This window comes from Fictibacillus sp. UD, assembly GCF_043558025.1.
Taxonomy (GTDB): domain Bacteria; phylum Bacillota; class Bacilli; order Bacillales; family Fictibacillaceae; genus Fictibacillus.
Genome location: NZ_JARUHH010000011.1, coordinates 1 through 88,426, shown reverse-complemented (window position 1 = coordinate 88,426; position 88,426 = coordinate 1). Strand labels below are relative to the sequence as shown.

At 39.2% G+C, this 88,426-nt stretch carries 90 protein-coding genes and 3 pseudogenes; 92 read left to right on the top strand and 1 reads right to left on the bottom strand.

Annotated elements, in window-relative coordinates; all coding sequences use genetic code 11:
- From P8610_RS15605 to rnc, 10 genes and pseudogenes are all read left to right on the top strand, one after another.
- Nucleotides 1–621: pseudogene (locus tag P8610_RS15605) on the top strand (hypothetical protein); the annotation flags it as partial.
- Nucleotides 622–715: 94 nt separating this feature from the next.
- Entirely contained in the window at nt 716–1,378 is a 663-nt protein-coding gene (gene sdaAB / locus P8610_RS15600; protein ID WP_289495731.1) for an L-serine ammonia-lyase, iron-sulfur-dependent subunit beta, read from the top strand.
- Nucleotides 1,379–1,390: 12 nt separating this feature from the next.
- Nucleotides 1,391–2,278, top strand: coding sequence for an L-serine ammonia-lyase, iron-sulfur-dependent, subunit alpha (sdaAA, locus tag P8610_RS15595; RefSeq protein ID WP_289495730.1), 888 nt, complete (start codon nt 1,391–1,393; stop codon nt 2,276–2,278).
- A 3-nt stretch (nt 2,279–2,281) separates the two neighbouring features.
- Complete coding sequence (gene recG, locus P8610_RS15590; protein ID WP_394605150.1) at nt 2,282–4,318, top strand: ATP-dependent DNA helicase RecG; 2,037 nt, start codon at nt 2,282–2,284, stop codon at nt 4,316–4,318.
- A gap of 171 nt (nt 4,319–4,489) precedes the next feature.
- Complete coding sequence (gene fapR, locus P8610_RS15585) at nt 4,490–5,062, top strand: transcription factor FapR (RefSeq protein ID WP_394605149.1); 573 nt, start codon at nt 4,490–4,492, stop codon at nt 5,060–5,062.
- Between the two features lie 6 nt (nt 5,063–5,068).
- Entirely contained in the window at nt 5,069–6,067 is a 999-nt protein-coding gene (gene plsX, locus P8610_RS15580; protein WP_394605148.1) for a phosphate acyltransferase PlsX, read from the top strand.
- Nucleotides 6,068–6,070: 3 nt separating this feature from the next.
- A complete protein-coding gene (gene fabD, locus P8610_RS15575; RefSeq protein WP_394605147.1) occupies nt 6,071–7,027 on the top strand; it encodes an ACP S-malonyltransferase in 957 nt (318 codons plus the stop codon).
- Nucleotides 7,014–7,754, top strand: coding sequence for a 3-oxoacyl-[acyl-carrier-protein] reductase (gene fabG / locus P8610_RS15570; RefSeq protein WP_394605146.1), 741 nt, complete (start codon nt 7,014–7,016; stop codon nt 7,752–7,754). Before fabD ends, fabG begins: the two co-directional genes overlap by 14 nt.
- Nucleotides 7,755–7,846: 92 nt before the next feature.
- Nucleotides 7,847–8,080: an acyl carrier protein gene (gene acpP, locus P8610_RS15565; protein ID WP_066240701.1), complete on the top strand. Its 234-nt coding sequence runs from the start codon at nt 7,847–7,849 to the stop codon at nt 8,078–8,080.
- Between the two features lie 185 nt (nt 8,081–8,265).
- Complete coding sequence (rnc, locus tag P8610_RS15560; RefSeq protein WP_394605151.1) at nt 8,266–8,976, top strand: ribonuclease III; 711 nt, start codon at nt 8,266–8,268, stop codon at nt 8,974–8,976.
- 47 nt (nt 8,977–9,023) lie between these two features.
- Here rnc and P8610_RS15555 read toward each other — a convergent pair whose 3' ends face one another.
- The gene (locus tag P8610_RS15555) at nt 9,024–9,248 is read right to left on the bottom strand and encodes a DUF1128 domain-containing protein (RefSeq protein WP_289495724.1); all 225 of its coding nucleotides are present in this window, start codon (nt 9,246–9,248) and stop codon (nt 9,024–9,026) included.
- A 212-nt stretch (nt 9,249–9,460) separates the two neighbouring features.
- Here P8610_RS15555 and smc point away from each other — a divergent pair, with 212 nt between their 5' ends.
- The 82 genes and pseudogenes from smc to P8610_RS15145 all read left to right on the top strand — a co-directional run.
- Entirely contained in the window at nt 9,461–13,027 is a 3,567-nt protein-coding gene (smc, locus tag P8610_RS15550; protein ID WP_394605145.1) for a chromosome segregation protein SMC, read from the top strand.
- A gap of 13 nt (nt 13,028–13,040) precedes the next feature.
- Nucleotides 13,041–14,030 (top strand): signal recognition particle-docking protein FtsY, encoded by a 990-nt coding sequence (ftsY, locus tag P8610_RS15545; protein WP_066240710.1) that lies wholly within the window; start codon nt 13,041–13,043, stop codon nt 14,028–14,030.
- 296 nt (nt 14,031–14,326) lie between these two features.
- Nucleotides 14,327–14,650 carry a putative DNA-binding protein gene (locus P8610_RS15540; RefSeq protein WP_289495723.1) on the top strand — a complete coding sequence of 108 codons (324 nt, stop codon included), beginning with the start codon at nt 14,327–14,329 and terminating at the stop codon, nt 14,648–14,650.
- Between the two features lie 15 nt (nt 14,651–14,665).
- The gene (gene ffh, locus P8610_RS15535) at nt 14,666–16,012 is read left to right on the top strand and encodes a signal recognition particle protein (protein ID WP_289495722.1); all 1,347 of its coding nucleotides are present in this window, start codon (nt 14,666–14,668) and stop codon (nt 16,010–16,012) included.
- Nucleotides 16,013–16,094: 82 nt separating this feature from the next.
- On the top strand, nt 16,095–16,367 hold the full coding sequence (rpsP, locus tag P8610_RS15530; RefSeq protein WP_289495721.1) for a 30S ribosomal protein S16: 273 nt from the start codon (nt 16,095–16,097) through the stop codon (nt 16,365–16,367).
- A 21-nt stretch (nt 16,368–16,388) separates the two neighbouring features.
- On the top strand, nt 16,389–16,616 hold the full coding sequence (locus P8610_RS15525) for a KH domain-containing protein (RefSeq protein ID WP_066240722.1): 228 nt from the start codon (nt 16,389–16,391) through the stop codon (nt 16,614–16,616).
- Nucleotides 16,617–16,942: 326 nt separating this feature from the next.
- The gene (rimM, locus tag P8610_RS15520; protein ID WP_394605143.1) at nt 16,943–17,488 is read left to right on the top strand and encodes a ribosome maturation factor RimM; all 546 of its coding nucleotides are present in this window, start codon (nt 16,943–16,945) and stop codon (nt 17,486–17,488) included.
- Nucleotides 17,488–18,228: a tRNA (guanosine(37)-N1)-methyltransferase TrmD gene (gene trmD / locus P8610_RS15515; RefSeq protein ID WP_394605142.1), complete on the top strand. Its 741-nt coding sequence runs from the start codon at nt 17,488–17,490 to the stop codon at nt 18,226–18,228. The genes rimM and trmD overlap by 1 nt, the downstream gene beginning before the upstream one ends.
- Nucleotides 18,229–18,343: 115 nt before the next feature.
- Complete coding sequence (gene rplS / locus P8610_RS15510) at nt 18,344–18,688, top strand: 50S ribosomal protein L19 (protein WP_066289359.1); 345 nt, start codon at nt 18,344–18,346, stop codon at nt 18,686–18,688.
- A gap of 84 nt (nt 18,689–18,772) precedes the next feature.
- Nucleotides 18,773–19,324: a signal peptidase I gene (gene lepB / locus P8610_RS15505; RefSeq protein ID WP_394605141.1), complete on the top strand. Its 552-nt coding sequence runs from the start codon at nt 18,773–18,775 to the stop codon at nt 19,322–19,324.
- 12 nt (nt 19,325–19,336) lie between these two features.
- Nucleotides 19,337–20,191 carry a ribosome biogenesis GTPase YlqF gene (gene ylqF, locus P8610_RS15500; RefSeq protein ID WP_394605140.1) on the top strand — a complete coding sequence of 285 codons (855 nt, stop codon included), beginning with the start codon at nt 19,337–19,339 and terminating at the stop codon, nt 20,189–20,191.
- Between the two features lie 589 nt (nt 20,192–20,780).
- Complete coding sequence (locus P8610_RS15495; protein ID WP_394605139.1) at nt 20,781–21,566, top strand: ribonuclease HII; 786 nt, start codon at nt 20,781–20,783, stop codon at nt 21,564–21,566.
- Nucleotides 21,559–23,019: a hypothetical protein gene (locus tag P8610_RS15490; protein ID WP_394605137.1), complete on the top strand. Its 1,461-nt coding sequence runs from the start codon at nt 21,559–21,561 to the stop codon at nt 23,017–23,019. Before P8610_RS15495 ends, P8610_RS15490 begins: the two co-directional genes overlap by 8 nt.
- Nucleotides 23,016–23,291 carry an EscU/YscU/HrcU family type III secretion system export apparatus switch protein gene (locus tag P8610_RS15485; RefSeq protein WP_394605136.1) on the top strand — a complete coding sequence of 92 codons (276 nt, stop codon included), beginning with the start codon at nt 23,016–23,018 and terminating at the stop codon, nt 23,289–23,291. The genes P8610_RS15490 and P8610_RS15485 overlap by 4 nt, the downstream gene beginning before the upstream one ends.
- A gap of 44 nt (nt 23,292–23,335) precedes the next feature.
- On the top strand, nt 23,336–23,494 hold the full coding sequence (locus P8610_RS15480) for a small, acid-soluble spore protein, alpha/beta type (RefSeq protein WP_289495713.1): 159 nt from the start codon (nt 23,336–23,338) through the stop codon (nt 23,492–23,494).
- A gap of 202 nt (nt 23,495–23,696) precedes the next feature.
- Nucleotides 23,697–24,857 (top strand): ADP-forming succinate--CoA ligase subunit beta, encoded by a 1,161-nt coding sequence (sucC, locus tag P8610_RS15475; RefSeq protein ID WP_066240744.1) that lies wholly within the window; start codon nt 23,697–23,699, stop codon nt 24,855–24,857.
- 37 nt (nt 24,858–24,894) lie between these two features.
- Nucleotides 24,895–25,809, top strand: a complete 915-nt coding sequence (gene sucD / locus P8610_RS15470) for a succinate--CoA ligase subunit alpha (RefSeq protein ID WP_289495711.1) — start codon at nt 24,895–24,897, stop codon at nt 25,807–25,809.
- A gap of 306 nt (nt 25,810–26,115) precedes the next feature.
- A complete protein-coding gene (locus P8610_RS15465) occupies nt 26,116–26,238 on the top strand; it encodes a hypothetical protein (protein WP_394605135.1) in 123 nt (40 codons plus the stop codon).
- Between the two features lie 57 nt (nt 26,239–26,295).
- Nucleotides 26,296–27,162 carry a DNA-processing protein DprA gene (gene dprA / locus P8610_RS15460; protein ID WP_394605134.1) on the top strand — a complete coding sequence of 289 codons (867 nt, stop codon included), beginning with the start codon at nt 26,296–26,298 and terminating at the stop codon, nt 27,160–27,162.
- Nucleotides 27,163–27,261: 99 nt separating this feature from the next.
- Complete coding sequence (topA, locus tag P8610_RS15455; protein ID WP_394605133.1) at nt 27,262–29,337, top strand: type I DNA topoisomerase; 2,076 nt, start codon at nt 27,262–27,264, stop codon at nt 29,335–29,337.
- A gap of 13 nt (nt 29,338–29,350) precedes the next feature.
- Nucleotides 29,351–30,658, top strand: a complete 1,308-nt coding sequence (gene trmFO / locus P8610_RS15450; RefSeq protein WP_394605132.1) for an FADH(2)-oxidizing methylenetetrahydrofolate--tRNA-(uracil(54)-C(5))-methyltransferase TrmFO — start codon at nt 29,351–29,353, stop codon at nt 30,656–30,658.
- 61 nt (nt 30,659–30,719) lie between these two features.
- Nucleotides 30,720–31,625, top strand: coding sequence for a tyrosine recombinase XerC (gene xerC, locus P8610_RS15445; RefSeq protein ID WP_394605131.1), 906 nt, complete (start codon nt 30,720–30,722; stop codon nt 31,623–31,625).
- A 24-nt stretch (nt 31,626–31,649) separates the two neighbouring features.
- Nucleotides 31,650–32,189 carry an ATP-dependent protease subunit HslV gene (gene hslV, locus P8610_RS15440; RefSeq protein WP_289495706.1) on the top strand — a complete coding sequence of 180 codons (540 nt, stop codon included), beginning with the start codon at nt 31,650–31,652 and terminating at the stop codon, nt 32,187–32,189.
- A gap of 21 nt (nt 32,190–32,210) precedes the next feature.
- Entirely contained in the window at nt 32,211–33,605 is a 1,395-nt protein-coding gene (hslU, locus tag P8610_RS15435; protein ID WP_289495705.1) for an HslU--HslV peptidase ATPase subunit, read from the top strand.
- 24 nt (nt 33,606–33,629) lie between these two features.
- Complete coding sequence (gene codY, locus P8610_RS15430) at nt 33,630–34,409, top strand: GTP-sensing pleiotropic transcriptional regulator CodY (RefSeq protein WP_066240763.1); 780 nt, start codon at nt 33,630–33,632, stop codon at nt 34,407–34,409.
- Between the two features lie 438 nt (nt 34,410–34,847).
- Nucleotides 34,848–35,234: a flagellar basal body rod protein FlgB gene (gene flgB / locus P8610_RS15425; protein ID WP_394605130.1), complete on the top strand. Its 387-nt coding sequence runs from the start codon at nt 34,848–34,850 to the stop codon at nt 35,232–35,234.
- A 2-nt stretch (nt 35,235–35,236) separates the two neighbouring features.
- A complete protein-coding gene (flgC, locus tag P8610_RS15420) occupies nt 35,237–35,683 on the top strand; it encodes a flagellar basal body rod protein FlgC (RefSeq protein ID WP_289495703.1) in 447 nt (148 codons plus the stop codon).
- A gap of 12 nt (nt 35,684–35,695) precedes the next feature.
- On the top strand, nt 35,696–35,995 hold the full coding sequence (gene fliE, locus P8610_RS15415) for a flagellar hook-basal body complex protein FliE (RefSeq protein WP_289495702.1): 300 nt from the start codon (nt 35,696–35,698) through the stop codon (nt 35,993–35,995).
- Between the two features lie 80 nt (nt 35,996–36,075).
- On the top strand, nt 36,076–37,665 hold the full coding sequence (fliF, locus tag P8610_RS15410; protein WP_394605129.1) for a flagellar basal-body MS-ring/collar protein FliF: 1,590 nt from the start codon (nt 36,076–36,078) through the stop codon (nt 37,663–37,665).
- A gap of 13 nt (nt 37,666–37,678) precedes the next feature.
- Nucleotides 37,679–38,692: a flagellar motor switch protein FliG gene (gene fliG, locus P8610_RS15405; RefSeq protein ID WP_066240774.1), complete on the top strand. Its 1,014-nt coding sequence runs from the start codon at nt 37,679–37,681 to the stop codon at nt 38,690–38,692.
- Nucleotides 38,685–39,491: a flagellar assembly protein FliH gene (gene fliH, locus P8610_RS15400; protein ID WP_394605128.1), complete on the top strand. Its 807-nt coding sequence runs from the start codon at nt 38,685–38,687 to the stop codon at nt 39,489–39,491. Before fliG ends, fliH begins: the two co-directional genes overlap by 8 nt.
- Nucleotides 39,481–40,800: a flagellar protein export ATPase FliI gene (gene fliI / locus P8610_RS15395; RefSeq protein ID WP_394605127.1), complete on the top strand. Its 1,320-nt coding sequence runs from the start codon at nt 39,481–39,483 to the stop codon at nt 40,798–40,800. Before fliH ends, fliI begins: the two co-directional genes overlap by 11 nt.
- Entirely contained in the window at nt 40,800–41,237 is a 438-nt protein-coding gene (gene fliJ / locus P8610_RS15390; RefSeq protein WP_394605126.1) for a flagellar export protein FliJ, read from the top strand. The genes fliI and fliJ overlap by 1 nt, the downstream gene beginning before the upstream one ends.
- Nucleotides 41,238–41,252: 15 nt before the next feature.
- A complete protein-coding gene (locus P8610_RS15385; RefSeq protein WP_394605125.1) occupies nt 41,253–41,810 on the top strand; it encodes a MotE family protein in 558 nt (185 codons plus the stop codon).
- Between the two features lie 16 nt (nt 41,811–41,826).
- Entirely contained in the window at nt 41,827–42,990 is a 1,164-nt protein-coding gene (locus P8610_RS15380) for a flagellar hook-length control protein FliK (protein WP_394605124.1), read from the top strand.
- Nucleotides 42,991–42,997: 7 nt separating this feature from the next.
- Complete coding sequence (flgD, locus tag P8610_RS15375) at nt 42,998–43,450, top strand: flagellar hook assembly protein FlgD (protein WP_394605123.1); 453 nt, start codon at nt 42,998–43,000, stop codon at nt 43,448–43,450.
- Between the two features lie 12 nt (nt 43,451–43,462).
- Nucleotides 43,463–43,837, top strand: a complete 375-nt coding sequence (locus tag P8610_RS15370) for a TIGR02530 family flagellar biosynthesis protein (RefSeq protein WP_289495694.1) — start codon at nt 43,463–43,465, stop codon at nt 43,835–43,837.
- A gap of 85 nt (nt 43,838–43,922) precedes the next feature.
- Nucleotides 43,923–44,744, top strand: coding sequence for a flagellar basal body rod protein FlgG (gene flgG, locus P8610_RS15365; protein WP_394605122.1), 822 nt, complete (start codon nt 43,923–43,925; stop codon nt 44,742–44,744).
- 49 nt (nt 44,745–44,793) lie between these two features.
- Nucleotides 44,794–45,006, top strand: a complete 213-nt coding sequence (locus P8610_RS15360; protein WP_394605121.1) for a flagellar FlbD family protein — start codon at nt 44,794–44,796, stop codon at nt 45,004–45,006.
- Nucleotides 45,007–45,432 carry a flagellar basal body-associated protein FliL gene (gene fliL, locus P8610_RS15355; RefSeq protein ID WP_394605120.1) on the top strand — a complete coding sequence of 142 codons (426 nt, stop codon included), beginning with the start codon at nt 45,007–45,009 and terminating at the stop codon, nt 45,430–45,432. It begins immediately after the preceding gene.
- A 266-nt stretch (nt 45,433–45,698) separates the two neighbouring features.
- Nucleotides 45,699–46,691, top strand: a complete 993-nt coding sequence (gene fliM / locus P8610_RS15350) for a flagellar motor switch protein FliM (RefSeq protein ID WP_289495690.1) — start codon at nt 45,699–45,701, stop codon at nt 46,689–46,691.
- On the top strand, nt 46,685–47,821 hold the full coding sequence (gene fliY / locus P8610_RS15345) for a flagellar motor switch phosphatase FliY (protein WP_394605119.1): 1,137 nt from the start codon (nt 46,685–46,687) through the stop codon (nt 47,819–47,821). The genes fliM and fliY overlap by 7 nt, the downstream gene beginning before the upstream one ends.
- 18 nt (nt 47,822–47,839) lie before the next feature.
- Nucleotides 47,840–48,203 (top strand): annotated as a pseudogene (locus tag P8610_RS15340) (response regulator).
- 8 nt (nt 48,204–48,211) lie between these two features.
- Entirely contained in the window at nt 48,212–48,871 is a 660-nt protein-coding gene (locus P8610_RS15335; protein WP_394605118.1) for a flagellar biosynthetic protein FliO, read from the top strand.
- Complete coding sequence (gene fliP / locus P8610_RS15330) at nt 48,864–49,544, top strand: flagellar type III secretion system pore protein FliP (protein WP_394605117.1); 681 nt, start codon at nt 48,864–48,866, stop codon at nt 49,542–49,544. The genes P8610_RS15335 and fliP overlap by 8 nt, the downstream gene beginning before the upstream one ends.
- 13 nt (nt 49,545–49,557) lie before the next feature.
- The gene (fliQ, locus tag P8610_RS15325; RefSeq protein ID WP_289495686.1) at nt 49,558–49,830 is read left to right on the top strand and encodes a flagellar biosynthesis protein FliQ; all 273 of its coding nucleotides are present in this window, start codon (nt 49,558–49,560) and stop codon (nt 49,828–49,830) included.
- Between the two features lies 1 nt (nt 49,831).
- Nucleotides 49,832–50,605: a flagellar biosynthetic protein FliR gene (gene fliR, locus P8610_RS15320; RefSeq protein WP_394605116.1), complete on the top strand. Its 774-nt coding sequence runs from the start codon at nt 49,832–49,834 to the stop codon at nt 50,603–50,605.
- Nucleotides 50,606–50,609: 4 nt separating this feature from the next.
- Nucleotides 50,610–51,688: pseudogene (flhB, locus tag P8610_RS15315) on the top strand (flagellar biosynthesis protein FlhB).
- Between the two features lie 23 nt (nt 51,689–51,711).
- Nucleotides 51,712–53,745, top strand: a complete 2,034-nt coding sequence (gene flhA, locus P8610_RS15310; protein WP_289495683.1) for a flagellar biosynthesis protein FlhA — start codon at nt 51,712–51,714, stop codon at nt 53,743–53,745.
- Nucleotides 53,745–54,869 carry a flagellar biosynthesis protein FlhF gene (gene flhF / locus P8610_RS15305; RefSeq protein ID WP_394605115.1) on the top strand — a complete coding sequence of 375 codons (1,125 nt, stop codon included), beginning with the start codon at nt 53,745–53,747 and terminating at the stop codon, nt 54,867–54,869. The genes flhA and flhF overlap by 1 nt, the downstream gene beginning before the upstream one ends.
- The gene (locus P8610_RS15300) at nt 54,862–55,716 is read left to right on the top strand and encodes a MinD/ParA family protein (RefSeq protein ID WP_394605114.1); all 855 of its coding nucleotides are present in this window, start codon (nt 54,862–54,864) and stop codon (nt 55,714–55,716) included. The genes flhF and P8610_RS15300 overlap by 8 nt, the downstream gene beginning before the upstream one ends.
- Nucleotides 55,717–55,723: 7 nt before the next feature.
- Complete coding sequence (locus P8610_RS15295; protein ID WP_289495680.1) at nt 55,724–56,770, top strand: protein-glutamate methylesterase/protein-glutamine glutaminase; 1,047 nt, start codon at nt 55,724–55,726, stop codon at nt 56,768–56,770.
- An 18-nt stretch (nt 56,771–56,788) separates the two neighbouring features.
- Nucleotides 56,789–58,792, top strand: a complete 2,004-nt coding sequence (locus tag P8610_RS15290) for a chemotaxis protein CheW (RefSeq protein ID WP_394605113.1) — start codon at nt 56,789–56,791, stop codon at nt 58,790–58,792.
- Between the two features lie 374 nt (nt 58,793–59,166).
- A complete protein-coding gene (locus tag P8610_RS15285) occupies nt 59,167–59,631 on the top strand; it encodes a chemotaxis protein CheW (protein WP_394605112.1) in 465 nt (154 codons plus the stop codon).
- A gap of 1 nt (nt 59,632) precedes the next feature.
- On the top strand, nt 59,633–60,265 hold the full coding sequence (locus P8610_RS15280; protein ID WP_394605111.1) for a chemotaxis protein CheC: 633 nt from the start codon (nt 59,633–59,635) through the stop codon (nt 60,263–60,265).
- Nucleotides 60,258–60,746 carry a chemotaxis protein CheD gene (locus P8610_RS15275; RefSeq protein ID WP_394605110.1) on the top strand — a complete coding sequence of 163 codons (489 nt, stop codon included), beginning with the start codon at nt 60,258–60,260 and terminating at the stop codon, nt 60,744–60,746. Before P8610_RS15280 ends, P8610_RS15275 begins: the two co-directional genes overlap by 8 nt.
- Nucleotides 60,747–60,762: 16 nt before the next feature.
- The gene (locus P8610_RS15270) at nt 60,763–61,527 is read left to right on the top strand and encodes a FliA/WhiG family RNA polymerase sigma factor (RefSeq protein ID WP_394605109.1); all 765 of its coding nucleotides are present in this window, start codon (nt 60,763–60,765) and stop codon (nt 61,525–61,527) included.
- Between the two features lie 11 nt (nt 61,528–61,538).
- Nucleotides 61,539–62,879 carry a DUF342 domain-containing protein gene (locus tag P8610_RS15265; RefSeq protein WP_394605108.1) on the top strand — a complete coding sequence of 447 codons (1,341 nt, stop codon included), beginning with the start codon at nt 61,539–61,541 and terminating at the stop codon, nt 62,877–62,879.
- A gap of 24 nt (nt 62,880–62,903) precedes the next feature.
- Nucleotides 62,904–63,164, top strand: coding sequence for a hypothetical protein (locus P8610_RS15260; RefSeq protein ID WP_394605107.1), 261 nt, complete (start codon nt 62,904–62,906; stop codon nt 63,162–63,164).
- An 11-nt stretch (nt 63,165–63,175) separates the two neighbouring features.
- On the top strand, nt 63,176–63,598 hold the full coding sequence (locus P8610_RS15255; RefSeq protein WP_394605106.1) for a DUF6115 domain-containing protein: 423 nt from the start codon (nt 63,176–63,178) through the stop codon (nt 63,596–63,598).
- Nucleotides 63,599–63,754: 156 nt separating this feature from the next.
- Nucleotides 63,755–64,480: a 30S ribosomal protein S2 gene (gene rpsB / locus P8610_RS15250; RefSeq protein WP_066393720.1), complete on the top strand. Its 726-nt coding sequence runs from the start codon at nt 63,755–63,757 to the stop codon at nt 64,478–64,480.
- A gap of 105 nt (nt 64,481–64,585) precedes the next feature.
- On the top strand, nt 64,586–65,464 hold the full coding sequence (tsf, locus tag P8610_RS15245; protein ID WP_289495671.1) for a translation elongation factor Ts: 879 nt from the start codon (nt 64,586–64,588) through the stop codon (nt 65,462–65,464).
- Nucleotides 65,465–65,788: 324 nt separating this feature from the next.
- The gene (gene pyrH / locus P8610_RS15240; protein WP_066240860.1) at nt 65,789–66,514 is read left to right on the top strand and encodes a UMP kinase; all 726 of its coding nucleotides are present in this window, start codon (nt 65,789–65,791) and stop codon (nt 66,512–66,514) included.
- Nucleotides 66,514–67,071, top strand: a complete 558-nt coding sequence (gene frr / locus P8610_RS15235; RefSeq protein ID WP_289495669.1) for a ribosome recycling factor — start codon at nt 66,514–66,516, stop codon at nt 67,069–67,071. The genes pyrH and frr overlap by 1 nt, the downstream gene beginning before the upstream one ends.
- A 126-nt stretch (nt 67,072–67,197) precedes the next feature.
- A complete protein-coding gene (locus P8610_RS15230) occupies nt 67,198–67,953 on the top strand; it encodes an isoprenyl transferase (RefSeq protein ID WP_394605104.1) in 756 nt (251 codons plus the stop codon).
- Between the two features lie 13 nt (nt 67,954–67,966).
- Nucleotides 67,967–68,755, top strand: coding sequence for a phosphatidate cytidylyltransferase (locus tag P8610_RS15225; protein ID WP_289495667.1), 789 nt, complete (start codon nt 67,967–67,969; stop codon nt 68,753–68,755).
- A gap of 16 nt (nt 68,756–68,771) precedes the next feature.
- A complete protein-coding gene (gene dxr, locus P8610_RS15220) occupies nt 68,772–69,929 on the top strand; it encodes a 1-deoxy-D-xylulose-5-phosphate reductoisomerase (protein WP_394605103.1) in 1,158 nt (385 codons plus the stop codon).
- A 5-nt stretch (nt 69,930–69,934) separates the two neighbouring features.
- Entirely contained in the window at nt 69,935–71,197 is a 1,263-nt protein-coding gene (rseP, locus tag P8610_RS15215) for an RIP metalloprotease RseP (protein WP_394605102.1), read from the top strand.
- A 27-nt stretch (nt 71,198–71,224) separates the two neighbouring features.
- Nucleotides 71,225–72,937, top strand: a complete 1,713-nt coding sequence (locus P8610_RS15210; protein ID WP_394605101.1) for a proline--tRNA ligase — start codon at nt 71,225–71,227, stop codon at nt 72,935–72,937.
- 229 nt (nt 72,938–73,166) lie between these two features.
- The gene (locus P8610_RS15205) at nt 73,167–77,468 is read left to right on the top strand and encodes a PolC-type DNA polymerase III (RefSeq protein WP_394605100.1); all 4,302 of its coding nucleotides are present in this window, start codon (nt 73,167–73,169) and stop codon (nt 77,466–77,468) included.
- Nucleotides 77,469–77,624: 156 nt separating this feature from the next.
- A complete protein-coding gene (rimP, locus tag P8610_RS15200) occupies nt 77,625–78,095 on the top strand; it encodes a ribosome maturation factor RimP (protein WP_289495660.1) in 471 nt (156 codons plus the stop codon).
- 19 nt (nt 78,096–78,114) lie between these two features.
- Nucleotides 78,115–79,218: a transcription termination factor NusA gene (gene nusA / locus P8610_RS15195; protein WP_394605099.1), complete on the top strand. Its 1,104-nt coding sequence runs from the start codon at nt 78,115–78,117 to the stop codon at nt 79,216–79,218.
- 20 nt (nt 79,219–79,238) lie between these two features.
- On the top strand, nt 79,239–79,505 hold the full coding sequence (gene rnpM, locus P8610_RS15190; protein WP_289495658.1) for an RNase P modulator RnpM: 267 nt from the start codon (nt 79,239–79,241) through the stop codon (nt 79,503–79,505).
- Nucleotides 79,502–79,807, top strand: coding sequence for a YlxQ family RNA-binding protein (locus P8610_RS15185; RefSeq protein WP_289495657.1), 306 nt, complete (start codon nt 79,502–79,504; stop codon nt 79,805–79,807). The genes rnpM and P8610_RS15185 overlap by 4 nt, the downstream gene beginning before the upstream one ends.
- A gap of 15 nt (nt 79,808–79,822) precedes the next feature.
- A complete protein-coding gene (gene infB, locus P8610_RS15180) occupies nt 79,823–82,105 on the top strand; it encodes a translation initiation factor IF-2 (protein WP_394605098.1) in 2,283 nt (760 codons plus the stop codon).
- A complete protein-coding gene (locus P8610_RS15175) occupies nt 82,102–82,380 on the top strand; it encodes a DUF503 domain-containing protein (protein ID WP_289495655.1) in 279 nt (92 codons plus the stop codon). Before infB ends, P8610_RS15175 begins: the two co-directional genes overlap by 4 nt.
- Nucleotides 82,381–82,412: 32 nt before the next feature.
- Nucleotides 82,413–82,796 (top strand): 30S ribosome-binding factor RbfA, encoded by a 384-nt coding sequence (gene rbfA / locus P8610_RS15170; protein WP_066240910.1) that lies wholly within the window; start codon nt 82,413–82,415, stop codon nt 82,794–82,796.
- An 83-nt stretch (nt 82,797–82,879) separates the two neighbouring features.
- The gene (gene truB / locus P8610_RS15165) at nt 82,880–83,791 is read left to right on the top strand and encodes a tRNA pseudouridine(55) synthase TruB (protein WP_394605097.1); all 912 of its coding nucleotides are present in this window, start codon (nt 82,880–82,882) and stop codon (nt 83,789–83,791) included.
- 24 nt (nt 83,792–83,815) lie between these two features.
- Complete coding sequence (ribF, locus tag P8610_RS15160) at nt 83,816–84,757, top strand: riboflavin biosynthesis protein RibF (protein WP_394605096.1); 942 nt, start codon at nt 83,816–83,818, stop codon at nt 84,755–84,757.
- 137 nt (nt 84,758–84,894) lie between these two features.
- Nucleotides 84,895–85,164, top strand: a complete 270-nt coding sequence (gene rpsO, locus P8610_RS15155) for a 30S ribosomal protein S15 (protein ID WP_066240919.1) — start codon at nt 84,895–84,897, stop codon at nt 85,162–85,164.
- Nucleotides 85,165–85,352: 188 nt separating this feature from the next.
- Complete coding sequence (gene pnp / locus P8610_RS15150; protein WP_394605095.1) at nt 85,353–87,467, top strand: polyribonucleotide nucleotidyltransferase; 2,115 nt, start codon at nt 85,353–85,355, stop codon at nt 87,465–87,467.
- A gap of 409 nt (nt 87,468–87,876) precedes the next feature.
- Nucleotides 87,877–88,426, top strand: a 550-nt coding sequence (locus tag P8610_RS15145; RefSeq protein WP_394605094.1) for a polysaccharide deacetylase family protein, incomplete at its 3' end; no start/stop codon positions are given.

Genomic DNA, 88,426 nt, shown 5'->3' with positions numbered 1-88,426 from the left:
GAGGGCATTGAAGAGATGTTTTCTTCAATGGGAGCGTCTGTCATACAAGGTGGACAAACTATGAATCCGAGTACGGAGGATATTGTTAAAGCCATTTCTGAGGTTAATGCTGAAAAGGTATTTATTCTTCCAAACAACTCAAACATTATTATGGCATCTGAACAGGCTGCCAGTGTGGTTGAGCAGGAAGTGGTAATTATCCGTACCAAAACCGTACCACAAGGAATTGCTTCTATCCTAGCTTTTAATCCTTCTGCTGATATGAAGGAAAATGAGAAGAAGATGAATGAAGCGATCTCCTCAGTGAAATCTGGACAAGTAACCTATGCGGTTCGAGATACTTCGATTGATGGTGTCGAAATCGCAAAAGGTGATTTCATGGGAATCTCTGAAGGGAAAATTATCTCTTCAAAGACTGACAAACAAGAAGTGACGAAAGAACTTCTAACGAAGATGTTAGATGAAGATTCAGAGATCGTAACGATTATTTACGGTGAAGATAGTTCGGAAGAAGAAGCACAGGAACTTGCTGAGTTTATTGAAGAAAAGTTTCCAGATGCTGAAGCTGAGATTCATAACGGAAAACAGCCGATCTATTCATTCATTTTGTCAGTAGAGTAAAAATGAAAAGTATTCTCTCTTAAACTTAAAGTATGATAAAGTTAAGAGAGGATACTTATTTTATTGGGAAAAAACGCATTTGAAGGAGATCGTCATGAAATATAAAAGTGTGTTTGATATTATCGGTCCCATTATGATTGGACCGTCTAGTTCGCATACAGCTGGTGCTGCAAGGATTGGAAGAGTTGCAAGGAGCCTGTTTGGGAGAAAACCAAAATATGCAACGATTTCTTTTTATGGCTCGTTTGCAAAAACCTATAGAGGTCACGGGACAGATGTAGCGATTGTTGGTGGAATTCTAGATTATGACACTTTCGACACTAGGATTGTGGATGCGCTTACAATCGCAAAACAAGAAGGAATCAAAGTAACGATGACTGCTGAAGATGCAGTTACAGACCATCCGAATACAGCTCGAGTCATCATTGGTGATGAGAACGACAAGATTGAGGTTGTTGGAATTTCAATCGGTGGCGGAAAAATCGAGATTACCGAATTGAACGGTTTCGCTTTAAGGCTGTCTGGAAATCATCCTGCTCTTCTAATTGTGCATAATGATAAATACGGAGCGATTGCAGGAGTCGCAAATATTTTAGCTAAGCATGAAATCAATATCGGTCATATGGAAGTATCGCGAAAAGAAAAAGGGAAAGAAGCACTGATGGTTATTGAAATCGATCAAAATGCCGATAACATCATCATTGATGAATTAAGTTCTCTCCCGATCGTTCAACAAGTAGTAAAGATACACGATTAAGAGGTGAGAAGAATGTTTCGTAATGTAGCTGAATTAATAGAATTAGCTGTATCAAAAAAATGTAAAATCTCTGAGATTATGATCCAGCAAGAAATGGATGTAACGGGCCGTTCAAGAGAAGAAGTTCTTGGATTCATGGACAGAAATTTAAAAGTTATGGAAGAAGCAGTATTGCGCGGAATTACAGAAGATGTGAAGTCTCATTCTGGTTTAACTGGTGGTGACGGTAAGCTTCTTCAAACGTACATTAAATCAGGTAAATCTCTTTCTGGTGAATTGATGCTTGATGCTGTGAGTAAAGCGATGGCTACAAACGAAGTGAATGCAGCGATGGGTACTATCTGTGCAACACCGACAGCTGGATCTGCAGGGGTTGTTCCTGGTACGTTGTTTGCACTAAAAGAAAAATTGAATCCAACACGTGAACAGATGATTGAATACTTGTTCGCCGCTGGAGCATTTGGCTTTGTTGTTGCAAACAATGCATCAATTTCTGGAGCTGCTGGAGGATGTCAAGCAGAAGTAGGATCAGCAACAGGTATGGCAGCCGCCGCGATCGTTGAACTAGCAGGGGGAACACCTTCTCAATCTGCTGAAGCAATGGCTATCGCTTTAAAGAACATGCTAGGGCTCGTATGTGATCCGGTAGCAGGCCTTGTAGAAGTTCCATGTGTGAAAAGAAACGCGATGGGTGCAAGCAACGCGATCGTTGCTGCTGATATGGCTCTTGCGGGTATTGTTAGCCGTATTCCATGTGACGAAGTAATCGATGCGATGTATAAAATTGGTCTGACGATGCCATCAGCACTCAGGGAGACTGCACAGGGCGGTTTAGCAGCTACTCCTACAGGAAGAGAGCTCGAGGCAAAAATCTTTGGCATACCGCTAAACGAGAAGTAAGAGATGCTGACTCAATCCATTACAACCGTTACGGGAATAGGGGAAAAGAAAGCGGAAGAATTAGCAAGCATGGGTATTCATTCTGTCGAAGATCTTTTAGAATATTTGCCTTATCGATATGAAGATTACCAAAAGAAAGATTTAGCAGAGATTGCGCACGATGAAAAAGCAACGATCGAAGGGAAGGTTCACTCAGAACCTTCTCTGCGTTATTTTCCGAAGAAAAAATCCAGACTATCTTTTAAAATGTTGATTGGGAAGTATTTAATTACGGCTACTATTTTTAACAGACCTTTCTTAAAGAATCAAATATCATTAGGTCAGACATTAACAGTAACCGGCAAGTGGGATCGCAATAAAATGACTCTAACTGTAAGTGATGTGCATTTTGGAGCATTTTCAGATGACCGAAAAATTGAACCTGTCTATTCAGTTAAAGGATCTCTTTATGGAAAGACGATGCGTAAAATCATCGATCAAGCGTTTCGTCAATTTTCAGGATTGATTGAGGATCCGATTCCGAAAGAACTGCGAGATACATACCGTCTGCCTGATAAAGAATCCGCTCTAAAAATGATGCACTTTCCTGAAAGCTTTCAAGTCTTAAAAGCCGGAAGAAGAAGACTTGCATATGAAGAGTTGTTACTTTTCCAATTAAAGATGCAGATCTTTCGAAAATGGAACAGGCAGCAGTCAGAAGGAGCATCGCTAAAGTTTGACAGGGAAGAAGTTGACGCGTTTACTCGTTCTTTGCCGTTTCAATTAACAGAGGCGCAGCAAAGAGTAGTAGAAGAAATTTTAAGAGATTTATCTGACACAAGCCGTATGAACAGACTCCTTCAAGGAGATGTAGGTTCAGGGAAAACAGTTGTTGCTGCCATTGCTCTTTATGCAGCGGTTACAGCTAACAAACAAGGGGCATTGATGGTGCCTACGGAAATTCTCGCTGAACAGCATTTTCAATCATTAAAAGAACTCTTCGCCCCTTTTGGAATATCAATTGCCCTTTTAACTTCTTCTGTAAAAGGAAAACTTCGCAAAGAAACATTGAGTCTTTTAAGCCAAGGTGAGATTCAGATCATGGTCGGTACGCATGCTCTTATACAGGACGAAGTGAATTTCAATAACTTGGGCCTTGTAATTACGGACGAACAGCATCGATTTGGAGTAAACCAAAGAAGGGTGCTGAGGGAAAAAGGAGAAAGCCCAGACGTGCTCTTTATGACGGCAACTCCCATACCGAGAACGCTTGCTATATCAGCGTTTGGAGATATGGATGTTTCAACGATTGATATTATGCCGGCCGGGAGAAAGCCGATCATCACCCATTGGGCTAAACATGGAATGTTAGACCGCGTTCTTGATTTTATAAGAAAAGAAATCGAGAACGGAAGACAGGCATATGTCATTTGTCCTTTAATTGAGGAATCTGAAAAAGTCGATGTTCAAAATGCGATAGATGTTCATGCACAATTGAGCAGCTACTTTCAAACATATGATGTTGGTTTGATGCACGGCAGGCTCCATCCATCGGAGAAAGATGAAGTGATGAGAAGGTTTGCGGCGAATGTATGCCAAGTTCTTGTTTCAACTACCGTTGTCGAAGTTGGAGTCAATGTGCCTAATGCTACAGTCATGGTCATTTATGACGCGGAAAGATTTGGATTATCGCAGCTTCATCAGCTAAGAGGCCGGGTTGGCCGGGGCAGTGAACAATCTTATTGTGTTCTTATCGCTGACCCGAAAACGGAAGAAGGGCAAGAGCGAATGAGGATCATGACAGAAACGATAAACGGATTTGAGCTCTCGGAGAAAGATTTAGAGCTTCGAGGACCTGGAGATTTCTTTGGAAACAAACAAAGTGGTGTTCCCAACTTTAAAGTAGCAGATCTTGTTCACGATTATCGCATTCTTGAAACGGCTAGGAACGATGCTGCAAGGCTAGTAAATACAGATGAATTCTGGAACGATGATTCTTATGAGCCAATTAGAGAGATATTAACTAGGCAAGGTGTTCTTGATAAAGAAAGACTAGATTAATCTTGAAAGAAAAGAACTGATACTATATACTACTATTAGTACCAGCTCTTAATAGCAGAAAGATAATGATGCAGGTACGCGTAATGCGATACCTGCTTTTCTACGCGCTGCATATGGACTCAACTATCTTTCTCATAAATGAGACCTTTGTATGGAAGAAGGAAAAAATTTATGAAAAAACCAAAAAAAGAGCGGCAAGAGCTGCTAAGAGAGACAATTAAAATAACTCCTTTTATTACAGATGAAGAATTGGCAGATAAATTCAGCGTCAGTGTTCAGACGATCAGGCTTGACCGCCTTGAGCTTTCAATTCCTGAACTCAGGGAAAGAATTAAGTCTGTTGCCGAAACAAAACTGGATGATGTTAAAGCTCTGCCGATTGAAGAGGTTATAGGAGAGATCATTGACCTTCAACTCGATGAATCAGCAATTTCAATTTTAGACATAAAAGAAGAGCATGTATTTTCACGTAATAAGATTGCAAGAGGACATCACGTGTTCGCTCAAGCCAATTCACTTGCTGTGGCGATCATTAATGATGAACTTGCACTGACTGCAAAGGCCAACATTCGTTTTTCTCGTACGGTTAGAGTAGGAGAAAGAATAATTGCCAAGGCTAGAGTAAGAGAAACGGGTTCAGAGAGAACGATTGTAGAAGTAAACAGTTATGTTGAAAAAGAGCTTGTTTTTAATGGCGAATTTACGATGTACAGATCAACACTTGATACAAAGGAAGGAAGTTAATTCAGCATGAATATCGCGATTGATGCAATGGGCGGCGACAACGCACCACAGGAGATCGTTAAAGGTGCCTTGCTTGCTGTTGAACAATACCCAGAGCTCTCCATTACACTAGTAGGAGACCAGGATCAAATTAAAAAGTATTTGCCAGAGAATCACTCATTCAACATTATACATACGGTTGAAGTGATTGAAACATCTGAAGAACCTGTGCGTGCCGTTCGCCGCAAAAAGAATTCATCAATGGTTCTAGCTGCAAATGAAGTGAAAACTGGAAAAGCGGATGCATATATCTCTGCTGGCAATACAGGTGCTTTGATGGCAAGCGGATTATTTTACGTTGGACGTATTAAAGGTATTGAAAGACCAGCGTTATCGCCTACGCTGCCTACATTGGATGGTAATGGATTTTTGTTCTTAGATGTAGGAGCTAATATGGATGCGAAACCAGAACATCTTTTACAGTATGCACTGATGGGTTCGGTCTATTGGCAGCAAGTTAGAGGTGTTGATAAGCCAAGAGTCGGTCTGTTAAACGTTGGAACAGAGAGCGAAAAAGGAAATGCTCTAACAAAAGCGGCATTTCCCTTATTGCAAGAAGCAGATATTAACTTTGTCGGAAATATAGAATCAAGAGATTTGTTAATGGGTGCTGCGGATGTAGTAGTTTGTGATGGTTTTGCTGGAAACCTGGTGCTTAAATCTATTGAAGGAACCGCGATCAGTATGTTTTCCATGATAAAAGAACAGCTTACATCAAGCTTCACATCTAAGCTTGCAGCAGGCGTACTAAAACCTAAACTTCGCGGAATTAAAGATAAACTTGATTATACGGAGTACGGTGGGGCAGGATTATTCGGTCTTGCAGCGCCAGTTATTAAAGCTCACGGTTCTTCAAATGCTAATGCTGTGTTAAATGCCATTAGGCAAACAAAGAACATGGTAGAGAAGAACGTTGTAAGCACAATTCAAAATCATATACAATCTGATAATCAAAAGGAGGATTAACGGATGGGTAAAATTGCCTTTCTTTTTCCTGGACAAGGTTCTCAATTTGTAGGTATGGGTAAAGAGTTAATTCATCAAGAATCCTCAGCTAAAGCTATATTTGAGAAAGCAGACGAAAAGCTTGGTATGAACCTTTCAAAGATCATATTTGAAGGTCCAGAAGACATTTTAAAGAAAACAGAAAACACACAGCCTGCATTATTAACTGTTTCAACTGCTGTTCTAGAAGTGTTAAAGCAGCATGGAATTACACCTGATTTTGTAGCTGGACATAGCCTTGGTGAGTATTCGGCACTGGTTGCTGCAGGGAGTCTGTCTTTTGAAGACGCTGTATATGCTGTAAGAAATCGAGGTCTGTTAATGGAAGAAGCGGTTCCTGCGGGAGTAGGAACTATGGCTGCTGTAATTGGATTTGATCAAGAGCGTTTAGAAGCCATAACTGCAGAAGTTTCAACTGGAGGCGAGAGCGTTCAAGTTGCGAATTTGAATTGCCCGGGACAGATTGTTATCTCCGGGACAGTAGGCGGGGTTGAAAAAGCGAGTGCTTTAGCAAAAGAAGAAGGAGCAAAAGTCATTCCACTTCAAGTAAGCGGTCCTTTTCACTCATCACTTATGAAACCTGCAGCTGAAAAATTCCAAGAAGTCTTGGATCAGGTTGCAATTAACGATGCTAAAACACCTGTAATTGCAAATGTAACCGCGAAATCTATTACGTCTAAAGAAGATATTAAACATAAGCTGATCGAACAGCTGTATTCACCTGTGCGCTGGGAAGAAACAGTGAGAGAGCTGATGGAACAAGGTGTAGATACTTTTGTGGAGATCGGACCAGGAAAAGTATTGTCTGGGCTTGTGAAGAAGGTAAATAGAAGAGCAACTGTTATTGCAGTTGGTGACTTGGAAACGATTCAGTCTGCTGTAGAAAAACTGAAAGGAGAATCTGTTGATGCTGGAAAATAAATCAGTTTTAGTTACAGGTGCTTCCCGCGGGATTGGACGTGCGATTGCCCTTTATTTTGCAAGAAAAGGAGCAAAAGTAGCTGTCAATTATTCTGGCAGTGAAGCGAAAGCAAATGAAGTAGTAGAAGAAATTAAAGCAAATGGGGGAACAGCATTTGCTATAAAAGCAGATATCTCTTCTTCTGATGATGTAACAAATATGGTTAAGACGGTTGTCAGTGAATTTGGAAGTCTTGACGTGCTTGTAAACAACGCAGGAATTACGAGAGATAATCTATTAATGAGAATGAAAGAAGAAGATTGGGACGCTGTTATAAATACAAACCTAAAAGGTGTGTTTCTAACAACAAAAGCAGTTACAAGACAGATGATGAAGCAAAGACAAGGACGCATCATCAACATTGCGTCAATTGTTGGAGTATCAGGAAACGCTGGTCAAGCGAATTATGTTGCCGCAAAAGCAGGTGTGATCGGTCTTACAAAAACGGCAGCTAAAGAACTTTCTTCTAGAGGAATTACAGTCAATGCGATCGCTCCGGGCTTCATTGAGACTGATATGACTGGAAAATTAGAAGAAGGTATTAAGGAAGATATGTTAAGAAACATTCCGCTTGCACGTTTTGGACAGCCGGATGATATTGCTGCAGCTGCTGCCTTTTTAGCAAGTGACGCAAGCTCATACATTACTGGCCAGACCCTTCATGTTGACGGCGGAATGGTGATGTAAATCCTAAGAAAGATGTCTTTTAAAAGACTCTAAATCCCTCTAGTTTTTTAAAGGGAAAAAGCATATACTAATGAAAGGAGGTGACACACAAAATGGCAGACGTTTTAGATAGAGTTTCAAAGATTGTTGTGGACCGTTTAGGTGTTGACGCATCTGAGGTTAAACCTGAAGCTTCCTTTAAAGAAGATCTAGGTGCTGACTCTCTTGATGTAGTAGAATTAGTAATGGAACTTGAAGATGAGTTCGAACTAGAAATTTCTGATGAAGATGCTGAGAAAATTGCAACTGTCGGTGACGTTGTAAATTACATAAACAGCAAACAATAAGTGTATGACGGATAAAGTCCCGTGTAAATTAGCGGGGCTTTCTTCCCTTTTAAGAGCAAAAAACAAATTTAAGCAAAATAGCCCTTTTACGAGATTTTTGGAGGAAGTTTATGAAAGGTTCAAAACAACATTCAACACAAAAGAAAACGGTGAAAAACCGGTTTAAATCCGCTTCCAAAAAGGGCATGGATGACAAGGTACGCATTCAGAAAGTTGCCCCGGTTCAGGAGCGTTTAAGCATTAAATTTGAAAATGAAAAACTGTTAGCTCAAGCATTTACGCATTCATCATATGTGAATGAGCATCGAGGAAGAACATTCGAGGATAATGAAAGACTTGAATTTCTCGGTGATGCCGTTCTGGAATTGACCATTTCTCAATATCTATACAGCAAATTTACTAATATGAGTGAAGGAGAACTTACAAAATTAAGAGCAGCGATCGTCTGTGAACCATCCTTAGTTTTGTTTGCAAATGACCTTCATTTCGGAGATTTTGTACTATTGGGAAAAGGTGAAGAGAATACTGGAGGAAGATCTAGACCAGCTCTTTTAGCAGATGTATTTGAAGCATTTATCGGAGCTTTATACCTTGATCAAGGGCTCGAAAAAGTAAAAGAGTTTTTAAATCAGTATGTGGTGCCCCGAATAAACGAAGGTGCTTTTTCTCATGTGATGGATTTTAAAAGCCAGTTACAAGAATATGTTCAGCGTGAAGGATTAGGTCATATCGATTATAGAATCATTCAGGAAAAAGGACCGGCACATAACAGGGAGTTTGTGTCTGAAGTTAGATTAAATGAAGCTAGTTTTGGAATCGGATATGGAAGATCTAAAAAGGAAGCTGAACAGCACGCAGCACAGGAAGCAATTGAGAAAGTTGCTAAAAAAAGCTAAACAAAACCCCCTTTAAATTGGCCCTTTGCCGTTTAAGGGGGGTTCTGTTATTTTGTTTTAAGCGATGCGAGTTCTTCTACGATTCCTTCCATGTCTCGAATGCTGAAGGATGGCATCTTCATTACCATGTCATATAGTTCTTTGATCTCATCGTACTTTGATAATTCATAGTCTTCTGGTTGAATAAGTCCGCTGTTAACAAGCTGTAGTTTCTTTTTTAATCCTTCAATCATAAATGATAAGTTTTCATGATTATGAGTTGTCAAGTCCATGAATGGGGCTCCTTTATTTACACAAATTTTCATGTGAGATTTGAATCGATCACATGACAGGTTTCTAAACACACTTCATTTTAGCACACTGCAATCTTTGTGACTATGTGAGAGTGAATCTATGATAAAATATAAAGGTTAGAGAATGAAATACATATCTCAAAAAATTAAAATCTGGTAAACATAAAGCTGGAATAAAGGGGGATTTAAAGATGTTCCTCAAACGAATTGATGTAGCAGGATTTAAATCATTTGCAGAGCGGATACAAGTTGAATTTGTACAAGGGGTTACGGCTGTGGTCGGCCCAAATGGAAGCGGCAAAAGCAACATTTCAGATGCTGTACGCTGGGTTCTTGGTGAGCAGTCAGCTAAGTCATTGCGCGGATCTAAAATGGAAGATATCATCTTCGCAGGAAGTGATAATCGCAAAGCCTTAAATGTAGCGGAAGTCACACTTACATTAGATAACGAAGATCAGCATCTGCCGCTCGATTATAATGAAATATCTATTACAAGACGAGTGTTTCGTTCAGGTGACAGTGAATACTTAATTAATAAACAACAATGCCGTTTAAAAGATATTGTTGAGCTTTTTATGGATTCGGGGTTAGGAAGAGAAGCTTTTTCTATAATCGGACAAGGGCGTGTTGAAGAAATCTTAAGCAGCAAGTCTGATGAACGAAGAAAGATTTTTGAAGAAGCAGCGGGTGTATTAAAGTACAAATCCCGTAAGCAAAAAGCGGAGGCTAAACTTTCAGAAACGCAGGAGAATCTGAATCGTGTTGAAGATATACTTCATGAACTCGATACCCAAGTTGAACCTCTTAAAATTCAAGCATCGATCGCAAAGGATTACCTCGAGAAAAAAGAAGAGCTTGAAGTCGTAGAAACTGCTGTGCTTGTTCAAGAAATTGAAGATCTGCACTTTCGGTGGGAAAAACAAAAAACTCTAGTAGCCGAACTGCAAAGACAAGAAGCTGACCTATCGGTAAAAGTAAAACAAGGTGAAACAACCATTGAACGTGCAAGGCTTGACATGCAAGCGATGGATGAATCAATAGACGAATTGCAAGGTGCCCTTCTTTTAGCTAGTGAAACCTTAGAAAAGCTTGAAGGAAAAAAGGAAGTCTTAAAAGAACGCAAAAAGAATTACGTTCAAAATAAAACTTCACTCTTAGAACAGATTCAGCAGCTAAAGACCAAAAAAGAAGATTTAAAAACACAATTGGTTGCTGAAAATGAAACGTTGCAGATGAAAGAAAAAGAGTTGAAAAACGTTAAAAAGCAAGTGAAAGATGAAGAAAGCCGATTATCTGTATTAGAAATGGATGTAGAAGCTGAACTTGAAAAACTAAAGAGTGATTATTTTGAGCGTCTAAATGAACAAACAACGATTAAAAACGAGATGCGTTATATTGAGGATCAAGCTAAGCTCCAAAGTTTTAAAAGCAATCGTCTCGATGAGGAAAACACAAAATTTTTAGAGCAAAGAGAAGAGCTGAAGGCAACTAAACAAGAAGCAGAAGCAGCATATAAAAAAGCGGAAAAAGATCTGAAATTAAAACAAGAAGAATACCAATCTTTAAAAACTGAAATCTCAGTAGAAGATCAAGAGAACCGTGGCCTTCAAGAGAAATTGTACCAGGCTTATCAGTTTATACAGCAGTTTAAATCTAAAAAAGAAATGCTCGAATCTATGCAAGATGAGTACGCTGGATTTATGCAAGGCGTTAAGGAAGTGCTGAAAGCCAAACAAACTAAATTAGCCGGAATAGAAGGCGCTGTGGCTGAACTTCTGACTGTACCGTCTGAAATAGAAACGGCAATTGAAACAGCACTAGGAGCTTCCATGCAGCATATCGTTGTGGATCACGAGCAGAATGCAATGAAAGCTATTCAATACTTAAAACAATCAAGAGCAGGAAGAGCGACATTCCTGCCATTAAATGTTATAAAAAGCCGTTACGTCTCAAGTGCTGATGTCCAGCAAGCAAGTTCTGTAGATTCATTCGTAGGCATCGCTTCAAACCTTGTTCAGTTTGATCAAAAGTATAATAATATCGTCGGTAACTTATTAGGTAACATTATTATTTCTAAAGATTTAGCGGGTGCCAACGCAATTGCAAAACAGGTGAACTACCGGTATCGAATTGTAACACTTGAAGGTGATGTAGTTTCTCCAGGTGGATCGATGTCTGGAGGTAGCTTAAAACAAAAAAGCAGTTCCTTATTAAGCAGGCAAAGAGAAGTAGATTCACTTACCGAGAAAATTACAACCATGGAAAAGCAAACGCTTCAGTTAGAAGAAAAAGTTTCTGAACTGCGAAATAAAATTTCAAAGAAAAAAGATAAGCTTGAAACACTTCAAACGGAAGGTGAGTTTTTAAGAGAACAAGAGCAAGAACTCAAATCTTCTTTAAGGGAAGTAGAAATTCAGGAAAAAAGCTTAAATGACAGGCTTCAGTTATATGACCGAGAAAAACACTCTTTTGAAACGGAGAAATCTGCTGCTGATACTAGGATTGTTGATCTGCAAAGTAAACTCGATGCTGCTGTAAAATCCGGAAAAGAACTTGAAGAAACAATCGCAGATTTAACTGAGAAAAAGAAGAGTAATCAGAGTTCAAAAGAAGAACTAAGAGAAACGCTGACCTTATTAAAAATAAAGGCAGCCGAACTAGAACAGCAAGTTGTTAACCAAAGAGAAAAAAGCTCAAGGATACAAGAAGAGTTTCAGAATGTTGAAAGCAAGAGCAAGGAAACAGAAGAAGACTATTGGCTTCTTGAAGAGGAAATGAATTCTAGCTCATCAGGGGAAGATTCTCTTGATGAACAAATCCAACAAAGAAGACATGAAAAAAATAACGCTGTTAAACTAATCGCTGAGAGAAGAAAAGAGCGAACAGAATCATTCCAATCCATTGAAAGTATGGAAATCGGATTAAAAGAAGCAAAGCGACAATATAAACAGTTGAGTGATGGTCTAAAAACCGAAGAAGTCAGCATTAATAGACTTGATGTTGAATTAGAATCAAGACTTACTCATCTTCGAGAAGAATATGAGCTTTCCTATGAAGGAGCAAAACAAAAACACAGGCTGGAAATTCCCTTAGAAGATGCAAAACGTAAAGTGAAATTAATAAAAATGGCTATCGAAGAGCTTGGTGTAGTAAACATTGGAGCGATCGAAGAATACGACAGAGTGAGCCAGCGTTTTGATTTTCTTACAGAACAAAGGAATGATTTAACGGAAGCGAAGGATACACTGTATGGTGTGATTTCCGAAATGGATGAAGAGATGAAGAACCGTTTTGAAGAAACATTCACTGCCATACGTTCTCACTTCAGTGTCATTTTTAAAGAGTTGTTTGGCGGAGGACGTGCTGATTTAGTGTTAACACAGCCAGATGATATGCTTGCTACAGGTGTTGATATTATGGCACAGCCACCTGGCAAAAAGCTGCAGCAATTAGGGCTCCTCTCTGGTGGGGAACGTGCTTTAACGGCGATCGCATTGTTGTTCGCAATCCTTAAAGTAAGGCCGGTGCCTTTCTGTATTTTAGATGAAGTTGAGGCAGCACTTGATGATGCAAACGTAAACCGTTTTGCCAAATATCTGCGTGCTTTTAGCAAAGAAACGCAATTTATTGTCGTAACTCACCGTAAGGGTACAATGGAAGAAGCAGATGTACTGTATGGAGTGACCATGCAAGAGTCAGGTGTATCGAAACTTGTTTCAGTAAGGCTAGAAGAAACAAAAGAACTTGTAACATCATAGGAGGAAATTGACCGTGAGTTTTTTGAAACGTTTAAAAGAGAAATTTTCAAATCAGCAGGCGGATGAATCATCCGAGAAATTTAAAAGCGGACTTGAAAAAACAAGAAATTCTTTTTCATTTAAAGTAAATGATCTTCTAAAAAGGTTTAGAAAAGTGGATGAAGAGTTTTTCGAAGAATTAGAAGAAATTTTGATTGGGGCAGATGTTGGAGTTCATACTGTTCTGGATATCATTGATGAACTTAAAGATATTGCCCGCACACGTAATATTCAAAATCCGATGGAGCTGCGTTCAGCGATTTCTGAAAAATTAGCTGAAATGCTTCAAAAAGATGAGGGTGACAATAAACTTAACCTTCAGACAGATGGAATGACAGTTATTTTATTTGTTGGTGTTAATGGTGTTGGTAAGACGACAACGATCGGAAAACTTGCTCATCAGCTCAAAAGTGATGGTAAGAAAGTGATTTTAGCAGCAGGAGACACATTCCGTGCTGGTGCTATTGATCAGTTAGAAGTTTGGGGAGAACGTGCTGGAGTAGATGTGATTAAGCATCATGAAGGTGCAGATCCTGCTGCGGTAATCTATGACAGCATACAAGCGGCAAAGTCCCGTAAAGCCGATGTTCTGCTCTGTGATACTGCTGGAAGATTACAAAATAAAGTGAACTTAATGAACGAATTATCTAAAGTAAAACGTGTAATCGAACGTGAAATACCTGGAGCTCCACACGAAGTACTGTTAGTGGTGGATGCAACAACAGGACAGAACGCGATGAACCAGGCGAAAACATTTGGTCAATCCACAGACGTAACAGGTTTAGTTTTAACAAAACTTGATGGAACAGCAAAAGGCGGAATCGTTTTAGCCATACGCCATGAACTTGATATACCAGTTAAGTTTGTAGGTTTAGGTGAGAAAATTGATGATCTTCAAGAGTTTGACGCTGATCAGTTTGTTTATGGATTGTTTGCGGGAACGGAAGAGGAAGAAGCAGAGTAAAATCTGCTTTTTTTTGTTTGGTGCAGAAAACAGATTCAATTCCACCTTAGACAGACACATTTTTAGGACATGTCTGATAATCACATAAAAAAACTGCTTGATCACATAAAAAAACGTATTAATCACATAAAGAATCGGGACAATCACATAAAAACAGGTCGCAATCATATATTTTTGCTTTTCCCCTGTATTTGGGATACTGACACTATGATGTTAAGAAAAAAACTTGACATCTAAATGCAAGGGTTGTATAGTATTCACGTAAAGGCATTTCACTTAACAAGGGTTGTGAGAAAATGCTCGATAAAACAATGAGAATTAATTATCTATTTGATTTTTATCAATCATTATTAACCCCTAAACAAATGAACTACATGGGTTTATACTATTTGGACGATTATTCTCTCGGTGAAATTGCTGAACAATATAATGTCAGCCGCCAGGCCGTTTATGATAATATTAAACGGACAGAGGCGATGCTGGAAGAATATGAAGAAAAGTTAGGGCTTTTTGCAAAGTTTCAGGAACGTGAACAGTTGCTGTCATCTTTAAGAGAGCTTCTGAAAACTGAACCTGATAACGTAATTGCAATTATCGATCGCCTTGAAAATATGGAATAGGAGGCGTTCAGTGAGATGGCATTTGAAGGTTTAGCCGACCGTCTTCAGAATACTTTACAAAAAATTCGTGGAAAAGGGAAAGTAAACGAAGCAGATGTAAAGGAAATGATGAGGGAAGTACGCCTTGCGCTTCTTGAGGCGGACGTTAACTTTAAAGTAGTAAAAGATTTTGTGAAAAAAGTATCTGAACGTGCAGTAGGCCAGGAAGTATTAAAGAGCCTGACGCCTGGGCAGCAAGTCGTTAAAGTTGTTAATGATGAGCTGACGACACTCATGGGCGGGGAACAAAGCAAGATTGCGGTTTCCAATCGTCCTCCTACCGTTATAATGATGGTTGGACTTCAGGGTGCAGGTAAAACAACGACAACAGGAAAGCTTGCGAATCATTTACGGAAGAAGCAGAATCGAAAACCGCTACTGGCTGCAGCTGACATTTACCGTCCTGCTGCAATCAAGCAATTAGAAACAGTAGGTAAACAATTAGATATACCTGTGTTTCAAATGGGTGACCAAGTCAGTCCCGTCAAAATTGCTGAATCAGCCATCGCAAAAGCAAAAGAAGATCATCACGATTATGTCATTATTGATACAGCAGGGCGTTTGCATATTGACGAAACGCTTATGGATGAATTAAAACAGGTGAAAGAAACAGCAAAACCTGATGAGATTTTTCTAGTTGTTGATGCAATGACTGGTCAAGATGCCGTGAATGTTGCTCAAAGTTTTAATGATGCGCTTGGAATCACAGGTGTGGTCTTAACCAAATTAGATGGAGATACACGCGGTGGTGCAGCACTTTCCATTAAAGCTGTAACAGGTCTTCCTATCAAATTTGTGGGTCTAGGTGAAAAGATGGATGCTATTGAGGCGTTTCATCCGGATCGTATGGCATCACGAATTTTAGGAATGGGTGACATGCTGACTTTAATCGAGAAGGCACAGTCTTCAGTCGATGAAGAGAAAGCTCGCGATCTTCAAAAGAAGATGCGTGATATGTCATTCACGTTTGATGATTTTCTCGATCAGATGGGACAAGTTAGAAATCTTGGTCCATTGGATGAAATACTTGGCATGCTTCCGGGCGCGAACAAAATGAAAGGTCTTAAAAACGTACAGATTGATGAAAAACAGATCGGTCACGTTGAAGCCATCATTCGTTCGATGACTCTTCATGAAAGAGAACAGCCTGAAATTATTAATGCCAGCCGTAAGCGCCGTATCGCTAAAGGTAGCGGACGCACGGTACAAGAAGTAAATCGCCTGATCAAACAGTTCGAGGACATGAAGAAAATGATGAAACAAATGTCCGGAATGATGAATGGCAAAAAGAAAAAAGGTGGATTCAAATTCCCTTTTATGTAAACTGAATTTTCAGGTTTACAAACCTGTCAATTTATACTATTATATTATTTTGTGTGAACTATTTTCGGAGGTGCAAGTTATAATGGCAGTAAAAATTCGTTTAAAGCGTATGGGTGCTAAAAGAGCTCCTTTTTATCGTGTAGTAGTAGCAGATTCTCGTTCTCCTCGTGATGGACGTTTCATCGAAGAGATCGGAACTTACAACCCAGTTGCTAACCCAGCTGAAGTTAAAATTAATGAAGAAAAAGCTCTTGAGTGGATGACAAACGGTGCGAAGCCATCTGACACAGTTCGCAACCTATTCTCAAAAGCTGGTCTTATGGAGAAATTCCATAACGCTAAAAACCAAAAATAATTTTGACGAAGGGGAACTGATATGACAGAGTTGATCGAATCGATTGTGAAGGCTCTAGTTGATCACCCAGAAGAAGTTAGCGTCAAAGAGGTTCAAGAAGGGCACCGCCTTGTATACCAATTATCTGTTAACCAGACTGATATGGGGAAAGTGATTGGAAAGCAAGGAAGAGTGGCTAAAGCGATTCGTACTGTTGTGAATGCAGCTGGTACAAATCAAAATAAAAGGATTTCAATCGAAATCGTTTAGAAAAAGGATGAGGGGAACCTCTTCCTTTTTTTCTTTTACTCATAACCTCTTGATTTAAAATATTGTTGATGTAAAGTGGTTTTGACCATTTTCTTCAGTGACAGGTTGATTGTAGTGGAAGCTGAGAGACTCTAGGCTAGGACAAGCGGTCAGGTGAGACCCTTAACGGCGCAAAGCGGCAAGGGGCTCACCGCCTGCCCCGCGGAAAGCGAAGCAGCTGGAACGAAAATCAACTACTTTCAAAAGCAACAAAGTTTGGGAAACATTCTAACAAAAAGTATACATATCGAGTTTTATGCTAAAATTTAGACTAGGCAGTAATGTGGATGAATTTGTACGAAGGTAGGTTTATCGTTATGGATAAAAATTGGCTTAATGTAGGCAAGATTGTAAATACACATGGAATAAGAGGGGAAGTTCGAGTCATTTCCAGGACTGATTTTCCTGAAGAACGCTACAAGATTGGTAATACGTTATACGTGGAAATGGGAACTGAGCATGTACCTGTAACGATTGAAACACACAGAAAGCATAAGCAGTTTGATCTTTTGACGTTCGAGAATCTGCACAATATAAATGACGTAGAACGTTTTAAGGGAAATCTTCTTAAAGTACCTAAAGATCAATCCGTTTCTTTAGATGAAGGTGAGTTTTTTTACCACGATATTATAGGCTGTTCTGTTTTCACAGTTGAAGGCGAAGAGCTTGGGAAAGTGAAAGAAATCTTATCGCCAGGCGCAAACGATGTATGGGTCGTGAAAAGAAAAGGATTTGGTTCAGATATTCTAATTCCATATATTCCATCCGTCGTAAAAACAGTTGATATTAAGGAAGCAAAGATAATTATTGAACCATTGGAAGGGTTATTCTAATGAAGATTGATGTTCTTAGCCTTTTCCCTGATATGTTTTCAGGTGTTTTTGGGCAGTCCATCCTAAAAAAAGCTCAAGAAAAAAGTGCGGTGAAGTTTCAGGTCATCGATTTCCGTGAGTTTTCAACCAACAAGCATAGGAATGTCGATGATTACCCATATGGCGGCGGAGCAGGGATGGTATTAACTCCTCAGCCGTTGTTTGATGCAGTAGAACAATTATCAAATCAATCACAAGCAAAACCGAGAATCATTTTGCTTTGTCCACAAGGAGAGCGTTTCTCTCAACGTAAAGCAGAAGAACTTGCTAAAGAAGATCATCTCATTTTCCTTTGCGGTCATTATGAAGGCTATGACGAACGTGTGAGAGAGTACTTGGTAACAGATGAGATTTCGATAGGTGATTATGTTTTGACCGGCGGAGAGCTGGGAGCGATGGTCGTGATCGATGCTGTTACGAGACTGCTTCCAGGTGTGCTTGGGAAAGAAGAGTCACATCTACAAGACTCTTTTAGCACGGGTCTATTAGAACACCCACAATACACAAGGCCGGCTGATTTTAGAGGCATGAAGGTACCAGATGTGCTTTTGTCTGGCAACCATAAAAATATTGAGAATTGGCGTAAAAAAGAGTCTTTAAAAAGAACATATAACAGGCGTCCTGATCTTTTAGAGAACAAGGAACTTTCCAAAGAAGAAGAAAAGTGGCTTCAAGACATAAAAGATAATAAAACAACTTGAACACTGTTTGAGTTATATGGTATTATATTGTTTGTGGCTTATGCCCGTTTAATCCGGTGTTCCGCTGCTTCAACTATTTTAGCAAGAACATCCATGGGAAGGGAGGCAATAAACTATGCAACAGCTTATTGCAGATCTAGCGAAAGATCAATTAAAATCAGATTTACCAAAATTCCGTTCAGGTGACACTGTTCGTGTACACGTGAAAGTAATCGAGGGTACTCGTGAGCGTATCCAGCTTTTTGAAGGTGTAGTTATCAAGAAGCGTGGATCAGGAATTTCTGAAACGTTTACTGTTCGTAAAATTTCTTATGGTGTAGGAGTGGAGCGTGCGTTCCCTGTACATTCACCTAAGATTGCGAACCTTGAAGTAGTTCGTCGTGGTAAAGTTCGCCGTGCGAAGTTATACTACCTGCGTGCACTTCGTGGTAAAGCAGCTCGTATTAAAGAAATTCGCTAATAATTCTCGAAAGGAGCTTGACTTATTCAAGCTCCTTTTTCCATATTATAAGTAAGGAATTTCTACAGATGGTGAGGATTAAGAATGGCACGTACAAAAAACGAAACGTGGGAATGGATTAAAGCATTAGCGGCAGCCTTATTATTAGCAGGGATCATCAGATTTTTCCTGTTTGCACCAGTCGTGGTTGATGGACAATCCATGATGCCTAATCTGCATGATGGAGATCGATTAATAGTAAGTAAATTCTCTTATATCATTGGCGATCCAAAAAGATTTGATATTGTAGTCTTTCATGCAACTGAAGAAAAAGATTACATAAAACGAGTTATCGGTTTACCTGGAGACACGATCGAATCCAAAAACGATACACTCTATGTGAATGGTAAAAAAGTAAAAGAAGAATATTTAGAAGCGTATAAAAAGAAAACGAAAGACGGAAACTTCACTTATGATTTCACGTTGCTTGAGGTGACTGGTAAGAAAGAGGTACCTCAAGGTCAATTATTTGTTTTAGGTGATAATCGCCGTAACTCCAGTGACAGCCGAAATATTGGAACAGTGGATGACGATAATATATTAGGTAAAGCCTCATTCCGTTTCTGGCCGTTGTCGGATATTGGATTTGTAAAGTAGGGTGAGATAAACATGACCATTCAATGGTTTCCTGGACATATGGCTAAAGCGCGCCGGGAGATAACTGAAAAACTTAAAATGATCGATGTGGTATTTGAGCTAGTAGACGCTCGAATACCTCTTGCATCTAGAAACCCCATGATTGATGAAATTCTTGGACAGAAGCCGCGTATCGTTCTTTTAAATAAAGCAGATCTGGCTGATCAAAAAGTAACGGCAATGTGGGAGAGTTATTTTTCTGATAAAGGTATTCCATCTCTTGCGATTAACTCGAAGGATGGAAAAGGAATTAAAGCGATAGAGCCGTTAGCGCATGAGCTCGTGAAAGAAAAGTTTGATAAGATGAGAGCAAAAGGCATCGTTAAACCGAGAGCAGTAAGAGCTTTAATCGTGGGGATACCGAACGTAGGAAAGTCAACGATCATCAATCGTATGGCTGGTAAGAATATTGCTGTAACAGGAGATAAGCCTGGCGTAACAAAAAAGCAGCAGTGGATAAAAGCGGGTAAGACATTAGAATTATTAGATACCCCTGGGATATTATGGCCGAAATTTGAAGATCAGACGATAGGTTTGAAATTAGCGGTAACTGGTGCGATTAAAGAAACTCTTTTTGATTTTACAGAAGTGGTACTATTCGCCATTAAATATCTAAAAGAGCACTACGAAGAGCGCCTCGTTGAACGCTACAAATTGTCTGACATAGCAGAGGATTCTATGCTTCTATTTGAAGAAATCGGTAAGAAACGCGGCTGTATGATGAGCGGCGGAGAAGTAGATCTTGAAAAGACAGCAGAAATCGTTCTGCGGGATCTTCGTGCAGAAAAATTAGGACGTTTATCTTATGAACGGCCTGATACTGTATAATCATATAGAAGAGTATAAACAGGCACTGTTATCTTAGTGCCTGTTTTCTTTAAGCAGATTTTTAAATTTAAAATGTATTGGTTTAAGCTTTGTTACTTTTGAAAGTGGTTGATTTCCGTTTCAGATGCTCGCTTTCCGCGAGGCAGGCGGTGAGCACATTCGTACGTTTCACTTTTAAGTGTCTCACCTGTCTAGTTGCAGTGGCTAGCCCCTCGAGGTCAAAAGCTAAATGGTCATGAAGGCAAAGTGCGCCTTCCTAGCCCATTCAACTTTTGCTTGTCGGGGCTTAACGAGCCACTTCCACTTTTCGGACTGCCCGCCTGTCCCGCAGGACAAGGAAGGCTACGGCAGCGACTCATCGAACGAAGAAAATTAGAAGTTCAATTTTCGAGGAGTCTCGCATCTTCCACTACAATCAACTTGCAATGAAGAGCTACTAAAAAGATCCAAAAACAACAATAAAAAAGAAAATAGCCTATTTTATCGCTATAATTGATAAATAATAGCCATCTTCCTGGGACTACAAAACCTACTCCTAAAAAAGAAGTACAATACAGCCGATACAAAATACATAAAGAGTGTGAAAAATATGAGATTATCTATAAAAGAATGGGAACAAAAATTAAAAAACTGTGAGCAAGCTGATATACCAGACTTGCTGAAGGTACTTTCAGATGATGAAAGACAAGGCGCGAAAAAAATAGTTGAAACCTATACAAAGCGATTAGCACTAGCTGAAGCAGAACAAAAAAGATTAGAAGTTATGTCTATTTACGAAACCACATGCTATAAAAATGGTAAATCGTTAATTGCAGGGGTTGATGAGGTGGGAAGAGGTCCTTTGGCTGGACCTGTTGTTGCAGCGGCTGTGATTTTACCTAAAGACTATAAACTGACAGGAGTTAATGACTCCAAAAAGCTGTCTGAGAAAAAGAGAGAAGCATTATATGATGTAATTGTAAGAGATGCCATCTCGTACAGTGTAAACTTAGTTCAACCTGAAAAAATTGATGAAATCAATATTTATCAAGCCTCTAAGTTTGCCATGACGGAAGCGGTTTGTTCGTTAGATGTTATGCCTGATCAGCTGCTCATCGATGCAATGGAGGTATCTTTAGCAATAGATCAGTTGAAAATTATTAAGGGCGATGAAAAAAGCATTTCTATCGCGGCAGCTTCAATCGTTGCAAAAGTGACGAGAGACCGCTATATGATGAAATTGGATGAGAGATATCCTGAATTCGGCTTCAAATCAAATATGGGGTATGGAACAAAGGAACATTTAGAGGCGCTTAAGAAATTTGGTCCAACAAGTATTCACCGAAAATCATTCAGCCCGGTAGGTGAACTTATTCAAATTACAGGAAGTGAGTAACCTGTTACAACTAAACAATATCATTAGTCAGCAGTTTCATTCGATAAGACCATCAGAAGGAACGCTTTCATTAAAAATTAATCAACTAATAACAGCTAAGGTTTTAGAGATATTCCCTGATCAAACAGCTGAAATCTTATACAATGGAGCAACCTTGCATGCAAAATTAGAGGCTCCGCTAACAAAAGGGAATGATTATTTATTTGAAGTTGCAGAAAAGAATGGAAACATCGTCTTGAAAAAGATTGATTCTGACCCAGTGAAATCAACTTCAGAACAGATTTTACAAAAATGGAATCTTACACCTTCTGATATAAACAGAAAAGCAGTAGACTTTTCTGTATTAGAAAAAATACCACTTACAAAAGAAAATATCAAAGTCGTCGCAGAGCTCCTTAAACAGACCACCCTGCTGCCGCTGCCTGATAAGAAGGCAATTATACATCGAATGTTGGAGCTGCAGCTACCGCCTAGAATAGAATCTATTCAAGCAGTATCAGCAAGTATCAAAATGGGTTCAGCTTTTGAAGAAATGAAACCACTTTATGAAGCTTTAATTCCGTATAGCCATAAAGACAAAATGATTTTAAAAACAGTAGAGACCTTAAAAAATATGTACGGATTTGATAGTGAAGAAATTTTGTCTAAACCATCAATACTTATGGAAAGTCAGCAAAAAACCGAAGTGAAGACTGCAGCGGAATCTCCTATCCAAAACAAGTTAATTTCACCTGATCAAAGGAATCTTCAAAATTCAAATACAAAAGAAATAAATGATCCTTTTTTACCGACTAAAACCGAGACTATACCGATTTCATCAGAAATGAAGCGAAATCCGTCTCAGGAGTTTATCCAGGCGCTAGAAAAATGGTTCCAGAAATCAGGTTTATTGCACGAAAAGAACATTCTTGTTGATCCTGTACAAGTTAGATTGGGAGAATCGCTAAAGTCCCAACTCCTTTATCTTCAGCATCATGCTGATTCATTAAACCTGCCAGAAAGTGTTTTGGTTAAGACAGAAAAAGCTGTAGCGATAATAACGAGTCAGCAGCTGCAGAACGTACAAATCAACGAAAACTTGCAGCAGTATATATTGCAGATTCCCTTTGGGCAAAACAATAACCCTAAAGAGATGACGATTACATGGGAAGGGAAAAAACAGGATGGAAAAGCGATAAATCCTGCTCATTGCAGAATGCTTTTTTGGCTGGAAATGCAGAACCTGAATGAAATAGCTGTAGATGTTCAAATTCAAAACAGGATTTTGTCTGTAAAAGTATATAATGAGCACCCATTTCTTGAGAAACTTTCAGCACCATTTTTGTCCTCTTTAAAAAAACGCATGAAAGACATGGATTATACCTTATCTTCCGTTAATTTTGTTCAGCAGCAAAAAAAGATGAAAACGGCTGAAAAGCCTAACTTTTATAAAGGATTGGATTTGCGCGTATGAAAGAAAACAAAAAAGAAGCCGTTGCTTTAAAGTATAATCCTGAAGAGTCAAGTTCTCCTATTGTAATCGCTAAAGGAAAAGGTGAAACAGCAGATCGAATCGTTCAAAGAGCTTCAGATTACAACATTCCCATTCAGGAAGATCCTTCCCTAGTCCATTTATTATCTAAATTGGACATAGATCAGAGTATTCCTGAAGAGTTGTTTGAAGTTGTTGCAGAACTCTTTGCTTTTATTTATCAATTGGATAAAGAAGCTAAAAAATCTACATAATTATTTCTCTATGGGGCATTGCTAACATAAAAGGAGTGTGTACAATGCCAAGAAATAAATTAGTTGTGAAACAATCTGAACAGCTTGTCAACCAATTTAAAGAAGAGATGGCTGAAGAGTTTGGGTTATATCGCCCTGCAGTAGAAAAAGAAACGATTACACCTAAAATTATAAAAAAACATCAAAACGAGAAAAACAAGTGAATTAAAGCATTTAAATCCTTGTTTCAAAAAGATAGAAAACACTAAAATCAAGTCCGCATTCATGTGGTCTTGATTTTTAATTTTGTCTGAAAATGCTGTATGCGCTTGCAATTTTCTGAAGAATAGTAGACATAAAGAGCTTGGTCTTATACAATGATAACGGTACTTTAAGTTTTCACCATGATAGGAGGATGGAGAGTAAATGAATATCCACGAATACCAAGGTAAAGAGATACTTAGAAAATATGGTGTGGCTGTTCCAAACGGGAAAGTAGCATTTACCGTTGAAGAAGCAGTAGAAGCTGCTAAAGAACTGGGGAGCACTGTATCTGTCGTAAAAGCACAGATTCACGCAGGTGGCCGCGGTAAAGCAGGTGGCGTAAAAGTTGCCAAAAATATCGATGAAGTGCGTACATACGCAAATGAAATTTTAGGAAAAGTTCTTGTAACTCACCAAACAGGTCCAGAAGGTAAAGAAGTTAAGCGCTTACTTATCGAAGAGGGCTGTGATATTAAAAAGGAATATTACATCGGGCTAGTACTAGATCGTGCTACATCAAGCGTTGTAATGATGGGATCTGAAGAAGGCGGAACTGAAATTGAAGAAGTGGCTGAAAAGACACCTGAAAAAATCTTCAAAGAAGTGATCGATCCTGCTATTGGTCTTCAGGCTTTCCAAGCAAGAAGACTTGCATACAACATCAATATCCCAACTGAACTAGTAGGTAAAGCAGTTAAGTTCATGCTTGGACTTTATACAGCTTTCGTTGATAAAGATTGCTCAATCGCTGAAATCAATCCATTAGTTGTAACTGGTGATGGAAACGTTATGGCTCTTGACGCTAAAATGAACTTCGATTCTAACGCATTATATCGTCATAAAGACATCTTAGAATATCGTGATCTTGAAGAAGAAGATGCAAAAGAAATCGAAGCTTCTAAATATGACTTAAGCTACATTTCTTTAGATGGAAATATCGGCTGTATGGTTAATGGTGCTGGTCTTGCAATGGCTACAATGGACATCATCAAGCATTACGGCGGTGATCCCGCTAACTTCCTTGATGTTGGGGGCGGCGCTACAACGGAGAAAGTTACAGAAGCATTCAAGATCATTCTATCTGATCAAAATGTTAAAGGAATCTTTGTTAACATCTTCGGCGGAATCATGAAATGTGACATCATCGCAAACGGTGTTGTTGAAGCAACAAAACAAGTTGGTCTTGAGCTGCCTTTAGTCGTTCGTCTTGAAGGTACGAATGTTGATCTTGGTAAGAAGATCCTTAAAGAATCAGGACTTAATATTACAGCTGCAGATTCAATGGCTGACGGTGCAGAGAAAATCGTCGCTTTAGTTAAGTAATAAAGAAAACATTGCAGGAAGGATGGGAGTTTAAAGCATGAGCATTTTTATTAATAAAGACACAAAAGTCATCGTTCAGGGTATCACAGGTTCCGTAGGACTTTTCCATACAAAACAAATGCTTGAATATGGTACAAAAATCGTAGGCGGAGTTACACCTGGTAAGGGCGGAACTGAAGTTGAAGGACTTCCTGTTTTCAACACAGTTACGGATGCTGTTAAAGAAACTGGAGCTAACGCTTCTGTTATTTATGTTCCACCAGCATTTGCTGCAGAAGCAATTATCGAGGCTGTTGACGCAGAACTTGACCTAGCTATCTGTATTACAGAAGGCATCCCAGTAATGGATATGGTAAAAGTAAAGCGTTACATGGAAGGCAAAAAGACGCGCTTAGTCGGACCAAACTGCCCAGGCGTAATCACTCCTGAAGAGTGCAAAATTGGTATCATGCCTGGATATATCCACACAAAAGGTCATGTAGGAGTTGTTTCTCGTTCTGGAACATTAACATATGAAGCTGTTCATCAGCTTACAGAGCGTGGAATCGGCCAATCTACAGCAGTAGGGATCGGTGGAGACCCAGTTAACGGAACAGACTTCATTGACGTTCTGAAGGCATTTAACGAAGATGAGGACACGTATGCTGTAATCATGATCGGAGAAATCGGCGGTACTGCTGAAGAGGAAGCTGCAGAGTGGGTAAAAGCCAACATGACAAAGCCTGTTGTAGGCTTTATCGGCGGACAAACTGCACCTCCTGGAAAGCGTATGGGCCATGCTGGTGCGATTATCTCTGGCGGTAAAGGAACTGCAGACGAGAAGATCAAAACAATGAAAGCTTGCGGAATTAAAGTTGCAGCAACACCTTCAGTAATGGGTGAAACTTTAGTAGAAGCACTAAAAGAAAACGATTTATACGATCGTTGTGTAACACATAAAGCAAAAGCTTAATTACAACTTTTACATCGTGAAAAGCTCCCTGACCGGGAGCTTTTTATTTACATAGGGACTTATATCAATGATTGTTACTTTAGGGGTTATTAATTTAAGTTTAATTAAGTGCAAGTTGAGAGTCTCCTAGGGATAAGCGGGTCAGGTGAGAAACAGCAGATGCAAGGCTAAAGGTGACTCACCGACGCCTCGTGGAAATCAACCCCAATCCTACCAACAAAGATTGCTTAAAAAGCCTTTCTAAAAGATATTGTTTTTAAGATCTTTTTCGTAATGTCTTCATTGACAAGTTGATTGGAGTGCAAGGTGCGAGACTCCTGCGGGACAGGTGGGCAGGTGAGACACTTAAGAGTGAAACGTCCGAATGTGGCTCACCGCCTGCCCCGCGGAAAGCGAGCACCTGAAACGGAAATCAACCACTTTCAGTAGCAACAAAGATTACGAAAAAGCCCTTACCTAGATTCGATTCATGAGGAGGAATGAATTTTGGATAAAGAACGCTTAATCTTTCTTCATCATTGCGAAGCACTTACTTGGAATCAGATAAGATCAATTTTAGAAGTTGATCCCAATTTAATTGAAATTTTTTCAATGGACGTTCGCAGATTGATGATGTCGTTTAGTTTAAGTGAACAAACGGCAAAGCGTTTATACGACCACATGAATCAGAAAAAAAGTACATATATAATGAAGAATTTAATGAAACATTCCATTTCTGCTGTAACAGTATTTGACGACGATTATCCCATTTACTTAAAAACAATTTATGATCCTCCATGGGTTCTTTATGGCCAAGGCGATTGGAGTACACTGAATCAGGTTAAAATGATTAGTGTAGTCGGCACTAGAAATCCTAGCAAACAAGGAAAACAAGCTCTGCAAAAAGTACTCGAGCCCTTGGTGAAGAATGGCTGGATCGTAATCAGCGGATTAGCTAAAGGGATTGATACGTTTGCCCACGAGCTCTGTATTCATAGCGGGTCAGAAACTGCAGCAGTTTTGGGATCAGGTATTATGCAGATTTATCCGAAAGAAAATAAAGAGCTTGCTAAACAGATAAGTTTGCAAGGAATCGTCCTATCAGAGTTCTCTCCATCCGTTACACCAAAACGCTGGCATTTCCCGATGCGTAATCGTATAATTAGCGGTCTCAGCAAGGCAACTCTAGTTGCTGAAGCTCGAACACAAAGCGGTTCGTTAATAACGGCTGATCAAGCATTAGAGCAAGGAAGAGATGTTTTTGCAATTCCAGGATCCATTTTAGAAGAGTGCTCTGACGGTACAAATTTTTTAATACAAAATGGTGCAAAATTAGTTATGAACGCAGATGATATTTTAAATGAAGGATTCTAACCGTTTTCATTTAAAGGATGAAACAGTTTGACAAATGCAGATACATTATTTAATAATAGGGAAGATTTCACTAAACCCTTAAAGGGGGATAAACTGTAAATGGAAAAATACTTAGTCATTGTTGAGTCTCCCGCAAAAGCAAAGACGATAAAAAAATATCTAGGGAGCAAATATGACGTAAAAGCATCTATGGGACATGTTCGTGATCTGCCTAGAAGCCAGACTGGCGTAGATGTAGATGCGAACTATGAACCTAAATACATTACAATCCGAGGAAAAGGTCCAATATTAAAGGACTTGAAGTCAGCAGCTAAAAAAGCGAAACAAATATTCCTCGCAGCTGACCCGGATCGCGAAGGTGAAGCAATTGCCTGGCATTTGGCTCACAGCCTGGATATGGATTTAGATTCAGAGTGCCGTGTTGTTTTTAACGAAATTACGAAGAATGCTATTAAAGATTCATTTAAAAGACCTAGAAAGATTAACATGGATTTAGTTGATGCCCAACAAGCACGAAGAGTATTAGACAGGCTTGTAGGATACAAAGTTAGCCCTTTATTATGGAAGAAAATCAAAAAGGGTTTGAGTGCAGGACGGGTACAAACGGTTGCAGTTAGACTGATCGTAGAACGAGAAAAAGAAATAGAAGCATTCCAGCCAGAAGAATATTGGAGGATTAAAGGTATCTTCAGTGCCTCAGGTGAAGATTTCGAAGCTCAGTTCTATGGCGTAAACGGCAAGAAAAAAGAATTATCAAATGAAGAAGAAGTAAAAGAAATATTAAATACGATAAAAGGCAAACAGTTTCTCATTAATTCTGTACAGAAAAAAGAAAGACGCAGAAATCCTTCACCGCCATTTATCACATCTTCACTTCAGCAGGAAGCTGCAAGGAAATTGAATTTCAGAGCAAAGAAAACAATGATGCTCGCACAGCAACTATACGAGGGTATGGATCTGGGAAAAGAAGGTACAGTTGGTTTAATTACCTACATGCGTACAGATTCGACGCGTATTTCGGATACGGCAAAAGCTGAAGCTGCTGAGTTCATTGAAAAAGAATATGGCAAACAATTTGTGAATAGCACGAGAGCGGAGAAAAAAGCAGGGAAGAACGCTCAAGATGCCCATGAAGCCATCCGTCCAACATCAGTTATGTACCATCCACGTGATCTTAAAAATTACTTATCAAGAGATCAGCTTAGATTATACAAACTTATTTTTGAAAGGTTTTTAGCAAGTCAAATGGCATCTGCTGTACTTGATACGATGACAGTTGATTTAGAGAACAACGGTATTAATTTCCGTGCGACTGGTTCAAAAGTAAAGTTTCCTGGATTTATGAAAGTCTATGTAGAAGGAAACGATGATGGCAAGAAAGAAGAAGACCGCATCCTGCCTGATGTTCAGGAAGGAATGGAGGTTGAGAAGAAAGATCTCGATCCTTCTCAGCACTTTACACAGCCGCCTCCTCGCTATACAGAGGCACGACTTGTTCGTACGATGGAGGAACTTGGAATAGGACGTCCATCTACTTACGCACCAACACTTGATACCATTCAAAAGCGTGGATATGTGGCATTGGATGATAAGAAATTTGTTCCAACAGAGCTGGGTGGACTTGTACTTGAAATGACATTGGAATTCTTTCCTGAAGTTTTTAACGTTGAATTCACCGCTAAGATGGAAAGTGATTTGGATGAGGTTGAAGATGGAAAAGAAAACTGGATTGGTATCATTGACGAATTCTATAAAAACTTCGAAAAGAAGCTGAAAATTGCAGAAGAAGAGATGCAAAAGGTAGAAATCAAAGATGAACCAGCTGGTGAAGACTGCGAAAAATGTGGACATGAGATGGTATTTAAGATGGGCCGATTTGGCAAGTTTATGGCTTGTTCTAATTTTCCTGACTGCCGCAATACGAAACCGATCGTGAAAGATATTGGTGTGACGTGTCCAACATGTCACGAAGGATCGATCGTTGAACGGAAGAGTAAGAAGAAAAGGCTATTTTATGGATGTAACCGTTATCCTGAATGTGAATTTGTTTCTTGGGATAAACCTATTGCCAGAACGTGTCCAAAGTGTAATAGTATGTTAGTAGAAAAGAAAACGAAAAAAGGTAAGGTCGTACAGTGTGTATCTTGCGATTATGCCGAAGAGGAAGCAAAGTAAGGAGTTTTTCTTCATGAAACATCAACATGTTAATGTAATCGGAGCAGGTCTTGCTGGAAGTGAAGCAGCTTGGCAGATCGCAAGCCGAGGAATAAAAGTAAAATTATATGAGATGAGACCGGTTAGACAAACACCGGCTCATCATACGGAAAAGTTTGCAGAACTGGTTTGTTCCAATTCTCTTCGTGCCAATACACTTACAAATGCAGTTGGTGTTCTGAAAGAAGAGATGAGAAAATTAAATTCAGTTATTATCTCATCTGCAGATGATTGCGCTGTTCCAGCAGGAGGGGCTCTAGCGGTTGACCGTCATGAGTTTGCAGGTCTTGTAACAGAACGAGTGAAAAATCATCCGAATGTGGAAGTAATAACAGAAGAAGTTACAGAAATTCTTGAAGGTCCTACTATAATTGCAACAGGTCCTCTAACCTCTGATAACTTATCAAAAGCATTGAACTCATTGACGGGCGAAGAATACTTATATTTCTATGATGCTGCTGCTCCTATCATTGAAGTAGATAGCATTAATATGGATAAAGTTTATTTGAAATCCCGCTATGATAAAGGGGAAGCGGCTTATTTAAACTGCCCGATGACAGAAGAAGAGTTTGATCGTTTTTATGAAGCATTAATCTCTGCTGAGACCGTTCCTCTAAAAGAATTTGAAAAAGAAATCTTTTTTGAAGGATGCATGCCGGTTGAAGTAATGGCGAAGCGCGGAAAGAAAACCTTATTATTCGGTCCCATGAAGCCAGTAGGCCTTGAAGATCCGAAAACAGGTAAAATTCCTTACGCGGTTGTTCAATTACGACAAGATAACAGCGCGGGTACTCTATATAATATTGTAGGATTTCAAACACATTTAAAATGGGGACCCCAAAAAGAGCTGTTAAGACTTATTCCAGGGCTAGAAAATGCAGAGGTTGTAAGATATGGCGTTATGCATCGAAATACGTTCCTGAATTCACCTAGACTGTTAGATGAGACGTACCAATTAAAATCAAGAAAAGATCTGTTCTTTGCCGGTCAGATGACAGGTGTTGAAGGATACGTTGAAAGTGCGGCATCTGGATTAATTGCAGGTATTAATGCTGCGAAACTAGTAAAAGGCGAAGAGTTAGCAGTCTTCCCAAAAGAAACAGCAATCGGAAGTATGGCTTACTATATTACGACTGCTAACCCAGATAACTTCCAACCTATGAATGCTAACTTTGGTCTCTTGCCTCCGCTTGAAAGAAGAATTAAAAACAAGCAAGAACGAAACACAGCTTTGGCTGAAAGAGCGTTGGAAACAATTCAGAATTTTATAACAAATTTGTGAACATGTATTGATTTAGCCCCTAAATTGTGTTACGATTTAGGGGCTTTGTGAGGTGTGTAAAATGAGGTCAGAACGCCAGCATGTGGCAGATTTTCTGAATTATTTAATGATCGAGAAGAACTGTTCACCTTATACGATTGAACACTATGAAAAAGATATTAATGATTTTACTTCTTTTTTGAAACAGCAAGCAATCGAAGGATTCGCTGCTGTTTCTTATGTTTTAGTGAGACAATATTTAGTAACTCTTCATGAAAAGAAATACGCAAGAAACACAGTAGCTAGAAAGATCTCAGCGATGCGAAGTCTCTATCGTTTTTTAAATCGTGAAAAAATCGTTGAAGAACATAATCCGTTCGCTATGGCATCATTGCCTAAAAAAGCAAAAATGCTTCCTCAATTTCTTTATGAAAAAGAGTTGGAGAGGCTTTTCAATGTGTCCGATGTTACAACACCAATGGGACAAAGAAACCAGGCGATACTCGAACTACTTTACGGAACTGGAATACGTGTCAGTGAATGCTGCAAAATGCAGCTGAAAGACCTTGATTTATCTGTAGAAGTTGCGCTCGTAAAAGGAAAAGGGAAAAAAGAAAGATATGTACCGATCGGATCTTTTGCAAGAGGGGCCCTTGAACGATATATCAACGACGGGCGGAAACAGTTGCTTGAAAAAACAGAAAATAAGTCAGATTCTCTTTTTTTAAACTATAAAGGGGAACCTTTAAGTACGAGAAGCGTAAGAAACATATTAAATAAACTAATTGAGGAATCGTCGCTTACCATACATATCAGCCCGCACGTTTTACGTCATACGTTTGCGACACATATGTTGAATGAAGGAGCAGATTTAAGAGCCGTTCAGGAACTCTTAGGCCATTCAAATTTATCCTCTACACAAGTTTATACACATGTCTCAAAAAGCCATTTGAAAAAAATTTATAATAATGCGCATCCTCGAGCATAAAAACAAAAAGGGAGGGATTTTTCAATGTCAACATTTCATGCTACTACAATATTTGCAATTCGGCACAACGGTAAAGCAGCAATGACGGGTGATGGCCAGGTTACTTTTGGAAATGCAGTTGTAATGAAGCATACAGCCAGAAAGGTCAGAAAGCTATATGGCGGAAAAGTACTTGCGGGATTTGCTGGATCTGTTGCTGATGCATTTACGCTGTATGAAAAATTTGAGAGCAAGTTAGAAGAGTTCAGCGGCAACTTACAGCGAGCTTCAGTCGAAATGGCTAAGGAATGGCGCACAGATCAAGTTTTGCGAAAACTTGAAGCGTTGCTTATCGTTATGAACCACGAACATATGCTTTTGATTTCTGGTACAGGAGAAGTTATTGAACCGGATGATGGAATCTTGGCGATCGGTTCTGGGGGTAATTATGCTCTTGCGGCTGGCCGGGCACTGAAGAATCACGCTCCTGAGCTTTCTGCAAAAGAAATAGCTCTTGCATCGTTAAAGACCGCTGGTGAGATTTGTGTTTACACGAACACAGAAATAGTTCTTGAAGAATTGTAAAAAAGTAAAGGAGCGGTTGCAATGAATAGTCAATTAACTCCAAGGCAGATTGTTGAGAAGTTAGATCAATATATTATAGGTCAAAAAGATGCAAAGAAAGCTGTGGCAGTTGCACTTCGTAACCGTTATAGAAGAAGTTTGCTCGATGACAAACTGCGTGATGAAGTTTCGCCTAAAAACATTCTAATGATTGGTCCTACAGGTGTTGGTAAGACAGAAATCGCTAGAAGGCTTGCGAAGCTTGCTCAAGCTCCTTTTATAAAAATTGAAGCTACGAAGTTCACTGAAGTTGGCTATGTAGGACGTGATGTCGATTCGATGGTCCGTGATCTTGTAGAAACTTCAGTAAGACTTGTAAAAGAATTAAGGATGAACGAAGTAAAAGACAAAGCGGAGCAGAACGCGAATAAGCGTCTAGTCGAGCTTCTTGTCCCAGGTAAAAAGACTGAAACAAGTTTTAAAAATCCACTTGAAATGTTCTTTGGCGGCGGAAATCAAGAACAAGAACAGAAACCGCAGCAAGACGATGCTGCTGATCTTCGACAAAAGCGCAATCAGATGGCGCAAAAGCTTGCTCTTGGCGAGATGGAAGATCACCTTGTTACGGTTGAAGTGGATGAACAAAATCCGTCTATGCTAGATATGTTCCAAGGCTCAGGTCTTGAGCAAGTAGGAATGAACATGCAAGACATGATTGGCGGACTTATGCCAAAGAAAAAGAAAAAACGCAAACTGACTGTTCGTGAAGCTCGTAAGGTTTTAACGCAAGATGAAGCAGCTAAATTAATTGATATGGACGATGTTACGAGTGAAGCAGTTTACAAGACAGAACAAACAGGTATTATATTTATAGATGAGATTGATAAGATAGCTGGAAAGAACCAAAACTCTGCGGATGTGAGCCGAGAAGGTGTTCAAAGAGATATCCTTCCAATCGTTGAAGGTTCAACAGTTATTACAAAATACGGATCAATTAAAACAGATCATATCTTGTTTATAGCTGCGGGTGCTTTTCATATCTCGAAGCCATCAGATCTGATTCCGGAGCTTCAAGGAAGATTTCCAATCCGAGTTGAATTAAATAACTTGTCTGTTGAAGATTTTACACGTATATTAATAGAGCCTGATAATGCGATAATCAAACAGTATAAAGCTCTATTGAGTACAGAAGGTATAAATGTTGAATTTTCTGACGATGCTATTGCTAAGATTGCAAGTATCGCATATGAAGTTAATCAAGACACTGATAATATTGGTGCTAGAAGACTTCATACCATATTAGAACGCTTGCTGGAAGATTTATCTTTTGAAGCGCCTGATATAAGTTTAGATCAAATAACCATTACACCCGAGTATGTAGAAGAAAAACTGGCTAACATCGCAAAGAACAAGGATCTGAGCCAATATATTTTATAGGATGCAGTAGGAGGAAGAAAGACAATGAATTTATTAAACAAAGCAAGAAGCATTAACTCAATGCTACAACAAACAGGTGGTAAACAAGTAAACTTTAAAGAGATGGCCGAAACACTTAGCACGGTAATAGAAGCTAATATTTTTGTAGTTAGCCGCCGTGGTAAACTTTTAGGTCTTGCTCTTAAACAAGAAATTGAAAACGAGCGCATGAAGAAAATGATTGAAGACCGTCAATTTCCTACAGATTACACAAAAAATCTTTTCAATATTACTGAATCTCTTTCAAATATTGATGTGGAAAGTGACTATACAGCATTTCCGGTCGAGAACAAAGATCTTTTCTCTACAGGTTTAACTACGATTGTTCCGATCGTTGGTGGAGGAGAAAGACTAGGTACTCTAATCCTTTCTAGACTATCTACTTCATTCGAGGAAGATGATTTAGTATTAGCGGAATATGGTGCAACAGTAGTTGGAATGGAAATCCTTCGTGAGAAAGCTGAAGAAATCGAAGAAGAAGCTCGTAACAAAGCTGTTGTGCAGATGGCGATCAGTTCACTATCATACAGTGAGCTAGAAGCAATCGAACATATTTTTGAAGAACTAGAAGGCAATGAAGGGCTTCTAGTAGCAAGTAAAATTGCAGACAGAGTTGGAATTACTCGTTCTGTTATCGTAAACGCTCTTCGTAAACTAGAGAGCGCTGGTGTAATCGAATCTCGTTCACTAGGTATGAAAGGGACGTACATTAAAGTATTAAACGATAAGTTCTTACTTGAACTTGAGAAACTAAAAACTTCATAATAAGTAGCATTGAAAAACCAATCCCAGTAACTAGGGGATTGGTTTTTTGTGTTTTGGTGACTATTTTCTGAGCAGCATATGCTAGGAGTTTTATGCTCACTCATTAATGTCCAGTAAGCCTTAAAGCTAACTGGACGAGTGCTATCCGAGAAATGCTAGCACTACCTAACAAACAAACACTTTTAATAACAATAATTGTAAAAATATGTCGATGAATGCGAATGTAGTATAGTCGTCCCGCATCAAGCTTGAATATAGGGATTTTATTACTAGAAACGAATTTGGGCACAAAGTCACGGTCGAAATATAGTTCTTTCTATCGAAAAAAGTCATTTTGGGAAAAAATACATAGACACTTTTTGGATATATCACTTAAAATATGATAGTGAGGTAAGAATTTACAATAGTTGAAACATATATAGTAAAAAAGAGGGAGTGATGAACTTGTTCTCTAGCCCTATCATGAAAAACCTGGAAATGGCATTAGATGGATCGGCATTAAAACAAAAAACCATTTCAAATAATTTGGCTAATGTGGACACTCCTGGATATAAAGCGAAAGAAACGGTTTTTAATCAGGAATTAAAAAGAAGTTTACAAGCACATCGAACAGATCCACGTCATTTTTCATTTAGTACTGGATCGGCATCTTCTTATAATGTAAAAGAAAAAGCGAATACAGTGATGAATCATAACGGCAACAATGTAGATGTAGATAAAGAAATGGCAGAGTTAGCGAAGAATCAACTCTATTATCAGACACTTGTTCAGCGTATTAACGGAAAATTCAATTCGATTAAGATGGTTGTTAAAGGCGGGAGATAGATATGGGAGTTTTTGATGCAATGAATGTTTCGGCATCCGGTTTAACCGCTCAACGGCTTAGAATGGATGTCGCTTCATCTAATATGGCTAATGTCGATTCGACACGAGGAACATTTAAAAATGGCAAGTGGGAGCCTTATCAGCGCAAAATGGTTGTATTAGGTTCAGGTGAGTCTAGTTTTAAAACCATGTTTAATAAAGCGGTAAATAAAGGAGAACTTTCGGGAGTTAAAGTAAATCAAGTAATAAATGATCAATCGCCATTCAAGACGGTTTATCAGCCTGATCATCCTGATGCCAACGAAGATGGATTCGTTCTTCTTCCGAATGTGGATCCACTTAAAGAAATGGTTGATTTAATGAGTGCTACTAGATCATACGAAGCAAATGTTACTGCATTAAACGCAGCAAAAGGAATGTACTTAAAAGCATTAGAAATTGGCCGTTAGGAGTGGTGAGACATGGATAAAATTTCAATCGGAGCGCTTCAGAGTATAAGTAATAGTACTCCAACAGCAAAAACGACACCTTTTGAAGCTCAAGAAGACTTTAAGAGCTATCTGAAAGGTGCTTTAGATACGTTAAGCGAAACACAAGCACAATCAAATAATGCTACACAAGCACTGATGAATGGGAATATGGACAACCTTCATCAGGTTATGATAACAGCTGAAAAAGCAAGTGTAACCATGCAAACGACTCTTGAAATCCGCAATAAAGTTGTTGAAGCCTACCAGGAGATCATGAGGATGCAAGTTTAATAATTAATACATATTTCGAAAGATGCATTCTGTTTTGGGGGTAGCTTTTAAAATTTTTATTGTGTTTATCGGGGGAAAAAATGAAAGAAAAATGGATACACATCACCAAGCAAATTACCGAGCGATTTAAAACACGTTCAAACACACAAAAAGGATTAATTCTCGCAGGAATATTCCTTTTTATCGCAGGATTTATTTTTCTAACGGTCATGTTGTCAAGACCTACTCTCGTTCCATTGTACTCGAATCTTTCCCCTCAGGAAGCAGGGCAGATACAAGAGAACTTAAATAGTAAAGGTGTCGCTAATGAAGTTCGAGATGGCGGCAAGACGATCATGGTTCCTGAAGAACAGGTGAACAACCTTCAAGTGCAGCTTGCGGCTGAAGGATTGCCTGAAAGCGGGAATATCGATTTTTCGTATTTTGGAGAAAAATCTGGGTTTGGGATTACAGATAAGGAATTCGGAGTTCTTGAAAGAGAAGCTACTCAAACAGAGATTGCAAACTTGATAAAAAGCATTAATGGAGTTGAAGATGCAAGTGTGATGATCACACTGCCTGAAAGCAGTGTCTGGGTGAATCAAGAAGAAGAAAAAGCGTCTGCTTCTGTCGTTCTATCCTTGGGTGCTGGGGCCAAGTTGAATGAAGATCAAGTAAAAGCACTATATCATCTTGTTTCTAAAAGTGTGGCGAACCTGCCTATGGAGAATATCGTCATTACAGACCAATACTTTAATTATTACGATTTGAATTCAGTAAGTTCCACTTCATCAGCTTCTAAGTATGAAGAACAGCGTAAAATCAAGCAGGATGTTGAAAGAGATCTTCAGAGACGAGTTCAACAGATGCTATCAACCATTATGGGGCAAGGTAAAGTAGTGGCAACTGTTACGACTGACATTGATTTTACTGAAGAAAAACGTGAAGAAACCATTGTAGAGCCAGTCGATCAAGAGAATATGAAAGGCATCGAAGTGAGTGTCGAGCGAATTCGTGAAACATTTACGGGTGAGGGAGCTCCGGCAGGCGGTGTAGGAGGAACGGGTGATCAAGAAGTTCCAACTTATCCTGGATCTACAGCTGGATCAAACGGTGACTATGAAAAAGTTGAAGAGCGTATCAACAATGAAGTAAATAAAATTCGTAAAGAAATTGTTGAAAGTCCTTACCAGATTCGTGATTTAGGAATTCAAGTAATGGTTGAGCCGCCAACGCCTGATAAGCCAGATTCTCTTCCGCAAGAACGTCTGGACGATATTGAACAAATTTTGAGTGCGATCGTTAGGACTAGCATCTCCAAAGATATAAACAATCAGTTGACGGAAGAACAGATTCAAGAAAAGATATTCGTTTCAGCGCAGCCATTTAATGGAAAACAAGAAACAACTCCAATTTCGACTGGAATTCCATTTTGGATTTATGTTGTAGGCGGCATTTTGCTGATCGTTATCATTCTACTAATCTTCTTGCTTTCTCGTAAAAAGAAAACGGAAACAGAAGGTACGATTGAAGACTTTGAGATGGATACGCAAGAAACGTTCTACGTTCCAGATGTAAATAAAGAACAAGGCTCAGAAGGAACGGTACGAAAAGAACAGTTAGAAAAAATGGCAAAAGAAAAGCCAGAAGAATTCGCAAAACTTGTAAGAACATGGTTATCAGAAGAATAGGAGCTAACGAACGATGGCAAAAGGTATGAAAGAGCTGTCAGGTAAAGAGAAAGCAGCGATTCTCGTTATCTCTTTAGGCCCTGATGTAGCCGCACAAGTATATAAACATTTAAGCGAAGAAGAGATTGAACGATTGACACTTCAAATCTCACAAGTTAGAAAGGTAGATTCAACACTTAAAGAAGAAATCATTACACAGTTTCATCAGCTGGCGCTTGCTCAGGATTATATTACGCAAGGCGGCATTGGCTACGCGAAAACGGTATTAGAAAAAGCAGTTGGTAAAGATGAAGCAATGCAGATCATCAACCGTTTAACATCAACTCTTCAAGTAAGACCATTTGATTTTGCCCGAAAAGCGGATCCAGGACAGATTTTAAATTTCATTCAAAACGAACATCCGCAAACGATTGCTCTTATCTTGTCATATTTGGATTCATCTCAAGCAGGACAGATCTTATCTGAACTTCCACAAGAGATGCAAGCGGATATCGCAAAAAGGATCGCGTTAATGGATCGAACATCACCTGAAGTGATTAATGAAGTGGAACAAATCTTAGAGCGCAAACTTTCTGCTACCGTTACACAAGATTTTACACAAGCTGGCGGAGTAGAAGCGGTTGTTGAAGTACTAAACGGCGTTGACCGCAGTACAGAACGAACGATTCTTGACGCCCTTGAAATACAAGATCCAGAACTGGCAGAAGAGATCAAGAAAAGAATGTTTGTGTTTGAAGACATCGTTACTCTTGATAATCGTGCTATTCAGCGAGTGATTAGAGAAGTTCAAAACGAAGACTTGCTTCTCGCTCTTCGTGCCTCAAGTGAAGAAGTTAAAGAAGTTATGTTTAAAAATATGTCTCAGCGAATGGCAGAAAACTTTAAAGAAGAGATGGAATTCATGGGTCCTGTCAGACTTCGGGATGTAGAAGAAGCTCAATCCAGAATCGTTGGGACGATACGCAGACTTGAAGAAGCTGGGGAGCTCGTTATTGCTAGAGGCGGAGGAGATGATGTGATTGTCTAAAGTAATTAAATCTTTTCACAATCACAAAGAAAAAAGTGAAGCTGAAACAGGGCGAGTGGTAATCGGAATCCAATCGATTTCGCATTTTTCTCAAGTTAATGATTGTTTGTTAGAAGAAGATGATGAAACAAAAATTAACAGGTTGAAAAATGAGGCACAAAAGATTCTGGATGAAGCTAAAAAAGAGGCAGCTATCATTACAGCTGCAGCTGAAAGATATAGAGAAGAAAAGCAAGAGATCATGTCCGAAGAAGAGGCAGCTTGGCGAGTAAAATTACAGCAAGAATTTGAAAAAGCTAAAGCAGAAGGTTATGATGCTGGTTTTCAAAATGGTATGGAACAAGGTCACGAAAATTGGCTTGCTCAACTAAATGATGTGAAGCGTTACATGGACCAATTGAGAAACGATTATCACAGTGTTTTGAATGAGGCAGAGCCACAGATGGTTGTTCTTGCGATTAAAGCAGCAGAAAAAATTCTGGGTAAAAAGCTTCAAGAAACTCCAGAAACTTGGATCTCAATTGTAAAACAACTTGTAAAAGAAGCTCGGGAATTTGAAGAAATAAAGTTGTACGTTCCGGCACATTGGTTTGAACTCACTCAAGAATATCGTGAAGAATTAAAAAATATGCTTCAGTCGACCGCAACACTTTTTATTTATCCAGATGAATCGTTATCAGATAACGGTGCAATAATCGAGTTTCCGTTTGGAAAGATTGATGCGACTCTTGATGTTCAGCTAAAAGAAATCAGAGAAAAGCTGCTTGAACAAATTGAGGTGACAGAACATGAACGTTGATCAGCTGATCGACTCACTTCAATCCATTGATTCATATAAACGGTATGGTAAAGTCATTCGGGTTGTTGGGCTGATGATCGAATCAAAAGGCCCCAAAACATCTATAGGTGATGTTTGTTATATCCATACAGGAAACACTAAAAAACTAAAAATAAAAGCCGAGGTTGTTGGCTTTCAGGAAGAAAATGTTTTATTGATGCCTTTTACATATGTAAAGGAAATTGCAGTAGGAAGTTTAGTAGAAGCTACTGATCGCCCTTTAGAGATTAAAGTAGGTCACTCATTAATCGGAAAAGTGTTAGACGGGATGGGGTTACCATTAGACGGCTCTTCATTACCTAGGGGGTTGTTTCGCTTTCCATCTGAAAACGAGCCTCCAAACCCGATGGAACGGCCAAGAATTCATGAAAGTATACAGTTAGGAATACGGTCGATCGATAGTCTTTTAACAGTCGGTAAAGGTCAGCGAGTAGGCATATTCGCTGGAAGCGGTGTGGGGAAAAGTACACTTCTTGGTATGGTGGCAAGAAATTCAACGGCTGATCTTAATGTCATCGCCCTCATAGGTGAACGCGGCCGAGAAGTGCTTGATTTTATTGAAAGAGATCTTGGAGAAGAAGGACTGAAGCGTTCGATTGTGGTGGTGGCCACTTCTGATCAGCCTGCCTTAATGCGGATAAAAGGTGCCCTGACAGCTACAAGCATCGCCGAATATTTCCGTGATCAAGGCAAGAACGTCATGTTGATGATGGATTCAGTCACACGTGTTGCAATGGCTCAGAGGGAGATTGGACTTGCTGTAGGGGAACCTCCAACAACCAAAGGGTATACACCTAGTGTTTTTGCGGTACTTCCAAAATTACTTGAACGATCAGGGACGAACAAGTTTGGCACAATTACGGCATTCTACACGGTTCTCGTAGATGGAGACGATTTTAACGAGCCGATATCTGATACAGTTCGTGGAATTCTGGATGGACATTTTATACTTGATCGAAATTTAGCGAATAAAGGTCAGTTCCCTGCAGTGAACATATTAAAAAGTATCAGCAGGGTGATGAATGACATTGTTCCAAAGAAGCATCGGCAAGCGGCAGAGCGTTTGCGCGAACTATTGTCTTCTTATGTAGAGGCAGAAGATTTGATAAGCATTGGCGCGTATAAAAGAGGTTCATCTAAATCAGTTGATGAAGCGATTCAAATGTACCCTAGTATTTTAACTTTTTTAAAGCAGCAAGTAGATGAAGATGTTAGTTATGAAGACGCCATACAACGGCTGTTGATCGAATTTGGAGGGGATGAACAGTAATGTCATTTCATTTCTCTATGGAAAAAGTATTAACCGTTAAACAGAAAGAGAAAGAATCGATAGAACAAGAGTTAGGAGAAGCTGTTCAAGCATTCGAAAGCGTTGCAGAAGAAATATACAGTCTTTTAAAACGAAAAGAAGACATTGAAAATCTTTCGAATCATCAGTTTCAACAAAGAATTTTCGTCAATGACCTGCAAAATACGCAGCGCTTTCTTTTATCCATGACAAACAAGATTAAAGGATTACAGCCAGTACTTCAAAGAGCAAGAGAAAGAATGCAAATCATACAGCAGAAATTGGTGCAGCAGACGATCGAAGTAAAAAAATACGAAAAGCTGAAAGAAAAACAGTTAACTGCCTATAAGGTGGAAATAACTTCTTATGAAAATAAGCAGAACGATGAATTTTCAGTTTTGCGTTTTGCGAAGTCGTAAAAATCAGGTGATCACATGAAACAAAACGAAAAATCAAGCAAATTGGTTTGGTTTCTATTAGTTATCTTTGTCCCTGCGGTGTTTGCACTTACCGTTTTTGGAATTGTGCTTTCATTTATGGGAGTAGATGTTGTCGAAGAGGCGAAAAACAAGATACCAGTAATCAATACGGTTCTTAAGGAAGATGAACAAGCTGCTGTAACAAGTAACGTACAAGAAAAACAATGGAAATCAAAGTTCGATGAACAAGAAGATTACATTAAGATGCTATCAGCGGATCTCCAAAAGAAAGAAAAGGAAGTCACAGACCTAAAAACCAATATTGCATTGTTAGAAAAGCAAGTGGAAGATGCTGAAGCGAGTGTAAAAGACGAAGAGAATACGCAGTTAAAAAAGCTTTATGAGGCGATGTCAGCAAAAGATGCAGCAGCGGTTTTGACAGAGATGAACAACAACCAAGTTATAGGTATTCTTACGCTGTTACAGTCTGAAACTCAAGCTGCCATACTATCCAAACTTGATGCAAAACGGGCAGCGGAACTTACTGTATTATTGGCAAACAATTCTCTTTAAAAAGGAGGTGAACAACATGCAAATGATGATATCACAGTCAGCTGTTTTAACTCAGCCTTCACCGGTCTCTTCTAATTCTCAAAAAGCAACCAGCGCATCTTCATTATTTTCTCAATTACTTGCATCAACAAGTGTAATTAAAGAAGAAAACGGAGACGGATTGGGTGGAATAATTTTAAACCTGTTATCAGAAGTGCCTGAACTAGATTGGGATGCAGAAGCTATTGATTCAGAAAATGTTCAGACAATATTGAACGAGATGCCGCCCGAAATGAAAGAAATGCTTGAGAAACTGCTTCAGGAACAAATCAATCTTTCAGAAGTCGCTGTTAATCCAGCACAAGAGATGAAGTTAGCTTTATTGTTACAAGCAATAGTTAACGATCAAAACGGCACATTATCTCCTACTGGTCAAAAACAAGTATCAGCCATCATTGAAAAGTGGTTTCCAGGCTTGAAGCTCGATCAAAAAGATTCAATAACGAAACAAGTGGAACAAATTTTCGGGCAAGTAAAAAAGCTTTTGAACGATGAAAGTACTCAAGATAAGACAGCTTTTCTAAAAGTAACAGAAACTTTAACTGCGGTTAAAAAAGTACAAAGTTATGCAGACCAAGCTTTCCAGAGATTTGTACCGACAAAGCAAACAGAACAAACGGTTTCATCCATTAAAGAACTTCAAACAGTACAAAGTCCGCTCACGCCTCTTGAACAATGGACGTTGAAAGTTCCAGTTTCACAAGGAGAAGGACAAAAAGAGCAGTTCATCCGTGACGTTCAGAGAATCATAACTAGTGGAAAAATCATTGTAAATGAAGCAGGGTTTACAAAGATGCATATTCGGTTAACTCCTGAACATCTAGGAACCGTCGAAATTCAGCTTATTCAAAAGCATGGAGAAATTGCAGCAAAGATTATTGCTTCTAGTCAAGGAGCAAAAGAGGCATTAGATGGACAGCTTACTCAGTTAAAACAAGCTTTTTCCAGTCAAAACATTGATTTTGAAAAGGTAGAGGTATTTGTAAAGAGTGACGAGCAATCTTTCGAATTTCATGATCAAGGGAATCAGGGATATGAAGATCAGCAACAAAGCACAGATAAGGGAACAGATGAAACGGAATTAGAGAATTTGTCATTTGAAGAGCAGTTGTCACAAATGGTATTAAACGAAAAGGTGTGATGAAGTTATGACAAAAGTATCTGAAGACCTCATGCTTTCAAGTTACCAAGCAAAAACGAAGCAAACAGGTTCAAATATTTTAGGAAAAGATGATTTTCTGAAAATCTTAATGACACAGCTTCAAAATCAAGATCCAACGAGCCCTATGCAAGATCGTGAATTTATCGCACAGATGGCTAGCTTTTCCTCTTTAGAACAGATGACGAATATGAACCAGACTATGCAGCAGTTCTTAACTTTTCAAACGGAAGCCTCGCTTTTGCAGCAGAGTCAGATGATCGGCAAACACGTTACCTATGAAACGGAAACGGTTGATGCAGAAGGAAACAAAAAGATAGAAGAAAAAGAAGCGGTTGTGAAATCAGTATTGTTTGAAAAAGGTTCTGTACAGCTCGAATTGAGTGATGGAACGAAAATTACAAGTTTTCAAGTAATCAAGATATCAGACCAGGCTAATTAAGGAGTTGATACTATGGGCGAACGGATACACGCTCATCAAATGTACCAGCCGATCCTTTATCCAAAGCAAAGTCAGCAAAAAGATATAAGTCAATCTTTTAAGTCTTTATTCGATAAAGAACTTGTAAATCAGCTCACTGTAAGCAAACATGCTCAGAAAAGACTTCAAGATAGGAACATTACAATATCAGAATTCAGCTGGAACAAGATAAGTGAAAAGATCATGGAAGCAGGACAAAAAGGCATTAAAGATTCTCTAGTTATCATGAAAGATGTCACGCTTGTCGTAAATGCCCCAAATCAGACGGTGATTACAGCGTTAGATAGAAACGAAAGTACATCTCAGATCTTTACAAACATCAATGGTGCAATCGTCATAGACGAATAAAAACGAGCTGGACCTTTACAGGAGGCTCACAAAAACTGCCGAATGACAGACGCAGTTACTAAACCAAGTAAGGGAGATAAAACAAATGTTACGTTCTATGTATTCAGGAATCAGCGGTATGAAAAACTTTCAGGTGAAGCTTGATGTAATCGGTAATAACATTGCTAACGTTAATACATATGGCTTCAAGAAGGGCCGTACAACCTTTAAAGATTTAGTGAGTCAGCAGATTGCTGGTGCAGCGGCACCTGGTGCAGGTCGTGGTGGAGTTAATGCAAAACAAGTAGGATTGGGTTCACAGCTTGCTACTATTGATACAGTTCACACTCAAGGCAGCTTGCAAACTACAGGACGTCCGCTAGATTTAGGGATTTCTGGAGACGGATTTTTCAGACTAGGGACAGGTACGCTTAATGGAACAAATATTACTTTATCAGATACTACATTTTCAAGAGCAGGTAACTTTTATCTTGATCAAAATGGCTATGTTGTAAATGGTGACGGTAAGTTTTTATTAGGCAATGGTAATACAACCATTCAAATTCCTACTAATGCAAAAAGTTTCAGTGTAGGAGCAGACGGTAAGGTTAATTTCATAGATAACGTTGGTGTTTTACAAACTGCTGGACAAATTCAATTAGCTAAATTCTCTAATAACGAAGGCTTGGAAAAAGCGGGCGGTAATGAGTACCGACAAAGTACAAACTCTGGGTTACCTACCACGTCATTCCCTGGTGATGTAGGGGGAGCTGGAACTCTAGTAGCAGGTGCGCTTGAAATGTCCAACGTCGACCTATCTGAAGAGTTCACTGAAATGATCGTTGCACAGCGTGGATTTCAAGCAAATACAAGAATCATCACAACATCCGATGAAATCCTCCAGGAACTGGTGAACTTAAAACGTTAATGTGAAGGGAGGAAGGGTTGAGCAGATTGCTGCTTAGCCCCCAACTCATATGATTACTTTAACTCAGTTGAACGGCAGCACGTTTACACTAAACGCCATATATATCGAACAGGTTCAGTCTTTTCCTGACACCACAATAACGTTAACGACAGGTAAGAAGTTTGTTGTTAAAGAAAGTGAAGATCAGGTTGCTCATAAAATCACAGCATTTTATAGAGACATTAATCTGCTTCCGTTGAGTCAGAAAAAGGAGGGTTTGTAGTTGGGAAAAAAAACCGTAACAATTATGCTTTCCATGCTAGTAGCTATAGGTCTCATAGGCGCTGCAGGCTATTTTGGATTCAAACAATTTTCACCAAAGACGGAAGCATCTGAACCGACTGCTGAGGAATTGGATAAGCTTATGGTACAAACGGAAGAGATGACAACCAATCTAGCAGATCAAGCTTACGTGAAGATCCAGTTTGAGATTCAGGCTGACAATAAAGATGCGAAACATGAGTTAGAAAAAAGATTGTTTCAAGTGAAAAACTTAATCATCTTTGAGATCTCAAACATGAAGACAGAAGAACTATCTGGACAAAAAGGCTTGGTTTCTCTAGAGAATACATTAAAGACAGAGATTAATAAGGTTATGCAGGACGGAAAAGTAGTCAGAGTCTACACAACTCAAAAGATCATACAATAATTCATTTGGCTCTTTTTAAAAGTTTGTTGCTTTTATGTAATTTTGTTCATTCTCTTAACTGCCAAGTTGATTGGAGTGCAAGGTGCGAGACTCTCGGCTAGGACGAGTGGTCAGGTGAGACCCTTTAAGGCGCAAAGCGGCAAGGGGCTCACCGCACGCCCCGCGGAAAGCGAAGCAACCTGGAACGGAAATCAACTACTTACAAGAGCAACAAAGTTTGCGAGAACAGCCATTCATTAAAAACGGCATGAAAAGAGGTGAGACTCTTGGTTGATGTTTTATCACAAAACGAAATTGATGCTCTTTTATCGGCTCTTTCTACAGGAGAGATGGACGCAGAGGAGCTTAAAAAGGAAGAGTCAGAGAATAAAGTTAAAGTTTACGATTTTAAGAGAGCTCTTCGTTTCTCTAAAGAACAAATTCGCAGTTTAACTCGTTTGCATGAAAATTTCGCAAGGCTTTTAACGACTTATTTTTCAGCACAGTTAAGAACTTATGTACAGATTGGTGTAGCTTCTGTTGATCAGCTTCCATACGAAGAATTTATTCGTTCTGTACCAAAGATGACACTGTTGAATGTATTTGAAGCACAGCCTTTTGAAGGACGAATCTTAATGGAAGTCAATCCTAACATTGCATACGCCATGCTTGATCGAGTAATGGGTGGCAGCGGGGCCGGAATGAATAAGATTGAAAACCTGACAGAAATTGAAACGAGAATTATGAGTCAGTTGTTTGAAAACACGCTTGATAGTTTTAAAGAAGCATGGACAAGTGTTATTGAACTAGATCCTTTCATGGTAGATCTGGAAGTTAATCCGCAATTTTTGCAAATGGTCTCTCCAAATGAAACGGTAGTTGTTATCTCGTTAAACACTACAATTGGAGAAACGAGCGGCATGATTAACATCTGCCTTCCGCATGTTGTAATCGAGCCAATCATCCCGAAACTCTCTGTTCATCATTGGATGCAAAATAAAAAGAAAACTAGAATACCAGGGGAAACTGAATTTATTGAACAAAAACTAAAAAATGCACTTTTGCCCTTTAAGGTTGAGTTAGGATCTTCAGAAATGTCGATAGAAGAATTTTTGCATTTATCAATCGGTGATTGTATCGAACTGAATCAAAGAATTAATCAGCCACTTGTCATTAAAGTGGAGAACAACCCTAAGTTTTATGGCCAGCCCGGTAAAGTGAAGAAAAAGCTAGCCGTTCAAATTATAGAAACCATTAAGGAGGATGAGGATCAATGGTAAGTGGAGATATGCTTTCACAAGACGAAATTGATGCTTTGCTGAATGGTGGAAGTGCTTCCTCGTCCGGAGTGACCGAAACCGAGGATTATTTATCTTCTATTGAGCAAGATGCGTTAGGTGAGATCGGAAACATTTCTTTTGGAAGTGCTGCAACTGCGCTATCAACCCTTTTAAACCAAAAGGTAGAAATTACGACACCTACTGTAAGTGTAGTGAAAAGGACGGAATTAAAAGACGAGTTTCCAATTCCTCATGTCGCTGTTCAAGTAACTTACACAGAAGGAATTGAAGGAGCAAACTTACTTGTGATCCGAAAAACGGATGCACAGATCATTGCAGACTTGATGCTTGGCGGTGAAGGAACGAATCCTTCTCCTGATTTCGGTGAACTTCAGCTGAGTGCAGTAGGTGAAGCGATGAATCAGATGATGGGCTCTGCTTCTACGTCCATGTCGACGATCTTTAACAAAAAGGTCGATATCTCACCGCCTAAGATTGATTTTCTGGACGTTGAATCAAACACAAGCTTAATTCCAGATGAAGAGATATTAGTAAAAGTATCATTCAGGCTCAAAGTGGGTGAACTGATCGATTCAAATATCATGCAGTTAATCGATGCAGATTTCTCTAAGAATCTAGTACATAAACTTATGAATCCTGAACCTGTGATGCAGAATGAACCTGTTGCAGATTATGTTCCTCAGAAAGAAGATGCTGCACCAGCGCAACCTTACACTCATTATGAGGAGCCGGTTCAGCGAGAAACAAGACCGATGGCTGCACCTTCCTATCAGCCGCAGATGAGGGATGTTTCCGTTCAGCCTGCAAGCTTTTCAGACTTTGGAGATTTTGAATCGAACCAAACGGAGACAAAGAATCTAGATATGCTGCTGGATATTCCGCTTCAAGTAACAGTTGAATTAGGAAGAACGAAGAAAACGATTAAAGATATCTTAGAAATGTCTCAAGGCTCGATTGTAGAGCTTGATAAATTAGCAGGTGAACCAGTAGATATTTTTGTTAATCAAAAAATGATCGCAAAAGGCGAGGTTGTTGTTATTGACGAAAACTTTGGAGTTCGTGTAACAGAGATTTTAAGCCAGCGTGATCGCTTAGAAAAATTGAAGTAACTAACGGAGGTAAGTGTAATGGGAGAGCGTATTTTAGTTGTAGATGATGCAGCATTTATGAGAATGATGATTAAAGATATTCTAGTCAAGAACGGTTTTGATGTTGTAGGTGAAGCGGCAGATGGTGCGCAAGCCATCGAGAAGTTTCAAGAGTTAAAACCTGACTTAGTAACAATGGATATTACAATGCCTGAGATGGATGGTATCTCAGCATTAAAAGAGATCAAAAAAAACAAACCCCGATGCAAAGATCATTATGTGTTCAGCGATGGGTCAGCAAGCAATGGTAATTGATGCGATTCAAGCAGGAGCAAAAGACTTTATCGTAAAGCCATTTGCAGCTGATCGCGTTATTGAAGCGATTAAGAAGACTTTAGGCTAAGAAGTTCGATGTATAGATGGTTAATCAGTATTTTTGCAGCAGTTTGCCTTTCGTTTGTACCATACAGCGTACAAGCGGAAGGCAGCGGTTCAGGAAAAAGCGTCTGGGACTCAGTAAATGACTCTAGTCAAAAAAGCAACAAAGAACAAACACCGCAAATGAATACAGCTAACACTTCTGATGGCGGAAGCACTTTTATGATGCTTGTTAAACTAGTTTTTATGCTCGGAGTCGTTCTAGCGATCTTGTTTTTTGTATTGCGTTTTATCCAAAAAAAGTCTGTTCGTTTTCAAGATGGGAAGAACTTGCAGTCTTTAGGCGGGATCGGTATTGGGCAGAATCGTTCTGTTCAGCTTATCAAAACTGGAAATTCAGTATTGGTAGTCGGTGTTGGGGATACGGTGAATCTATTAAAAGAGATTACAGATGAAACCGAAGTTCAAATGATGCTCGATCAGCACCAGGCTCAAAACACGGCTCAAAACGTCTCAGCGATAACGAGTCATTTAAAATCAAAATGGTTAAAAAGTAAAGATGAAACTCGTGATGAAGGTGGAAGCAGTCAGGCAGTTTCCTTTAAAAATATGCTGAATTCAATTGTAGAGGACAAGAAGGAACAACAAAGAGAAATTCAGAAAGCACTAGAGAAAGGGAAACATCATGAATGAATTTATTCCTGGTTTAGATTTGGATTTTATAAACAATAGCGATCCAGCCAATATGGAAACAACCATTCAGCTTTTGTTGCTCTTAACTGTGCTTTCGCTGGCTCCTAGTATTCTGATTCTCATGACATGTTTTACGAGAATCATCATTGTCTTAACTTTCGTCAGAACATCGCTCGCAACACAGCAGATGCCGCCTAACCAGGTACTAATTGGTATCGCCTTATTCTTAACTTTTTTTATTATGGCACCTGTTCTGCATGAAGTGAACAAAGAAGCTGTTCAGCCTTTAGTAAAAGGTGAGATTAGTCAGGAAGAAGCTTTTGATAAAGGAAGTCTTCCGATTAAAGAATTTATGGCAAAGCACACAAGGCAGAAAGATCTCATGTTGTTTATGGAATATTCTGGAGCAAAAAAGCCCGAAAGTATTAAAGATATCCCTTTAACCACTCTAGTGCCAGCTTATGCAATCAGTGAATTAAAGACGGCGTTTCAAATTGGATTTATGATTTTTGTACCATTTTTGATTATTGATATGGTCGTTGCTTCTATTTTAATGGCTATGGGGATGATGATGCTGCCTCCTGTTATGATATCACTGCCATTTAAGATTTTATTATTTGTACTAGTGGATGGCTGGTACCTCATCGTCAAATCATTGTTATTAAGCTACTAGGGCAGGTGGAAAGATGGATTCTCAATTTGTAATATCTTTGGCTGAAAAAGGGGTATACATGACTTTGCTTTTATGCGGACCATTACTCGCATTAGCACTGGTTGTAGGTTTGATCGTCAGTATTTTTCAAGCCACCACACAGATTCAGGAACAGACACTCGCTTTTATTCCAAAGATCGTGGCGGTTTTAGTAGGACTCGTTTTTTTCGGACCTTGGATGCTGTCACAAATTTTAGGCTTCACATCAAATATCTTTCAAAATTTACACAATTACATAGGATTATAAAATGCTAGAGTTTACTGCTTTTCCTGCCTTTTTATTGATCTTAACTAGAGTATCGGCATTTTTTTTAACAATTCCTGTGTTTTCGAATAAAAATTTACCCGTAGTTCACAAAATAGGACTTTCATTATTTTTATCATGGATCATGTTGTATGCGATAAACCCAGATCCCGTTTCTATAAATGGTTCGTTTCTTCTGTTGGTTATAAAAGAAGCGATGATCGGGCTATCAATTGGTTTTGTTGCAGCGATTGTGTTTTATGCGATCCAAGTGGCTGGTGGATTCATTGATTTGCAGATGGGGTTTGCTATCGCGAACGTCTTTGACCCGCAGACTGGCATTCAAACTCCGCTAATGGGTAGGTATCTATACACATTTGCGATCCTATTCTTACTAGCTACTGATGCCCATCATATGCTGTTAGACGGTATCTTCTATAGCTATAAGTTTCTGCCGCTGAATTCTGCCATTGCTAATTTTGGGAATGGCGGCATGACTAGGTTTGTAATCAGTGTATTTTCTGGAATGTTTCTAGTTGCTCTGCAGATGGCCATTCCGATTGTAGGAACTTTATTTTTAGCTGACTTAGCACTCGGTATTGTAGCGAGAACGGTCCCGCAGATGAACATATTTGTTATTGGACTTCCTGTAAAGATTTTAATCGCACTTGTTTTATTTTTAGTGATAATGCCAGCATTCTTCGTATCTGTTCAATTGCTGGTCGATCAAATGCGAGACAGTATGATTAATTTAATGAAATTGTTAGGGGCTGCTTAAGCTGATGAAATACCCTTTTCACCTGCAATACTTTTCTCAAGAAAAAACAGAAAAAGCGACTCCAAAAAAAGACAGGAAAGCCGTAAAAAAGGTCAGGTTGCTAAAAGTGCGGACATAAATGCAGCTCTTGTATTGTTTGTTTCGGTTATGTCTTTAGCTTTTATGGGGAGCTGGATGGGAGAGCGTTTGCTTCATCTCTTTTCATACAGTCTTGAAAAAAAGCTTTTATATGACGTAACAGAAACGAGCATTCCAAAGCTTTTCTGGGAACTCTCAATGGAAGTTGCCCTAATTCTAGCACCTGTGATGATTGCAGCAATGGCAGGTGGGGTACTAGCGAACTATTTGCAGGTTGGGTTTCTGTTTTCAACAGAAGCGATTCAGATGAAACTTGAACGGATCAACCCTTTATCAGGCTTTAAAAGAATCTACTCTGTTCGTGCGCTAGTTGAACTTTCGAAATCGCTTCTAAAAATTTTGTTCATAGGCGGCGTGACTTTCTTTGTTCTCTGGATGGAGCGGGATGTTTATTTAAGAATGAGTCTTGTAAGTATCGAGGCGTCACTTCCAGTCTTTGGAGGCTTGGCAATAAAGATGGGATTAGCAGCTTCACTCGTTTTACTTTTTCTTGCGTTTCTTGATTATATGTATCAAAAATACGATTTTGAAAAGAACATTAGGATGTCTAAACAAGATATAAAAGATGAATACAAAAAATCCGAAGGTGATCCAAAGATAAAAGGAAAGATCAAGGAAAAACAAAGACAGATGGCTATGAGGAGAATGATGCAAGAAGTCCCTAAAGCGGATGTTATCATTACTAACCCTACACATTATGCGATCTGTTTAAAGTATGACGATGGCAATATGGATGCTCCAGTGGTTGTAGCCAAAGGAGTGGATATCATTGCTCAAAGAATTAAAGAGATCGCAAAAGAGCATAACGTAGCAGTTGTAGAGAACAAACCTCTAGCCAGAACGTTGTATGCACGAGTTGATATCGGTCAAGTGATTCCAGAAGATCTTTTTAAAGCAGTAGCAGAAATATTAGCCTTTGTGTACCGAGTTAAGAAAAAAGCGTAAGGAATGAATAGGAGAGTTTACAGATGAAAGCTAGAGACATGAGTGTTTTAGCAGGGGTAATTTTAATTATTGCCATGCTCGTCATACCACTTCCAACCTTTATGTTGGATTTCTTAATCATAACAAATATATCTCTGGCACTTTTAATTATATTGATTGCCATGAATACTACACAGCCTCTCCAATTCTCTATATTCCCGTCATTGCTTTTGCTAGTGACTCTTTTTAGACTTGGGCTAAACGTTTCGACAACAAGAAGTATCTTATCTACGGGCAATGCCGGCAACGTAGTACATACATTCGGTGAATTTGTAGTCGGTGGAAATATTTTAGTCGGTATTGTTGTATTCTTTATCCTGATTATCATTCAATTTATCGTTATAACGAAAGGATCAGAACGTGTATCTGAAGTAGCAGCAAGATTTACGCTCGATGCAATGCCTGGTAAACAAATGAGTATCGATGCGGATCTTAACGCTGGCATGATTTCTGATCGGGAAGCGAAAGAAAGACGTGAAACAATTGAACGCGAGGCAGATTTTTATGGGGCGATGGACGGTGCGAGTAAATTCGTAAAAGGTGATGCAATCGCTGGTATTATTATCGTTTTAATCAACATGTTATTTGGAATTATAATTGGAATGCTTCAAATGGGGCTTAGTTTTGGTGAGAGTGCAGAATTGTTTACGAGAATGACCGTTGGTGATGGATTGGTCTCGCAAATACCAGCACTTATCATCTCAACTGCAACGGGAATAATCGTGACACGAGCAGCTTCAGAAGGAAATCTTGGTTTTGATATCAGCAAACAATTACTCGCCTATCCGATCATGCTTTTTGTGGCTGGCGGAACGATTATTATGCTCGGATTGTTCACACCAATCAATGACTTTTTCACGATTACGATCGGAGGAATTCTAGCAGTCGGGGGTTATCTGCTTTTAAAAGCAGAACGAGAACAAAAAGAAAAAGAAGAAGTGGTAGAAGAAGATATTCAGACTGAACAACTGAAGAGTCCTGAATCTGTTGTAAACCTTCTTCAGATCGATCCCATTGAGTTCGAATTTGGCTACAGCTTAATACCGTTAGCAGATACCTCACAAGGCGGGGACTTGTTAGATAGAATCGTCATGATCAGAAGACAGCTAGCTCTAGAGCTTGGCATGATTGTGCCGGTAGTCAGAATCAGAGACAACATACAGCTGCAGCCAAATGAATACAGAATCAAAATTAAAGGCAGTCAGGTCGCAAAAGGTGAGCTGTTGCTGGATCATTATTTGGCGATGAGCCCTGGAATTGAAGATGAAGAAGTACAAGGTATAGAAACGATGGAACCTGCTTTCGGTCTTCCTGCTATCTGGATCGGTGAAGAGATGAAAGAGCGCGCCGAATACTCAGGGTACACTGTCGTAGACCCGCCATCTGTTGTTTCAACACATTTAACAGAAGTGATTAAAAAGCACGCTCACGAATTGATCGGCAGACAGGAAACGAAACAGCTGGTAGATCATCTAAAAGAATCATACCCAGCAATAGTAGAAGAAGTTACCCCAGATGCGCTTACGATCGGTGAAGTTCAAAAAGTACTATCAAAACTCTTAAGAGAAAGAATATCCATTCGAAACTTAGCAGTTATTTTTGAAACATTAGCTGATTTTGCAAAAATGACAAAAGATACAGATTTATTAACTGAGTATGTAAGACAAGGTTTGTCCAGACAGATATCTAAAAGTTACACAAATGAAAATGAACCATTACATGTGATTACATTGGGCGGGTCAGTCGAAAAAAAGATAGCCGACGCGGTTCAGCAAACAGAACACGGAAATTATCTTTCTCTTGATCCTCACGATTCACAGTCCATTTTTGACAGCATCACAAGAGAATTGGAATCTGGCAGAAGCTTCGACCAGTCAGTTGTACTGTTGTGTTCTCCTGCAGTAAGAATGTACGTGCGTCAGCTGATTGAAAGATATTTACCAGATGTGGCGGTATTATCGTATAACGAATTAGAACCTGAACTCGAAGTGAAAAGTGTAGGGGTGGTGAACATCTGATGAAAGTGAAGAAATATACAGCACAAAACTTGCCGGAAGCTATGAAACTAGTTAGAGCAGACCTTGGCAGCGGTGCTGTCATCTTAAATACAAGAGAAGTACAAGTTGGGGGACTATTCGGTTTTTTTACAAAAAAGCAATTTGAAATCTTTGCAGGATTAGATCAGGACATCGATTATCAGCAAACAAAAAAACAAACAAAAAATAGTGTGAGAGAACATCAGCAAGTTCCTATTCCGGATGAAGAGCTGACTCAAGAAATTCGTCAGTTAAAGAAAATGGTTCACACACTTACGATACAAACGAAACAAACGGAAACCAAGGCTCCTTTAGTCGAAGAATGGGAAACGTTCTTAAAAAATCAAGAGCTTGATCCTTTGATTCTTGGCGAACTTGTTGCAGCTTTTTCGAGTAAATACGATGGTCTCGAAGGAGATGAAGCCAGTCAATACGATTGGAATACATGGATTACAAACTACTTAGGTTCCCGTATGAAGAAAAGTGAGTTTGGTGGATTTCATTACGAAACAAAATTCTTAAACTTAATTGGCCCTACTGGAGTTGGAAAAACAACGACCATCGCCAAGATAGGAGCTAAAGCTGTTCTAAAAGATGGTAAGAGAGTGGCGTTTATTACGACAGATACGTATCGAATTGCCGCGATCGACCAATTGAAAACATATGCAGAAATCCTAAACATTCCGTGTGAAGTGGCTTATACTGCAGATGATTTTAAGAAAGCAAAAGAAAAATTTAAAGATTTTGATCTTGTGCTAGTTGATTCTGCGGGCAGGAATTTCTTGAATCGCTTTTATATAGAAGAATTGCAGCGTATTGTCCATTTTGATAAAGACATGAAAAATTATCTCGTTCTATCGTTAACTTCAAAGTACAGAGATATGGAAACCATCTATAACCAGTTTAAGAGTTTGCCCGTCCACAAGGTGATTTTCACAAAGAAAGATGAAACTAAGACCTTTGGTGCATTGATGAATCTACCCATCTTAAATGGTGTGGGAATCGGATATGTTACAAACGGACAGAACGTTCCTGATGATATGTTTGAAGCAAAGGCGGATGAACTGATCCAAATGCTAATAAAGGAAAAAGCGAATCATGATTGATCAAGCTGCAAGTCTCAGAAAACAAATAACAATATCCACCAAAAGTGCAAGGGTGATTTCTGTTGTTAGTGGTAAGGGTGGAGTTGGCAAAACGAATGTAACCGTCAATTTGGCACTTTCCTTAATACAAATGAAAAAAAGAGTTCTCGTATTGGATCTGGATGTTGGAATGGGGAACGTCGATCTGATTCTTGGTAGAAGATCGAATAAGCACATTATGGATATGCTCCAAAACCAGCTGTCAGTATGGGAGATCATTGAAGAAGGAAAAGATGGTCTTCATACAATTGCGGGTGGGAGAAATTTCGGCTCACTTGCACAGGTCACTGAGGATATGCTGAATCATTTTGTGAAACAGCTTGAAGAGCTTGAAAAATTTTATGACTTTATTTTCTTAGACATGGGTGCTGGTGCAACAGAAACAGCTCTAAAATTTGTATTATCTAGCCATGAAATCTTAGTCGTTGCAACACCAGAAATCACTTCATTGACAGATGCCTATTCTATGATGAAGTTCATCTATATAGAAGATAAACATCTTCCCTTTTACTTGGTCATCAATCGTTATGAAAACGAGAGAGAAGGAAGAGAAACTTTTAACAAATTAAAACATGTATGCCAGCAGTTTTTAGATAAAGAGCTGATCTGTCTTGGAAAGATACCATTAGACCAGAGTGTATTGGAATCTGTAAAGAAGCAAGTTCCATTTACAATTAACAAGCCAGCATCTTCAGCTTCAAAAGCTATTTCCGACCTTGCACAAGCTTACGTTGGGGCTGCTGCAGATCAAAGAGCATCTTATACATCTTTTATCAACAGGTTAAAGTCACTATTTTTTGAGAGGTAGAAGCTGCGTGAAACAAATCAAAGTGTTAATTGTAGACGATTCTGCCTTTATGAGAAAACTTATAAAAGAATTTTTAAGTGAAGATCCTAGAATCGTTGTTCTTGATACAGCTAGGAATGGACATGAGGCAATCGAAAAAACGGAAAAATTAAACCCAGATGTTATTACAATGGATGTAGAAATGCCCATTATAAATGGCATTGAAGCAGTTAAAAGTATCATGAGGAGTCATCCGGTGCCGATTATAATGCTTTCGAGCACAACAAAAGCCGGTGCTGAAAATACCATGTTAGCAATGGAAGCAGGAGCGATAGATTTTATTGCTAAGCCATCTGGTGCCATTTCCTTAGATCTGCACAAAGTAAGGGAAATCTTAATTGAAAAAGTAATCGCTTCATCTAAAGCAAATGTTGCTGCGAAACGTTCTAGAACTGAAAACAGACTTGTTACTAAAATCAGCAGGAAAACGATAAAAAAGAACGATCTTGAAAAACTCATCCTAATTGGTACATCAACGGGTGGTCCGCGGGCTTTACAAGAAGTGATTACGAAACTTCCGGCAGATTTAGACGCTCCAGTAGTTGTTGTTCAGCATATGCCAGCAGGATTTACTCACTCGTTAGCCAATCGGTTAAATTCTTTATCTCAAGTGCACGTTAAAGAAGCGGAACATAATGAAACATTGAAAAAAGGCACTGTATACATAGCGCCAGGCGGAATGCATATGAGAGTGAACGAGAAAATTGGACAGCTTTTTATAACACTAGATCGAGAAGCCCCAGTTGGAGGACACAGACCCGCTGTAAATGTACTTTTTAGTTCTGCTGCTAAACTAAAAAACTATCAAAAGATTGCAGTGATCATGACAGGAATGGGTTCAGATGGAACAAATGGCATTTTAGATCTCAAAAAAAATGGGGAAACGATCGTGATAACAGAAGCTGAAGAATCGTGCATCGTATACGGCATGCCTAAAGCTGCGGCTCTAACCAAAAAAGTAGATGAAGTGGTTCACCTGGAATCTATTGCACTAGCTATTCAGAACTATTTGTAAAATAGGAGGAATTATACGATGGAATTGACGCAATATCTTGACATATTCATTGATGAAAGCAAAGAACATCTACAAGCTATCAATCAACAGGTGCTGCTGCTGGAAAAATCACCAGAAGAGCTGTCGATCGTAAATGAAATATTCCGGTCTGCGCATACATTAAAAGGGATGTCTGCAACAATGGGATATGAAGATCTAGCTAGTTTAACGCATTGCATGGAAAACGTTCTTGATGCGATACGAAATAAAAAGATACCTGTAACACCTGCTGTACTAGATGTCCTTTTTGTATCGCTAGATCACTTAGAAGCGATGGTAGTTGAAATTTCTGAAGGCGGTAACGGTAAACGGGACGTGTCAGATACGGTAAGAGATCTAGAAGCATTAGAAAATGGTGAATCACCAACGCCTGCGTCAAATTCCAAGAGAAGTGATACTGAGAGTTCACAAAGATATGATCAGTACGAAAAACAGATCATTCTTCAATCACTAGAACAAGGTTTTCACGCCTATGAGCTGTCAATATCATTACGTGAAGATTGCATTCTAAAAGCAGCAAGAGTTTATATGGTTTTTGAAGTGATTGAGCAAATCGGTGAGATTATTAAAACTATGCCAGCTGTTGACATGCTTGAAGCAGAGCAGTTTGAAACGAGCTTTAACCTTTCCGTCCTCGCGAAAGAGTCAGCACAAGATATAAAAGAACGTATTTTAAAAGTTTCTGAGATCGAACTGGTAGAAGTGTCAGAGATTGCTGCACATAAATTGAATGCCTCATCTGCTGAAGAAAGTAAAGAGAACCAAGAATCAGAACTAGTTGCAAACAATGAAAATAAAAAAGAAGAAACACAACAAAATGCAAGTGCTGCTGGGTCGGGTAAAACAATCCGCGTAAATATTGAAAGACTTGATCAGCTAATGAATTTGTTCGAGGAACTCGTAATCGATCGCGGACGTCTAGAAGAAATTTCGAAATCCTTGAGAAGTTCTGATTTAAACGAGACGGTTGAACGCATGTCTAGAGTATCGGGCGATCTTCAAAATATTATCTTAACGATGCGTATGGTACCTGTAGAACAAGTCTTTAACCGCTTCCCAAGGATGGTTAGGGGTCTAGCAAAAGATTTAGGCAAGAAAGTGAATTTGGAAATTGTAGGAGCTGAAACAGAACTAGATCGAACAGTAATTGATGAAATCGGTGACCCGCTTGTACATTTGCTTAGAAACTCTATCGATCATGGAATTGAAACCCCATCTGTAAGGACATCTAATGGCAAGAATGATACGGGAACCATTTACTTAAGATCGTATCACAGCGGTAACCATGTGTTTATTGAGATTGAAGATGATGGAGCGGGTATCAATAAGCAAAAAGTATTAGAAAAAGCATTAGAGAACGGAATTATCACGAAAGAAATGTCTGAAAATTTGAGCGATAAACAGTGTTTTGAATTGTTGTTCGCTTCTGGATTTTCAACGGCGGACGTAATATCTGATATTTCTGGCCGCGGAGTTGGACTGGACGTAGTTAAGAACAAGATCGAGTCGTTAGGCGGGTCGATATCTGTTGATTCAACGGCTGGGTTTGGAACAATCTTCTCGATTCAGCTTCCGTTAACATTATCGATTATGTCAGTCATGCTTGTTGAAATTCAACAAGAAAAATATGCGATCCCGTTATCGTCCATTATTGAGACAGCCATTATTAAAAAAGAAGAGATTCTGTCCGCGCATAATCAAAAAGTTATTGATTTCCGTGGAAAAGTCGTGCCGCTCGTTAACATGAAAGAAGTCTTTGAAGTTCCGTTAACAAATGAAACGAGCCAGCACATACCTGTAGTGGTCGTAAGAAAAGGGGACAAAATGGCAGCATTAGTTGTTGATTCGTTTATCGGACAGCAAGAAATCGTTTTAAAATCACTTGGCCAATATTTAACGTCCGTGTTCGCTATCTCAGGCGCAACGATTCTAGGAGACGGACAAGTAGCTTTAATTCTTGATTGCAATGCACTTATAAAATAATTCTTTTCAAAATGTTCTTTCATAATGGCTTTTATCAATTAGAGTGTTGCTTTTGGATTGGTTTTGTAAAAAAACTTCAATGAAAGTTGATTGGAGCGTAAGGTGCGAGACTCCTGCGGGACAAGCGGTCAGACTGAAAAGTGGAAGTGGCTTGTTCAGCCCCGACAAGCAAAAGATCAATGGGCTAGGAAGGCGCACTTTGCCTTCTTGACCATTTAACTTTTGACCTCGAGGGGCTAGCCACTGTAACTAGACAGGTGAGACCCTTAAAGTCACCGCCTGCCCCGCGGAAAGCGAGCACCTGTAGCGGAAATCAACCACTCACAAAAGCCACGAAGATATTTGCCAAATAAAAGAGAAGGTGGTTAATCCAGATGACGAACGAAGAAAAAGTAATCATTTTTCAATTAAAAGACGAAGAATACGCAGTTCCTGTTCAGCACGTGAAATCAATAGAAAGAATGCAGCACATTACGAGAATTCCTAGAACTATAGATTTTGTTAAAGGTGTAATAAACCTTCGAGGTGTTGTAACTCCGATTATCGACTTGCGTTTACGTTTTGATATTGAAGAAGAATTATATACAGACACAACACGAATCATTATTGTTTCGGTTGGTACGATAGAGGCTGGATTAATTGTGGATGCTGCCAATGATGTTATTGACCTTGATAAAGATTCGATCGAACCGCCGCCTGAAGTTGTAGGAGGTGTTGATGCTGAGTACATTCAAGGCGTAGCGAAGATTGAAAAAAGACTGCTTATCCTGCTAGATCTTGTGAAAGTTTTGAATCCAGAAAAGCTTGATGTTCAAACTGCTAAGGAAAGTCTTAATTAAAATGGACTTTTCAAAGATTCAGCCTATCCATTTAGATATTTTGCGTGAGATAGGAAACATTGGAGCAGGTCATGCGGCTACTGCGTTATCCAAGATGCTGAACAAAGCGGTTGATATGAAAGTTCCTTCAGTGAATGTAATCTCCTTTGAAGAAATATCTGAGATGGTTGGTGGAGCTGAGAATGTTGTAGCCTCTGTTTTCTTGCGAATTGTTGGTGATGCTCCGGGATGTATGTTTTTTATGCTGCCGATTGAACAAGCTGAATTACTTCTTGAAGACCTGTTAGGAGGACAGACGGTACAGTTGGCAGGCGGAAATGTTTCAGAGATCTCACTCTCTGCGCTTCAGGAAGTTGGAAACATTCTTTCCGGTTCATATCTTACTTCGTTTTCTGATTTTACAGGTCTGAATTTGCAGCCTTCTGTACCTGCTACAAGTATTGACATGGCGGGGGCAATCTTAAGCTTTGGGTTGTTAGAAATTTCAACGGTAAGTGATTATGCCATTGTAATAGATACTGCTTTTACGGATATTGAAAAACATGATGATGTTAAAGGACACTTTTTCTTACTGCCAGACCCTGAGTCATTCTCAAAAATTTTTCTAGCATTAGGAGTTCCGTTGGATGAGTGAAATTATTAAGGTGGGGATTGCAGATATAAATGTAGTTTCCCCTCCAGACACAATTAGAACAACTGGTCTTGGATCGTGCGTAGGAGTTATATTATTTGATCAAAAAAATAAAATCGCAGGGATGGCACACATCATGCTCCCAGATTCATCTCTATCAAAAGCAACAGCATTAAATGAAGGTAAATTCGCAGATACGGCTATTAAGAGTTTATATGAAATGTTAATAAAACTAGGTGCGAACGGGAGTACGCTTAAAGCGAAAATCGCGGGCGGCGCGCAAATGTTTCAATTTTCGTCAGGCAATGAAATGATGCGAATCGGTCCACGAAATGTAGAACGTGTAAAAGAAGAGCTTTTCACTTTAGGAATCCCGCTAATTGCAAGTGATACAGGCGGATCTAATGGAAGAACGATTGAATTTGATCCGAATAACACTTTATTAACCATTAAAACGGTGAATGCGGGCACTAAAGTAATTTAATCAGAGGAGGATTACCATGACGGAGCCATCTTTAGTAGAAGAACAATCATGCTGGCATAAGTGGAACACAAGTCGTGATCGAGAAGCAGGTGATGAATTACTTCGTGCCTATTTGCCTCTGGTCAATTATCATGTACAACGAATATCTGTTGGGCTTCCTAAAAGCGTCAATAAAGATGAACTCCGATCTCTTGGTATGCTGGGGTTGTATGATGCGCTAAAAAAGTTTGAGCCGGAACGTGATCTTAAATTTGATACATATGCTTCTTTCCGTATTAGAGGTGCGATCCTGGACGGCTTAAGAAGAGAAGACTGGCTGCCAAGAAGCCTTAGAGAAAAAACAAAAAAAGTAGAAGCGGCTATTGAACGCCTTGAACAAGAAAACTTACGCTCAGTTAGCGCAAAAGAAGTAGCAGAAGAATTAGGTTTCTCCGAGAATGAAGTAACTACAGTTATGTCAGAAAGCTTTCTAGCTAATGTTCTATCAATTGATGAAGAAAACAAAGAAACAGAAAGTCGTGAGAAAGTCAGTTATACCATTGAAGATAAAAAGGCGATCACTCCAGAAAACAGCTTGCTTCAGGAAGAACTTCATGGAGAGCTCGCTCTCGTGATTAAAGAGCTATCAGAAAAAGAACAGCTCGTTATTAGTTTATTTTACTTTGAAGAATTAACGTTAACAGAAATCGGACAAGTACTCGGGCTATCAACATCAAGAATATCTCAAATACATTCGAAAGCATTATTTAGAATAAGACAGGTTCTGCAACGCTATATGTAAGGAGTAATGATATGGATCAATGGTTTCATATAAAACGCGAAGAAAAAGATACAGTCGCTCTTTTGTTTAAAAAAGGAGTTGTGATTCCTGAAGATCAAATCAGCTTTTCTGCATTAGCAGCATGGATTGAATCCAAAGGGATTAAACATGGTGTGCGAAATGAAATATTAAACTTAATTGTTGAAAACCTGGGTACCTATTCTTTTCCTGCAGAAATCGCGAAAGGAAAACTGCCTATTGATGGTATACCCGCGCAACTTATTCCTGCTTGTTTATCAGAATGTGATGTGCAAGTTGAAGAACATAAAAAAGTTGATTTTAAACGCTTGTTTACCATACCTACTGCTAACTTTGGAGAAATCGTTGCAAGAAAACAAGCAGCGACAGAAGGAATACCCGGAATTACGGTTTTTGGTGAGCTTCTGCCTGCGAAAAAAGGGAAGGATCTTCATATAAAAAATGGAGAGAATACGGTTTTTAATGCTGAGGATTTATGTGTGTATGCTTCAACGAGTGGAGAAGTAACGTATCATAAAAACCTTGTCAACATCTATCCTGTTTATAAAATTCAGGGCGACGTTTCATTAAAAACAGGCCATATTGATTTTGTAGGAAATGTACATATTACAGGTGATGTCCCTTCAGGATTTAAGATCTCCGCACAAGGTGATGTGCGTATTGAAGGGGTTGTAGAGGCAGCAGAAATTGTTTCACAGGGTAATATTGTCATTGGCGGCGGAGTACTGGGTCAAGGAAAAGGCTTAATTCGCTGTGTTGGAAACTTTACTTCTCTGTACATTAGTCAAGGAACCATTTATGCAGGAGAAAACATTGAAGTCGCCCAGACGATCATGCACAGCAACTGTGAAGCGGGTAAACATGTTATATGCTTAAATGGCAAAGGAAATATTTCAGGCGGAACATGTATTGCTGGAAGTGGAATTTCAGCAAATGAAATCGGAAATGAAACGTATTCCAAAACGTTAATATATATAAAAACGAATGAAAATAATGATCAGATCAAAATCAACTATGAACAAAAGATGCTAGAACTAGAGCAAAACCTTAAGAAGCTGAACCAATTAAAAACGGTAATGGAACACAAAAAGATGGATAGTGCGACAATCGAGAAAATCGTTAATACGATTCATCAAACTAACATTCAGCTAACAGAACTGAATGAGGAAAAAACAGCAAATCAAAACTCTTTACGATCGATTGTTATGATTAAAGGAATCTTACATCCGAATGTAGAGATTGGGATCGGCAAGTACAAAAGAACAGTTCAATCCCAGTTTCAATCGGCTAAAGTATTTATGGAAGAAAAAGAAATCGTTATTCATTCCTTATAAGAAATGGATGTGGATGCTGTGAGTTTGAAATTAATCGAACTTCAAGTTGCTATTCCAAGGACAGTCGATGCAGCAAAATCAGCTACTGAAACTTTAAATAGAGGGCTACTTCAGCAAGAACACAAATCAGAAACGATACGTAAGAAAGAAAAAATGGAATTGAAACGTGTCAATAAGAGGGCATCAGCAGAAGAAAGTATATTACATACAAAAAGTCAGCAAGAAAAAAATACAACAAGTACAAGTCATCCATTTAAAGGACAGAAAATCGATTATTCGGGATAAGGTGAAAAGCGATGTATGGATTAATTCTCTTCAGTTTATTACTAAACGTTGTTTGTTTTTATTTTTTATTTGTTTTATGGAAAAAGCTTCAAGAGCGGACTATAACTCAGGATACAACTGTAAGTGAAGATGTAGGGGAGCTTTTAGAGCTGTTTTCTCAAGAAATGAAAGAAGAAAATGCACGATTGCATGAAATGATTCTACAATTTTCAAAACAAAATCAGAAGAAGCATGATTCGATTTCCATTCAAGAAGAAGCTGAACACGTTCACACAGACTTAGTAGAGAATATTGACCATTTACATTCAGATGAAAACAAAGCTCTAAATAAGGTGTTATTATTAGCTCAACAAGGGTATAATGCTGAGGAAATTGCGAAAATGCTTAACCGAGGAAAAGGAGAAGTAGAATTACTTTTAAAATTTTACGCTTAACACCTTAAAAAGACTTGCGGAAATGGCACGAATCGTGTTATATTATTTCTCGGTGTTAATCACACACGTTTGCGGATTTGAGTAATGTGGTGCTGCTAAGTCAGTTATTGCTCAAAGGTGAAACAAACGGAGGAAAAAAACCTAGGAGGTGCCATTATGGCAGTAATTTCAATGAAACAATTGTTAGAAGCTGGTGTACACTTTGGTCATCAGACTCGCCGTTGGAATCCGAAGATGTCTCGTTACATTTTCACAGAAAGAAACGGTATCTACATCATCGATCTTCAAAAGACGGTAAAGAAAGTTGAAGAATGCTACAATGTTATGCGTAACATCGCAGCTGACGGCGGAAAGATTCTTTTCGTTGGAACAAAGAAACAAGCTCAAGATTCAGTTAAAGAAGAAGCTCAACGTTCTGACATGTACTACATCAACCAACGTTGGTTAGGTGGAACTTTAACAAACTTCGGTACAATCCGCAAGCGTATCAACCGCTTGAAAGATCTTGAGAAAATGCAAGAAGACGGTACTTTCGAAGTACTTCCTAAGAAAGAAGTTATTCTTCTTAAAAAGGAAATGGAACGCCTTGAAAAGTTCCTAGGCGGAATTAAAGACATGAACAAGCTTCCAGATGCATTATTCGTAGTTGACCCTCGTAAAGAGCGCATCGCGATTGCAGAAGCTCGTAAATTAAACATTCCGATCATCGCAATCGTTGATACGAACTGTGATCCGGATGAAGTTGATCACGTTATCCCTGGTAACGATGATGCAATTCGTGCAGTTAAACTTCTAACTGGTAAAATGGCAGATGCTATCATCGAAGCTAACCAAGGTGGAGAAGAAGTAGCAGAAGCAGCTGAAGAAGAAACTACTGCTTAATTAAATGGAAATGCTCAAGGGTGGTAGAGGGGATGACCCTTTATCACCTTTTTTATGTAAAGCACACTAATAAAGCACTACATATCCCATAAGGAGGCAAAACACATGGCTATTACAGCACAAATGGTTAAAGAATTGCGTGAGAAAACTGGCGCAGGTATGATGGATTGTAAGAAAGCATTAACTGAAACAGATGGTAACATGGAGGCGGCAATCGACTACCTTCGTGAAAAAGGGATTGCGAAAGCTGCTAAGAAAGCTGACCGTATCGCTGCTGAAGGCTTAACTTCAGTAATCGTTGACGGTAACAAAGCAGTAATCCTTGAAGTGAACTCTGAAACTGATTTCGTTGCAAAAAACGAAAACTTCAAAAACTTGATCGCTGAATTAGGTAACCACCTATTAGCTACTGAACCAGCTTCTGTTGAAGATGCACTAGCTTCTGATTTTAACGGAACAACAGTTAATGACTACATTAACGCTGCAATTGCAAAAATTGGAGAAAAACTTACTCTTCGCCGTTTTGAAATCTTGAAAAAAGACGAGAACGCTGCATTTGGTGCATACCTTCACATGGGTGGACGTATTGGAGTTCTTTCAGTTGTTGAAGGAACAACTGAAGAAGAAGTTGCGAAAGACGTGTCAATGCACGTTGCAGCTGTAAACCCTAAGTACATCTCTCGTGACGAAGTAAGTGAAGAAGAAGTAGCTCGTGAGCGTAAAGTGTTGACTGAACAAGCACTTAACGAAGGCAAGCCTGAAAACATCGTAGCTAAAATGGTTGAAGGACGTCTTGGCAAATACTTCGAAGATATTTGCTTAAACGATCAATCTTTCATTAAAGATCCAGACCAAAAAGTTGGTAAATATGTAGCTTCCAAAGGTGCTACTGTTAAAGCCTTCGTTCGTTTTGAAGTTGGAGAAGGTCTTGAAAAGCGTGAAGACAACTTTGCAGAAGAAGTAATGTCTCAAGTGAAAAAGTAAGCACAGTTTTAAAAGAGGGGAGCACGTTGTGTTCCTCTTTTTTTACAGAAATAACCTGAGTTTCTTAATGGCTTTACTTACATGAGTGTTGTTAATGTATTTTATATTACATCATTGAATAGTTGATTGAAGTGTAAGGTGCGAGACTCCTGGGGGATCAGCGGGACAGGTGAGACTTTTAAAAGCGCAAAGCGCTAAGAGGCTCACCGCACGCCCCCCGGAAAGCGAGCACCTGAAGCGGAAATCAACACTTTCAAAACAACAAAGTTTTACCCAAACAGCCTTTAACCAGGTAAATACATTTTTTAGGTGATGGAGGGACAAATGACTACTTCAAAATATAAACGAGTCGTCTTGAAATTAAGTGGAGAAGCATTAGCAGGTGAACAAACTTCAGGAATTGATCCGAAAATCGTTCAATCTATTGCTGAGCAAGTAAAAGAAATTGTTGAATTAGACGTAGAAGTTGCTGTAGTTGTAGGCGGAGGAAACCTATGGCGTGGTAAAACGGGCAGTGAGATGGGAATGGACCGTGCATCAGCAGACTACATGGGTATGCTTGCTACTGTCATGAATTCATTAGCCCTTCAAGACAGTCTTGAAAACATCGGGGTTCAAACAAGAGTCCAAACATCTATAGAAATGCGTCAGGTTGCAGAACCTTATATCAGAAGAAAAGCCATTCGTCACCTTGAAAAAAAGCGTGTTGTCATATTTGCAGCAGGAACAGGTAATCCATATTTCTCTACAGATACTACAGCCGCACTAAGAGCAGCAGAAATTGAAGCAGAAGTTATCTTAATGGCGAAGAACAATGTGGATGGTGTGTATTCAGCCGATCCTAAACTTGATGAGAATGCTGTTAAATATACAACATTGTCTTACCTTGATTTATTGAAAGACGGTTTGGCAGTTATGGATACGACCGCTTCGTCTTTATGTATGGACAATGATATCCCGTTAGTTGTTTTCTCTATTATGGAAGAAGGAAACATCAAACGAGCAGTTGCTGGTGAAAAAATTGGGACGGTTATAAGGGGGAAAAACTAATGGCAAAAGAAGTTTTAACTCAAGCAGAAGAAAAAATGCAAAAAGCAATTGGAGCCTTACGACGCGAATATTCAACGCTTCGCGCGGGAAGAGCAAATCCTTCGTTATTAGACAGAGTACAAGTTGATTATTATGGAACTCCAACTCCTATCAATCAGTTAGCTGGTGTAACAACTCCAGAAGCAAGACTTTTAGTTATCCAGCCTTACGATAAAACAGCTATGGCTGATATTGAAAAGGCGATTCTGAAGTCTGATCTTGGTCTTACTCCTTCAAACGATGGTCAAGTTATCCGTATTGCGATTCCTGCATTAACAGAAGAACGCAGAAAAGAACTTGTTAAACTCGTTAAAAAGTTTGCAGAAGAAGCAAAAGTTGCCCTTCGCAACGTTCGCCGTGATGCAAATGATGATCTGAAGAAACTTGAAAAAGAAGCAGAGATTACAGAAGATGAGCTTCGCCGTTATAACGACGACGTTCAAAAACTTACAGATAAATATACTTCTGAAGTTGATTCTGTAAGTTCAGTTAAAGAAAAAGAAATCATGGAAGTATAAAGCTTTTCCATGTACAATTAAATATAAAAAGCCCTCTATAAAGGGGGCTTTTTTATTAGACTTATCACCACTGTTTATCATGAGTATACGATGAACGAATGAAGTCTAGAAGATGGAGGCTTATACATGCTTGACAAGCTTTTCTTTAAGAAAAAAAGTTCTGAAACAAATACATTTAAAGAAGAAAACATACCATCCCATGTAGCCATTATTATGGATGGAAATGGACGTTGGGCAAGAAAAAGAGCCCTGCCGCGTATTGCAGGACACCATGAAGGTATGAAAACAGTTAGGAAAATAGTTAAGGAATCAAATAAAATTGGTATTAAAGTACTGACACTTTACGCTTTTTCAACTGAAAATTGGAAAAGACCTCGCGAGGAGGTAGATTTCTTAATGAAGCTTCCTGGTGAATTTTTAAATACTTTTCTTCCAGATTTGATTAAAGAGAACGTACAAGTGCGAATAATGGGTAAAAAGGAACTTTTGCCGCTTCATACTATTAAAGCTGTAGATGAAGCGATAAACAAAACAAAAAACAACACAGGGTTAATTTTGAATTTTGCTCTGAATTATGGCAGTCGTGATGAAATTACAGCGGCGGTGAAAACACTTGCTTCTGAAGTGAAACAAGGTAAGTTGGAGCTCTCAGAGATCGATGAATCAATGATTGAAAAGCACTTGATGACCCACGACCTTAAAGATCCAGATCTACTAATCAGGACTAGTGGTGAAGTACGATTGAGTAACTTTATGCTATGGCAGCTTGCGTATTCTGAATTTTGGTTTACAGATGTGTTATGGCCGGATTTTTCTGAGGAGCATTTACGAGAAGCTGTATCACAATTTGCCGGACGAGGCAGACGGTATGGCGGTGTTTAATTAAGGAGGACTTATGAAACAACGGATTATAACAGGTGTAATCGCAGCCGTTTTATTTATAGGGATTACCCTTTACGGAAGCTGGCCGTTCTCACTTTTAATACTTTTACTCACTGGGATAGGCATGTATGAATTATTGCGGATGAAAGGAATGGCGTTTTCCTTCATTGGAGGAATTGGACTTCTTTTAGCAGTCCTGATCGCGCTTCCTCAACAATGGATGGAAAATCTTGAACCCTTTACTAAAACAGATGCCATTATACTTGCAGTTCTTCTATTACTAGTAGTAACTGTCATACAAAAAAACAAAACAGACTATAACCATATTTCGTTTGTATTATTTAGTTCGATTTATGTGGGCTTTGGTTTTTTCTACTTAGAAGAAACGAGAATCTTAGAAAATGGCGTCCAGATTTTATTTTTAATTCTATTTATGATATGGGCGACTGATTCTGGTGCTTATTTTGTCGGCAAGTCAATGGGGAAACGTAAACTATGGCCTGTTATCTCACCGAACAAAACGATAGAAGGCGCTGTTGGAGGCATTTTCTTCAGCTTATTAGTAGGTGTTATCAGCTATGCTGTACATTTTGTTGAGATGTCATTGCTTCATATATTAGTTATTTCTGTTATAGTAGGTATTTTTGGTCAAATTGGAGACTTAGCAGAATCAGCATTTAAGCGTATATATGATGTGAAAGACTCAGGTACTCTCCTTCCTGGACATGGTGGCATACTAGATCGATTAGACAGTGCACTATTCGTGTTCCCGTTGCTGCACGTACTTCATTTGTTAGGATAATGGTTGGAGGTATAGAATGAAATTAGTCAGTTTATTAGGTGCTACAGGTTCAATAGGCGTTCAAACATTAGACGTGATTGCCTCTCACCCTGAACAATTCAAATTAAGTGCTATGTCTGTTGGTAAAAATATTGAAGCTGCTGAAAAAATCATTCGAGAATTCAAACCTGAAATATGTGCGGTTCAAAACGAAGAAGACGCGAGAAAACTTCAAACAAATGTTGGATCATCAACTAAAATTGTTTCAGGTATGGATGGCCTCATCGAAGCGGCAGTTTCAACTGATTCTTCTGTTGTAGTAAATGCAGTGATCGGCAGTGTAGGGTTACTGCCTACTTTAAAAGCGATTGAGGCAAAAAAGACGATTGCTTTAGCCAATAAAGAGACACTTGTTACAGCGGGTCATCTTGTTATGGAACAAGCAAAGAAACATAACGTTCCAGTCCTTCCAGTAGATTCCGAGCATTCTGCGATCTACCAATGTCTGAATGGTGAAGATACGAACCGTGTTGAAAAACTAATTTTAACAGCTTCAGGTGGAAGTTTTAGAGATAAAACACGTGAACAATTAAAAAACGTTACAGTGCAAGAAGCATTAAATCATCCAAATTGGTCTATGGGAGCGAAAATCACCATTGATTCGGCCACAATGATGAATAAAGGTTTGGAAGTCATTGAAGCTCACTGGTTATTTTCCTTTGATTATTCCAAAATAGACGTCATTTTACATAAGGAAAGCATCATACACTCTATGGTAGAGTTTGTTGATACAAGCATCATCGCTCATCTCGGACAACCTGATATGAGAGTGCCGATTCAATACGCGCTTACATATCCCGACAGACTTGAATTAGTAAACGGGAAAAGGTTAAACTTATGGGAAGTTGGACGATTGCATTTTCAAAAAATGGATTACGATCGTTTCAGATGTTTGAAACTGGCATTTGATGCAGGGATTGCAGGTGGATTAATGCCAACTGTTTTAAATGCAGCGAATGAAAAAGCAGTCGAGTTATTTTTGAACGGTCATATTACGTTTCTTGAAATAGAAGAAATGATTGAACGTGCGATGCATGAGTTGTCAAATGTCAGTACACCTGACCTTCAGACAATACAAGAAACAGATACGAGGACTCGAAAGTTTGTGGAGTCACTACTAAGTAAAGGCAGGTAATGGAAATGAACACTGTGATAGCCATTATCATCATTTTAGGGGCTTTAATTTTCTTTCATGAACTAGGACATCTTTTGCTAGCCAAACGTGCTGGTATCTTGTGCCGTGAGTTTGCAATTGGATTCGGCCCAAAAGTGTTTGCCTTCAAAAAAGGCGAAACGGTCTATACGATTCGTCTTTTGCCTCTTGGAGGATTCGTGCGGATGGCTGGTGAAGATCCAGAAGGCATAGAGCTTAAAGCAGGTCACAGAGTTGGTTTAATCTTTAATGGAGCAAATGAAGTTGAGAAGATCGTCGTAAATCACCGTGATAAATATCCAGTTCAAAAAACGATTACGATCGAAAAAGCCGATTTAGATCGAGAATTATATATAACAGGTTTTGAGAATGAAGAAACGGGTTCTGAAACTTATCAAGTAAAAGAAGATGCATTATTTGTTGCAGATCATCAAGAGATGCAGATCGCTCCTTATAACCGTCAGTTCGGCTCAAAGACGATCATGCAAAGAACACTTGCCATCTTTGCTGGTCCAGCAATGAACTTTTTACTTGCGTTTATTATCCTTGTAGCGTTTTCACTAATGCAAGGAATCCCAACAAATGAGTCAAGACTGGGTACTCTTCAAGAGGGTGCTGCAGCAGAAAAAGCTGGTTTGCTGCAAGGCGATAAAATCATTGCAGTTCAAGGTGAAAAGATGGATGATTGGAAAGAACTCGTTTCAGTAATTCAGCAGAATCCTGGAGAGAAGCTCATGTTTACGATCAACCGAGACGGTGAAGAAAAAGTCGTTCCTGTCACGTTGGGTACACGTAAAGGTGCTGAAAATCAAAACGAAGGTTTTATTGGAGCACATCCATTTACAGAATCATCTTTTGTTGGTTCACTTGAATATGGTGCGAAACAAACATGGTTTATGACAACGGCTATATTTACGGGGCTTGGACAGCTTATTACAGGACAGCATGGAATTGACCAGTTATCTGGACCACTTGGAATCTATGAATACACGGATCAAGCGGCAAAAGCTGGTGTATACATGTTATTACAATGGGCTGCTATTCTTAGTATTAACTTAGGAATATTCAACCTGTTGCCTCTTCCTGCTCTTGACGGAGGGCGACTCCTCTTCTTAGGAGTTGAGGCATTGAGAGGAAAACCGATCGACCCTCAAAAAGAGGGAATGGTTCATTTTATCGGATTTGCTTTTCTTATGTTATTGATGCTTGTTGTTACTTGGAATGATATACAGAAGATATTTCTTGGTTAATTAGGGATTATTTGAGGAGTAGAGATTATGAGACAAAGTCAGTTGTTTATGCCAACATTACGGGAAGTTCCTGCAGATGCTGATGTGAAAAGTCATCAGCTGCTTTTAAGAGCTGGGTTTATCCGACAAAATGCAGCAGGTATCTATTCGTTCTTGCCGCTGGGGAAAAAAGTGCTTCATAAAATAGAGAACATTGTAAGAGAAGAAATGAATCGTGCCGGATCTCAAGAGATGATGATGCCGGCACTTCAGCTTGCAGAACTTTGGCAAGAAAGCGGAAGATGGTACAGCTATGGACCAGAACTGATGAGATTAAAAGATCGTCACGAACGTGATTTTGCTCTTGGAGCGACACATGAGGAAGTCATTACAAGCATAATTCGTGATGAAGTAAAATCTTATAAAAAGCTTCCACTAAATCTTTATCAAATTCAAACAAAATTCAGGGACGAGAAGCGTCCACGTTTCGGCCTTCTTAGAGGAAGAGAGTTTATTATGAAAGATGCGTACTCTTTCCATGATAAACAGGAAAGTCTTGATGAAACGTACGAGGCGATGAAAGATGCATACTCCGCAATCTTCAGCCGCTGTGGATTAAACTTCCGCGCTGTTTTAGCAGATTCAGGGGCGATTGGCGGTAAAGACAACCATGAGTTCATGGTTTTATCAGATATCGGCGAAGACTTAATCGCTTATTCAAATGAATCAGATTTTGCTGCGAATATTGAAATGGCTCCTGTATTACTTAACGAAAAAAGTTCTTCAGAAAATCCTTTAGAACTTGAAAAAGTTGAGACGAAAAATGCCAAAACGATAGAAGAAGTTTCTGAGTTCCTTAAAGTTCCTTCTTCAAAAATCATTAAATCGCTGCTTTATATAGCTGACGAACAACCTGTTTTAGTTTTAGTAAGGGGCGACCATGAAGTTAACGAAATCAAGCTTAAGAATGAACTTTCAGCTTCAGATGTTGTTTTAGCTTCTGTAGAGGAAACGAAAAAGTGGTTGAACACAGAGCATGGTTCAATCGGACCAGTTTCTGTATCTGAAAAAGTAAAAATTATTGCTGATCAGGCGGTGCCTTTCATGGCAAATGCGGTTTGCGGTGCGAATGAATCAGGTTACCATTTCTTGAATGTTAATCCGAAAAGAGATTTCGAATATAGCCAATCAGCTGACATTCGTTTTGTCGTAGAGGGTGACTTGTCGCCGGATGGCAAAGGAACAATCGTTTTTGCCAAAGGAATTGAAGTCGGTCATGTGTTTAAGCTTGGAAAAGTATATAGCGAGCCGATGAAAGCTTCTTACTTAGATGAAAACGGAAAGAACCAAATTATGTCAATGGGTTGCTACGGAATTGGTGTTTCTCGTACACTAGCAGCAGTTGCTGAAGAGAATAACGATGATAAAGGCTTAATCTGGCCGTTATCCTTAACTCCATTCGATATTCACTTGATTGCTGTAAACAGCAAGAATGCCGAACAAGCAGCACTTTCTGATGAACTGTACAACCTGATAAAGAACGATGGATTCGATTGCTTGTATGATGACCGTCCTGAGCGTGCAGGTGTTAAATTTGCTGACAGCGACTTAATTGGATTGCCGATTCGTGTTATGGTAGGTAAGCGAGCTTCTGAAGGTATTGTTGAAGTGAAGATCCGTAAGAGCGGAGAATCTTTTGAAATACCTGTTTCAGAACTTAGCAGCTTTATTAAACAAGAGTGGGATAAGCTTAAGAATTAATAGCATTTTTCGAAAATCCTACCAAAAATGAAGATAATAAAAGAGGAGGCACCTCTCGCACAAGAGGTGCCTTTCTCTTTGTACTTTATGAAATTCGAAAAAAATCAATGTGATGAAAACGCGGTAATACCAATCTTTCGTATAGTATAATAAAAGGGTACAAACGTATGGAAACGTACGTTAGTTGAGTTATCAAAATCTTAATAAACCCCTTTAAAAGGAGGTTCTTATGAGCGGAAATGATCAGCAGATCAGACAAGAAAGGCTGTCGCTTCTTTTAGAACAATTAGGAATTCCTGATGAGATGAAAACCGGTTTTTCGGAAGGGACAATCGAAAAACTCACTATAGATAAAACGAATCGAAGCTGGCACTTTTCCATCGCAATCAATCGTCCGCTAACAGCAGAAGGTTATGCGTGGTTTAGTTCTAGTCTTCATCATACCTTTCAACATATTGCAAAAGTGACTTTTTCACTGCAAACGAAGGAGAGCTATCAGTCAGAAGAGCTTCTTGGCTATTGGCCGTTATGTAAAGAAAAGTTAGTAGAGACCACAGGCCCAAGTCTGTCTAGTATGCTTTCTATTCAAGACCCGGTAGCGGATGGAAATTTTTTGTGCTTAACGGTCCGAAACGATGCAGAAGAAACTTTAGTACAGAGAAAACTATCTCCAGTTATTAAAGAGTTGTACAGTCAGTTCGGTTTTCATTCAGTAATGGTGAAGACGGAAATAAAACATTCTGAAGAAGATTATCAGAAATTTTTAGAACAGCGGAAACAAGAAGATCAGAATAAAGTGATGGAAGCGCTCGTTGAAAAAGAAAAGTCAGCTAATAAAGCAGATGGCCCTGCTGCAAGAACAGATATAATGATTGGTTACTCAATCAAGGATGAACCGGTACCGATTCAAACCATTCAAGATGAAGAAAGACGTATTACGATACAAGGTTACGTGTTTCACGCTGAAACAAGAGAACTTCGAAGCGGCCGTACTTTACTAACATTTAAAATTACGGATTACACAGATTCTCTATTAATTAAGATATTTTCACGTGATAAAGAAGATATTCCAATTCTCCAAGGAATACAAAAGGGCATGTGGTTGAAGGTACGAGGCGGTATTCAAAATGATACCTTTGTCAGAGACCTTGTTATGATTGCAAACGATATTAATGAGATCAAGCCTGAGTACAGAAAAGACTTAGCTGAGGAAGATAAAAAACGTGTAGAACTCCATCTTCACACACCGATGAGTCAGATGGACGCGGTATCTTCTGTTTCCTCGCTTGTGGGACAAGCCAAAAAATGGGGACATCCTGCTGTTGCTATTACAGATCATGCTGGTGTGCAATCCTTTCCTGAAGCTTATAGTGCGGGCAAGAAAAACGGAATTAAGATTCTCTATGGACTTGAAGCCAATCTGGTAGATGATGGTGTTCCTATTGCGTACAATGAAGCGCCTAGAAAACTTTCAGAAGAGACATACATTGTTTTTGACGTTGAAACTACGGGATTATCAGCGGTTTATAATAAAATTATTGAACTAGCAGCGGTGAAGGTAAGAGGCGGAGAAATTATTGATCGATTTGAAAGATTTGCGAATCCTCATGAATCTTTATCAGAGACGACAATCAATCTAACAGGAATCACAGATGATATGGTCGAGAACGCGCCTGAAATTGAAGAAGTACTTCGAGATTTCCACGCATTTATGGGTGATGATATTCTTGTTGCTCATAACGCAAGTTTTGACATGGGGTTCTTAAACGAAGGCTTGCGAAAAATAGGCTTAGGTGAAGCGAAGAATCCCGTGATCGATACACTCGAACTTGCAAGATTCTTACTGCCTCAGTTAAAGAATCATAGACTGAATACGCTCTGTAAAAGGTTTGACATTGAACTTACACAGCATCACCGTGCGATCTATGATGCAGAAGCGACAGGGTACCTTTTATGGAAGCTGTTAAAAGAGACGTTTGAAAAAGAAATCTTCTATCATGACCGCTTGAACGATAACATGGGTCAAGGCGGATTCCAGCGCTCACGGCCATTTCACTGTACGTTGCTGGCTGCAACTCAAGAAGGTTTGAAGAATCTATACAGACTTGTGTCAGAATCACATCTTTCGTACTTTTTTAGAACACCGCGTATTCCGCGTTCACGACTCAGTAAATTGCGAGAAGGTATTTTAGTCGGATCTGCATGTGACAAAGGTGAAGTTTTTGAAGGCATGATGCAAAAGCCGATAGAAGAAGTAGAAAAGATTGCAGAGTTTTATGATTATCTAGAAATTCAGCCGCCAAGTAACTATTATCACCTTATTGAAAGAGAACTTGTTGCTGATGAGATGAACTTAAGAGATATTCTTTCCAACATCGTTCAGTTAGGCGAGAAATTAAATAAACCGGTTGTAGCAACAGGAAACGTGCATTATTTAAATCCTGAAGATGCGATCTACAGAAAGATTTTAATTTCTTCACAAGGCGGGGCTAATCCGCTGAACAGACAAACGCTTCCTGAAGTTCATTTCCGGACAACGGATGAGATGTTAGATTTGTTCTCCTTCTTAGGTGAAGAAAAAGCGGAAATGGTAGTCTGTGAAAACACTAGGTATATTGCAGACAGTATTGAAGAGATCAAGCCGATACCTGACGATCTTTATACACCGAAAATCGAAGGTGCGGATGATGAAGTTCGATCGATGAGTTACGACCGTGCAAGAAGTATATACGGTGAAAACCTTCCTGAAATCGTTGAGAAAAGACTGGAAAAAGAACTAAAGAGTATAATCGGACACGGTTTTGCAGTTATTTACTTGATATCTCATAAGCTCGTTAAAAAATCGTTGATCGATGGATATCTTGTAGGGTCACGTGGATCAGTAGGTTCGTCATTTGTTGCGACCATGACTGAGATTACAGAAGTTAATCCGCTGCCTCCGCATTATGTTTGTCCGAACTGCAAAGAGTCACACTTCTTTAATGATGGTTCCGTAGGATCTGGTTATGATCTGCCTGATAAAGAGTGTCCTGAATGTAATGTTCTATATATTAAAGATGGACAAGATATTCCGTTTGAAACGTTCTTAGGATTTAAAGGAGACAAAGTACCCGATATTGACTTGAACTTCTCAGGCGAATATCAGCCTAGAGCACATAACTACACGAAAGAACTGTTTGGTGAAGAATATGTGTATCGAGCGGGTACGATTGGTACTGTTGCTGAAAAGACTGCCTATGGTTATGTTAAAGGTTACGCGGGTGACCATAACTTAACCATTCGATCTGCAGAAGTAGACCGTCTCGTATCAGGCTGTACAGGGGTAAAAAGAACAACCGGACAGCATCCGGGCGGAATAATTGTAGTTCCTGATTATATGGATATTTATGATTTTTGTCCTGTTCAGTTTCCAGCTGATGATAGCTCATCAGAGTGGAAAACAACTCACTTTGATTTCCATTCTATTCACGATAACCTGTTAAAACTTGATATATTAGGCCACGATGATCCAACCGTTATCCGTATGCTGCAAGATTTAAGCGGAATCGATCCGAAGACCATTCCAGCTTCTGACCCTGAAGTAATGAAAATCTTCTCGGGACCAGAAGTGTTAGGTGTTACTGATGAACAGATTATGTGTAAGACAGGTACACTCGGTATACCAGAGTTTGGAACAAAGTTTGTAAGGCAGATGCTTGAAGAAACAAAGCCAAGCACATTTTCTGAGCTTGTTCAGATCTCAGGATTATCACACGGTACAGACGTTTGGCTGAACAACGCCAACGAACTGATCGCAAACGGAACGTGTGTACTAAAAGATGTTATCGGGTGCCGTGACGATATTATGGTCTACCTCATCTACAAAGGCCTTGATCCTTCACTAGCCTTTAAAATCATGGAAAGTGTACGTAAAGGTAAAGGTCTTCCTGATGAATGGATCGATGAGATGAAACAAAATGATGTTCCTGACTGGTATATTGGTTCATGTTTAAAGATTAAATACATGTTCCCTAAAGCCCATGCGGCTGCATACGTTTTAATGGCCGTTCGTATTGCTTATTTTAAAGTGCATTATCCGATCTGGTTCTATGCTGCTTACTTCACTGTAAGAGCTGATGATTTTGATGTAGAATCCATGATTCGAGGCTCAAAGGCACTTCGTACAAAGATTGAGGAGATCTCGGCTAAAGGCCTAGATGCTTCTACAAAAGAAAAGAATCTTCAAACTGTGCTTGAGCTGGCGTTAGAGATGTGTGAAAGAGGACTCTCCTTCCAAAAAATCGATTTGTACCGTTCAAGCGCAACAGACTTTTTAGTTGAGGGCGATACGCTTATTCCGCCTTTTAATTCGATCGCGGGACTTGGGACGAATGCAGCACTTAACATTGTGAAAGCAAGAGAGCAAGGAGAATTTCTTTCAAAAGAAGATCTTCAGCAGCGAGCTAAGCTATCAAAGACGATTATCGAGTATTTAGATGACCAAGGTTGTCTGGAAGGATTGCCTGATGCAAACCAGCTTTCACTGTTCTAATACGGGCTTTTGAAGCATTCTGAAAGTTGCAGTATTTTACTGGTTATGGTATAGTATTTTTGGAAATACTGTTGAATGAATAACTGTCGACGAAAGAGTGGGGCTCCCCACTCTTTCGTTACGTTTTAAGGTCATTCAGTTAGAAGGAGGGCAGCAATGAGTCAGAAGATTACAGAGCTCACATCTGAGCTTGTAACCCCAATCGTTGAAAAACTAGGACTTGAACTTGTTGACGTTGAATTTGTTAAAGAGGGTAAAAACTGGTTTCTGCGTGTTTATATCGACTCCACGAGTGGCGTAGATATTGAAGAATGCGGGACAGTTAGTGAGCAATTAAGTGAAAAATTAGATGAACTTGATCCGATCGAACAGCCCTACTTTTTAGAAGTATCTTCTCCAGGTGTTGAGAGACCGCTAAAGAAACCTGAAGATGTTAAAAATGCTATCGGCAAAAATGTAAACATTAAACTTTATGAGCCCATTAATGGTGAAAAGGTATATGAAGGACTTTTAAAAGACTTTGACGGTGAAACGCTGTTCATGGAGATTAGAGTAAAAACGCAAGTGAAAAAGGTAGAGTTGCCGTATACAAAAGTGGCGAATGCCCGTCTTGCGGTTGTTTTTTAATGAAGAGGGGAGAAGAAAAATGAGTACCGAGCTTTTGGATGCACTTACATTGTTAGAAAAAGAAAAAGGGATAAGCAAAGATGTTATTATTGAAGCGATTGAAGCAGCCCTTATTTCTGCTTATAAGCGTAATTTTCATCAAGCGCAAAATGTTCGTGTTGATTTTAACAGAGACACTGGAAGTATCCGTGTATTTTCTAGAAAAAATGTGGTTGAAGAGGTTGAGGACGACCGTCAGGAAATCTCTGTCGCTGAAGCACAAGCGATTAACCCTGGGTATGAACTTGAAGATATAGTAGAAGAAGAAGTTACACCAAAAGACTTTGGCCGTATCGCTGCGCAAACAGCTAAACAAGTTGTTACACAGCGTGTACGTGAAGCAGAACGCGGAATTATCTTCTCAGAATTTATTGACCGCGAAGAAGACATTATTACAGGAATTGTTCAAAGACAAGACCACCGCTATATGTATGTAAGCCTTGGCAGAGTAGAGGCATTATTGCCAGCTGCTGAACAGATGCCTGGTGAATCGCATACAACGAACGATCGCATCAAGGTGTATATCACAAAAGTTGAAAAGACTACTAAAGGTCCTCAAATTTTGGTTTCAAGAACTCACCCTGGTTTATTAAAACGTTTGTTCGAACTTGAAGTGCCTGAAATCTATGATGGTACTGTTGAGATTAAATCGATCGCACGTGAAGCTGGAGACCGTTCAAAGATTGCCGTACATGCTGCAGATCCAGAAGTGGATCCAGTAGGTTCTTGTGTCGGGCAAAAAGGTGCGCGTGTCCAAACAATCGTAAATGAACTGAACGGCGAAAAGATCGATATCGTTCGTTGGAGTGAAGATCCTGTTGTTTATGTGGCAAATTCACTAAGTCCTGCAAAAGTATTAGAAGTTCAAGTGAACGAAGAGGAAAAAATGACTACGGTAATCGTGCCAGACTATCAACTTTCCCTAGCAATTGGTAAAAGAGGTCAGAATGCTCGACTCGCAGCCAAGTTAACAGGTTGGAAGATTGATATTAAAAGTGAAACAGAAGCAGTAGAATCAGGCGTTTATGATCCTGCAAACGCTCGAAATGATTTCTTCGACGATACTGATGAGGATGAAGAGTAAGAGAAGACGAGGTGGAGACAATGAAAACACGCAAAATTCCTATGAGAAAATGCGTAGCCTGTCAAGAAATGAAGGCTAAAAAAGAATTAACACGTATTGTCCGCTCGCCTGAAGGAGAAGTCTCTGTCGATACGTCAGGGAAGAAATCCGGAAGAGGAGCCTACCTTTGTCATGAAGCGGCTTGCATCGAACAAGCAAAAAAGAAAAAGGTTCTTGAGTCACATCTGAAAGCGAAAATTCCAGCTGACTTATATGAACAGCTAGAAAAAGGAAGTCATACATCTTGAAACCATCTCCTTGGGAAAACTTTCTTGGAATAGCAGTTCGAGCCGGCAAAGTCATTTCCGGTGAAGAACTAGTTGTTAAAAGCGTACAAAAGCAAAACGCAAAACTTGTTTTGCTGTCTAAAGATGCTTCTGAAAATACAAAGAAAAAAGTTACTGATAAGTGCCTCTTCTATAAAGTTGATCTTGTATGGATTGAAGATCGCAATATTTTGGGCAAGGCTATTGGTAAAGAGCAACGAGTTGTAGTTGCTGTAAATGATCAAGGATTTTCTAAGCGTTTGAAGGAACTTCTTGATCACTAACTCGGGGGTGAACATATGAGTAAAATCCGCGTATACGAATATGCGAAACAGAAAAATGTTCAAAGTAAAGACATTATTGAAAAGCTGAAAACGATGGATGTCCACGTAGCAAATCATATGTCTATGATTGATCAAGCAGCTCTTAAAAAACTGGACGAAGCATATCGTCCTAAAACAAACAAAGATCAAGCAAAATCATCCAATCAAAATCAACTCCCTAAAACAGATATGAAAAATAGCAACTCTGGTAACGACACCAAATCTAATAAAAAGGAAGTTCAAAAAGAGAGTAATATGAAAATAAAAAAAGAGAACAATAACTCGTCACAAGCTAAAGGACCAAAGTCCACAAATACAAACAGCCAAGGCAGCCAAGGCGGCCAAAACAAGAATAATAACAATCAGAACAGAAACAGCAATAACAACAGAAATCAAAACAACAATAACAGAAACAACAACAACAAAAATCAAAACAACAGAAACAAACAAAATAGAGGCGGAGGGAACCATCAGCAGCAAGCTCCACAGAAAAAGGTTCTTGAAACGCCAAGCAAAATTACTTTTACAGATTCACTTCAAGTAGGTGAACTTGCAAAAAAATTAAACAAAGATACTTCTGAAATCATTAAGAAGTTAATGGGTCTTGGTATCATGGCTACAATCAACCAAGAGCTTGATAAAGAAGCGATCGAACTGATTGCAGCTGACTATGATGTTGAGGTAGAAGAAGAAATCATCGTTGATGAAACAGAATTTGAAAACTACGAAGTGGTTGACGATGAAAAAGATCTTCAAGTACGTCCTCCGGTTGTTACGATCATGGGACACGTTGACCATGGTAAAACAACACTTCTTGATGCGATCCGCAACACGAAGGTAACGGCTGGTGAAGCTGGCGGAATTACTCAGCATATCGGGGCTTATCAGATCACAAACAACGGAAAACAAATTACGTTCCTTGATACTCCTGGACATGCTGCGTTTACAACAATGCGTGCTCGTGGTGCCCAAGTAACGGATATTACGATCCTTGTTGTGGCTGCTGATGATGGAGTTATGCCTCAGACAGTCGAAGCGATCAACCATGCTAAAGCTGCTGGAGTACCGATCATTGTAGCTGTTAACAAAATGGATAAAGAAGCAGCTAATCCTGATCGTGTTATGCAGGAGCTTACTGAACATGGCCTTGTTTCTGAAGCTTGGGGCGGAGATACGATCTTTGTAAACGTATCTGCAATTAAAGGCGACGGAATCGATGACCTGCTTGAGATGATCAATCTTGTTTCAGAAGTTGAAGAATTAAAAGCAAATCCAAACCGTACTGCAGCAGGAACTGTTATCGAAGCACAGCTTGATAAAGGCCGTGGATCTGTAGCAACACTTCTTGTTCAGTCTGGTACATTAAACGTAGGTGATCCAATCGTAGTCGGACACACTTTCGGACGTGTACGTGCGATGGTGAACGATCTTGGACGCCGTGTTAAAACGGTTGGACCATCTACACCTGTTGAAATCACAGGATTAAACGATGTTCCACAAGCTGGAGATCAGTTCATGGTCTTTGCTGATGAGAAAAAAGCACGACAAGTTGGGGAATCACGCTTTAAAAAGCAACAAGATGCTCAGCGTAAAGAATCTTCTAAACTGAATCTTGATGACCTCTTTAACCAGATTAAAGAAGGCGACATTAAAGAAATCAATGTCATTATCAAAGGTGACGTACAGGGATCTGTTGAGGCACTTGCTGGATCTCTTCAAAAGATTGATGTTGAAGGCGTTAAAGTTAAGATTATTCACTCTGGTGTTGGAGCGATCAATGAGTATGACATCATGCTCGCATCTGCTTCAAATGCTATCGTAATTGGTTTTAACGTTCGTCCAGATACAGGTGCGAAGCGTACTGCTGATGCTGAAAAAGTTGATGTTCGTCTGCACCGCATTATCTATAATGTAATCGAAGAAATCGAATCAGCGATGAAAGGAATGCTTGATCCTGAATTCGAAGAAAAAGTAATCGGTCAAGTAGAAGTACGTACAACATTTAAAGTATCAAAAGTAGGTACGATCGCTGGCTGTTACGTTACAGAAGGTAAGATCACAAGAGACTCAACAGTTCGCTTAATCCGTGATGGAGTAGTATCATATGAAGGCAAAATCGACGCATTGAAGCGTTTTAAAGATGATGCTAAAGAAGTTTCTGCTGGATATGAGTGTGGAATTACGTTAGAAAAGTTCAATGATATTAAAGAAGGCGATATCATCGAAGCTTACATCATGGAAGAAATTAAAGTTAAATGATCGCCTTATTAACGGTTGAGTTTTTCATATATGAAGCACAGTCGTTAAAAGATAAGCGTTCAGTCGTCCAAAAAGCGGTAAATAGAGTTCGTCAACGCTTAAATGTAGCTGTTTCTGAAACGGATTTTCAAGATTTGTGGCAGCGCGCAGAGATAAGTATGGTTACCGTTTCTTCGGACAAAATAATAGCAGAAAAAGAATTGCAAAGAGCACTTGCGATTATTACATCTATTGCTGAATTAGAAGTTACTGATTCTAACATTGAGTGGCTATAAGGCAAGTGGCAAGAAACGGGGTGTAGTAAAAAATGGGCACAATCCGTTCCAATCGTATTGGGGAACAGATGAAAAAAGAGCTTAGTGACATTATAGGCCGAAAAATCAAAGACCCCCGTGTAGGTTTTGTGACCGTTACGGCGGTTGATGTAACAGGTGATTTGCAGCAGGCTACAGTATATGTCTCTGTGTTTGGTGATTCCGACCAAAAGGAACAAACACTAAGAAGCCTTGCGAAAGCAACAGGTTTCATTCGTACTGAAATCGGTAAACGAATTCGCATGCGAAAAACACCAGACATCTTTTTTAAATTTGATGAATCCTTAAATTATGGAAGCAAGATCGAAAGTCTTTTGTCTGATATTAAACGAGAAGACGAAGACAGCGAAGAGAATGAAGATCATCCGAAACCATAATAGCAAATGGATAGGCAATTATCATAATTGTCTATCCATTTTTTGCTTGAAACGATATAAAGTGATTGAAGGAGAAGCTGTATATGACTGCAAGACAAGGAATACTAGCATTAAAAAAACCTGCCGGAATGACTTCTCATGATTGTGTGGCTAAAATCCGCAGAATATTTTCAACAAAAAAAGTAGGTCACACCGGTACGTTAGATCCTGAAGTTACAGGTGTTTTGCCTATTTGTATCGGAAGAGCAACAAAAATCGCCGAGTACATGTCTGACTATGGCAAGGAGTATATCGGTGAAGTCAGCCTAGGCTTTTCTACTGAAACAGAAGATGCTCACGGTGAAAAAGTGACAGAAAAAGCGGTGGAGGCAGACATTTCAGTTGCTGCTGTTAAAGAAATTTTAAAGTCACTGACAGGAGAAATTGAGCAGATCCCACCGATGTATTCAGCAGTAAAAGTGAACGGCAAAAAACTATATGAATACGCAAGACAAGGGATAACCGTTGATCGGCCAAAACGCAATGTGACGATATATGAACTGGAACTTTTGAACGAAGATGAAACGATTAAAAAAGATAACCCTATATTTTCTTTCCGGGTTAGATGTTCTAAAGGTACTTATGTAAGAACGCTCGCTGTAGAGATAGGTGAGAGACTGGGATATCCCGCACATATGTCACTTCTCGTAAGAACAGCTTCAGGACCTTTTTCAATGGATGATTGTGTAACGTTTGAACAGCTTGAAAGTGGAGAAAAACCTTTAGAAGACTATTTGTTTCCATTAGAAAAAGGGATATCTCATTTTCCAAAATGGACTGTAAAAGAAGAACTTCTTTTTAAAATTAAAAATGGTTCGGTACTTGAAGCACCAAAAGAGTTGGAACAAAGTCCGTTTGGTGTTTATAATGAAGAAGGAAAATGTCTAGCCATTTATGAATTACATCCTTCAAAACCAGGTTTGATTAAACCGGTTAAAGTGTTAGCCATTGATTAACGATAGAAGTTAGTAGGTGAGTTTTTGGAAACGATTGTTATTAGTCATCCGCATCACTTTCAACAAGATAGCCTGCCGCCAACCATTCTGGCATTAGGTTATTTTGACGGAATTCATGTTGGCCATCAGCGTGTAATCCGCACAGCTGTGGAACTGGCAAACAAAAACGGAGCTGTCCCAGCTGTAATGAGCTTTCATCCGCACCCTTCAGTTGTCTTAGGTAAAGCGGATCATAATTGGACGTATATCACTCCTTTAGAAGAAAAGAAAAAAGTTTTAGAAAATATGGGAGTTGAACGTTTTTATCTTGTGAAATTTGATCATGTTTTTGCCGCTCTGGATACAAAGGACTTTGTAAATCAGTATATTATTGGTTTAAATGTTCAGCATGTTGTAACCGGTTTTGATTTTTCTTATGGAAAGTATGGAAAAGGCAACGTAGAAACTTTAGTGAAAGAATCAAACGGCCAGTTTGGGCAAACCGTTATTGAAAAGATAGAAAAAGACGGGGAAAAAATCAGCTCTACAATGATTCGCCACTTTTTAAAAGAAGGACTGGTCGAGGAACTCGTCCCTTACCTTGGACGCAAATATAAACTCAACGGAACTGTTATTCACGGTGATAAACGCGGCCGTACGATAGGCTTTCCTACAGCAAATCTGGATACAGAAGAATATTCACTGCCAAAAGTGGGTGTGTATGCTGTAGAAGTATACATCGATAATGAGAAATATTTTGCGATGGCAAACGTAGGGTATAAACCTACTTTTAAGGATGATCAAAAAAAACCGTCTCTGGAAGTACATGTCTTTGACTTCAACAAAGAAATTTACGGAAAGAGCATTAGTGTTACGTGGTTAAAGAGAATTCGAGACGAAAAGAAATTTAATGGGATCGAGGAACTGATCGCTCAGTTACATGCAGATAAAAGCAAAACATACGAAATCATACATTCTCTGCAGTAAAAAAACTTGCATTTGTTCCGTAAAAAGTCTATGATAATACTTGTACATTTTAATGTACACATAACCGTTGCTTGGCAAATCGAGTCACCGACGTTTGCTCGGTAATTGGTGTTTCTAATATTAAGGAGGTGAAAAGGATGGCTATTACTCAAGAGCGTAAAAACGAACTAATCAGCGAGTATAAGGTACATGATACGGACACTGGATCTCCAGAGGTTCAAATCGCTATCCTTACTGAACAAATCAATGAGTTGAATGATCACTTGCGTACACACAAGAAAGATCACCACTCACGTCGTGGTCTATTGAAAATGGTTGGTAAGCGCCGTAACTTGTTAACGTACCTACGTAACAAGGACATCACGCGTTACCGCGAATTGATCGGAAGACTAGGATTACGTCGTTAATCCAACAAAAAGCGGGATTTAATCCCGCTTTTTTTATTGCAGACAATACACAATCGAACAAATCAGAAATATTTTATACAGGTTACTAAATTCTTTACAGTTTTTCTTTTTAGGAAGGACTGCGATAGGATATAATAGAACCATAAAATACTAGGATTTTTTAAGTGTTGAGAGGAGTACCAAGTAAAATGGATCAACAAAAACGAACATTTACAATGGACTGGGCGGGCAGAACGCTTACGTTTGAAATTGGAGAATTAGCAAAACAGGCAAATGGTGCTGTAATGGTCAGATATGGTGACACAGCAGTGCTTTCAACAGCTGTTGCTTCAAAACAGCCGAAAAATTTAAGTTTCTTTCCACTGACTGTAAACTACGAAGAACGTTTATACGCAGTAGGTAAAATCCCTGGCGGATTCATTAAACGTGAAGGACGCCCGAGTGAAAAGGCTGTTTTAGCAAGCCGTTTGATCGACCGTCCGATCCGTCCTTTATTTGCAGATGGCTTCCGTAACGAAGTACAAGTTGTCAGCACTGTAATGAGCGTTGATCAAAACTGCTCTTCTGAAATGGCTGCGATGATTGGATCATCTCTTTCTTTATCTATTTCAGATATTCCATTTGAAGGCCCGATTGCAGGGGTTACAGTTGGCCGAATTGATGGCAATTTTGTAATCAATCCTACAGTTGAGCAAAATGAAAAAAGTGATATTCAATTAGTAGTAGCAGGAACGAAGCACGCGATCAACATGGTTGAAGCTGGAGCTGAGGAAGTTTCAGAAGAAGTGATGCTTGAAGCAATCATGTTTGGACATGAAGAGATTAAGAAATTAATCGCTTTCCAGGAAGAGATCGTTGCTGAAATCGGCAAAGAAAAGATGGAAGTTGTTCTTCATGAACTTGATAAAGATGTTGAACAAGAAGTTCGTGAGTTTGTCGGAAACGACGTAAAAGAAGCAGTTAAAGTTGTTGAAAAGCACGCACGTCAAGAAGCTCTTGATGCGGTAAGTGCAAACGTAGCTGCTCGTTACGAAGATGATGAAGAGAAAGCAAGCGAAGCAAAAGAAGTTTTACATAAACTCATCAAAGAAGAAGTTAGACGCTTAATTTTAAAAGAAAAAGTGCGTCCTGACGGAAGAAAAACAGATGAAATTCGTAAACTTTCTTCAAAAGTAGGCATTTTAGCAAGAACTCATGGTTCTGGTCTATTCACACGTGGACAAACTCAAGCGCTAAGCATTTGTACATTGGGAGCACTTGGCGATGTTCAAGTTCTTGATGGTCTTGGCGTAGAAGAGTCTAAACGCTTTATGCACCAATATAACTTCCCTCCGTTCAGCGTAGGGGAAACAGGATTTATGCGCGGACCAGGAAGACGTGAGATCGGTCATGGTGCTTTAGGTGAACGTGCGTTAGAACAAGTAATTCCAAATGAAGAAGAATTCCCTTACACTATTCGTCTTGTTTCAGAAGTATTAGAATCTAACGGTTCTACATCACAAGCAAGTATTTGTGCAAGTACGCTTGCGTTGATGGATGCTGGTGTACCGATTAAAGCACCTGTTGCTGGTATTGCTATGGGTCTGATTTCTGACGGTGAAGACGTAACCGTGTTAACTGATATTCAAGGTATGGAAGATCATCTTGGAGATATGGATTTTAAAGTTGCAGGTACACCAAACGGTATTACTGCTCTTCAAATGGATATTAAAATTTCAGGTATAAACCGTGAAATCCTTCAAGAAGCTTTAACACAAGCAAAAGAAGGGCGTATGATCATTCTGAAGTCTATGCTTGCAACACTTTCAGAATCTCGTACACAACTTTCTCAATATGCACCAAAGATTCTTACAATGAAGATCAATCCAGACAAGATCCGTGATGTAATCGGGCCAAGCGGGAAAATCATCAATAAGATCATTGAAGAAACTAACGTAAAGATTGATATCGAGCAAGACGGTACAGTCTTCATCGCTTCAACTGACGAGTCTATGAACAAAAAGGCGAAGAAAATCATTGAAGATATTGTTCGTGAAGTTCAAGTTGGCGAGTACTACATGGGTAAAGTTAAACGAATTGAAAAGTTCGGTGCTTTCGTAGAGCTCTTTAGCGGTAAAGACGGATTAGTTCATATTTCTGAACTTGCTGAAGAACGTGTTGGTAAAGTTGAGGATATCCTTAAGCTTGGTGATGAAATCCTTGTTAAAGTTATGGAGATCGATAACCAAGGCCGTGTAAACTTATCACGCAAAGTAGTTTTAAAAGAAGAAAAAGCGAAGAACGAACAGCAGCAGAACGTTTAATTTTAGTTAGTCTAGAGACTGATCTAAAGTGCACACTCACGTGGCACTTTGGGTCAGTCTTTTTTGTTCGCTGTTTTTGCAATCTCTGTTGTTATTGGAAGTGGTTGATTTCCGTTCCAGGTGCTCACTTTCCGCTTGAAAAGGCTCTTGGTTTTTACCCACTAAGAACAGACAGTTATTATAGGAAATCGTTGCTTTCAGCGGAAATAAGCATTCTAGCTGTGTAAATTGAAAACTTATCGGTAAAGCTGCCTTCACCCGTTGAAGCTATGGATCTGTCGCTTGAAATGCCACTTTAATCAGTAAAAAGATAATAAACTTACCAACACGTACTTTACTTTTCTTTCATCTGTTTAAATCGTTCTAACCTGTCCAAAAGGTACATACCTTGGTACAGGGAGGGAGTTACGTGAAAAATACTATTCTTCACTGGTCCATTGTTGTTTTAATCCTTACTGCTACTGCATTTTCGGTGCATAATCCTTTTACGAGCACCTATATTGAAAGTATTAAAGCCCAAAGTACAGCTGTGTCTCAAATGGAATCAAATTCAATCTATCAGCAGATCAAAGATAAAGCCAAAGAACTAAACAGTCCTCCAAAAAATGCTGAAATCGATCCTGTCTGGAAAGCCACTCCCGGTTATAATGGACTTGTTGTTGACATGGAAGCATCATTTAAAGCGATGAAGAAAGACAATAAATACGATGGCAGTAAGCTAGTTGTAAAACAGATAGAGCCAACCGTTCACCTGGATAATCTTCCCGCATCACCTATTTATAGAGGCAACCCGGAAAAACCTATGGTCACGCTTTTAGTGAATGTAGCATGGGGAAATGAATATCTTCCTGGAATGCTGCAAACGATGAAAAAGAATAATGTGAAATCAACATTCTTTCTAGACGGTTCTTGGGTGAAGAAAAATCCATCTCTCGCTAAAATGATAGCGGAAGAAAAAC

What these genes read in the sequence shown, in the direction of transcription:
- P8610_RS15275 (WP_394605110.1), top strand. Translation starts at nt 60,258, where the DNA reads ATGAGTGAAATTATTAAGGTGGGGATTGCAGATATAAATGTAGTTTCC.
- flhA (WP_289495683.1), top strand. Translation starts at nt 51,712, where the DNA reads ATGAAAGCTAGAGACATGAGTGTTTTAGCAGGGGTAATTTTAATTATT.
- P8610_RS15495 (WP_394605139.1), top strand. Translation starts at nt 20,781, where the DNA reads ATGAGATTATCTATAAAAGAATGGGAACAAAAATTAAAAAACTGTGAG.
- P8610_RS15285 (WP_394605112.1), top strand. Translation starts at nt 59,167, where the DNA reads ATGACGAACGAAGAAAAAGTAATCATTTTTCAATTAAAAGACGAAGAA.
- recG (WP_394605150.1), top strand. Translation starts at nt 2,282, where the DNA reads ATGCTGACTCAATCCATTACAACCGTTACGGGAATAGGGGAAAAGAAA.
- fliJ (WP_394605126.1), top strand. Translation starts at nt 40,800, where the DNA reads ATGTCATTTCATTTCTCTATGGAAAAAGTATTAACCGTTAAACAGAAA.
- xerC (WP_394605131.1), top strand. Translation starts at nt 30,720, where the DNA reads ATGAGGTCAGAACGCCAGCATGTGGCAGATTTTCTGAATTATTTAATG.
- trmFO (WP_394605132.1), top strand. Translation starts at nt 29,351, where the DNA reads ATGAAACATCAACATGTTAATGTAATCGGAGCAGGTCTTGCTGGAAGT.
- hslU (WP_289495705.1), top strand. Translation starts at nt 32,211, where the DNA reads ATGAATAGTCAATTAACTCCAAGGCAGATTGTTGAGAAGTTAGATCAA.
- P8610_RS15175 (WP_289495655.1), top strand. Translation starts at nt 82,102, where the DNA reads ATGATCGCCTTATTAACGGTTGAGTTTTTCATATATGAAGCACAGTCG.
- rplS (WP_066289359.1), top strand. Translation starts at nt 18,344, where the DNA reads ATGCAACAGCTTATTGCAGATCTAGCGAAAGATCAATTAAAATCAGAT.
- fliP (WP_394605117.1), top strand. Translation starts at nt 48,864, where the DNA reads ATGAATGAATTTATTCCTGGTTTAGATTTGGATTTTATAAACAATAGC.
- P8610_RS15385 (WP_394605125.1), top strand. Translation starts at nt 41,253, where the DNA reads ATGAAACAAAACGAAAAATCAAGCAAATTGGTTTGGTTTCTATTAGTT.
- sdaAB (WP_289495731.1), top strand. Translation starts at nt 716, where the DNA reads ATGAAATATAAAAGTGTGTTTGATATTATCGGTCCCATTATGATTGGA.
- P8610_RS15300 (WP_394605114.1), top strand. Translation starts at nt 54,862, where the DNA reads ATGATTGATCAAGCTGCAAGTCTCAGAAAACAAATAACAATATCCACC.
- infB (WP_394605098.1), top strand. Translation starts at nt 79,823, where the DNA reads ATGAGTAAAATCCGCGTATACGAATATGCGAAACAGAAAAATGTTCAA.
- flhF (WP_394605115.1), top strand. Translation starts at nt 53,745, where the DNA reads ATGAAAGTGAAGAAATATACAGCACAAAACTTGCCGGAAGCTATGAAA.
- P8610_RS15360 (WP_394605121.1), top strand. Translation starts at nt 44,794, where the DNA reads ATGATTACTTTAACTCAGTTGAACGGCAGCACGTTTACACTAAACGCC.
- P8610_RS15210 (WP_394605101.1), top strand. Translation starts at nt 71,225, where the DNA reads ATGAGACAAAGTCAGTTGTTTATGCCAACATTACGGGAAGTTCCTGCA.
- flgG (WP_394605122.1), top strand. Translation starts at nt 43,923, where the DNA reads ATGTTACGTTCTATGTATTCAGGAATCAGCGGTATGAAAAACTTTCAG.
- sdaAA (WP_289495730.1), top strand. Translation starts at nt 1,391, where the DNA reads ATGTTTCGTAATGTAGCTGAATTAATAGAATTAGCTGTATCAAAAAAA.
- acpP (WP_066240701.1), top strand. Translation starts at nt 7,847, where the DNA reads ATGGCAGACGTTTTAGATAGAGTTTCAAAGATTGTTGTGGACCGTTTA.
- topA (WP_394605133.1), top strand. Translation starts at nt 27,262, where the DNA reads ATGGAAAAATACTTAGTCATTGTTGAGTCTCCCGCAAAAGCAAAGACG.
- hslV (WP_289495706.1), top strand. Translation starts at nt 31,650, where the DNA reads ATGTCAACATTTCATGCTACTACAATATTTGCAATTCGGCACAACGGT.
- rnpM (WP_289495658.1), top strand. Translation starts at nt 79,239, where the DNA reads ATGAAAACACGCAAAATTCCTATGAGAAAATGCGTAGCCTGTCAAGAA.
- tsf (WP_289495671.1), top strand. Translation starts at nt 64,586, where the DNA reads ATGGCTATTACAGCACAAATGGTTAAAGAATTGCGTGAGAAAACTGGC.
- flgD (WP_394605123.1), top strand. Translation starts at nt 42,998, where the DNA reads ATGACAAAAGTATCTGAAGACCTCATGCTTTCAAGTTACCAAGCAAAA.
- lepB (WP_394605141.1), top strand. Translation starts at nt 18,773, where the DNA reads ATGGCACGTACAAAAAACGAAACGTGGGAATGGATTAAAGCATTAGCG.
- P8610_RS15255 (WP_394605106.1), top strand. Translation starts at nt 63,176, where the DNA reads ATGTATGGATTAATTCTCTTCAGTTTATTACTAAACGTTGTTTGTTTT.
- truB (WP_394605097.1), top strand. Translation starts at nt 82,880, where the DNA reads ATGACTGCAAGACAAGGAATACTAGCATTAAAAAAACCTGCCGGAATG.
- sucD (WP_289495711.1), top strand. Translation starts at nt 24,895, where the DNA reads ATGAGCATTTTTATTAATAAAGACACAAAAGTCATCGTTCAGGGTATC.
- smc (WP_394605145.1), top strand. Translation starts at nt 9,461, where the DNA reads ATGTTCCTCAAACGAATTGATGTAGCAGGATTTAAATCATTTGCAGAG.
- rseP (WP_394605102.1), top strand. Translation starts at nt 69,935, where the DNA reads ATGAACACTGTGATAGCCATTATCATCATTTTAGGGGCTTTAATTTTC.
- rpsP (WP_289495721.1), top strand. Translation starts at nt 16,095, where the DNA reads ATGGCAGTAAAAATTCGTTTAAAGCGTATGGGTGCTAAAAGAGCTCCT.
- ylqF (WP_394605140.1), top strand. Translation starts at nt 19,337, where the DNA reads ATGACCATTCAATGGTTTCCTGGACATATGGCTAAAGCGCGCCGGGAG.
- rimP (WP_289495660.1), top strand. Translation starts at nt 77,625, where the DNA reads ATGAGTCAGAAGATTACAGAGCTCACATCTGAGCTTGTAACCCCAATC.
- P8610_RS15380 (WP_394605124.1), top strand. Translation starts at nt 41,827, where the DNA reads ATGCAAATGATGATATCACAGTCAGCTGTTTTAACTCAGCCTTCACCG.
- P8610_RS15480 (WP_289495713.1), top strand. Translation starts at nt 23,336, where the DNA reads ATGCCAAGAAATAAATTAGTTGTGAAACAATCTGAACAGCTTGTCAAC.
- P8610_RS15335 (WP_394605118.1), top strand. Translation starts at nt 48,212, where the DNA reads ATGTATAGATGGTTAATCAGTATTTTTGCAGCAGTTTGCCTTTCGTTT.
- P8610_RS15370 (WP_289495694.1), top strand. Translation starts at nt 43,463, where the DNA reads ATGGGCGAACGGATACACGCTCATCAAATGTACCAGCCGATCCTTTAT.
- rpsB (WP_066393720.1), top strand. Translation starts at nt 63,755, where the DNA reads ATGGCAGTAATTTCAATGAAACAATTGTTAGAAGCTGGTGTACACTTT.
- fliE (WP_289495702.1), top strand. Translation starts at nt 35,696, where the DNA reads ATGGATAAAATTTCAATCGGAGCGCTTCAGAGTATAAGTAATAGTACT.
- frr (WP_289495669.1), top strand. Translation starts at nt 66,514, where the DNA reads ATGGCAAAAGAAGTTTTAACTCAAGCAGAAGAAAAAATGCAAAAAGCA.
- fliQ (WP_289495686.1), top strand. Translation starts at nt 49,558, where the DNA reads ATGGATTCTCAATTTGTAATATCTTTGGCTGAAAAAGGGGTATACATG.
- P8610_RS15225 (WP_289495667.1), top strand. Translation starts at nt 67,967, where the DNA reads ATGAAACAACGGATTATAACAGGTGTAATCGCAGCCGTTTTATTTATA.
- codY (WP_066240763.1), top strand. Translation starts at nt 33,630, where the DNA reads ATGAATTTATTAAACAAAGCAAGAAGCATTAACTCAATGCTACAACAA.
- P8610_RS15485 (WP_394605136.1), top strand. Translation starts at nt 23,016, where the DNA reads ATGAAAGAAAACAAAAAAGAAGCCGTTGCTTTAAAGTATAATCCTGAA.
- P8610_RS15555 (WP_289495724.1), bottom strand. Translation starts at nt 9,248, where the DNA reads ATGGACTTGACAACTCATAATCATGAAAACTTATCATTTATGATTGAA.
- fliF (WP_394605129.1), top strand. Translation starts at nt 36,076, where the DNA reads ATGAAAGAAAAATGGATACACATCACCAAGCAAATTACCGAGCGATTT.
- plsX (WP_394605148.1), top strand. Translation starts at nt 5,069, where the DNA reads ATGAATATCGCGATTGATGCAATGGGCGGCGACAACGCACCACAGGAG.
- ffh (WP_289495722.1), top strand. Translation starts at nt 14,666, where the DNA reads ATGGCATTTGAAGGTTTAGCCGACCGTCTTCAGAATACTTTACAAAAA.
- sucC (WP_066240744.1), top strand. Translation starts at nt 23,697, where the DNA reads ATGAATATCCACGAATACCAAGGTAAAGAGATACTTAGAAAATATGGT.
- P8610_RS15540 (WP_289495723.1), top strand. Translation starts at nt 14,327, where the DNA reads ATGCTCGATAAAACAATGAGAATTAATTATCTATTTGATTTTTATCAA.
- trmD (WP_394605142.1), top strand. Translation starts at nt 17,488, where the DNA reads ATGAAGATTGATGTTCTTAGCCTTTTCCCTGATATGTTTTCAGGTGTT.
- fliI (WP_394605127.1), top strand. Translation starts at nt 39,481, where the DNA reads ATGAACGTTGATCAGCTGATCGACTCACTTCAATCCATTGATTCATAT.
- fliG (WP_066240774.1), top strand. Translation starts at nt 37,679, where the DNA reads ATGGCAAAAGGTATGAAAGAGCTGTCAGGTAAAGAGAAAGCAGCGATT.
- pnp (WP_394605095.1), top strand. Translation starts at nt 85,353, where the DNA reads ATGGATCAACAAAAACGAACATTTACAATGGACTGGGCGGGCAGAACG.
- rpsO (WP_066240919.1), top strand. Translation starts at nt 84,895, where the DNA reads ATGGCTATTACTCAAGAGCGTAAAAACGAACTAATCAGCGAGTATAAG.
- fabG (WP_394605146.1), top strand. Translation starts at nt 7,014, where the DNA reads ATGCTGGAAAATAAATCAGTTTTAGTTACAGGTGCTTCCCGCGGGATT.
- rbfA (WP_066240910.1), top strand. Translation starts at nt 82,413, where the DNA reads ATGGGCACAATCCGTTCCAATCGTATTGGGGAACAGATGAAAAAAGAG.
- P8610_RS15230 (WP_394605104.1), top strand. Translation starts at nt 67,198, where the DNA reads ATGCTTGACAAGCTTTTCTTTAAGAAAAAAAGTTCTGAAACAAATACA.
- flgB (WP_394605130.1), top strand. Translation starts at nt 34,848, where the DNA reads ATGAACTTGTTCTCTAGCCCTATCATGAAAAACCTGGAAATGGCATTA.
- fabD (WP_394605147.1), top strand. Translation starts at nt 6,071, where the DNA reads ATGGGTAAAATTGCCTTTCTTTTTCCTGGACAAGGTTCTCAATTTGTA.
- rimM (WP_394605143.1), top strand. Translation starts at nt 16,943, where the DNA reads ATGAATTTGTACGAAGGTAGGTTTATCGTTATGGATAAAAATTGGCTT.
- dxr (WP_394605103.1), top strand. Translation starts at nt 68,772, where the DNA reads ATGAAATTAGTCAGTTTATTAGGTGCTACAGGTTCAATAGGCGTTCAA.
- P8610_RS15290 (WP_394605113.1), top strand. Translation starts at nt 56,789, where the DNA reads ATGGAATTGACGCAATATCTTGACATATTCATTGATGAAAGCAAAGAA.
- fapR (WP_394605149.1), top strand. Translation starts at nt 4,490, where the DNA reads ATGAAAAAACCAAAAAAAGAGCGGCAAGAGCTGCTAAGAGAGACAATT.
- rnc (WP_394605151.1), top strand. Translation starts at nt 8,266, where the DNA reads ATGGATGACAAGGTACGCATTCAGAAAGTTGCCCCGGTTCAGGAGCGT.
- nusA (WP_394605099.1), top strand. Translation starts at nt 78,115, where the DNA reads ATGAGTACCGAGCTTTTGGATGCACTTACATTGTTAGAAAAAGAAAAA.
- pyrH (WP_066240860.1), top strand. Translation starts at nt 65,789, where the DNA reads ATGACTACTTCAAAATATAAACGAGTCGTCTTGAAATTAAGTGGAGAA.
- P8610_RS15280 (WP_394605111.1), top strand. Translation starts at nt 59,633, where the DNA reads ATGGACTTTTCAAAGATTCAGCCTATCCATTTAGATATTTTGCGTGAG.
- P8610_RS15265 (WP_394605108.1), top strand. Translation starts at nt 61,539, where the DNA reads ATGGATCAATGGTTTCATATAAAACGCGAAGAAAAAGATACAGTCGCT.
- flgC (WP_289495703.1), top strand. Translation starts at nt 35,237, where the DNA reads ATGGGAGTTTTTGATGCAATGAATGTTTCGGCATCCGGTTTAACCGCT.
- fliY (WP_394605119.1), top strand. Translation starts at nt 46,685, where the DNA reads ATGGTAAGTGGAGATATGCTTTCACAAGACGAAATTGATGCTTTGCTG.
- P8610_RS15525 (WP_066240722.1), top strand. Translation starts at nt 16,389, where the DNA reads ATGACAGAGTTGATCGAATCGATTGTGAAGGCTCTAGTTGATCACCCA.
- P8610_RS15270 (WP_394605109.1), top strand. Translation starts at nt 60,763, where the DNA reads ATGACGGAGCCATCTTTAGTAGAAGAACAATCATGCTGGCATAAGTGG.
- fliR (WP_394605116.1), top strand. Translation starts at nt 49,832, where the DNA reads ATGCTAGAGTTTACTGCTTTTCCTGCCTTTTTATTGATCTTAACTAGA.
- P8610_RS15205 (WP_394605100.1), top strand. Translation starts at nt 73,167, where the DNA reads ATGAGCGGAAATGATCAGCAGATCAGACAAGAAAGGCTGTCGCTTCTT.